This window comes from Asticcacaulis solisilvae (assembly GCF_017875235.1).
Classification (GTDB): Bacteria; Pseudomonadota; Alphaproteobacteria; order Caulobacterales; family Caulobacteraceae; genus Asticcacaulis; species Asticcacaulis solisilvae_A.
In genome coordinates this window covers 115,344-230,686 of the sequence record NZ_JAGGMI010000006.1, presented here as the reverse complement: position 1 = coordinate 230,686, position 115,343 = coordinate 115,344, and the positions used below count along the sequence as shown (strand labels likewise).

General features: G+C 61.8%; 98 protein-coding genes (1 of these 98 only partly in view). 57 read left to right on the top strand and 41 right to left on the bottom strand.

What is annotated here, in order from left to right:
• The 6 genes from mnmE to hemE form a co-directional block, all read right to left on the bottom strand.
• Positions 1–369, bottom strand: partial view of a tRNA uridine-5-carboxymethylaminomethyl(34) synthesis GTPase MnmE gene (gene mnmE, locus J2X24_RS12265; RefSeq protein WP_310003604.1) — the 5' end (the start) only. 933 nt of this gene lie to the left of the window's left edge; only the first 369 of its 1,302 coding nucleotides appear in the window; its start codon is at positions 367–369; the stop codon falls past the left edge of the window.
• A gap of 12 nt (positions 370–381) precedes the next feature.
• Entirely contained in the window at positions 382–645 is a 264-nt protein-coding gene (locus J2X24_RS12260; RefSeq protein ID WP_209721753.1) for a DUF6489 family protein, read from the bottom strand.
• A 135-nt stretch (positions 646–780) separates the two neighbouring features.
• Complete coding sequence (rho, locus tag J2X24_RS12255; protein ID WP_209721751.1) at positions 781–2,154, bottom strand: transcription termination factor Rho; 1,374 nt, start codon at positions 2,152–2,154, stop codon at positions 781–783.
• Between the two features lie 356 nt (positions 2,155–2,510).
• Positions 2,511–2,963, bottom strand: a complete 453-nt coding sequence (locus tag J2X24_RS12250; protein ID WP_209721749.1) for a CopD family protein — start codon at positions 2,961–2,963, stop codon at positions 2,511–2,513.
• Positions 2,960–3,988 (bottom strand): ferrochelatase, encoded by a 1,029-nt coding sequence (gene hemH, locus J2X24_RS12245; RefSeq protein WP_404977826.1) that lies wholly within the window; start codon positions 3,986–3,988, stop codon positions 2,960–2,962. The genes J2X24_RS12250 and hemH overlap by 4 nt, the downstream gene beginning before the upstream one ends.
• Positions 3,985–5,010, bottom strand: a complete 1,026-nt coding sequence (hemE, locus tag J2X24_RS12240; protein WP_209721745.1) for a uroporphyrinogen decarboxylase — start codon at positions 5,008–5,010, stop codon at positions 3,985–3,987. Before hemE ends, hemH begins: the two co-directional genes overlap by 4 nt.
• 589 nt (positions 5,011–5,599) lie before the next feature.
• On the opposite strand from hemE, the gene J2X24_RS12235 reads away from it, so the two are divergent.
• The 6 genes from J2X24_RS12235 (at position 5,600) to J2X24_RS22845 (ending at position 10,178) form a co-directional block, all read left to right on the top strand.
• Entirely contained in the window at positions 5,600–6,469 is an 870-nt protein-coding gene (locus J2X24_RS12235; RefSeq protein ID WP_209721742.1) for a pyruvate, water dikinase regulatory protein, read from the top strand.
• A 159-nt stretch (positions 6,470–6,628) separates the two neighbouring features.
• Positions 6,629–7,219 carry a Maf family protein gene (locus J2X24_RS12230; protein ID WP_209721740.1) on the top strand — a complete coding sequence of 197 codons (591 nt, stop codon included), beginning with the start codon at positions 6,629–6,631 and terminating at the stop codon, positions 7,217–7,219.
• On the top strand, positions 7,216–8,115 hold the full coding sequence (locus tag J2X24_RS12225; RefSeq protein WP_209721737.1) for a shikimate dehydrogenase family protein: 900 nt from the start codon (positions 7,216–7,218) through the stop codon (positions 8,113–8,115). Before J2X24_RS12230 ends, J2X24_RS12225 begins: the two co-directional genes overlap by 4 nt.
• Positions 8,112–8,696 (top strand): dephospho-CoA kinase, encoded by a 585-nt coding sequence (coaE, locus tag J2X24_RS12220; RefSeq protein ID WP_209721734.1) that lies wholly within the window; start codon positions 8,112–8,114, stop codon positions 8,694–8,696. The genes J2X24_RS12225 and coaE overlap by 4 nt, the downstream gene beginning before the upstream one ends.
• 49 nt (positions 8,697–8,745) lie before the next feature.
• Positions 8,746–9,435: a DNA polymerase III subunit epsilon gene (dnaQ, locus tag J2X24_RS12215; protein WP_209721731.1), complete on the top strand. Its 690-nt coding sequence runs from the start codon at positions 8,746–8,748 to the stop codon at positions 9,433–9,435.
• A 101-nt stretch (positions 9,436–9,536) separates the two neighbouring features.
• Positions 9,537–10,178 (top strand): CPBP family intramembrane glutamic endopeptidase, encoded by a 642-nt coding sequence (locus J2X24_RS22845; RefSeq protein WP_209721728.1) that lies wholly within the window; start codon positions 9,537–9,539, stop codon positions 10,176–10,178.
• A 280-nt stretch (positions 10,179–10,458) separates the two neighbouring features.
• Here J2X24_RS22845 and secB read toward each other — a convergent pair whose 3' ends face one another.
• Positions 10,459–10,944, bottom strand: coding sequence for a protein-export chaperone SecB (secB, locus tag J2X24_RS12205; protein ID WP_209721725.1), 486 nt, complete (start codon positions 10,942–10,944; stop codon positions 10,459–10,461).
• Between the two features lie 216 nt (positions 10,945–11,160).
• Here secB and J2X24_RS12200 point away from each other — a divergent pair, with 216 nt between their 5' ends.
• Positions 11,161–11,781 (top strand): Tim44/TimA family putative adaptor protein, encoded by a 621-nt coding sequence (locus J2X24_RS12200; protein ID WP_310003593.1) that lies wholly within the window; start codon positions 11,161–11,163, stop codon positions 11,779–11,781.
• A gap of 103 nt (positions 11,782–11,884) precedes the next feature.
• Complete coding sequence (locus J2X24_RS12195; protein ID WP_310003586.1) at positions 11,885–12,958, top strand: MltA domain-containing protein; 1,074 nt, start codon at positions 11,885–11,887, stop codon at positions 12,956–12,958.
• A gap of 22 nt (positions 12,959–12,980) precedes the next feature.
• On the opposite strand, the gene J2X24_RS12190 is transcribed toward J2X24_RS12195, so the two are convergent.
• Entirely contained in the window at positions 12,981–13,391 is a 411-nt protein-coding gene (locus J2X24_RS12190) for an MAPEG family protein (protein ID WP_209721719.1), read from the bottom strand.
• Positions 13,392–13,593: 202 nt separating this feature from the next.
• Between J2X24_RS12190 and J2X24_RS12185 the strand changes: the two genes are divergently transcribed.
• The 19 genes from J2X24_RS12185 to purU all read left to right on the top strand — a co-directional run bounded on the left by J2X24_RS12185 (position 13,594) and on the right by purU (position 36,330).
• The gene (locus J2X24_RS12185; protein ID WP_209721717.1) at positions 13,594–18,450 is read left to right on the top strand and encodes an NAD-glutamate dehydrogenase; all 4,857 of its coding nucleotides are present in this window, start codon (positions 13,594–13,596) and stop codon (positions 18,448–18,450) included.
• A gap of 260 nt (positions 18,451–18,710) precedes the next feature.
• Positions 18,711–19,277: a NifU family protein gene (locus tag J2X24_RS12180; protein WP_209721713.1), complete on the top strand. Its 567-nt coding sequence runs from the start codon at positions 18,711–18,713 to the stop codon at positions 19,275–19,277.
• 11 nt (positions 19,278–19,288) lie between these two features.
• Complete coding sequence (gene tsaB, locus J2X24_RS12175; RefSeq protein ID WP_310003582.1) at positions 19,289–19,891, top strand: tRNA (adenosine(37)-N6)-threonylcarbamoyltransferase complex dimerization subunit type 1 TsaB; 603 nt, start codon at positions 19,289–19,291, stop codon at positions 19,889–19,891.
• A complete protein-coding gene (gene rimI / locus J2X24_RS12170) occupies positions 19,888–20,328 on the top strand; it encodes a ribosomal protein S18-alanine N-acetyltransferase (protein ID WP_209721710.1) in 441 nt (146 codons plus the stop codon). The genes tsaB and rimI overlap by 4 nt, the downstream gene beginning before the upstream one ends.
• 50 nt (positions 20,329–20,378) lie before the next feature.
• Entirely contained in the window at positions 20,379–20,792 is a 414-nt protein-coding gene (locus tag J2X24_RS12165; protein ID WP_209721707.1) for a Fur family transcriptional regulator, read from the top strand.
• Between the two features lie 188 nt (positions 20,793–20,980).
• The gene (gene miaB, locus J2X24_RS12160) at positions 20,981–22,333 is read left to right on the top strand and encodes a tRNA (N6-isopentenyl adenosine(37)-C2)-methylthiotransferase MiaB (protein ID WP_209721704.1); all 1,353 of its coding nucleotides are present in this window, start codon (positions 20,981–20,983) and stop codon (positions 22,331–22,333) included.
• Complete coding sequence (locus tag J2X24_RS12155; RefSeq protein WP_209721701.1) at positions 22,333–23,316, top strand: PhoH family protein; 984 nt, start codon at positions 22,333–22,335, stop codon at positions 23,314–23,316. Before miaB ends, J2X24_RS12155 begins: the two co-directional genes overlap by 1 nt.
• A complete protein-coding gene (gene ybeY, locus J2X24_RS12150) occupies positions 23,316–23,804 on the top strand; it encodes an rRNA maturation RNase YbeY (RefSeq protein WP_209721698.1) in 489 nt (162 codons plus the stop codon). The genes J2X24_RS12155 and ybeY overlap by 1 nt, the downstream gene beginning before the upstream one ends.
• The gene (locus J2X24_RS12145; protein WP_209721695.1) at positions 23,797–24,678 is read left to right on the top strand and encodes a hemolysin family protein; all 882 of its coding nucleotides are present in this window, start codon (positions 23,797–23,799) and stop codon (positions 24,676–24,678) included. The genes ybeY and J2X24_RS12145 overlap by 8 nt, the downstream gene beginning before the upstream one ends.
• The gene (lnt, locus tag J2X24_RS12140; protein WP_209721692.1) at positions 24,671–26,416 is read left to right on the top strand and encodes an apolipoprotein N-acyltransferase; all 1,746 of its coding nucleotides are present in this window, start codon (positions 24,671–24,673) and stop codon (positions 26,414–26,416) included. The genes J2X24_RS12145 and lnt overlap by 8 nt, the downstream gene beginning before the upstream one ends.
• 109 nt (positions 26,417–26,525) lie before the next feature.
• Positions 26,526–26,945 carry a helix-turn-helix domain-containing protein gene (locus tag J2X24_RS12135; protein ID WP_209721689.1) on the top strand — a complete coding sequence of 140 codons (420 nt, stop codon included), beginning with the start codon at positions 26,526–26,528 and terminating at the stop codon, positions 26,943–26,945.
• A gap of 115 nt (positions 26,946–27,060) precedes the next feature.
• Positions 27,061–27,744, top strand: coding sequence for a tRNA (guanosine(46)-N7)-methyltransferase TrmB (trmB, locus tag J2X24_RS12130; RefSeq protein WP_209721686.1), 684 nt, complete (start codon positions 27,061–27,063; stop codon positions 27,742–27,744).
• Positions 27,745–27,808: 64 nt separating this feature from the next.
• Positions 27,809–28,504 (top strand): DUF4405 domain-containing protein, encoded by a 696-nt coding sequence (locus tag J2X24_RS12125; RefSeq protein ID WP_209721683.1) that lies wholly within the window; start codon positions 27,809–27,811, stop codon positions 28,502–28,504.
• Between the two features lie 131 nt (positions 28,505–28,635).
• Positions 28,636–29,277, top strand: a complete 642-nt coding sequence (gene rimP, locus J2X24_RS12120; RefSeq protein ID WP_209721680.1) for a ribosome maturation factor RimP — start codon at positions 28,636–28,638, stop codon at positions 29,275–29,277.
• A complete protein-coding gene (nusA, locus tag J2X24_RS12115; RefSeq protein ID WP_209721677.1) occupies positions 29,274–30,911 on the top strand; it encodes a transcription termination factor NusA in 1,638 nt (545 codons plus the stop codon). The genes rimP and nusA overlap by 4 nt, the downstream gene beginning before the upstream one ends.
• A complete protein-coding gene (locus J2X24_RS12110; RefSeq protein ID WP_209721674.1) occupies positions 30,889–31,629 on the top strand; it encodes an RNA-binding protein in 741 nt (246 codons plus the stop codon). Before nusA ends, J2X24_RS12110 begins: the two co-directional genes overlap by 23 nt.
• A gap of 132 nt (positions 31,630–31,761) precedes the next feature.
• Entirely contained in the window at positions 31,762–34,896 is a 3,135-nt protein-coding gene (gene infB, locus J2X24_RS12105; RefSeq protein WP_209721671.1) for a translation initiation factor IF-2, read from the top strand.
• 58 nt (positions 34,897–34,954) lie between these two features.
• Complete coding sequence (locus J2X24_RS12100) at positions 34,955–35,383, top strand: NUDIX hydrolase (protein ID WP_209721668.1); 429 nt, start codon at positions 34,955–34,957, stop codon at positions 35,381–35,383.
• A 68-nt stretch (positions 35,384–35,451) separates the two neighbouring features.
• Positions 35,452–36,330 (top strand): formyltetrahydrofolate deformylase, encoded by an 879-nt coding sequence (gene purU / locus J2X24_RS12095; RefSeq protein WP_209721665.1) that lies wholly within the window; start codon positions 35,452–35,454, stop codon positions 36,328–36,330.
• A gap of 107 nt (positions 36,331–36,437) precedes the next feature.
• Here the strand turns inward: purU and J2X24_RS12090 are convergent, their stop codons facing one another.
• On the bottom strand, positions 36,438–37,646 hold the full coding sequence (locus J2X24_RS12090; protein WP_245344649.1) for a DUF418 domain-containing protein: 1,209 nt from the start codon (positions 37,644–37,646) through the stop codon (positions 36,438–36,440).
• Between the two features lie 132 nt (positions 37,647–37,778).
• Here J2X24_RS12090 and rbfA point away from each other — a divergent pair, with 132 nt between their 5' ends.
• The 5 genes from rbfA to J2X24_RS12065 all read left to right on the top strand — a co-directional run bounded on the left by rbfA (position 37,779) and on the right by J2X24_RS12065 (position 43,133).
• Complete coding sequence (gene rbfA, locus J2X24_RS12085) at positions 37,779–38,270, top strand: 30S ribosome-binding factor RbfA (protein WP_404977824.1); 492 nt, start codon at positions 37,779–37,781, stop codon at positions 38,268–38,270.
• Between the two features lie 178 nt (positions 38,271–38,448).
• The gene (truB, locus tag J2X24_RS12080; protein WP_209721659.1) at positions 38,449–39,399 is read left to right on the top strand and encodes a tRNA pseudouridine(55) synthase TruB; all 951 of its coding nucleotides are present in this window, start codon (positions 38,449–38,451) and stop codon (positions 39,397–39,399) included.
• 23 nt (positions 39,400–39,422) lie between these two features.
• Positions 39,423–39,692, top strand: a complete 270-nt coding sequence (rpsO, locus tag J2X24_RS12075) for a 30S ribosomal protein S15 (protein ID WP_209721655.1) — start codon at positions 39,423–39,425, stop codon at positions 39,690–39,692.
• A gap of 351 nt (positions 39,693–40,043) precedes the next feature.
• A complete protein-coding gene (gene pnp, locus J2X24_RS12070) occupies positions 40,044–42,299 on the top strand; it encodes a polyribonucleotide nucleotidyltransferase (RefSeq protein ID WP_209721652.1) in 2,256 nt (751 codons plus the stop codon).
• A gap of 162 nt (positions 42,300–42,461) precedes the next feature.
• Positions 42,462–43,133: a pentapeptide repeat-containing protein gene (locus J2X24_RS12065; protein WP_209721649.1), complete on the top strand. Its 672-nt coding sequence runs from the start codon at positions 42,462–42,464 to the stop codon at positions 43,131–43,133.
• A 149-nt stretch (positions 43,134–43,282) separates the two neighbouring features.
• Here J2X24_RS12065 and J2X24_RS12060 read toward each other — a convergent pair whose 3' ends face one another.
• Positions 43,283–44,752 carry an ankyrin repeat domain-containing protein gene (locus J2X24_RS12060; protein ID WP_209721646.1) on the bottom strand — a complete coding sequence of 490 codons (1,470 nt, stop codon included), beginning with the start codon at positions 44,750–44,752 and terminating at the stop codon, positions 43,283–43,285.
• Positions 44,753–45,063: 311 nt separating this feature from the next.
• On the opposite strand from J2X24_RS12060, the gene J2X24_RS12055 reads away from it, so the two are divergent.
• The 3 genes from J2X24_RS12055 to rplS all read left to right on the top strand — a co-directional run bounded on the left by J2X24_RS12055 (position 45,064) and on the right by rplS (position 48,798).
• On the top strand, positions 45,064–47,400 hold the full coding sequence (locus J2X24_RS12055) for a TonB-dependent receptor (protein ID WP_209721643.1): 2,337 nt from the start codon (positions 45,064–45,066) through the stop codon (positions 47,398–47,400).
• Positions 47,401–47,578: 178 nt separating this feature from the next.
• A complete protein-coding gene (trmD, locus tag J2X24_RS12050; protein WP_209721639.1) occupies positions 47,579–48,295 on the top strand; it encodes a tRNA (guanosine(37)-N1)-methyltransferase TrmD in 717 nt (238 codons plus the stop codon).
• A 59-nt stretch (positions 48,296–48,354) separates the two neighbouring features.
• Positions 48,355–48,798, top strand: coding sequence for a 50S ribosomal protein L19 (gene rplS, locus J2X24_RS12045; protein WP_209721636.1), 444 nt, complete (start codon positions 48,355–48,357; stop codon positions 48,796–48,798).
• A gap of 193 nt (positions 48,799–48,991) precedes the next feature.
• Here the strand turns inward: rplS and J2X24_RS12040 are convergent, their stop codons facing one another.
• Positions 48,992–49,927 (bottom strand): hypothetical protein, encoded by a 936-nt coding sequence (locus J2X24_RS12040; protein WP_209721633.1) that lies wholly within the window; start codon positions 49,925–49,927, stop codon positions 48,992–48,994.
• A gap of 376 nt (positions 49,928–50,303) precedes the next feature.
• Between J2X24_RS12040 and J2X24_RS12035 the strand changes: the two genes are divergently transcribed.
• From J2X24_RS12035 to trxA, 7 genes are all read left to right on the top strand, one after another.
• A complete protein-coding gene (locus tag J2X24_RS12035; protein WP_209721629.1) occupies positions 50,304–51,128 on the top strand; it encodes a GNAT family N-acetyltransferase in 825 nt (274 codons plus the stop codon).
• A 187-nt stretch (positions 51,129–51,315) separates the two neighbouring features.
• Positions 51,316–51,825 (top strand): tRNA (adenosine(37)-N6)-threonylcarbamoyltransferase complex ATPase subunit type 1 TsaE, encoded by a 510-nt coding sequence (gene tsaE / locus J2X24_RS12030; RefSeq protein ID WP_209721625.1) that lies wholly within the window; start codon positions 51,316–51,318, stop codon positions 51,823–51,825.
• Positions 51,825–52,922, top strand: coding sequence for an N-acetylmuramate/N-acetylglucosamine kinase AmgK (amgK, locus tag J2X24_RS12025; RefSeq protein ID WP_209721622.1), 1,098 nt, complete (start codon positions 51,825–51,827; stop codon positions 52,920–52,922). The genes tsaE and amgK overlap by 1 nt, the downstream gene beginning before the upstream one ends.
• On the top strand, positions 52,919–53,659 hold the full coding sequence (locus J2X24_RS12020) for a nucleotidyltransferase family protein (protein ID WP_209721619.1): 741 nt from the start codon (positions 52,919–52,921) through the stop codon (positions 53,657–53,659). Before amgK ends, J2X24_RS12020 begins: the two co-directional genes overlap by 4 nt.
• Positions 53,656–56,673: a double-strand break repair protein AddB gene (gene addB / locus J2X24_RS12015; protein WP_209721616.1), complete on the top strand. Its 3,018-nt coding sequence runs from the start codon at positions 53,656–53,658 to the stop codon at positions 56,671–56,673. The genes J2X24_RS12020 and addB overlap by 4 nt, the downstream gene beginning before the upstream one ends.
• Positions 56,670–60,158, top strand: a complete 3,489-nt coding sequence (gene addA / locus J2X24_RS12010; RefSeq protein WP_209721613.1) for a double-strand break repair helicase AddA — start codon at positions 56,670–56,672, stop codon at positions 60,156–60,158. Before addB ends, addA begins: the two co-directional genes overlap by 4 nt.
• Positions 60,159–60,230: 72 nt before the next feature.
• Positions 60,231–60,557 (top strand): thioredoxin, encoded by a 327-nt coding sequence (gene trxA, locus J2X24_RS12005; RefSeq protein WP_192620519.1) that lies wholly within the window; start codon positions 60,231–60,233, stop codon positions 60,555–60,557.
• A 148-nt stretch (positions 60,558–60,705) separates the two neighbouring features.
• Here the strand turns inward: trxA and J2X24_RS12000 are convergent, their stop codons facing one another.
• From J2X24_RS12000 to J2X24_RS11975, 6 genes are all read right to left on the bottom strand, one after another.
• Positions 60,706–62,007 (bottom strand): bifunctional folylpolyglutamate synthase/dihydrofolate synthase, encoded by a 1,302-nt coding sequence (locus J2X24_RS12000; RefSeq protein ID WP_209721610.1) that lies wholly within the window; start codon positions 62,005–62,007, stop codon positions 60,706–60,708.
• A 95-nt stretch (positions 62,008–62,102) separates the two neighbouring features.
• Complete coding sequence (locus J2X24_RS11995) at positions 62,103–63,047, bottom strand: TraB/GumN family protein (protein ID WP_209721607.1); 945 nt, start codon at positions 63,045–63,047, stop codon at positions 62,103–62,105.
• A gap of 195 nt (positions 63,048–63,242) precedes the next feature.
• Positions 63,243–64,175 (bottom strand): acetyl-CoA carboxylase carboxyltransferase subunit beta, encoded by a 933-nt coding sequence (locus J2X24_RS11990; protein ID WP_209721604.1) that lies wholly within the window; start codon positions 64,173–64,175, stop codon positions 63,243–63,245.
• A gap of 36 nt (positions 64,176–64,211) precedes the next feature.
• Positions 64,212–65,027 (bottom strand): tryptophan synthase subunit alpha, encoded by an 816-nt coding sequence (trpA, locus tag J2X24_RS11985; protein ID WP_209721601.1) that lies wholly within the window; start codon positions 65,025–65,027, stop codon positions 64,212–64,214.
• Entirely contained in the window at positions 65,028–66,260 is a 1,233-nt protein-coding gene (gene trpB, locus J2X24_RS11980; protein ID WP_209721598.1) for a tryptophan synthase subunit beta, read from the bottom strand.
• A 47-nt stretch (positions 66,261–66,307) separates the two neighbouring features.
• Entirely contained in the window at positions 66,308–66,958 is a 651-nt protein-coding gene (locus J2X24_RS11975; RefSeq protein WP_209721596.1) for a phosphoribosylanthranilate isomerase, read from the bottom strand.
• A gap of 124 nt (positions 66,959–67,082) precedes the next feature.
• On the opposite strand from J2X24_RS11975, the gene J2X24_RS11970 reads away from it, so the two are divergent.
• Together J2X24_RS11970 and J2X24_RS11965 are read left to right on the top strand one after the other, a co-directional pair.
• The gene (locus tag J2X24_RS11970; RefSeq protein WP_209721593.1) at positions 67,083–68,030 is read left to right on the top strand and encodes a glucokinase; all 948 of its coding nucleotides are present in this window, start codon (positions 67,083–67,085) and stop codon (positions 68,028–68,030) included.
• Positions 68,031–68,133: 103 nt separating this feature from the next.
• Complete coding sequence (locus J2X24_RS11965; protein WP_209721590.1) at positions 68,134–69,084, top strand: glucokinase; 951 nt, start codon at positions 68,134–68,136, stop codon at positions 69,082–69,084.
• Between the two features lie 65 nt (positions 69,085–69,149).
• On the opposite strand, the gene J2X24_RS11960 is transcribed toward J2X24_RS11965, so the two are convergent.
• Positions 69,150–70,832 carry a methyl-accepting chemotaxis protein gene (locus tag J2X24_RS11960; protein WP_209721587.1) on the bottom strand — a complete coding sequence of 561 codons (1,683 nt, stop codon included), beginning with the start codon at positions 70,830–70,832 and terminating at the stop codon, positions 69,150–69,152.
• A gap of 227 nt (positions 70,833–71,059) precedes the next feature.
• Between J2X24_RS11960 and J2X24_RS11955 the strand changes: the two genes are divergently transcribed.
• From J2X24_RS11955 to J2X24_RS11945, 3 genes are read left to right on the top strand one after another with little or no spacing between them, the layout of a single operon-like run.
• On the top strand, positions 71,060–72,253 hold the full coding sequence (locus tag J2X24_RS11955) for a glycoside hydrolase family 130 protein (RefSeq protein ID WP_209721584.1): 1,194 nt from the start codon (positions 71,060–71,062) through the stop codon (positions 72,251–72,253).
• Positions 72,253–73,449 (top strand): AGE family epimerase/isomerase, encoded by a 1,197-nt coding sequence (locus J2X24_RS11950; protein WP_245344648.1) that lies wholly within the window; start codon positions 72,253–72,255, stop codon positions 73,447–73,449. Before J2X24_RS11955 ends, J2X24_RS11950 begins: the two co-directional genes overlap by 1 nt.
• Positions 73,450–73,490: 41 nt before the next feature.
• On the top strand, positions 73,491–75,413 hold the full coding sequence (locus tag J2X24_RS11945) for a sodium:solute symporter family protein (RefSeq protein ID WP_209721579.1): 1,923 nt from the start codon (positions 73,491–73,493) through the stop codon (positions 75,411–75,413).
• A 196-nt stretch (positions 75,414–75,609) separates the two neighbouring features.
• Here the strand turns inward: J2X24_RS11945 and J2X24_RS11940 are convergent, their stop codons facing one another.
• Both J2X24_RS11940 and mutS read right to left on the bottom strand, forming a co-directional pair.
• The gene (locus J2X24_RS11940) at positions 75,610–78,477 is read right to left on the bottom strand and encodes a [protein-PII] uridylyltransferase (RefSeq protein ID WP_245344647.1); all 2,868 of its coding nucleotides are present in this window, start codon (positions 78,475–78,477) and stop codon (positions 75,610–75,612) included.
• A 75-nt stretch (positions 78,478–78,552) separates the two neighbouring features.
• Positions 78,553–81,261, bottom strand: a complete 2,709-nt coding sequence (mutS, locus tag J2X24_RS11935) for a DNA mismatch repair protein MutS (protein ID WP_404977823.1) — start codon at positions 81,259–81,261, stop codon at positions 78,553–78,555.
• Between the two features lie 280 nt (positions 81,262–81,541).
• On the opposite strand from mutS, the gene J2X24_RS11930 reads away from it, so the two are divergent.
• Positions 81,542–83,824: an NADP-dependent malic enzyme gene (locus J2X24_RS11930; RefSeq protein WP_209721576.1), complete on the top strand. Its 2,283-nt coding sequence runs from the start codon at positions 81,542–81,544 to the stop codon at positions 83,822–83,824.
• Positions 83,825–83,955: 131 nt separating this feature from the next.
• Here J2X24_RS11930 and J2X24_RS11925 read toward each other — a convergent pair whose 3' ends face one another.
• From J2X24_RS11925 to rdgB, 9 genes are all read right to left on the bottom strand, one after another.
• Positions 83,956–85,677, bottom strand: coding sequence for an AmpG family muropeptide MFS transporter (locus tag J2X24_RS11925; RefSeq protein ID WP_209721573.1), 1,722 nt, complete (start codon positions 85,675–85,677; stop codon positions 83,956–83,958).
• A gap of 154 nt (positions 85,678–85,831) precedes the next feature.
• Positions 85,832–87,343, bottom strand: coding sequence for a response regulator (locus J2X24_RS11920; RefSeq protein ID WP_209721570.1), 1,512 nt, complete (start codon positions 87,341–87,343; stop codon positions 85,832–85,834).
• Between the two features lie 83 nt (positions 87,344–87,426).
• Positions 87,427–88,980, bottom strand: coding sequence for a YifB family Mg chelatase-like AAA ATPase (locus tag J2X24_RS11915; protein ID WP_209721567.1), 1,554 nt, complete (start codon positions 88,978–88,980; stop codon positions 87,427–87,429).
• Between the two features lie 184 nt (positions 88,981–89,164).
• Positions 89,165–90,112 (bottom strand): glutathione synthase, encoded by a 948-nt coding sequence (gene gshB, locus J2X24_RS11910; RefSeq protein ID WP_209721564.1) that lies wholly within the window; start codon positions 90,110–90,112, stop codon positions 89,165–89,167.
• Positions 90,113–90,247: 135 nt separating this feature from the next.
• On the bottom strand, positions 90,248–90,625 hold the full coding sequence (locus J2X24_RS11905) for a YraN family protein (protein WP_310003544.1): 378 nt from the start codon (positions 90,623–90,625) through the stop codon (positions 90,248–90,250).
• Complete coding sequence (rsmI, locus tag J2X24_RS11900; RefSeq protein ID WP_209721561.1) at positions 90,618–91,484, bottom strand: 16S rRNA (cytidine(1402)-2'-O)-methyltransferase; 867 nt, start codon at positions 91,482–91,484, stop codon at positions 90,618–90,620. Before rsmI ends, J2X24_RS11905 begins: the two co-directional genes overlap by 8 nt.
• Before the next feature lie 90 nt (positions 91,485–91,574).
• Positions 91,575–92,099, bottom strand: a complete 525-nt coding sequence (locus tag J2X24_RS11895) for a porin family protein (RefSeq protein WP_209721558.1) — start codon at positions 92,097–92,099, stop codon at positions 91,575–91,577.
• Between the two features lie 120 nt (positions 92,100–92,219).
• Positions 92,220–93,341, bottom strand: a complete 1,122-nt coding sequence (hemW, locus tag J2X24_RS11890; RefSeq protein WP_310003541.1) for a radical SAM family heme chaperone HemW — start codon at positions 93,339–93,341, stop codon at positions 92,220–92,222.
• 157 nt (positions 93,342–93,498) lie between these two features.
• The gene (gene rdgB / locus J2X24_RS11885; protein ID WP_209721555.1) at positions 93,499–94,110 is read right to left on the bottom strand and encodes an RdgB/HAM1 family non-canonical purine NTP pyrophosphatase; all 612 of its coding nucleotides are present in this window, start codon (positions 94,108–94,110) and stop codon (positions 93,499–93,501) included.
• Between the two features lie 110 nt (positions 94,111–94,220).
• On the opposite strand from rdgB, the gene J2X24_RS11880 reads away from it, so the two are divergent.
• Positions 94,221–94,742, top strand: coding sequence for a DUF2975 domain-containing protein (locus J2X24_RS11880; protein ID WP_209721552.1), 522 nt, complete (start codon positions 94,221–94,223; stop codon positions 94,740–94,742).
• 20 nt (positions 94,743–94,762) lie between these two features.
• Positions 94,763–94,951, top strand: coding sequence for a helix-turn-helix domain-containing protein (locus J2X24_RS11875; RefSeq protein WP_209721549.1), 189 nt, complete (start codon positions 94,763–94,765; stop codon positions 94,949–94,951).
• On the opposite strand, the gene rph is transcribed toward J2X24_RS11875, so the two are convergent.
• The 3 genes from rph to J2X24_RS11860 form a co-directional block, all read right to left on the bottom strand.
• Positions 94,948–95,670 carry a ribonuclease PH gene (gene rph, locus J2X24_RS11870; protein WP_209722030.1) on the bottom strand — a complete coding sequence of 241 codons (723 nt, stop codon included), beginning with the start codon at positions 95,668–95,670 and terminating at the stop codon, positions 94,948–94,950. The two genes, J2X24_RS11875 and rph, sit on opposite strands and share 4 nt — an antisense overlap.
• Before the next feature lie 95 nt (positions 95,671–95,765).
• A complete protein-coding gene (locus J2X24_RS11865) occupies positions 95,766–96,080 on the bottom strand; it encodes a hypothetical protein (protein ID WP_209721547.1) in 315 nt (104 codons plus the stop codon).
• Complete coding sequence (locus tag J2X24_RS11860; RefSeq protein ID WP_209721544.1) at positions 96,074–96,364, bottom strand: hypothetical protein; 291 nt, start codon at positions 96,362–96,364, stop codon at positions 96,074–96,076. The genes J2X24_RS11865 and J2X24_RS11860 overlap by 7 nt, the downstream gene beginning before the upstream one ends.
• Positions 96,365–96,570: 206 nt before the next feature.
• On the opposite strand from J2X24_RS11860, the gene J2X24_RS11855 reads away from it, so the two are divergent.
• The 3 genes from J2X24_RS11855 (at position 96,571) to J2X24_RS11845 (ending at position 102,334) form a co-directional block, all read left to right on the top strand.
• Positions 96,571–97,590 (top strand): LacI family DNA-binding transcriptional regulator, encoded by a 1,020-nt coding sequence (locus tag J2X24_RS11855; protein WP_209721541.1) that lies wholly within the window; start codon positions 96,571–96,573, stop codon positions 97,588–97,590.
• Positions 97,591–97,970: 380 nt separating this feature from the next.
• Positions 97,971–100,754: a TonB-dependent receptor gene (locus J2X24_RS11850; protein ID WP_209721538.1), complete on the top strand. Its 2,784-nt coding sequence runs from the start codon at positions 97,971–97,973 to the stop codon at positions 100,752–100,754.
• Between the two features lie 71 nt (positions 100,755–100,825).
• Positions 100,826–102,334, top strand: coding sequence for a tryptophan halogenase family protein (locus tag J2X24_RS11845; RefSeq protein ID WP_209721536.1), 1,509 nt, complete (start codon positions 100,826–100,828; stop codon positions 102,332–102,334).
• Here J2X24_RS11845 and J2X24_RS11840 read toward each other — a convergent pair.
• From J2X24_RS11840 to J2X24_RS11830, 3 genes are read right to left on the bottom strand one after another with little or no spacing between them, the layout of a single operon-like run.
• The gene (locus J2X24_RS11840) at positions 102,323–103,183 is read right to left on the bottom strand and encodes an alpha/beta hydrolase (RefSeq protein WP_209721533.1); all 861 of its coding nucleotides are present in this window, start codon (positions 103,181–103,183) and stop codon (positions 102,323–102,325) included. The two genes, J2X24_RS11845 and J2X24_RS11840, sit on opposite strands and share 12 nt — an antisense overlap.
• Before the next feature lie 9 nt (positions 103,184–103,192).
• Positions 103,193–103,957, bottom strand: a complete 765-nt coding sequence (locus tag J2X24_RS11835; protein ID WP_209721530.1) for a DUF1365 domain-containing protein — start codon at positions 103,955–103,957, stop codon at positions 103,193–103,195.
• Positions 103,957–105,321, bottom strand: a complete 1,365-nt coding sequence (locus J2X24_RS11830; protein ID WP_209721527.1) for an NAD(P)/FAD-dependent oxidoreductase — start codon at positions 105,319–105,321, stop codon at positions 103,957–103,959. The genes J2X24_RS11835 and J2X24_RS11830 overlap by 1 nt, the downstream gene beginning before the upstream one ends.
• A gap of 183 nt (positions 105,322–105,504) precedes the next feature.
• On the opposite strand from J2X24_RS11830, the gene J2X24_RS11825 reads away from it, so the two are divergent.
• Genes J2X24_RS11825 through J2X24_RS11815 form a run of 3 tightly spaced genes read left to right on the top strand, consistent with a single transcriptional unit; the run spans position 105,505 to position 107,172 of the window.
• Positions 105,505–106,098, top strand: coding sequence for a sigma-70 family RNA polymerase sigma factor (locus J2X24_RS11825; RefSeq protein ID WP_245344645.1), 594 nt, complete (start codon positions 105,505–105,507; stop codon positions 106,096–106,098).
• Positions 106,095–106,748 carry a ChrR family anti-sigma-E factor gene (locus J2X24_RS11820; RefSeq protein WP_209721521.1) on the top strand — a complete coding sequence of 218 codons (654 nt, stop codon included), beginning with the start codon at positions 106,095–106,097 and terminating at the stop codon, positions 106,746–106,748. The genes J2X24_RS11825 and J2X24_RS11820 overlap by 4 nt, the downstream gene beginning before the upstream one ends.
• A gap of 10 nt (positions 106,749–106,758) precedes the next feature.
• On the top strand, positions 106,759–107,172 hold the full coding sequence (locus J2X24_RS11815) for a DUF2177 family protein (RefSeq protein WP_209721519.1): 414 nt from the start codon (positions 106,759–106,761) through the stop codon (positions 107,170–107,172).
• On the opposite strand, the gene J2X24_RS11810 is transcribed toward J2X24_RS11815, so the two are convergent.
• The 6 genes from J2X24_RS11810 to J2X24_RS11785 form a co-directional block, all read right to left on the bottom strand.
• Positions 107,147–108,055 (bottom strand): hydroxymethylglutaryl-CoA lyase, encoded by a 909-nt coding sequence (locus tag J2X24_RS11810; protein ID WP_209721517.1) that lies wholly within the window; start codon positions 108,053–108,055, stop codon positions 107,147–107,149. The genes J2X24_RS11815 and J2X24_RS11810 overlap by 26 nt on opposite strands.
• Before the next feature lie 76 nt (positions 108,056–108,131).
• Positions 108,132–109,298 (bottom strand): isovaleryl-CoA dehydrogenase, encoded by a 1,167-nt coding sequence (locus J2X24_RS11805; protein ID WP_245344644.1) that lies wholly within the window; start codon positions 109,296–109,298, stop codon positions 108,132–108,134.
• A gap of 163 nt (positions 109,299–109,461) precedes the next feature.
• Positions 109,462–111,183 (bottom strand): acetyl/propionyl/methylcrotonyl-CoA carboxylase subunit alpha, encoded by a 1,722-nt coding sequence (locus tag J2X24_RS11800; protein ID WP_209722025.1) that lies wholly within the window; start codon positions 111,181–111,183, stop codon positions 109,462–109,464.
• A 2-nt stretch (positions 111,184–111,185) separates the two neighbouring features.
• Positions 111,186–111,962 (bottom strand): enoyl-CoA hydratase-related protein, encoded by a 777-nt coding sequence (locus J2X24_RS11795; protein ID WP_209721514.1) that lies wholly within the window; start codon positions 111,960–111,962, stop codon positions 111,186–111,188.
• Positions 111,963–112,001: 39 nt separating this feature from the next.
• Positions 112,002–113,609, bottom strand: a complete 1,608-nt coding sequence (locus tag J2X24_RS11790; protein WP_209721511.1) for a carboxyl transferase domain-containing protein — start codon at positions 113,607–113,609, stop codon at positions 112,002–112,004.
• 80 nt (positions 113,610–113,689) lie between these two features.
• A complete protein-coding gene (locus J2X24_RS11785; protein WP_209721508.1) occupies positions 113,690–114,709 on the bottom strand; it encodes an acyltransferase family protein in 1,020 nt (339 codons plus the stop codon).
• A 163-nt stretch (positions 114,710–114,872) separates the two neighbouring features.
• Between J2X24_RS11785 and J2X24_RS11780 the strand changes: the two genes are divergently transcribed.
• Positions 114,873–115,337, top strand: coding sequence for a hypothetical protein (locus tag J2X24_RS11780; RefSeq protein ID WP_209721505.1), 465 nt, complete (start codon positions 114,873–114,875; stop codon positions 115,335–115,337).
• Positions 115,338–115,343: the final 6 nt, after the last annotated feature.

Below are 115,343 nucleotides of genomic sequence, written 5' to 3'. Positions count from 1 at the left end.
TTCAGCCTGGGTCAGGTCGAGCTTATGGTTCTCCAGTGCCCGCCGCGTGAACTCACCGGGCTCGGCTAACGACAGACCCATCGACAATAAGACGCTATACAGCCGATCGACAATGGCGCGCGAACCGTGGACATGAAACTCCACACAGTCTTCGCCGGTAAAGCTGTTAGGCGCTTGGAACCAGATGGCGACGCATTGATCAAGCAGCTCGCCGTCATGGACCAGATGAGTGTAGGTCGCAAGGCGGGGTTTGAACGTCTTGCTGCTCAGCGCTTCCGCTGTGGCCAGGGCCTTAGTTCCGGACAAACGGATAATTGACACGCCTGCCCTGCCCTGCGCACTGGCCAAGGCGAAGATGGTGTGTTTCACGTGAAACACTCCTTACTTGATATCTTTGCCCGTTCCAAATGAGCCCATGCTGGCCTTGGCCGCGGACTGGAACAGCTTGAAGAACTGATCCTGCGCTGTGATGCCCAGACTCGACCACGTCTTGATGATCTCTTCCGGCTGCATCGACTGCATATTCTGTTCGACTTTCAAGCGCATTTGCTCGACAACGAAATCGTTCAGCGGTTCAACGTCCGGCAGGCCCAAAAATGCGCGGGCCTCTTGCGGCGTACATTCGACATTGACCGTGCACTTCATATTGGGCTCCAGAAAGATGACAACCCGATATGAGGGTGTCATATCGGGTTGGCAAGGGTTAATTAAAGTATTCCGAAGGCAAGGCCGACCGGCCGCCGCGCACGTTTGCGCGAGCCATGCGGCGCTTGAGCTTCATCAAGTATTCATCGACTGGAAGAACTCTGCATTGTTCTTCGTTTGACGCAGCTTGTCGCTGAGGAACTCGATCGCATCCTGGGCGCCCATCGGGTTGAGGATACGGCGCAGAACGTAGGTCTTCTGCAGGTTCGACTTCTCGGTGAGCAGTTCTTCCTTACGTGTACCGGACTTGAGGACGTCCATGGCCGGGAAGACGCGCTTGTCGGCGACCTTACGGTCGAGGACGATTTCCGAGTTGCCAGTGCCCTTGAATTCTTCGAAGATGACTTCGTCCATGCGCGAGCCGGTGTCGATCAGGGCGGTGGCGATGATGGTCAGCGAGCCGCCTTCTTCGATGTTCCGCGCGGCGCCGAAGAAGCGCTTCGGACGTTGCAGGGCGTTGGCGTCGACGCCGCCGGTCAGAACCTTGCCCGACGATGGCACGACGGTGTTGTAGGCGCGGCCGAGACGGGTGATCGAGTCGAGCAGGATGACGACATCGCGCTTATGTTCAACCAGACGCTTGGCCTTTTCGATGACCATTTCAGCGACCTGGACGTGGCGGGTGGCCGGCTCGTCGAAGGTCGAGGAGATGACTTCGCCGCGCACGGTGCGCTGCATGTCGGTCACTTCTTCCGGACGTTCGTCGATCAGCAGAACGATCAGATAGCAGTCCGGGTGGTTGGCGGCGACCGACTTGGCAATGTTCTGCAACATGACCGTCTTACCGACGCGCGGCGGAGCGACGATCAGGCAGCGCTGGCCTTTGCCGAGCGGGGCCACGATGTCGATGATGCGGCCGGAACGGTCCTTAAGGGTCGGGTCCTCGATCTCCATCCACAGGCGTTGCTCGGGATAGAGCGGCGTCAGGTTGTCGAAGTGGACCTTGTGACGGATGGTCTCGGGGTCTTCGAAATTGATCGTCTGGATCTTGAGCAGGGCGAAGTAGCGTTCACCTTCGCGCGGGCTGCGGATCGGACCTTCGACCGTGTCGCCGGTGCGAAGGCCGTGACGGCGAATCTGCTGGGGCGAGACGTAGATGTCGTCGGGGCCCGGCAGGTAATTGGCTTCGGGCGAACGCAGGAAGCCGAAACCGTCCTGCAGGACTTCGACGACGCCCGAGCCGGTGATCTCGACGCCTTCTTCGGCGAGCGCTTTCAGGACAGCGAACATCATATCCTGCTTTCGCAGGTTGGAGGCGTTTTCGACGCCCAGGTTTTCGGCAAAGGTGAGAAGGTCGGTAGGCGATTTGTCCTTCAGGGTCTGAAGAGACATCTTCTCGCCCTTCATGGAGCCTTCACTGGCTTCCTCGTCCTGGTCTTCGGTTTCCGTTTCGGCTTCGGTGTCGAGCAGTTCTTCGCCGACACCTTCGATTTCGGAATCTTCACTCATGGTCTTGCTTTCGTATGCTTTAGCTATGCGGCCACGCACCAGGTGAGGACACCTGCGAGGGACGAATAACCTGATGCCTTTTCGTACAACTGTTTGAAAAGGCGATGGAATTTAGTGGAAAGGCTATCCGACGAGAACCGTGGCGCCTGTATTGGGTATTGCGCGCGAACGATGCGCCTGCGCAAAATCGAGGGGAAAATACACCTACGGTGGGAACGGTCAAGGTAAACTTGTGGGGCGTGGGGCCAAAGAACGTTTCTTGGGACCCCACAAATCTTATTATACTTCCCTGGCCCGTCCTTCAGGACAGGCCAAGGTGGCAAGTCTTGGGGCCTCAGGCCCCAAACCCCACAAGTTTACCTTGACCCGTACTCCAACGTTACCGCCGTCACGATGACAATCGCCAATAGGAAGGGCACCTCATTGATCCGGCGCCAAAACTTCTCGCTGCCGGCAGGCTCACCCGCCTGCAGCTTCTTGAAACGCGCCAGCAGGAAGTGGTGGTAGCCGGTCATCAGCACAACCCCCAACAGCTTCACATGCAGCCAGGGCTGCTTCATCGCCACCGACCAATCGGCCGAAAAACGCAGGTACAACAACCACACGCCGAACACCCAGGCCGCGATCATCGCCGGGTTCATGATGATCTTGAGCAGGTTGCGCTCCATGACCGCAAAGACATTAACAACGTCCGGCTTGTCAGCGTTCTGGACGTGATAGACGAACAGGCGCGGCAGATACAAAAGTCCGGCCATCCACGCGATCACCGCCAGAATGTGCAGCCCGCGCGCCAGATCATACCAGTTCATCCGGCTCTCCTTTTCGGGCAGAACCCATGACAGGCGTCACAATCGTGGTCGCCGATCACAGCTTCGGAAGACCCGACGGCTTTCAGCACTTCGTCGTTCAGGGCCCTGATATAGTTTTCATCGACACCCAGCGCCGGGATACGAATATAGTCGGAAACGCCGGCGTCCTTGGCCAGATGGCCGTATTCAATATCGAGCTCGACCAGGGTTTCGATGTGCTCAGACACGAAAGCGATCGGCACGACGATAACATTCTTGCCATCCCTGCCCGCCTGGCGGATGGTCTCGTCCGTCGATGGCCCGATCCACTTCAACGGCCCGACGCGGCTCTGATAACAGATGACGTGCTCGATCGGCATGTCCAGCAACGTCATAACGCGCGCGACAGTCGCTTCGACCTGCGACTGATAGGGATCGCCCTGTTTGACGATCTTTTCCGGCAGACCATGCGCCGAGAACAACAAGCGATAGTCCTTACGGTCTTTGACGGTCTTGAGTCTGGCCCGGATCAGATCGGCATGCGCCTTGATGAAATGATCATTGTGCGAATAGCAGCAGACCTCGGTGACCTTGGCTGTGCCCTTGTACGCTTTCTTGAACGCTTCAACGGCCGTCAAAGTCGTGGTCGATGAGAACTGCGGATAGAGCGGCAGCAGAACGACTTCATCCGGCCGCCAGGCAGCGATATCGGCCGCGGCTTGTTCCACGAACGGATGCCAGTAGCGCATGCCGATAAAGACTCGCGTCTCAAGGCCCTTGGTATGGCTGTTGATATAGGCTTCCAGCGCCTGGGCTTGTGCCTCTGTCTCACGCAGGATCGGTGAGCCGCCGCCCATATGGGCATAGTTCTTGCGCGCTTCGGGGGCGCGCCGGCTGGCGATCATAGAGGCTACGCCCTGACGGATGCCGAACGGCAGGTCGATAATGTACTTGTCGCGGAACAGATTGTAGAGAAACGGCTTGACGTCTTCCGGGTTTTTCGGCCCGCCAAGATTGAACAGCAAGACGGCAATGCGTTTCATCAGCCTCTGATCCGTTTCAGCGCCTGTTCGACGTGTGCGATGGGCGTATCCGGGAAAATGCCGTGGCCCAGGTTGAAGATCAAGGGCCCCTGCCCCCAGGCCTCAAGGATTCCGTCGATCTGTGCGTCCAATGCCGCGCCGCCTGACCGCAAGACCACCGGATCAAGCGCACCCTGGATCGGCTTTTGCGCCTGGAGCTGTTTGCCGAGCGCCAGCGGCGTTGCTGTGCCCAAGGCCAAGGCATCGACCGGGACAACATCGAGATAGCTCTGACAGCGGGCTTCGGCGCCTCTCGGAAAGCCAATGATCGGCAGGGTCACGCCCAGTTGCCGGACGCGTTGAATCAGGCGGATGTGCGGTTGAGTGACCAGCTGGTCGAAATAGGGATCCGGGAACCCTTCCGCCCAGCTTTCGAAGATCTTCAGCACCTGGGCGCCGGCGTCGGCCTGCATTTTAAGATAATGGGCGGAGGCTTCGATGACGATATCGAGGACGTCCGCGACCTTTTCCGGCTGCTCATAGACGAAGCTGCGGATCAGGCTGCGATCGTGGGCCTTCTTGCCGTTCAGCATGTAGGTCATGACGGTCCAGGGGCCCCCGCAGAAGCCGATCAGCGTCGTTTCCGAACCAAGGGCGCTACGCACGCGCTGGACGGTCTCTCCAACGTTCCTCAACGCCTGGCCGGCATCCGGCGCCTTGTCGCGCATGAAGGCGGTGTCGGGCAGTTCCCCAAGAATCGGCCCCTCCCCGGCTGCGAAGGTCAGATCCTGACCCAGGGCGAGTGGAATCATCAGGATGTCGGAGAAAAGTATGGCCGCGTCAAACCCGAAACGGCGGATGGGCTGCAGCGTCGCCTCGGCTGATTTTTCCGGGTTCAGACAAAAATCGACGAAGCCTGACGTCGAGGCGCGAAGCTCGCGGTATTCTGGCAGGTAGCGCCCGGCCTGACGCATGAACCATACCGGAGTAGGGCTGACGGTCTGACCCGCCAGAACCTGGAGTATGGATGCCTGAGGAGGGTTCATGGAGTCAATCCCGGTGCAAAACGAGGCTCCCTCTTAGAGAACCCTCTAAAAAGAAGAAAGAGGAAGAAGAGGTTTTTAGTGGCGGGGATGACGTGGAAAATTGCCGCAGGCTTTGCGGTTGTCCCGGCTTTTTCACAATCCGTCCCATTCTTGAAAAAGACCATCCACACGCCTGTGGGAAGTTGGGATAATTAACCAAACGCTAACTATCGTTAAAACTTCGTAAAGATGTTTTCCCGGCCGGGTGTGAATGGTTAATAAAGTGTTAAGCCATTCACATGAAACCGTCGCACATTCATACATTATTAACCAATTGGTCAGAACAGGGATAAATTCGGCTATTTTCCACCTCTGATCACAGGGGAACGGCGTTCTCGAATTTCTCCTGACAGTTGCGCGCAACTTGTCAGGCGTTTGTCCACGGATTCAGTGCACAGGATTCTTTTTGATCGGGTTTTGGGGCCCTGCCCCAAGCCTTCCTGATATCTTTATATCTTTCCTGCTTTCACCCCTTGCGGGTGAAAGCCAGGGAAAGATAAAAGCAGGTTCGTGGGGTCAAAACCCCCACACCCCGGCATAAAGGCTCCTCATGTCCGAAACCGCCAACACCCTGCCCTCCGGCCGTATCGGCACCTATTTCCACGTTCACCTGGTCTCAGACTCGACGGGCGAGACCCTGAACGCCCTGGCCAAGGCGGCGGCGGCGCGTTTCGAAGGCATCCTGCCAATCGAACATATCTATGTTCTGATCCGTTCGGAAAAGCAGCTCGACCGCGCCATGACGGAAATCGAGAGTTTCCCGGGCATCGTCCTGCACACCATCGTTGATGTTGAACTGCGCACCATGCTGGAAGCGCGGTGCCGGGAACTGGATATACCGTCGATCGGCGTGCTTGACCCGCTGGTTGTGGCGTTTTCGCGGCACCTGGGGGCGTCGGTGTCCAAGCGCGTCGGCGCCCAGCACAATCTCGACAATGAGTATTTCGAACGCATCGAAGCCTTGAACTACGCCATCGCCCACGACGACGGCGCCATGGCGGACAAGCTGCGCCAGGCCGACGTCGTCCTGGTCGGCGTGTCGCGGACGTCGAAGACCCCGACCTGCATCTATCTGGCGCACCGCGGCATCAAGGCGGCCAATATTCCACTGGTGCCCGGCCGCGATCCGTCGGAAGACCTCGATGGCCTCAATGACCCGCTGATTGTCGGTCTGATCGCTTCGCCGGAACGCCTGATTCAGATACGGCGCAACCGCCTGCTGACCTTGAATAATGACGACCGGCCGTCGACCTATACCGACCAGGAAGCCGTGCGGCAGGAAATTATCGCCGCCCGCCGATATTTCGAACGCAAGGAATGGCCGGTGATCGATGTGACGCGGCGGTCCGTGGAAGAAACCGCGGCGAATATCATCAGCCTGTTGAACGAGAAGCGGACCGGTAGGCTCGGAGGTATTTAAGGCTTGCAGGGGTCTTGGACCCCTGAACCCCAAAAGTCGGAAGTGATTAATTGCTTCAATAATAAAAGCCGGGCTAAAAGGGCCCGGCTTTTATTATTGAACTAACTAAACGCTGTCGCGTTCTGGGGTGCAGGGGTCCAAGACCCCTGCATATTCTAAATGACCTTAATCCTCGCCTCCGGCTCCGCCTCCCGCGCCATGCTTCTTAGCAATGCCGGTATACCCTTCGTCAAAATCCCGTCTACAGTTGATGAAGACCAGATCAAGGACGACTGCCTGCTGCGTGGCTTTACTCCCAAAGCCATTGCCATGCGCCTGGCCGAGGCCAAGGCCCAGCAGGTCGCCTCGACAAACCCCGGTATGGTCCTGGGCGGCGACCAGGTCCTGCAGCTCGACAACGACCTGATCAGCAAATCCCCCGACATGGACGCTGCCCGCGACCTCCTGCGCCGGATGAGCGGCAAGACCCACTATCTTCACGCCGGCATGGCCCTGTGTGAAAACGGCCAGCTCATCTGGTCATCGGTCGAAACCGCCGAAATGTCCGTCCGCCCCCTTACCGACGCCTTCATCGACCGCTATCTCGATGAGGCCGGTGAAAAACTGCTGTCGACCGTTGGCAATTACATGCTCGAAGGCTCGGGCGTTCACCTGTTCGACAGCATCCGCGGTGATTATTTCACCGTGCTGGGCCTCCCTCTCCTGCCCTTATTGGGCAAACTCCGCCAACTGAAGGTGCTGAACCCATGATCGATACCCTCCCCACAGGCGCGGCCAAGGTCGCCGCTATCGTTGGCCAGCCGGTTCATCACTCAATGAGCCCCTTCCTGCACAATGCCTGGCTGCGGACCATGAAGGTGAACGGCGTCTATGCCGCCTTCGGACCCAAGGACGAACACGCTTTCGAACGCCTGATCCTGTCGTGCCGCACCAATGGCATCAAGGGCCTCAACATCACCGCGCCCTTCAAGGCCCAAGCCCTGGCGCTGGCGGACACCGTCGCCGAAAGCGCGCGTCACTGCGGCTCGGCCAATGTGCTGACCTTTGACGACGACGGCTATGTCCATGCCCAAAGCACCGACGGCCATGGCCTGATCCGCGCCTTTGAACTCCAGGCGCCGGACTGCGACCTGAAATCCGGCCCGGTGGTCATCATGGGTGCCGGTGGGGCTTCGCGTGCCGCCGTCGCCGCCATGCTGGAGGCCGGCAGCCCCGAAGTGCGCATTGTCAACCGGACCCTGGCCCGCGCCGAAGACCTGGTCTTCGCCTTCCAGACCGACCAGTCGCATATCCACTTGACCGGCAAGGAAAAAACCATCTCCTTCCGACAAAAGGTCACAGCCTATGAACTGACCGATGTCGACCGTGCCTTTGCCGGCGCCGTGGCGGTCATCAATGCGGCTTCGGGCGGCCCCCTGCCCTTGTTCGATGCGCTGGGCGATAATGCAACGATCATGGACATGACCTACCGGCCGCTGAAGACCAACTGGCTCAAGGCCGCCGAAGAACGCGGCCTGAAAACCGTCGATGGCCTGGGCATGCTGATCGAACAGGCCCGGCCGAGCTTTGAAGCCTTTTACGGTCGGCTTCCCGATGCCGATTACGATATTCGCGGCCTGGCGCTTCAATATCTGGGTGAAAAGTGATCCGGCTCGGCCTCACCGGCTCGATCGGCATGGGTAAGTCGACCATTGCGCGGATGTTTCGCGATGAAGGCGTGCCGGTGTGGGATGCCGATGAAGCCGTCCACCGGCTCTATGCCGCCTCCCCGGTTCTGAAATCCCGGCTAACCGAAGCGTTTGGCGATGTCCTGACCGATAATGTCGTGGACCGCGTCAAGCTTTCGGCCGCGCTCAAGACGGCCGAAAACGGCTTCGACCGGCTCAATGCTATCGTCCATCCGCTTGTCGTCGAGGACCGGGCGGCCTTTGTCGCCGCGCAGGAAAAAGACGGCGCCGATATGATTGTGGCCGACATCCCCCTGCTCTATGAAACGGGCGCGGAAAGCCATCTTGACTATGTCCTGGTCGTGTCGGCGCCGGCGGATGTCCAGCGTCAGCGCGTCATGGCCCGGCCTGGCATGACCGAGGAAAAGTTCGCCGCGATCCTGAGCCGGCAGATGCCCGACGCCGAAAAGCGCAAACGCGCGCATTTCCTAATAGATACGTCGCAAAGCCTGGACGCGTGCCGTGCCGAAGTGCGTAGCCTGGTCGACCGCTTCACCTAATAAGCGAATGCCTCTTGATCTGGACTCCGGATCAAATACATAAACGGTCATGGCTACCGAAATCGTTCTCGACACCGAAACCACTGGCATTGATCCGCGCAAGGGACATCGCCTCATTGAAATCGGCTGCATCGAGATCGAGGATCTGCTGCCGACGGGCCGGACCTTCCACCACTATATTGACCCGGAACGCGAGATCGAGCCGGACGCCATCCGCGTCCATGGCATCACCAATGAAAAGGTGAGGGGCAAGCCCAAGTTCGCCCAGATCTGCGAAGAGATGATGGAATTCATCGGCGACCGCAAGATCATCGCCCACAACGCCGCCTTCGACCGCAGCTTCGTCAATATGGAGCTGGAGCGCCATTCGCGTGTCTGCACGCCGGATGACCAGTGGATCGACACCCTGCTTCTGGCGCGCACCAAGTTTCCGGGTATGCACAATTCGCTGGATGCCTTGTGTAAGCGCTTCAACATCTCGCTGGCCGAACGCGACCTGCACGGCGCCTTGATCGACGCCCGTCTATTGGCCAGTGTGTACCTGGAATTGCTGGGCGGGAAGGAGCGGGGGCTGGATCTCGAGATGGTCACGGCCAGCGCCAATGCCATCAATATCGCGGCGTTCAAATCCTATGGCCCGCGCCCGCGTCCTTTGGTGTCGCGCATCACCGAGCTCGAGGCGGCGGCTCATTCGGCCTTCGTGCAGAAGTACCTGAAAGAGAAAACCCTCTGGAAATAAACATCGCCCTGCTTGTCCTTCTGCTGGCGGCCTTCGCGATCAATGCGTGGCTCAGCATCGGACGATTCAGGGTGTTGCAGGCGGATGCGGACGTTGATCGCGTGGCGTTTTATCGCTCGGGCCTGGTGCGGTCGCTGATCCTGTTTTTCGGTGGCGCTGTGGTGACGCTGATCCTGCTCAGGCGGACGGATGCGTTGGTGACCGTGCCGGAAGTGTTCGGCGCCGAGGTCGTGCGCTCGGTCCTGTCGGGTGTGCGGCCGGAGTTTGTTTACGGCGTGATCGCGGTCTGGGTTTTTGTCATCTGCCTGGCTTCGCTGATGGGCGGACTGCAGATGAAGCGGATTCTCCAGTCCGGCGCCAAGATGCCGAACGGCGCGCTTGGCGCCCTGTTACCACGGACGGGGAGGGAGCGCGGCTGGGGATTTCTGGTGTCTCTGAACGCCGGCGTGTCGGAGGAACTGTTTTTTCGCCTGGCCCTGCCTTTATTGCTGCTGCCGCTGGTCGGCGATGGCGGACTGGCCTTCTGGCTGGCGGTTCTGATCTTCGGCCTTGGACATATCTACCAGGGTGTCTGGGGGATCGTGATGACGACGATTGTCGGCGCGGTCCTGGGGTTTGCTTATCTCTACAGCGGCAATATCTGGCTGGCCGTGGCGATCCACGCAGGCATCGATCTGTGGTCGCTGGTGGTGATGCCGGTGTTGATCGGGTGGAAAAAAACGAATGGGGCGTGGGGTCCGTGACCCCACAAAACCTTATTTTCAATAAAGAAAGCCCCGCCTTTAGGCAGGGCTTTCAGGCTACTGACAAACCCCCTATCTTTTTTGAGAAGGGCCAATTGCCACAATTTGATTCCGATATGTTCACCGCTTGATTCCGAGACGTTCCGTGAATCAGGTGGCAATATACCGCATGAAAATTGTCCACAGACTTTGTCAGCAGCCTGAAAGCCCCGCCTTTAGGCAGGGCTTTTTTATTGAATAGAAGTCTTGGGGCCGCAGGCCCCAAACCCCACTCGCTTTCTTACGCTTGTCCAGCTGCCTGCTGCTGCGCCAACACATTATTGCGCTGTTGCACGTACAGGGCGCCGAAATCGATCGGGTCCAGGAAGAAGGGCGGGGTGAAACCGCCGTCTGACGACACATCGGCAATGATGCGGCGGGCGAACGGGAACAGGTAGCGCGGGCATTCGACCAGAAGCGTCGGCTCGATGGCCTGCTCAGGGATATTGCCCAGCTGGAACAGGCCGCCATAGACCAGTTCGATGGCGAACATGGCGCCTTCCGGCGTCGAGGCCTTGACTGACAGCTTGAGATCGACTTCGAACAGCCCGTCATTGCGGCCCTTGGCGCTCATTTCGACGCCCAGATCGACTTCCGGACGCGATTCCATGCGCAGCGACTGCGGCGCGCGCGGGTTCTCGAAAGAAAAATCGCGGATGAACTGGGCCAGAACGGTCATGTTCGGCGCGGGCGGTTGTTCGGGCTGGGCCTCGGGCAGGTCGGACATAGATGAATTACTCCGGGTGGTCACGCGGTCATTCGCCATGCCACGTATTGATGTGGGAAAGGCCCCTATCAGATAAGAAAAATTTACGCAATGAAACGAACGGTTCCCATGGGCGAAACTTATCCTATATAGTTGAGGTTCGCGGACAATCCATATATGCCTGCGACAGCCGTGACCCTTGTAAGCGTTTCCCGAACAAAATCAGAGATTCGTGCTGTGAATAATATCGTCGTCCTGGTCATCTTCGCCATTGTGGCCGTTATCATCCTGGTTCAGCTGTATAGCGTTCTCGGGCGGAAAGTCGGCTTTCGCGTCGAAGACAAGGTGCTGGCCAAGACCGGCGACGATGTCGACGGCAAGCTGCAGCTGGAACGTCCGGCCGAGCCGCCCAAGTTTCCGAATCTTGATGTCCTCAAGGCACGGGACGTCAATTTCAACGAAATCAACTTCGTCGAAAAGGCGCGCGAAACCTATGAACAGGTCGTGCTGGCCTTTCATCGCGGCGAACTCGATACCGTCAAGGACCGCCTGACCGAGACCGTCTATGGCAGTTTCGCCAAGGCCGTCGAGGCGCGCGAAGGCGCGGCCGTTACGACCCGCCTGAGCTTTGTCGAAACGCCCAAGGCGGATATCGACGTCATCGACTTCAAGGATGACACCGCGCAGATCCGCGTGCGTTTCCTGTCGGAACTTCTTTATGAGGCCGAAGCGACCGAAGCCGACGCCAAGCCGGAAAAGACCTATCGCCGCACGGCCGAATACTGGACCTTCCAGAAGGGCATGAAGTCGCCGGCCAATCCGTGGCTGCTGGCGCGCGTCGAAGCAGCAAAAGCATAAGATAAACGGGGACACGACCTTGGGCGGCTTGAAATTAAAAACTCTGGCCGCCTTGGCCGTGATTCTATTCGTGGCCGCCTGTGCCGAACGAGCTCCGCCGCCCGTGGTTACGCCGCCGGTCACACCGCCGACCCAGCCACCGGTGCAGCCGCCCTTGGGCCCTAATCCGGTTCCCGCCGGACAGCGCCTGTCGGAACTGTCGGGCTGGGAGTCCAGCGATGCCTTTATCGCGCTCGAAGCCCTGCGCAGCACCTGCACCTACAAGAAGGGCCGCCAATACGCCAATCTCTGCCAGGCGATCACCGGCCGCGATTTCAATTCGCCCGAAGAGATCAAGACCTTCCTCGACCACAATATGAAGGTCGAGCCGCTGGTGGGCCAAGGCACCCTGACCGGCTATTTCGTGCCGGACTATCCGGCGAGCTACGTAAGCACCGAAGAGTTTTCGCAGCCCGTGCGTCCCCGCCCGGCCGATCTGGTGATCGTAGCGGGTTCGCAGCTCACCCCGCCGCAGGCCGCCGCCAGAATCGCGGCGCGTAAGGAGGGTGACGCCTACGTTGCCTATTACAGCCGCGCCGAAATCGAACAGATGCCGGTGACGACGAATTACTACATGCGGCCGGAAGACTATTTCTTCATGCAGCTTCAAGGCTCGGGCTTCCTCGACATGCCGGACGGCAAGCGCGTGTACGCCGCCTATGCCGCCGACAATGGCCGGCCCTTCGTCGGCATCGCCAAGGTGATGCAGGATCGCGGCCTGCTGGCCAAGAACGAGACTTCCGGCGACAATATTCATGCCTGGCTGGCCGCGCACCGCGGTCCGGAAGCGCAGGAGGTAATGAACGCCAATCCGCGTTACGCCTTCTTCGTCATCAATCCGGATCAGACCCAGCCCAATGGCGCCGCTGGCATTTCCCTGCCGCCGGGCTCGGCCATCGCCATCGATCCGGTCCATCACGCCATGGGTGACCTTTACTGGATCGACGCCAATGCCGGCACGCTTTCTGGCGCTTTCCCGATCTATCAGCGCATGGTCGCGGCGCTCGACACGGGCGGAGCCATCAAGGGCAAGATCCGCGCCGATCTCTATGTCGGCGCCGGCAAGCGCGCGGGCACCGAAGCCGGGCGCATCAAGCACGTCCTTAAAATGTATCGCATCGTGCCGTTCGTGCAGTAGGTTTCAAACGCAGCGTTTGCGCCTAAAAATTAAACACCAGGCGAATGGCCGCAAGGCTCAGGAAGCAGAGCACGGCCGAGCTGGCGATAAACAGGCCGAAACGGATGATGGTGATGTTCACCGTCGCCTGAACCAGCGAATGCAGGATGCGCAGGGCGACATAGAGCCAGGCGAAGTATTCGACGTCGAAGCTTGTCTTGCCCGTGGCGTAGATACCGATACAGACCGCGTAGAACAGGGTCGGCTGTTCCATCAGGTTGTTGTAGTTGTCGGCCGGCCACTGCACGCTCGGCGGCAGGCGGCGCACGGCCTCTCCGGTCTCCAGCCGCTCTTCGGTGGTGGCGTAATGGATCAGCGACGGCAGCCGGCGGGCATAAAGCCAGACCAGCATCACCATGGACCAGACAATGAGTGCGAGGACAGGTTCAATCATAAGACCTTATCCTGCCTCAAAAAGTTTAAAATAGAGTCTCGCCGCGGCCGATTTTGTCTGGCAAAGATCGTAACAACGGCAACTGGATTGCCGCGCAAACGATCGCAGCATTTGTTAAACAAATAACGCGACAGTGACATCAATCAGGGCAGGGGTCTGGCATAACAGAGCCGCGACTCAAGCAAACGAACAGGGCAGTCACATGGATGACATCTCGCACATTGCCGGCGCCGAGCGCGAGGCACTGATTTCCGCATTTGCCGCCGGGTTAGGCAAGAACGGCAAGGACCTGGCGAGTTTTGAAAAGGCCTATCTCGTCCAGATTCTCGAGGACCTGGAGCTCGACGAACTGCCCGATCTGTCGACGGCCGACCTGAACCGGGCGATCGCGGACTTCTGGGCCTATGGGACCGAGCGCGGCAATCTCAACCAGACCCTTCGACGCATCCGGCCATTCGTAAGCGCTACCGGTGAAACCACCGCCTATGACGTCGTCGAAATCGTCCAGCCCGACCAGCCCTTCATCGTCGAAACAGTCATGGGTGAGCTGATCGAACAGGGTGTGTCGGTCCGTTCCATGTTCCACCCCGTGGTCCAGGTCGCGCGCGACGCAAAAGGCTTGCGCCAGGCCGCAGATGGCACAGGGCCGGCAGCCGCGGAATCGCTGATGCTGATCTTTATCGAACGCCTCAATCCGGAAAAGCACGCTGGCGTCCTGGCGGGCCTCGATGAAAGCCTGAACGACCTGAAGCTGGCCGTGCTCGACTTCCCGCGCATGCAGCGCCTGCTGGCCGAAGAGATCGCCGATTTGGAATCCCTGCGCGGCAATGCGGCGGTCAAGATCGACCCGGCGCTGCTGGAAGAAGATATCGCCTTCCTGAAATGGCTGGATGAGAACCGCTTCGTCTTTATCGGGGCGCGCGGCTATCAGTATCCGCGCAGCGACGACGGCGCCTATGCCCGCGAAGAGCCGCTGAACCAGCTCCAGGAAGGCTTCGGAATCCTGCGCGACGCCAAGCGCGGCGTCCTGCGCCGCTCAAGTGAGCCGGCCGTGCTGACCCAGCAGGTTCTCGACCAGCTGGTAACCTCGGAACCGGTGACGGTCGCCAAGGCCAACATCAAGTCGCGCGTCCACCGCCGTGTCTATATGGACTATATCGGTGTCAAACGTTACGGCGCCGACGGCAAGCCTTCGGGCGAGGTGCGCTTTGTCGGCCTGTTCACCGCCGAAGCCTATGATCGCCCGGTCTTCGAGGTGCCGCTCATCCGCCGCAAGGCCGAGCGCGTGCTGGAACAGGCCAAGACGATCGGCCTCAACGGTGGCCACAACGAAAAACGGCTGAAGAACATCATCGAGACCTATCCGCGCGATGAGCTGTTCCAGATGTCGGAAACCGACCTGCTGCGCATAGCGCGCGGTATCCTGCATCTCTCCGACCGGCCGCGCGTGCGGCTGTTCACCCGCAACGATACCTTCGATCGCTTTATCTCGGTCCTGCTCTATGTGCCGCGTGAGCTTTACCAGTCGCAGATGCAGAAGCAGGCCGGCGAAATCCTGGCGCGCGCCTATTGCGGCCGCGTTTCGGCGTCGTATCCGTACATTTCTGAATCGCTGCTGTCGTGCGTCCATTATATTATCGGGGTGACGCCGGGCGATCACTTCGACCCGGACATCAATGACGTCGAAGCCGATATCGAAAATATCGTCCGGTCATGGCCGCAGAAGCTCGACGCCCTGGTCCACGACGAAGCCTTCATGGCAACCCTGCCGGCGATGGAGGCTGACACCGACTGGATGCGCTGGGCACACGCCATCCCGACCGGCTATCGCGACCGCTATGAGATCTCTGAGGCTGTGCGCGATATCGGCCACCTCAGCCGCCTCGACGACGCCCATCCGGTAGACGTTCGCGCCTATCAGCGCCTGGAAGATTCCGAAGGCGTTTTCTGCTTCAAGCTCTACACGCGCGGCGATCGCGCTATTCCCTTGTCGGACATCCTGCCGGTTCTCGACAATATGGGCTGCAAGACGCTCGAGGAATACGGCTACAATGTCCGTTCGATGGAGGTGGGCAGCCTGTGGGTCCACGAATTCATTATCGAGCTCCCGGAAAGCCACGCCGGCTTTGCCGTCTTCCGCGACGATTTCGAACAAACCCTTCTGGCCCTGTCGCGGGGCCGCACAGAAAATGACGGCTTCAATGCCCTGGCGCTCAGCGGCCATTCGTGGCGTGAAGTCGCCCTGGTCCGCGCGCTCTGCCGTTATCGCACCCAGTCCGGTCTTGACCCCGCCGCCGATGTCCAGCAACAGGCCCTGCGCGATAATCCGGCCGTGACCTCGGCGCTGATCGAACTCTTTTCGTTGAAGTTTTCCCTAAGTGACGCCGCTGGCCGCGAAGCGAAAGTCGCCGAGGCGATCGCCGGGATCGAACAGCTGCTGCAAAAGGTCGTCAGCCTCGACCACGACCGCGTCCTGCGCCGCCTGTCCGCCTTAGTCCGCGCCATCCAGCGCACCAATTATTTCCAGGACAAGGCCTATATCTCGTTCAAGATCGCCAGCCGCGAACTGGCCGACCTGCCCGAACCCAAGCCGTACCGCGAAATCTTCGTCTGGTCGCCGCGCGTCGAAGGCGTTCATTGTCGTTTCGGCCCTGTGGCGCGCGGTGGCCTGCGCTGGTCCGACCGCAAGGACGATTTCCGCACCGAGGTTCTGGGCCTGGTCAAGGCGCAACAGGTCAAGAACGCCGTCATCGTCCCCGTCGGCTCCAAGGGCGGCTTTTTCCCGAAGCGCCTGCCCAAGGGCGGCTCCCCCGACGCCATCCGCGAAGAAGCTATCAAGGCCTATAAGGTCTTCCTCAGCGGCCTTCTCGACCTAACTGACAACATCGATGCGTCGGGCCAGACGGTTCCGCCGAAGGATGTGGTCTGCTGGGATGCGCCCGACCCCTATCTGGTCGTCGCCGCCGACAAGGGCACGGCGACCTTCTCCGATATCGCCAACGGCGTCTCGGCCGAATATGGTTTCTGGCTGGGCGATGCCTTCGCCTCGGGCGGGTCGGTGGGTTATGACCACAAGGCCATGGGCATTACGGCGCGCGGCGCCTGGGAAGCGGTCAAACGCCACTTCCGCGAGCTGGGCAAGGACATCCAGTCGGAGCTGTTCACCTGCGCAGGCGTCGGCGACATGTCGGGTGACGTCTTCGGCAATGGCCTTCTGCTGTCGGACAAGACGCTGCTGGTAGCGGCCTTCGATCACCGCGACATCTTTATCGACCCCAACCCCGATCCGGCCGTCTCGCATAAGGAACGCCAGCGTATGTTCGCCTTGCCGCGGTCGAGCTGGCAGGATTACAATAAAGAGCTGATTTCAAAGGGCGGGGGCGTCTTCCCGCGCAGCCAGAAGTCGATCCCTGTGTCGCCGGAAATCAAGGTGCTACTGGATATCGACGCCAATGAGGTCTCGCCGTTCGACCTGATGCAGGCGATCCTGCGCATGCGCGTCGATCTGCTCTATTTCGGCGGCATCGGCACCTACATCAAATCATCGGCGCAATCGCACCTCGATGTCGGCGACAAGGCCAATGACGCCATACGCATCGATGCCACCGAGGTGCGCGCGGCCGTTATCGGCGAAGGCGCCAATCTCGGCATGACCCAGGCCGGGCGTATTGCCTGCGCCGAACGCGGTATCCGGCTGAACACCGACGCCATCGACAACTCCGCCGGCGTCGACTGCTCCGACCACGAGGTCAATATCAAGATCCTGCTGGGCCGGTTGGTTGCCGCCGGCCAGATGACGCGCGAGGCCCGCGACACACTGCTGGCTGAAATGACGGATGACGTGGCGCATCACGTCCTGCGCCACAATTACGACCAGACCCTGGCCCTGTCGCTGCAGGAAGCCACGGCGCCGGAAGACAATGCCACGGCCCAAGCCTTCATGACGACGCTGGAAAAGGCTGGCAAGCTGAACCGCAAGGTCGAGGGCCTGCCGTCCAATGCTGCCATGGAAGCCCGGAAGACCGAAGGCAAGGGCCTTTACCGGCCGGAACTGGCGGTTACTACGGCTTACGGCAAGATCGTCCTGTTCGACGATATCGTCGCCAGCACGGCGCCTGATGATGACGGCCTGTTCGATGTCGCCGTCGACTACTTTCCCGAAGCCCTGCATGGTCAGAGAGACGCCATCCGCAAGCACCGCCTCTATCGTGAAATCGTCTCGACGGTCCTGGCTAACCGCATCGTCAATATGGCGGGCCCCAGCTTCGCCGAACGCGTAACGCGCGGCGCCGGCGTCGATACGGGTGCGCTGGTTTTGGCGTTCGAGGCGACACGGCGTCTTTATGACGTCAGCGGCCTATGGCGTGAAATCGACGCGCTGGACAACCACGCGCCGGCCGTGGCTCAGACGGCCCTATATCAGGAATTGGCGCGTTTCCTGCGCCGCCAGACCTACTGGACATCGCGACGGTTCGCCCAAGTGCCGCATGACCTGAAGACTATGATGGCGCCCTATGCCGAAGGCGTCCAGGTCCTGACCGGTCTCGATCCGGCCCTGCTGAATGACACGACACGCGGCAATATCGAAGCGCGCGTGACGGCCCTGACCGGCCTTGGCGCCCCTGAGGAACTGGCGCGCCGGATCGCCCGCCTGGCCTTCATGCGCCGCGCGCCGGAAATCATCGAACTGGCGACCGGCCACAAGAAGGACCTGATCAAGACGGCCGAGCTGTGGTTCCTGACCGGCGAGCGCTTCGGCTTCGAGAAGCTGGCCGAAGCCGCCGGCCAGATGTCCAGCGCCGATCCGTGGGATCGCATGGCGACGCGCCGCCTGATCGAGGATGTGCGCGCCGAGCAGAAGGCTGTGGTCAATGCCATGATGGCGCGGATGACCACCGCCGAAAGCCCGCTGGCCATAGCTGAAAACTGGGAAGCGGAGAACGGTGCGCTGGTCGAGCCCTTGCGCCAGATGATGCAGGACATGACGACCGGCGGCTGGAGCTTCGCCAAGCTGACCATCGTCAATGCCGTGTTGAGGGAGTGGGTGGCGAAGCTCTGAGATAGCTGTGAATCAGGTATTCATTTTCCTTCCCCGTTCACGGGGAAGGTGGATTTTGCGTGCGTTAAGCACGCAAAAGACGGAAGGGGGGTGTTGACAGAGTTCCAAACACCAGTGTTTGTTGCATCTACACTCCCCCTTCCGTCATCATCGCCAAGGCTCGATGACACCTTCCCCGTGAACGGGGAAGGAAAAGATGCTTATTCCGTCCGTACAACAAAGCTATTGCCAACTTGCGCGTCTGCGCCCATTTACAGCCCATGTTTATCCAGACCGAAGCCACGCCCAATCCTGATGTTATCAAGTTCCTGCCCGGCAAGACCGTGCTGGAGACGGGCACGAAACAGTTCGCGTCGAAAGACGAGGGCACAGCCTCGCCCTTGGCTGAGGCGCTGTTTGCCATCGACGGCGTGTCGGCGCTCTTCTTCGGCAGCGACTTTTTGACGGTTCGCCGCGATCCGGACTCGTCGAAGATCTGGGCGGAATTGAAACCGCCTATCCTGGCCGCCATCATGGACTTCTATTCTTCGGGCAAGCCGATTCTGAACGAGATCGAGGCGAAGACCGAAATCGTCTACGAAGGCGAGCTGGGCCAGATCGTCGCCGAGATCAAGGACCTGCTCGACACGCGTGTCCGCCCGGCCGTGGCGCAGGATGGCGGCGATATCGAGTTCGACAGTTTCGACATGGAAAGCGGCACACTTTACCTGCACATGCGCGGCGCCTGTGCTGGCTGTCCGTCGTCTTCGGCCACGCTGCGTCAGGGCGTTGAAAGCCTGATGAAGCATTATGTCCCCGAAGTTAAGCAGATCGAGGCCGTCCTCTGAGCCTGACCCTGGTGATCGATACCTCGCTGAACGCCTGTTCGGTGGGGCTGTTCCGCGACGGCGCTAGCGTGTTTGCCGTGTCCGAGCCCATGCAGCGCGGCCATCAGGAAGCGCTTGGACCCATGGCGGCGCGCGCCTTTGATGAGGGCGGCGTTCGTCCGCGCGATCTTACCCACATTGGTGTGACGCTTGGGCCGGGGTCGTTTACCGGTTTGCGTGTCGGTTTGTCTTTCGCCAAGGGATTGGCGGTCGGTTTGAACCTGCCGCTTCAGGGCATCGGCACGCTTGAGGCGCTCGGTCATCATCCGGAGCTGCTTGGTAAGGACCGTGTGGCGGTGATCGATGGCGGCCGCGGCCAGATCTATATCCAGGAATTTTCCACTAAGGAACAGGGACAGCCGCGCGCTGTTCAATCCGGCGAAACGGTGGGTGGCATTTTGACCGGCCCGGGCGCACATCTGCTCAGCGGCGAAGTGTTCGCGCAGGCTTACCCCACGCTCGAAGCCCTGGCGGCCCTGACGGTGGCCGGTGGTCACGACGACCTGACGCCGCTTTATATGCGCGACGCTGATGCGATTGCCTCTACGCGCGGCATTATCTCGCTGCAGGCATGATACACCGGCGCGATCAGCCACCGGCGGAGGTCGCGGATATCCATGCCCGCTGCTTTGAGCGTCCCTGGAGCGCCGGAGTCTTCGCCGATCTCGCCGCAAAACCGCATCATCGGCTTTATATCCTTGACGACGATCGACGGGTGGTCAGCTTTGTCCTGATCACGGTGGTGGCGGGCGAAGCCGAAATACTGACGCTTGCCACCGATCCGGATGCGCAGGGCAGGGGGTACGGCCGCCGGCTTCTCGAAGGCGTCATTGCCGAGCTGCGTGCCGAGGGCCATGAGAGTCTGTTTCTCGAAGTCGCGATTGATAACACAGCGGCCTTGGCGCTCTACAAGGCTTGTGGTTTCGAGCGTGCGGGCTTGCGCAAGGCCTATTACAGTCGCAATCAGGGCCCTCCGGTGGACGGGCATATACTAAGGCTTGCGCTGATTTGACGCGGGCCTTACATGTGGGGTGCTTCGCGAAGGATACGGAGGTCTCAGCTATGGACCGGATTGAAAAACAGTGCATTGAAAAAGGCATGCGTATGACGGATCAGCGCCGCGTGGTCGCGCGCGTTCTGTCGACCGCCGAGGATCATCCGGACGTCGAGGAGCTGTATCACCGCGCCCACGCCGTTGACCCGCATATCTCGCTGGCGACCGTCTATCGGACGGTGCGCCTGTTCGAAGAAGCCGGCGTTGTTGAGCGTCACGACTTTGGTGACGGCCGTTCGCGCTATGAAGAAGCCGGTAACGACCACCACGACCACCTGATCAATATCAAGACCGGCGAAGTCATCGAGTTCTTTGACGCCGAGATCGAGAAGATGAAAGAGGCCCTGGCCGAGAAGCTGGGCTACAAGCTGGTCGGGCATAAGCTGGAGCTTTATGCCGTGCCGATTGGGGAAGAAAAATGAAGGCTTGCAGGGGTCGAGAGATGCGTTCTTTGGCCCCTGCACCCCGGAAGTTGTCCAATAGAATAGCTTAAAGCCGGGCCCCTATAAGGCCCGGCTTTAAGCTATTCTCTCGAATAAGTTTCGGGGTGCAGGGGACCGTGTCCCCTGCATATCTTGAATTTTGTCCCGCAAACGCTCATAACCCCCCGATGAACCAACACGTCCGTCCGTCCAAGAAACTCCACATCAAAACCTACGGCTGTCAAATGAATGTCTACGACAGCGAGCGCATGACCGATATCCTGCGCCCGTTAGGCTATGAGGTTTCTGACACGCCGGATGGCGCCGACCTGGTCCTCCTCAACACCTGCCATATCCGCGAAAAGGCTTCCGAAAAGGTCTATTCCGAAATCGGCCGCCTGAAGGAACTGCGCGAAGAAAAGGAAGCGCGGGGCGAAGGCCGCATGACAATCGCCATCGCTGGCTGCGTCGCCCAGGCCGAGGGCCAGGAAATCATGAACCGCGCACCGGCCGTCGATCTGGTTATCGGGCCGCAAGCCTACCACCAGCTGCCGGAACTGATCGCGCGCACCCACCGCACCAAGGGCGAACGCCTGGCCGCGGATTTTGCACCCGACGCTAAGTTCGACGCCTTGACAGCCGATCGTGAAGTCACCGGCCCGACCGCCTTCCTCACCGTTCAGGAAGGCTGCGACAAGTTCTGCACCTTCTGCGTCGTCCCCTATACGCGCGGCGCCGAGTGGTCGCGCCCGGTCGAGTCGATCCTCGACGAAGCCCGCGCCCTGGCGGCCAAAGGCGTGCGCGAAATCACCCTGCTGGGCCAGAACGTCAACGCATATAATGGCTCAGGCTCGACCCTGGCCAAGCTGATGTACGCCCTGGCCGAAATTCCGGGTCTTGACCGCCTGCGCTATACGACCTCGCACCCCAACGACATGGGCGATGACCTGATCAACGCGCACCGCGACCTCTCCGCCCTGATGCCCTATCTGCACCTGCCGGTACAGTCGGGCTCGGACAAGATCCTGCGCGCCATGAACCGGAAGCATGGCCGCCAGTCCTATATCGACCTGATCGCCCGTATCAAGGACGCTCGTCCGGACCTGGCGCTTTCGGGTGACTTTATCGTCGGCTTCCCGGGCGAAACTGACAAGGACTTCGAAGACACCCTCGACCTCGTCCATCAGGTCGGCCACGCCTCGGCGTTCTCGTTCAAGTATTCGCCGCGCCCCGGCACGCCGGCGGCCTCCATGCCGAACCAGGTCGAAGCGCACGTCGCGGACGAACGCCTGCAGCGTCTCAACGCGCTGATCATCGAACAGCAGCAGGCTTTCAAGGAAAACCTGGTCGGCCAGACCCTGCCCATCCTGTTCGAAAAAAAGGGCCGCTACGGTCGCCAGGCGATCGGTCGCTCCCCATATTTGCAATCGGTCTATGTCGAAGACGCGGACCACCTCATGGGCCAGATCGTGCCGGTAAAGATCGTGGCGCTCGGCAACAACTCTCTTCAGGGCGCGCTTGAGATGCCCGCGATCGCTTGATGGCTATAACCAAAGAAGATTTCATCGCCCTGTCCGATGCCTGCGTCCTGGCCATTGTCGGACCCAGCGAACGCTACCTCGCCATGGTCGAAGGGGCGTTCAAGGTTCTGGTCGAAATGCCCGGCGGCGGCCTGATCGTCTCGGGCGATCCGCGTGCGCGCCTGAAGGCGAAGTCGGTGATCGTGGCACTTGCCGAACTGTACGACCAGGGCGTCGACATCACCGAGGTCGATGTCCGCCAGCTGATCGAACAGCCGCAGGCGAGCGAAGGCGATACCCAACCGTCGCCGCAGAACGATTCCCGCGGCACGGTCGTCATGGGCCGCCGCGGCGCCATCGCCGCCAAGACCGCCGGCCAGTCCGCCTATCTGAAAGAGCTGGCCGACAAGGACCTGGTCTTTGCCCTTGGGCCTGCGGGTTCGGGTAAGACCTTCCTGGCCGTGGCGCATGGCGTGGCGCTGCTGCTGAAGGGCCGTGTCGACAAGCTGATCATCACCCGTCCGGCTGTTGAAGCCGGTGAGCGCCTCGGTTTCCTGCCCGGCGATCTCAACGAAAAGATCGATCCTTACCTCACGCCAATCTGGGGGGCGCTTGACGATATTCTCGGCGCCCAGACCCTGGCCAAGAAGCGCGAGACCAAGGAGATCGAGGTCGCGCCCCTGGCCTATATGCGCGGCCGCACCCTGTCCTACGCCTATGTCATCATCGACGAGGCGCAGAATACGACGCGCATGCAGATGAAGATGATCCTGACCCGTCTCGGCGAAGGTTCCAAGATGGTCGTCACCGGCGATCCGTCGCAGATCGACCTGCCCAACCGCAACGATTCCGGTCTGACACACGCCATGGGGCTTCTGGGCACGCTCAAGGGCGTCGGCGTTGCCGAACTGACGGCCGAAGATATCGTGCGTCACGAACTGGTCGCGCGCATTGTTCGCGCCTATGATAACGAACACAAGAACGCTTTCGGAGCCGCCGGCTGATGGAGCCGCTTATAGATATCGAGATCGAGGACGACCGCTGGTTGGACACCCTGCCGGAGGTCAGCGAGATCGTTGAAACAGGCATCGCTGCCGCCCTGAAAGCCGCCAAGTTCAAAGAACAGGCCGATATCGTCGTCCTTCTGTGCGACGACGGCGAGATGAAGCAGTTGAACGCCGAATACCGCAACAAGGACAAGGCGACCAATGTCCTGAGCTTCCCGGCGCCCAAGTCGATGCGCGTCAAGGGTGTGCTGGAGCACCTGGGCGACATGGCGCTCGGCTACGAAACCTGCGTGCGCGAAGCGAAAGAGCAGGGCAAGCCGCTGAAAGATCACGTCATGCATCTGGCGGTCCATGGCGCCCTGCACCTGCTCGGCTTCGACCACATGAACGACGCCGAGGCCGAGACGATGGAAGCGCTTGAGCGCGACATCCTGGCGGGATTGGGCGTGCCTGATCCTTATGCTCAGGATCACGCCAATGGCTGATAGCGATCGACAGACGGGCGGTTTCAACCTGTTGTCCCTGTTCGGCTTCGGCAAGAAACCTGCCGAGCGGCTGGATGCGTCCGGCGCGGTGGTGGAAGACACGGCGGCGACCAGCGACCTGATCACGCACGCCCGCGAATTCCAGACCCTGACGGTCGCCGACGTGATGACCCCGCGCGTCGACATCATCTCGGTCGACCTGTCCGCGACGCTCGCCGATGTCGTCAGCCTGTGCGTCGAAAGCGAACATTCGCGCCTGCCCATCTATCGTGAGACGCTCGATGATCCGGTCGGTGTCCTGCACATCAAGGACGTGCTGAAATTGTTGGCGCCGGAACCTGGGCGGGCGGCGCCGAATTGGGCCGAGCCCGTCCTGCACCGCCTGCGCCGCGAAGTCCTGTACGTGCCATCGTCCATGACGGCCGCCGAGCTGTTGCTGCGCATGAAGGCCCAGCGCACGCATATGGCGCTGGTCATCGACGAGTTCGGCGGCACGGACGGTCTGGTGACCATGGAGGACCTGGTCGAGGCCGTGGTCGGCGATATCGATGATGAATACGACGAAGCCTCGGAAGAGGATATCCGCAACCTGCCGGGTGGGCAGATCGAGGCCGACGGCCGCGTCGAACTGAGCGCGCTTGAGGACAGGCTCGGCCTCGACCTAGTGCCGGCGGATTCCGAAGAGGAGGTGGATACGCTGGCGGGTCTGGTGACCATGCTGGCGGGAAGGGTTCCGCAACGCGGCGAGGTGGTTCCGTATCCCGAGGCCGGCTACGACATCGAAGTTGTCGACGCCGACGCGCGCCGCATCAAGAAGCTGCGCCTGCACAAACGCACGGCGGCGGCGGAAGACCTTCAACCCGCGGATGATTGACCGCGCGCGCGCCTGGCTTGACGGTCCCACGGCCGCCCGTCTCAGGGGCGAAATCGATCGTCTGCGCCAAAGACCCCGTATCCTGGCCGCCGCCTCGGGTATCCTGATCGCCCTGGCCCAGCCCCCGTTCGGCGTCCTGCCGGGACTTTTGGGTTACGCGCTTCTGCTGTTCGCCCTGGAGCAGGATTTCGGAGCGCGCCCGCGCCGCGATGTCTTCTTCGCCGGCTGGCTGGCTGGATTTTGCTATTTTCTGGTCAGCTGCTTCTGGGTAGCCGAGGCCTTCCTCGTCGATGCCGCCACCTATGGCTGGATGGCGCCGTTCGCCGCGACGCTCCTGCCATCCGGCATAGGGCTGTTCTGGGGGGCTTTCGCACTGCTTTACCGGCAGTTTCGCTCTGAAGGCGCGCACCGCTATCTGCTGTTCACCGGCCTGTTCTGCCTGTTCGAAGTCCTGCGCGGCACCATCCTGTCCGGCTTTCCTTGGAATCCCGCAGGTTCGACCTGGAAGGCCGGCAGCGCCATGTCGCAGATGGCCGCCTATGTCGGTGTCTACGGGTTAAGTTTTATCACCGTCCTCATCTTTTCCGCCGTGGCGGTCGTACAACCGAAAAAGGGCCTCAAAGGCTGGTGGCCGGTCCTGTTCGGCGCCGGCCTTTGGGTCACATGTTTTGCGGCAGGTGAGATGCGTCTCATGACGACCCGGATTCAATCTTCGGAACTGGTGGTGCGAGTGGTGCAACCGGCCGTAAGCCAGCGGGCGAAGTGGACGCGAGGGGCATTCGACGAGATATTCACCGACTATGTTGCGATGACGAAGGCGCCGTCGAAGCCGGGCGGAGGCGTGGTCAAATGGCCGGCCGCAACGCCTTCGGACCTGGTCGACGCGCCTTTGCGACCGGACGCGCAAGCTCCGCAGGTCGTTATCTGGCCTGAAGGCGCTCTGCCTTCGACGGCCAATGACCTGTTCGCTTCGGATTCGTGGACGGCGCCGGTTCTGTCGACCATGCTTCGCGAGAATCAGTCGCTGATCATCGGCGTGACACGCCAGGAGGCTCAGCCTGATAGTCGTTGGCTGTGGCGAAATTCCATGCTGGTGCTGCGTCAATCGGGCGACACGACGATCATTGAAGGCGCGTACGACAAATTCAAGCTTGTGCCGTTCGGCGAGTTCACGCCCGTCGCCCCCGTGCTGAACGCGCTGGGATTTAGCGCCCTTACGCACTTCGACGACAGTTTTACGCCCGGCAAACGTACAAGACCTGTGCAGTTCGCTTCCATACCACGCTTTCTGCCGCTCATCTGTTATGAGGGCATATTCCCCAGTCTGGATATGACCACCTATTCTGGTGATAATGATCCGTATCGACCGCACTGGATTGTCAACATTTCTAATGATGCATGGTTTGGTCCGACAACGGGCCCGCAACAGCATCTTAATCTTGCCAGTTATCGTGCAATAGAAGAAGGTCTCCCTATGATAAGATCAACTCCAACGGGAATATCCGTTCTGGTTGATCCCCTTGGCAGGGTAGTCGAGGGATACAGACTCGCAACAGGCGAGCGCGGCTATATGGATTCGATTATTCCCCAAAGAGTAAAGCAAACGCCGTATTCAACCCTGCGTATGCTTGTGTTCATTTTGTTGTATCTTTTCCCCTTATTTGTTTTTACATTTGATACTTTTATATGCATGATCAAGAAGGACCGAAGCGGGGTGTTTTTTGGTCGTTGTGAGTGAGCGTACTTGCGCAAACGATTTCACAGACTGTGTTCTGTTGGATTTTCAGAACATACGACGTTGATTTGCTGGCGCATTAACTAACAATGAAAAAAAAGTAGAGGCAAAGTTGGACGATAATTCAAAGACGGACCGTGGCCCAAACCCTGTAGATTTGCATGTTGGCGCCCGGGTCAGGATGAGACGTAAATTTCTGGGAATGAGTCAGGAAGGTCTTGCTGAAACCATCGATCTCACCTTTCAGCAGGTTCAGAAATACGAGCGTGGCTCCAACCGTATCAGCGCCTCGAAGCTCTATGAAATCGGTCGCGCGCTGAAGGCGCCCGTCGCCTATTTCTTTGAAGGTTATGGCCAGACGGAAGCCGTCGAGGGCTTTTCCGAATCCGAATCGGAGCAATTTGTCCATGGCTTCCTGATGACCACGGAAGGCATCGAACTGGCGGAAGCCTTTCCCCGCATCAAATCCGCTAAACTGCGCCGCCGTGTCCTTGAGCTGGTTCGCGCCCTGGCGGAAGACGACGAAAACTGACCTGCCTCTGAGGTTTATCGTACAGGTCCCGCGCACTGCGCGGGACCTGTCGTCGTGTCCGCTATACTGAACAAAACAGCTTCACACGTGGCGGAATGCGATCTAAGAGCGCCGCATGACCGAAGACAATCCCTTTTTGAATGCTCCGCTGCGCTCGTTTGGCCGCATCAAGGCGCGCACCCTGAAGCCGCGCCAGGCCGGACTATTCGACACGCTTATGCCGCGGATCGCCGTAACCGGTGACAGCCTGCCCGACATTCTCAAGGCCGACGCGCTGTGGCTGGAAATCGGCTTTGGCGGCGGCGAGCATCTGGCCGGCCAGGCGGCGCGCAATCCTGGCGTGACGCTGATCGGTTGCGAGCCGTTTCTCAACGGCGTCGGCTCGGCGCTGCGCCATATCGAGGAGCAGGGGCTGGAAAATGTCCGTATTCTGAGCGATGACGCACGTCCCCTGCTGGACAAGCTGCCCGACGCCAGCCTCGACCGCATCTTCATCCTGTTTCCCGATCCGTGGCACAAGGCGCGCCACAACAAGCGCCGTCTGATCCAGCCGGAAACCATCGCTGCCTTCGCGCGTCTTCTGAAGGATGGCGGACGTTTGCGCTTCGCCACCGACTGGGCAGGTTACGCCGACTGGACGCTGGAGCGCTTTTTGGCCAGTCCGGATTTTGACTGGCCGGCGCAGAGCCAGGCAGACTGGACCATCCCGCCCGAGGATCACTTGACGACGCGCTATGAGACCAAGGGGCTGGGCGACTGCAAACCGGTATTTCTAGACTTCGTCCGCCGCCAGCGTTGACAGGGAGCTAGCCAAGGCGGTCAAATTAAGACATGTTAACCATTGGCTTTCGGGGGAGTGGGTGATGGAGCGGCTGCACAAGGTTTCGGCGGGATTTATCTTCGCCTTTATCTGCCTGCATTTCGCCAACCATCTGGTTGGCCTGCAAGGGCAGGGCGCGCATCAGCAGTTCCTGGAAGCGGCGCGCCTGGTCTATCGCCATCCGATCGTCGAGCTGGTCCTCTTGATGGCCTTCGTCATCCAGATCATCACCGGCATCGCCCTGGCGCGGGAAATCTGGGCCAGGAAGAAGGACTTCATCCACCAGCTTCAGGCGGCGTCCGGCGCCTACATGGCCTTTTTCATCGTCGTCCATGTCGGCGGTGTGTTCATGGGGCGGCTGGTGTTCAATCTCGACACCAATTTCGACTTTGCCGCCGTTACCCTGACCAAGCCGTGGGTCTATTTCTTCCTGCCCTATTACGGCCTGGCGATCATGGCAATCTTCACCCATATCGGCTGCATCTGCTACGACATCTTCAAAAAGAGCAATATTCGCCTGGCCTGGGCGTGCCTGGTCGTGGCGGTCGGCATCGGCGCCTATGTCACTTACCTGATCCTGATGATGTATTCCGGCCGGCTCTATCCGGTGACGATCGCCGAGCCCTATGTCGAAGCCTTTGGCGGAGAGCCCACCTATTATCTTGCTCCGGAAGAATCCGCGCCGGTGGCGGCAGAGACGGCCCAGCCGGAGGCGGATGCCGCGACTTCCCAAAACTGACCCTGTCAGATTAGGCTTGGCATTCCGACAGGATAGGCCTATATAGGCCTCACATCGTCCGATTGCCGAAAGGCTTCGGCGGCGGCCCGGACGGGACCGCCGCTTTTTTGTTACCTGAACAGACCTCTACCGTGCGCGCCAAGACCACTGAAGACCGCAAGCTGATCGAGATTTTCGACCCCATCGCCGAGACGCTGGGGCTGAACATCGTGCGTATTCGCCTGATGGGTTCGAACAAGCCGGGTGGGGCACGCCGTCTGCAAATCATGGCCGAGCGCAAGCGCGACGGCGATATCAATGTCAATGAATGTGCCCGCCTGTCGCGCGCAATCTCGGCCTATATCGACGAGAGCGATCCGATCTCGGGTGAATATATCCTCGAAGTCTCGTCGCCCGGCATCGACCGGCCGCTGACCCGCCTCGAGGACTTCGAGACCTATGAGGGCTATGAGGCCCGCCTCGAACTCGACCGCCTGGCCGAAGGCCGCAAGCGCTTCCGCGGCGTTCTGGCCGGCATCGAGGACGATCACGTCGCGATCAATCTGGAAGGCGACGAAGACACGGCGATGATCCCCTTTGCCTGGATCATCGACGCCAAGCTGGTTCTTACCGATGAGCTGATGAAGAAGGGCGCGGAAAAGCGCGCCGCTCAAGGCGATCTGGAAGACGAGGACGAAGAGGATTTCGGCGACGACGCCTTCGATGATGATGAAGACTTCGAAGACGATGACGCCGCAAACGACGACGAAGAGGAAGAGGACACCCACCGATGAGCTTCACCGGGATTAGCGCCAACCGCCAGGAACTGCTGCAGATCGCAGAGGCCGTCGCGCGTGAAAAGTCGATCGACAAGACCGTGGTCATCGCCTCCATCGAGGAAGCGATCCAGAAGGCCGCGCGCAACCGTTACGGCGCCGACCACGACATCCGCGTCCACATCGATGCCCGTTCGGGTGAAATGACGATCACGCGTCACGTCACCGTCGTGAACGATGAAGAACTCGAAAACGAATACGCCCAGCGCTCGCTGACCGAAGCGCTGCGCGGCGACAAGGAAGCCTTTGTCGGCAAGGAATATGTCGAGACCCTGCCGCCGTTCGAGCTGGGCCGCGTCCAGACGCAGATGGCCCGCCAGGTCGTGACGCACAAGGTTCGCGAAGCCGAGCGCGAGCGCCAGTACGACGAGTTCAAGGACCGCGTCGGCGAAATCGTCAACGGCACGGTGCGCCGTGTCGAATATGGCAATGTCATCGTCGATCTCGGCCGTGGCGAAGGCATCATGCGCCGCGATCAGTCGATCCCGCGCGAAGCCTTCCAGGTCAACGACCGCATCCGCGCCTACATCTACGATGTCCGCCGCGAAACCAAGGGTCCGCAGATCATGCTGAGCCGCGCTCATGGCGGCTTCATGGCCAAGCTGTTCGCGCAGGAAGTGCCGGAAATCTACGACGGCGTCATCGAAATCAAGTCGGTGGCCCGCGACCCGGGGTCGCGCGCCAAGATGGCCGTCCTGTCCAACGACAGCTCGATCGACCCGGTCGGGGCCTGCGTCGGTATGCGCGGTTCGCGCGTCCAGGCGGTCGTCGCCGAAATGCAGGGCGAAAAGATCGACATCATCCAGTGGTCGCCGGACGAAGCCACCTTCATCGTCAACGCCCTGGCCCCGGCCGAAGTGTCGAAGGTCGTGCTTGACGAAGAAGAAGACCGCGTCGAAGTCGTAGTGCCGGACGAACAGCTGTCGCTGGCCATCGGCCGCCGCGGCCAGAACGTCCGCCTGGCCTCGCAGCTGACCGGCTGGCAGGTCGACATCATCACCGAAGCGCAGGACTCCGAGCGCCGCCAGAAGGAATTCGCCGAACGCACCGCCCTGTTCCAGGAAGCACTCGACGTCGATGAAGTCATCGCCCAGCTGCTGGTCACCGAAGGCTTTACCTCGGTCGAGGACCTGGCCTATGTCGACGAGAACGAAATCGCCGCCATCGAAGGCTTCGACGAAGACACCGCCCAGGAGCTGCAGGCCCGTGCGCGCGACTTCCTGGAAAAGGAAGCCGCCGAGCAGGACGCCAAGCGCCGCGAGCTGGGCGTCGAGGACGATGTCCTGAGCCTGCCGGGCGTGACTCTGGCCTGGGCCGTGGCTTTGGGCGAAGCCGGCGTCAAGTCGGTCGAGGACGTGGCGGATCTGGCCACCGACGAAGTCCGTGGCGGCTTCGAGCAGCGCGATGGCGAACGCGTCCGCATTCCGGGTGCGCTCGAAAGCTTCAACCTGTCGGTTCAGGATGCCGAAAACCTGATCCTTAACGCCCGCATCGCGCTGGGTTGGATCGACGCGCCGGCGGCTGAAGAAGACGAAGCGGCCGAAGGCGATTTTGCTGAGGAGGGCGCTGATGTCGCCACAGCAGAACAATGAGGCCGCGCCGCTAACCGAAACCGACGCCACCTCCGCTTCTCCAATTCTTACTGAAGAAGAGACAGCGGAGACCGGCATCCTGTGTGAAACGCCGTCGGGCCGGTTGCCGGTCCAGCGGCGCGATGTCGCGTCCGGTGAAAGCCTTGATACGGGCAGCATGATCCGTTTCGTTGTCTCGCCGGACGGCATTCTTGTGCCTGACGTGTCGCATAAGCTGCCCGGGCGCGGAATCTGGCTCCGATCCGAACGCGGGGGTCTTGAAATCGCGCTCCGCAGGAACATATTCTCGAAAGCGGCAAAGCGTCAGGTCAAGGCCGATCCCGGCCTGGTCGATCAGGTGCATGGCCTCCTGCGCCGCCGCTGCCTGGACCTGCTGGGACTGGCGCGCCGCGAAGGCCTCCTGATCAGCGGGTATGAAAAAATTCTCGGCAACGTAAAGGCGGGCAAACTCGCCTGGCTGGTTGAGGCGACGGACGGTTCGGCCGATGGCCGCAACCGCATCCTGGCGGCCAATCGGGCGGCGCAAGGCAAGGCGAAAATCTGCGGTTGTTTCGACAACTCGGATTTGAGTTTGGCTTTAGGGCTGGAAAATGCCATACACGTTGCACTCCTGCCGGGGCGGCGCATGGAACGCTGGTCCTCGGAGATGAAGCGGCTGTCCGGATTTGAGCCCCTGGTTCCCGTTGCGTGGGAGGGGCCTGGCGGACCGGACGGGTGACGGCGTCCACGAGCTTTAGACATTTTCAAGGTTCGGCAAAAAAGACCGGCCAGTGAAAAATCTACGAAATATTTGTCAAATCGGAAGGTTCGCATCTGGCGGACTTCGCAAGGGTTAAGTAAAGCAAGCCGCATGAGCGACACTAAAGACGACAAGACCAACGACCAGAACCGCGAGGGCCGCACCCCGCTCACTCTGAAGCCGCGCGTGGGCGGCAATGTTTCGACGGGCACCGTGAAGCAGAGCTTCAGCCACGGCCGGTCGAAGACGGTGGTGGTCGAAACCAAGCGCCGCATCGGCACGCCGCCGGCGGGCGCTCCGGGCGCACCCGCCCGCCCGTCGCACGACACCAATCTGGCCCGCCCCGCCCCGGCTGCGCCGAATGCGCCGCGTCCGCAATCGTCCGCGCCGCAACAGCAGCGTCCGTCGGGTCCCGGCGGCTTGCGCCAGGAAGAGCAGGATGCCCGCCAGCGCGCCATCCAGGCCGCCCTGGCTGAACAGCAGCGCCGCGATGCTGAAGCCCAGGCCGCTGCCGCGCGTGCCGCGGCGCAAGCCGCCGCCGCGCAAGCCGCTGCCCGCCCCGAGCCTGTAGCCGAAGCGCCGAAGCCGGTCGTCGAAACCGCGCCCGCGCCGCAGGCTGCGGCTCCGCAACCGGCGCCTCAAGCCGCACCGGCAGTGCCTCAGGCGCGTGAAGCGGCGCCGCAACGCGACAACCCGCCGCAATTCCGCAACGAACGTGCACCGCGTTATGACCAGCGCGCCCCGCGCGAAGGTTACCAGGCGCGTGACGGTCAGCGCGATGGTCAACGCAGTGAGGGTCGCCCGTCCTATCCGCCCCGCGATGGACAGCGTGAGGGTCAACGCGACGGCCAGCGTTCGGATTTCCGTCCGCGCGACGGTCAACCCGCCCGTGATGGTCAACGCAGTGATGGCCGCCCGTCCTATCCGCCCCGCGATGGCAATCGCGACGGCCCCCGCAGCGACAGCCGTCCGCCGCGTGATCCGAACCGCCCTTACACACCGCGCGATCCGAATGCACCGCGTCCGCCGCGTGATCCGAACCGTCCCTACACGCCACGCGACCCCAATGCGCCGCGTCCGCCCCGCGAAGGCGGTGAGCGCAGCGAAACCGTCCGTTACAGCGCCAATTCCCCTCGCCCGCCCCGTATGGGTGGTGGCGGTGTATCCGCCAATGCGCCGGCGACCCCTGAGGTTGATCGTATCCGTTCCAGCCGTGGCACGGCCGGTCCCGTCAAGACGACCCGTGACGACGACGATCGCGGTGGCCGCGGTCCCGCCGGCTCGCGCAGCAAGGCCGGCGCACCGGTCAAGGCTGTGTCGCAGACGCGTGGCGAACCCAAGCGCCGCGAAGGCCGCCTAACCCTGCAAGCCGTGGTCGGAGACGACGAGGGCGCCGCCGACCGCATGCGTTCGCTGGCCTCGGTCCGCCGGGCGCGTGAACGTGAACGTGAAAAGCGCAAGGGCAGCCAGGTCGAACAGGCCCGCGTCTCGCGCGAAGTTGTCATCCCCGACGTCATCACGGTCCAGGAACTGTCCAACCGTATGGCCGTCCGCGCCGTCGACATCATCAAGATGCTGATGAAGCAGGGCATGATGCTGAAGATCAACGACGTGATCGATACCGACACCGCCGAACTGGTGGCTTCGGAATTCGGCCACACCGTCAAGCGCGTGTCGGAATCCGACGTCGAAGAAGGCTTTATCTCGGCCGCCGACGACGAAGGCGATACCGTGCCGCGTCCGCCGGTCGTGGCCGTCATGGGTCACGTCGACCACGGCAAGACCTCGCTGCTTGACGCCCTGCGCAAGACCGACACGGCGGCCGGCGAAGCGGGTGGCATCACCCAGCACATCGGCGCCTACCAGGTCCGCGTGCCGTCGGGCGAAAAGGTCACCTTCCTCGACACGCCGGGCCACGCCGCCTTCTCGGCCATGCGCGCCCGCGGCGCCAATGTCACCGACATCGTCGTGCTGGTCGTGGCCGCCGATGACGGCGTCATGCCGCAGACGGTCGAAGCCATCAACCACGCCCGCGCCGCCAAGACGCCGATCATCGTCGCCGTCAACAAGATCGACAAGCCCGGCGCCAAGCCGCAGAACATCATCAATGAGCTTCTGCAGCACGAAATCGTCGTGGAATCGCTGGGCGGTGAAACCCAGGTCGTCGAGGTCTCGGCCAAGACTGGCCAGGGCCTGGACAGCCTGATCGAGGCCATCCTGCTCCAATCGGAAGTCCTCGACCTGCGCGCCAATCCGGACCGTACCGCCGAAGGCGTGGTCATCGAAGCCAAGCTCGACAAGGGCCGTGGTCCGGTGGCGACCGTCCTGGTCAAGCGCGGTACGCTGAAGCGCGGCGATATTGTTGTTGCTGGCTCCAGCTTCGGCCGTGTCCGCGCGCTGATCAACGAGCGCAACGAACAGCTTCCGGAAGCCGGTCCGTCGGAACCCGTGGAAATCCTGGGCCTCGACGAAGCCCCGAGCCCTGGTGACGCCTTCGCCGTGGTCGAAAACGAGGCGCGTGCCCGCGAAATTACCGATTATCGCGAACGCGTCCGCCGCGAAAAGACCCTGGCTCCCGTGGGCGCTGTATCGCTGACCGACATGATGTCGAAGCTGGCCGACAAGAAGGTCAAGGAGCTTCAGCTCATCATCAAGGCGGACGTGCAAGGCTCGGCCGAAGCCATCATCGGCTCGCTGGAGAAGGTCGGCAACGAGGAGGTCCGTGCACGGATCATTCACTCGGGCGCCGGCGCCATCACCGAGTCCGACGTCCAGCTGGCCAAGGGTTCCAACTCGCCGATCATCGGCTTCAACGTCCGCGCCTCCAAGCAGGCGCGTGACCTGGCCGAACGCGAAGGCGTGGAAATCCGCTACTACGCGATCATCTATGACCTGATCGACGACATCAAGGGCGTGCTGTCCGGCATGCTGGCGCCGATCCAGCGCGAAACCTTCCTCGGCAATGCCGAAGTGCTGGAAGTCTTCGACATCACCAAGGTCGGCAAGGTCGCCGGCTGCCGTGTCACCGAAGGCCGCGTGGAAAAGGGCGCTCGCGTCCGTATCCTGCGCGACAACGTCGTCATCCAGGAAATGGGCGTCCTATCGACGCTCAAGCGCTTCAAGGACGAGGTCAACTCGGTGGTTGTGGGCCAGGAATGCGGTATGGCGTTCAATGGCTTCCAGGACCTCAAGCCCGGCGACTTTATCGAGTGCTTCACAGTCGAAGAGATCAAACGCACGCTGTAAAATTTGCAGAGTTTTCGGCCCGGGTTATCCCGGGCCGAATGCTTTTTAGGGCTACGCAATGATACCGGACGAGGATTTCAGGGGCGCCAAGATCGCCGTGATCCATGACAATGCCCTCTTGGCCTATCTGCGCGACGACAAGCCGGACATTCCATTTCCGGCCATGTGGGATTTGCCAGGCGGCGGCCGCGAGGACAATGAAACGCCGTTGGAATGCGCGTTGCGCGAGACCGAGGAAGAGTTCGGCGTCCGTATCCCGCACGGCCGTATCGTCTGGGAAAAGCGCTATCTGGGGCACAACCCCGAAGGCCTGCCCTTCTACTTCTTTGTCGCACAGCTTCCCGATGGTTTCGGCGATGTCCGCTTCGGTGACGAAGGTCAGTACTGGCAGGTCATGGCGGTTGCCGACTTCCTCGATCACCCTGAGGCGATCCCGCATCTGAAGGCGCGTCTGCGCGACTATCTCGACGGAATAGTCAGCGATTAAAACCTTAGACTTTGGTAGAGTTTTGCTGGTATAGGCGACGGCCCACAGTTTGCAGACTGGCCCGTCTTATGCTCGACTCGACCCAATTCGACCCTTCGCACCACGTCCTGATCATTAAGTGCCCGGATACGCGCGGTATCGTCGCGGCCGTGTCGGGCTATCTGAACGACAACGACATCTCGATCGTCGAATCGAACCAGTTCAACGATGCGCAGGGCGATATCTTCTATGTCCGTGTCGTCTTCCGCCAGGCGGGTCCCAAGATGCCGCCGATGGCGACCTTGCGCGATGGCTTCAAGCCGATCGCTCATCGCTTTGCCATGGACTGGGACATCTTCAACCTGTCGCGCAAGCCAAAGGTGCTGATCGCGGTCTCGAAGTTCGGCCATTGCCTGTACGAACTGCTGCACCGCTGGCGTTCGGGCCTGTTGCCGGTCGATATCGCCTGCGTCATGTCGAACCACGAAGACATGCGCTCCTTCGTCGAATGGAATGGCGTGCCCTATGTCCACCTGCCGGTGAATAAGGACAACAAGGCCGAGCAGGAGGCACAGTTCCTGGGCCTGATCGACCAGTATCAGGCCGACCTCGTCGTGCTGGCGCGCTACATGCAGATCCTGTCGGACGACCTGGCGCGCAAGCTGGAAGGCCGCTGCATCAACATCCACCATTCCTTCCTGCCGAGCTTCAAGGGCGCCAAGCCGTACCATCAGGCGCACCAGCGCGGCGTGAAGATCATCGGCGCGACGGCGCACTATGTGACGTCGGATCTCGACGAAGGCCCGATCATCGAACAGGACGTCCAGCGCGTCCACCATGGCCATACGCCGGAACAGCTCGTCGCCATCGGTCAGGACATCGAAGCGCGCGTGCTGGCGCGTGCGGTTACGTGGCATTCGGAGCGCCGCGTGATCATCAATGGCGGAAAAACGATCGTTTTTAATTGATCGCCTTAAGTCCCATCTCCCCGCTTGCGGGGAGAGGGTAGGCGCGGGGCGGCGAGCCTGAGGGGCTCATCGGAAGAGTATACGCGGACGGAAGGTTTTATTACCACTCATGCGGTTGAGCCCTTTTTCTTCACAAACGGCACGTTTAGCGTCAGATAGGTCGCGGCGCGCCACAGCCATTCGACAGGGCCGTAGACGAAGCCCTTGAACCACAGGTGGGCGAAAACGACCTGTGCCGCAAAAGCCCCCAGCCCGATCAGCACGGCTTCGCTTTGCGTCATGGTTGCGTGCAGCCCCAGGCCAAAGCTGTAAAAGACCGGCACGAAGATCAGCGATTGCAGCAGATACAGGCTGAGGGTCATGCGGCCGGCCGGGGCCAGCACGTTCAGCGCCTTGCCCGCAAAGCTGTAGTAGAGCGCGGTAAAGCCGAAGAAGAGGCTGAACATGACGCTGAGGTCGAACCAGCCCGACACCATCGATCCCCACAGGGCGCGCGGCATGATGAGCGTATCCGAAGCCGGCATTAAATTGGTCAGCATGTCCTTCGTGTGCCAAAGGCCCAGGGCGGTAACGAGCGCGACGACAAAGCCGATGACGCGCGTCCTGCCGAAGGTTTCCGGCGCGCCGAAGAATCGGATACGGCCCAGGACCATGCCGATCAGCGACAGGCCGAGGATCTGGCTGAGCCGGCCGGATTCATACATGAAGGCCCACTTGAACGGATGGCCATCGACCCAGTTCATGCGGATGGTTTCCATCAGGCTCTTGCCGGTCAGGTAGGCTTCGGGAACCTTGCCGCCCCAGTAGTAGAAGGGCTGGTTAGCCCACGCCGCGCCGCTCAGCGCGCTGACGGCCTGGAAAATCATGATGGGCTGGAGCAGGAACAGCGCGCCCAGCGCCAGGATCAGGGCATTGGACTTCACGCGATAGAAGGGGACGAGCAGCAGTCCCATGACCGCCAGCACTTCCAGGATATCGCCGCGATACCACAGGCCGTGGATCAGGCCGATAATGCCGAGTACCACGAGCCGCCAAACGAAGCGGCCAGTGAAATCCTTACCCTTGTTCGCCGAGCGGTCCATGATGATGAAGAAAGACACACCGAAACACATGGCCAGCAGGGCGAAGGCCTTGCCGGCGAAGACGGTGAAGACCGCATCGTGCCACAGGAGCTGGACCGGGTCGGTGACCGGGTGCGCCCAGTAGAGCTCGAACAGCTCCGGCATATGCACGATGAACAGGCCGAAAAGCGCGAAGCCACGCAGAGCATCCAGCCCTTCCATGCGCGGCACGAAGTCGATTTTTTGAGCAGCCATGAAGGCCCCCTCCCATTTTGCTGCAGCGTTCCTGTACATCCTTACAGGCGTTGCTTGTCATGTTTTCCTATGCATAACCCGACACCGGCATTTTGCGATAGAAAAATCGCCGGAAAAGCCTATATGAGCGGGATGAAACGTAACTCTTACAACGACAAGTCCCAGAAGCGCGCCGGCGATAAGATGCATGGCCGCACATCGGGTGAACTTGGCCCCAGCCAGCGCCAGCTGCGCGCCGGTGAACTGGTGCGTCATGCCCTGGTGGAAATCCTGCGCGAAGAAGAAGTCCACGATGAGGCCCTGCACAACATCTCGATCACCGTGACCGAGGTGCGCTGTTCGCCCGACTTGCGCCACGCCACCGTATTCGTAGAGCCTCTGGGTGCGGGCCTGGGTGGGGTCAGCATCAAACCTGACCAGATCGGCCCGGCGATCGCGGCCTTGAACGCGCACTCAAAGTTCTTTCGCGGCATTCTGGGCCGCCGGATCGACATGAAGTTCACGCCGGACTTGCGCTTCCTGCACGACGAAAGCTTCAATGAGGCTGCAAGGATCGATGCCCTGTTCCTGCGCCCGGACGTGGCGCGTGATCTGCGGCATGATGACGAGGATGAGGAAGATTAAGCAAGAGGCCCCATCACCCCGATGCTAACGCACCGCGGTCCCCCTCCCCATCGCTCCGCGACAGGGAGGAGTGATTGTGCTCCGTTTCTCCTCCCTGTGCGAAGCATGGGAAGGGGGACCATCGAGCAAAGCGAAGATGGTGGTGGGGCCTCTTTCTTTCCAACGACGGACACCCTGAATGGCCCGAAAGAAAAAAGGCGACCCGGTGCATGGCTGGGTCTGTCTCGACAAACCCTATGAGATGACCTCGACCGCTGCCGTGTCGAAGATCCGCTGGCTGTTCCAGGCCCAAAAGGCGGGCCATGCCGGCACGCTCGACCCTTTGGCGACCGGCATCCTGCCGATCGCCTTGGGCGAAGCGACCAAGACCGTGCCCTACCTGATGGAAGCCGACAAGGTCTACAGCTTCACCATCACCTTTGGCAAAACGACGGATTCGTATGATGCCGAAGGCGCGGTAACGGCGCAGTCCGATGCCCGCCCGACGCGCGAAGCCCTGGAGGCCATTCTGCCGAACTATATCGGCGTCATCGAACAGGTGCCGCCGGCCTTTTCGGCCATCAAGGTCGATGGCAAGCGCGCCTATGACCTGGCGCGTCAAGGTGTTGAAGTCGAACTGAAGGCGCGGGAAATCGAAGTCTTCGACCTGACGCTCGACGCTTTCGACACTGAAACCGCCACCCTGACGCTTCACTGCGGCAAGGGCACCTATGTCCGTTCCGTCGCCCGCGACCTGTGCGCGGACTTAGGCGTTTGCGGTCATGTTTCGATGCTCCGGCGCGAGGCGGTAGGCGCATTTGCAACAAAGAACGCAATAACACTGGAAAAGCTGACCGATTTAGTGCATAGAGGCGCCGCTTTTGACGCTTTGCTTGGCGTAGAGACAGCGCTGGACGACATCCCGGCCCTGCCTGTGACGCAAGACGAGGCCCAGAAGCTGAAGCAAGGCCGCGATCTTGCCCTTTTGCCCCGTCAGTTAGCGACTGTCACCGAGGCCCTCGAAGCCCGCCGCGAGGCCGGTTTTGAAGCGTTCTCCGACACGGTCCAGGCGGTGGTGGACGGACAGGTCATCGCACTTTGCGAATTGCGCGGCGGGAAAGTCTTCCCGACGCGTATTTTGAACCTTTAATCCTAAGTCATAGGAGTTACCCGATGTCGATTACTGCTGATCGCAAGACAGAAGTCATCAAGACCCACGCCCGTTCCGAAGGCGACACCGGCGGCCCGGAAGTGCAGATCGCTATCCTCAGCGAGCGCATTGCCAACCTGACCGAGCACTTCAAGGAACACAAGAAGGACAACCACAGCCGCCGCGGCCTCCTGAAAATGGTTTCGCAGCGCCGTCGTCTCCTCGACTACCTGAAGGGCCGTGATAACGATCGTTATCAGTCCATCATCCAAACGCTCGGTATCCGCCGCTAAGTTTGAAACCAGGGGCTTGGGGACAACACCTCAAGCCCTTGTTGTTATAAGCATTTCCCGGCGAAGTGCCAAAGTACGTTTCTGGCGGTTCGCCGTTAGGAAATGCGACAAGCAAAAATCTTCGCCTACCGCAGCTGTGCGGCAAACAGCAGGACTGCCCTCGCGAACGGCGAGGTTTACACACCCCGCGAAGCACCGGATGTTTCGCTGATCACACGGACCTGAAGCGTGAATCACAAATAGGTCCTCTCATCGCTGTCCCGATGACAGCTGACCCGTACGGCATGGGGCCAAGCGGGTCTAATGCGCTAAAGCAGCGAAGCGGTAGCGCAAACGTACGAAAGAAACGCAATGTTTGACATCAAAAGAAAATCCATCGACTGGGCCGGACGCAAGCTGACCCTGGAAACGGGCCGTATTGCCCGCCAGGCGGACTCTGCCGTCCTCGCCACCTATGGCGAAACCACCGTGCTGGCGACCGTCGTCTATGCCCGCGCGCCCAAGCCCGGCCAGGACTTCTTCCCGCTGACCGTGAACTATCAGGAAAAGACGTTTGCCGCCGGCAAGATCCCGGGGGGCTATTTCAAGCGCGAGGGCCGTCCTTCGGAAAAGGAAACCCTGGTTTCGCGCCTGATCGACCGTCCGATCCGCCCGCTGTTCGTCAAGGGCTTCAAGAACGAAGTCCAGGTCGTCGCCACCGTCCTGTCGCACGACATGGAAAACGATCCGGATATCGTCGCCATGGTCGCCGCTTCGGCTGCGCTCACCCTGTCGGGCGTGCCGTTCATGGGCCCGATCGGCGGCGCCCGCGTCGGCGTGATCGACGGTGAGTATGTTCTCAACCCGACCCTCGACCAGATGAAGGAATCGGACCTGGATCTCGTCGTCGCCGGTACGTCCGACGCGCTGATGATGGTCGAATCCGAAGCCAAGGAACTTTCGGAAGACAAGATGCTCGGCGCCCTGATGTTCGCGCATGCCGGCATGCAGCCGGTCATCGACGCCATCATCGAAATGGCTGAGCACGCCGCCAAGGAGCCGTTCGAGTTCGAAGCCGAAGACTTCTCGGGCATCGTCAACGCGATCAAGGGCCTGGTCGGTCAGGACATCCGCGACGCCTACACCATCCAGGGCAAGCACGCCCGTCACGACGCCGTCGGCGCCGCCAAGGCCAAGGCCGCTGTCGCCCTTGTGAAGACCGAAGAGAACCCGGACGGCGTCGACGCCAACAAGTTCTCGGCCGCCTTCAAGGAATGTGAAGCCGAAGTCCTGCGTCGCGACATCATCGACCATGGCAAGCGCGTCGACGGCCGCCCGGTCGACAAGGTCCGCGCCATCGTGTCGGAAGTCGGCGTCCTGCCGCGCACCCACGGTTCGGCCCTGTTCACCCGCGGTGAAACGCAAGGGTTGGTCGTTGCCACGCTCGGCACCGGCGACGACGAACAGTTCATTGACGCGCTGGAAGGCACGTACAAGGAAAAGTTCCTGCTGCACTACAACTTCCCTCCGTACTCCGTCGGTGAAACCGGCCGCATGGGTTCGCCCGGCCGCCGCGAAATCGGCCACGGCAAGCTGGCCTGGCGCGCCCTGCGTCCGATGCTGCCGGCAACGGAAGATTTCCCGTACACCATCCGTCTGGTCTCGGAGATCACCGAGTCCAACGGTTCGTCGTCGATGGCGACCGTCTGCGGTGGCTCGCTGGCCCTTATGGACGCCGGCGTGCCGCTGAAGCGTCCGGTTTCGGGTATCGCCATGGGCCTGATCCTGGAAAAGGATGGCTATGCGGTTCTGTCGGACATCCTGGGCGACGAAGATCACCTGGGCGACATGGACTTCAAGGTTGCCGGTACGTCGGAAGGCATCACCTCGCTGCAGATGGACATCAAGGTCCCCGGCATCACCGAGGAGATCATGACCAAGGCGCTGCGTCAGGCCAAGGACGGTCGTCTGCACATCCTGGGCGAAATGAACAAGGCCATTTCGGGCGCCCGCGAAGAGCTGGGTGAATTTGCCCCGAAGATCGAAACGATCAAGATCGCGGTCGACAAGATTCGCGAAGTCATCGGTTCGGGCGGCAAGGTCATCCGCGAAATCGTCGAAAAGACCGGCGCCAAGGTCGACATCCAGGACGACGGCACGATCAAGATCGCCGCTTCGGAACAGTCGAAGATCGACGCCGCGCGCGACTGGATCAAGTCGATTGCGTCGGAGCCGGAAATCGGCGCCATCTACAAGGGCAAGGTCGTGAAGATCGTCGATTTCGGCGCCTTCGTAAACTTCTTCGGCGCCAAGGACGGCCTGGTCCATATCTCGCAGATCAAGCCGGAAAAGATCGCCAAGGTTTCGGACGTCCTCAATGAAGGCGACGAAGTGAAGGTGAAGTTCCTCGGCCTCGACGATCGCGGCAAGACCAAGCTGTCGATGAAGGTTGTCGATCAGGAAACCGGTGAGGACCTGACCGAGAAGCTGGAAGCCGAACGCGCCGAGCGTCAGGCCGCCCGCGCCGCCGCTGGTGAGGACGCCGATGAAGGCGAACTGGAACTGGCCGAAGGCGGTGATCGTCCGGACCGTGGCGACCGCCCGCGTCGCCGTCGTCGTCGCGACTAACGCGGTCGTGTATCGGGGTGAAGGGGCCTGCGGCCCCTTCGTCTTCTTCTATTAAATAAAAAGAGCGGTCCTCGTGAGGGACTGCTCTTTTTATTTATCAGGAGCAGGCGAGGGGTCTCGGACCCCTCGACCCCATAACGCGACGGCGCTAGAACGGGACGCATGGACATCATCGACAAAATCCTCGACCGCGCGGCTATTCAGCAACTGGCCGCTAAAGGCGAACCCGTCACCCTGACTGGCTGCGAACTGGAAGAGGTCGATCTGTCGAACCTTGTCCTCAATGGCTGGGTGTTCGAAGACTGCATTCTAAAGAAGACAAAGTTCGTTTCCGCTAAGCTGGAAAACGCGCAATTCCTCAAATGCAAGGGTGCGCAAGCCGACTTCACCAGCGCGGTCATGAATGAAGCAAAGTTCATCGGTTGTGATTTCAACAATGCGCTGTTTCGCGGCGCGACCCTGGCGCAGTCCGAATTCAAGCGCTGCAAGTTGACCGGTGCGAACTTCAATACGGCCAAAACGCTGGATATCAGTTTTGAGGAATGCCGCCTGAATGATGCGCGTGTGAATGATATTTCGTTCAACAAGCAGCACCTGAAGTCGCTCGATTTTCACAACGCCGATCTTCAGCGCTGCGACTTCCGCAATGCCGTGTTTGAGGATTGTTCATTGCGCGACGCCCTGTTGAACAATGCGCGGTTCGAAGGTGCGGACCTGCGCGGCACGGATATCGGTGGGGTTCGACTGGACGATGCCAAGCGTTTCAAGGGCGCGACGATTTCGAGGGGTCAGGCCGCGGAATTGTTGGCCGAACTAGGACTGAAGGTGCGGTAGTATTCCTTCTCCCCGTAAAACGGGGAGAAGGTGGTCCGCAGGACCGGATGAGGGGCAGAAACTCTTTCAGCGCGTGCGGCTCTGTCCGCTTGCCCCTCAGGCTCGCCGCCCGGCGCCTACCCTCTCCCCGCAAGCGGGGAGAGGGGACTTTAGATGAACCCGTTCTGTCGCAGAACTGCGTCTAACCCGGCATTGCCGCTCGGTGTAGTGCACCCGGCCATCGAACAGCCGGCATTGATCAGCAACCGCGCACCGCGCGCATAGTCGCCGTGCCCGTAGTTGGTTGACCCATGATGCAGGAATCCCGCCGGTGTCGCCTTGTACATCCGGTCCGGCGATTCCAGTGGCGCACCCTCGGAAATCAGCAGCTTCATCATGTTGGCGTCGCCGCGCCAGCACGCATAGTGCAGCGCCGTGATGCCGCCGTCGCCTGCGCTTTCCACCGGCACGCCGGCATCAAGCATTGCCTTGACGGCCTTGAGATTACCCGCCTCGGCCAATTGCGTGAACAGCCGGGCGTTGGCGGGCGAATGCGCGCTTTCCATCGGCACCTCACCGCTGCCGCCGGCAATGACCGTGTCGATGGCGCTGAGACGTGTATCCGCTCCACGCGCCGCTAACAGGTCCGCGACAGCTGTCTGGCCACTGACGATCGCCATGGCATAGGCTGTGCGGCCATCTTCTCGCGCGGCATCGAGATCAGCACCATAATTAATCAGCATGCTGACGATATTTGACGATCGGTTGCGCCGGACGGCCCAATGCAGCGCCGTATCGCCCTCCGCATTGGTTTCGTTGGGGTTGCCGCCGGCCTCCAGCAGCAGGCGCAGCCCTTCCGGGTCCTCGCGGTCGAGCATGTGCCGGATGACATGGCCGTCAACGCTGGCCCCGAATTCCAGCAGCACGCTCAGGCATTCCAGGTCGCGATGCTCGGTGGCGTGATAGAGCGACTCGCCATCATTCGGATCGGCCCCGGCCTCGAGCAGGATACGCGTCAGCTCGGCATTGTTGAGCACACCGCTGGCGCCATAAAGACAGGACAGCGGCCCATGATCGGCAGTAAAGGCCGCGTCCGGATCGGCGTCGCGCGTCAGCAGCAGCCGCGCCGTCAGCGCGATCTTTTGCTCGCGTTCCGCACCCTTGCGGCCGAAGCGCGAGAAGCAGACATAAAGGAGCGGTTCGCACGCCTTCGGACCGGACGGCGCCATAGCCAGGTCCGGATCGAGTTCCAGCGCCGCCGCTACTCGCCCCCAGTCGCCCAGGACCAGTGCCGTGTAGAGCCCGGCTTCGGCGAGCTCCGGATGGTCGGCCAGCATGGCGGCCGCACGCGCTTCGTCCGACAAGGCAGCGTCGATGAACCGGTCGGTCAGGCCTTGAAAGTCCAGGCTGGATTCGATGATGAAGGCCTGGAAGCGTGGCCAGGAGGCAAAGCCCTGTTCGCGGGCGACCGCCAATTGCGCGACGTGCAGGGCTGTGTCGCCATCGGCAAATTTGCGTAACCGCGCATTGGCCTCCGCGTCACCGGAGCGGGCGCGTTTCAGCAGGGCCTTGGCCTGCTTCTTGTAAAATTCGAGATTGAGGTCTGCGGTTTGCGAAAGCTGTTTTGGGATCATGCTCATGACGAACGCCTTATCCGTAATGCCCGGCATGTCCGCGAAAAGAGGGCTGGAAGCTGTTCGTGAGAAACGTAAATGAAGGTGGGAAAATCCCTGCCCGCGGACCGGTTGCGCCCTTACACGCAACGGCAACTATAGCAGGTCAAAATCCATGCGCATAGGCACGATCGAGACGCGGTTCGTGTTTACCTTAGTCAAGTTTACGTAAGGTCAATTTTCTTCGCATGACCGGTTATAAGCGCTTGCGCGAACACGCCAAAGGGACTATCGCGCCCGGCAAGGCCCGCGCAAAGGGTCGTTACCGGGAAAGCTTTATGTCATTGTCATCGCGTCTGTTGGCCGCATCGGCCCTGAGTGGATTTTTGGGTTTTGTTTCCTTCGCGGCGCCAGTCCTGGCGCAAGAAGCATCCGACGAAGTGATCGTGACGGCGCAGAAGAAGCCCGAACGTCTGAGCCGCACGCCGCTGTCGGTGGCGGTGGTCACCGGTGAGGCGATGGACAGGGTTTACGCCCACGACCTGAAAGACCTCCAGACGCTGACGCCGTCGCTGCTGATCACCTCGACGGCCAACGAAGCCCAGACGACGGCGCGCTTGCGCGGCGTGGGCACTGTCGGCGACAATCCCGGCCTGGAATCGTCGGTCGGAGTCGTTATCGACGGCGTCACCCGCGTGCGCACCGCGACTGCCATGAGCGACCTCGGCCCCATCGATCGCATCGAAATCCTCAAAGGCCCGCAGTCGGACGTCTATGGCAAGGGCGCCTCGGCCGGCGTCATCCAGGTCGTGTCGCAGCTGCCGTCGTTCACGCCGTCGCATTCGCTGGCCCTGACTGCCGGCAATATGGGCGCGTTCGGTGTCTCGGCCTACGCCACGGGCGCCCTAAGCGAAGAGTGGGCCGGGTCGCTGAGTCTGGTCAAGCGCCAGCGCGACGGCCAGTACAAGGTTTCGGTCGGCGAAGGCCCGCGCACGCGCACCGATGACGGCGACCAGAACTACTGGTCGGCGCGCGGTCAACTGCTCTATGTGCCGAACGGATCGATGCGCGTCCGCCTGATCGCCGACTACACCAAGCGCGACGAAGTCTGCTGCGTTGGCACAGCTGTCGCCATCGGCGGCACCCGCGCCTATGTCGACAGCCTGGCAACTGACGACGGCACGGCGGCGACGGCCGATGTCCATGCCCGTCGCGCCTGGTCGAACCGCCCGACCGATCAGGAAATCACCGATGCCGGCCTGTCCGCCCAGGTCGATTTGAAGGTCACCGACACTATCCAGCTGACCTCGGTGACTGCTATCCGTCATTGGGACCACGTCAATGGCTATGACGCCGACTTCTCTTCGGCTGACATCTATTACCGCGATCCGGATGGCAGCTTTGGCAACCGCTTCGACACGATCTCGCAGGAAGTTCGCCTGAACGGTACGAACGGCGCGGTCGACTGGATGCTGGGCGTGTTTCTCGACCAGGAAGAGCTGACCCGTCGCGACCAGACCCTCTATGGCGCGGACTACGAAGCCTATATCGGCCTCCTGCTGTCGGCCGGCGCCGACGCCAACCGCGTCTCAACCCTGACCGGCCGTCCGGTCGGCCAATCCTTCGTGCAAGGCCAAGGCGCGCGCGACGTCCATCAGCAGACCGAGCGCAATTTCGCCGTCTTCGGCCACGCTGAATGGGACCTGAGCAACACCCTGTCGGTCCAGGCCGGCGCGCGTCTCAACCGTCAAAACAAGCGGCTGTCGAGCAGCTATACGACGACTGACGGCGGCATCGCCTGTCGCCTGGCCACCGCGTCGAAGGGCACGATCTGCCAGCCGTGGGCCAATCCGGCCTTTACCTCGTACCGTCTGGCTCAGATCAATGGCGAAGACGCCGGCACCGGCTCGCTGCGCCTGAAGTGGCAGGCGACGCCGGCGGTCATGGCCTATGCCTCGCTGTCACAGGGCTGGAAGGGCGCGGGCTTCAACCTCGACCGCGAACAGAAGGCCGATCTGAGCGTCGATACCGATACGTCTTTCAAGGCCGAAACCTCTCAGTCCTATGAGATCGGCGCGAAGGGCCGCTTCTTAGGCAACCGCCTGATCTTCGATGTGGCGGCCTTCGACACCCACTTCCGTAACTTCCAGCTCAACACCTTCCTCGGCACCAACTTCGTCGTCAATTCCGTGCCGCATCTGCGCTCCAAGGGTGTGGAACTGGAAAGCCAGTATCACGTCGGAGCGCTGTCCTTACGTGCCGGCGCCATCTACAACGAAGCGAAGTTCGGCCCCGAAGCCATCCCGGGCCTGGCCCTGGTGCCGAACGGCACGGCGTCGTTCGCGCCGGAATGGTCGGCGGCCTATGGCATCGACTATACGGGCGAGGTCGCCGGTCTGGCGTGGACTGCCACGCTGAACGGCAAGTACAACAGTGACTACAATACCGGCTCGGACCTCAACCCGATCAAGATCCAGAAGGCCTACACGCTCTATGACGGCCAGGTGTCGTTCGGTGCGCCGGACGGCCGCTGGGCGCTGGACCTGTGGGGCCGCAACCTGACCGATGTCGACTACTACCAGGTCGTCTTCTCGGCGCCGTTCCAGGCGGGCACCTTCGACGCCTTTATGGGCCAGCCCCGGACCTATGGACTGACCCTGCGACTGAAGCGCTAATTTGCGTTTAGGCCTGAGTGTGCTAAGGCCGCCAGAGTTATACCCCTCCACCCCTTCGGGGTCCCCCTCCCCATACAATGGGGAGGAGAGCATCTTCCTCCTCCCTATCGAAGATGGGGAGGTGGCAGCCAGCTTGCTGGCTGACGGAGGGGTATTCTTGCTTTAGCCACGAACGCCCATGTCCACGCCCTACGCCGTCACCGTCCTGACCATGTTCCCCGAGGCTTTTCCAGGCCCGCTCGGCGTCTCGCTGATTGGCACATCGTGGAAAGAATCTAACCTCTGGGCCTTGGAAACTCTGGACATTCGCAACTTTTCGAGCGATAAGCGCGGCTTTCTTGACGACACCCCCGCAGGCGGCGGGCCGGGTCAGGTGCTGAAGGCGGATGTCATCGCTAAAGCGCTTGATTCGATTGAGATTTTTGACCGCCCTAAGGTGTACATGTCCGCCCGGGGCCGGCCCCTGACCCAGGCGAAAGTCAAGGAATGGGCCACCGCACCCGGACTGATCGTCCTGTGCGGCCGGTTCGAAGGGGTGGATCAGCGTGTGCTTGACGCGCGCGGGTTCGAGGAGATCAGCGTCGGCGACGCCGTCCTTGCGGGCGGAGAAGCGGCGGCGATGGTGACGATCGAGGCGACGTTGCGGCTTATTCCGGGGGTTCTCGGCGCGGCGGCCAGTCTCGATAATGAAAGCTTCGAGGATGGACTTCTCGAACAGCCGCAATATACGCGGCCCCGTTCGTTCGAAGGCCTCGACATCCCCGAAGTGCTTCTGTCTGGCGATCACAAGAAGATGGCCAAGTGGAAGCACGAACAAAGAGAGGCAACCACGAAGGAGCGGCGTCCGGATCTCTGGGCGGCTTATCTTTCCAAATCACAGGCAAAAGGCACTTAAGCCTCAACAGTGTGCTCAAGCAGCGAAGCGGTAGCACAACTATAATTTAGGAGTTTAACATGAACCTGCTCCAGCAGATCGAAGCCGAAGAAGTCGCCAAGCTGAAGGCTGGCAAGACGCTTCCGGCATTCCAACCGGGCGACACCCTGCGCGTCAACGTCAAGATCAAGGAAGGCGAGCGCGAGCGCGTCCAGGCCTTCGAAGGCGTCTGCATCGCCCGCGCCGGCACCGGCATCAACGAAACTTTCACGGTCCGCAAGATCAGCTTCGGCGAAGGCGTTGAGCGTAAGTTCCCGCTCGTCTCGCCGATGATCGAGTCGATCGAAGTCAAGCGCCGCGGTGTCGTCCGTCGCGCCAAGCTGTACTATCTGCGCGACCGCCGCGGCAAGTCGGCCCGTATCGTCGAGCGTTCGATGAACTCGACGCGCGGCTCGAAGGGCGACGAACTGCGCGCCGCCATGGCCTCGGCCGCCTCTTCGGGCAATGCCGACGCCGAAGCATAATCGCTTCGATATCGAGTAAGAAGAACCCCGCCGGAGCAATCCAGCGGGGTTTTTGTTTGCCTGAATGAAGGATTGAAACTTAGAGCGATATGGCGAAAAGTGCCAAGAAGCGTCTTTGGGGTTTTCGCCTTAAATATCGCGACAAAACAAAAACTTAGATCGGTATGATGTTTCCACTTAAAATCATACCGATCTAGCTGTCCGGGCCGAAGTCCGTCGGATAACGCGTCTGCGTTGTCGTCGTGGTTTCGGTCTTCTTGACCTGCACGGCTGTGGCCGCCGGCTTGGCGGCGGCTGACGCAGGAACCGGCGCCGCTGCGGGAGCGGGCTTTGCGACCGGTGCAGGTGCCGCTTTGGGAGCCGCCTGCGGCACCACGACGGGCGCCGGCGCGGCCTTGGATGCGCTGGACGACGAAGAGCCGAAGGCCGACAGGACGTTTTCCGGGATATTGAACATCGGGCCTTCGCGGCCGGAAATGGTGTTCGGTACGCTCAGGTCTTCGCGGATGAAGTGATAGGCCTTCTCGTTACCGCAGGCGCAGACCTTCAGCATGTTGTTCTGGTCGCGCCAGATGACCAGCGGGTAGGCGACGCGGACATTGTTGGCCGACAGCAGGGTCGACATCTGCGACACATAGGTGCGTGTGGCATCGACAACCGCCGAACGGGCGAAATCATTGTCGGCGATCGGCAGGCCCGTGGCCTTCCAATTGGCGTCGCTCGACATGAACCAGGCCTGGTAGATCGGCCAACTGCGCGTCAGCCACAGCTCGGCGATGGTCGAACGCTCGGCGGCGGTCGAACGTTTCAGGCCCTGGTCGTCGGCCGGCGCGAAGACGATGACGCGCGTGTCGATACCGGCGGCGTCATATTTCGGGAACTCCTGTTCCTGGAAGGCGCGGCAGGTCTCGCAACTGCGGTGCGTGATGACATAGATGGCTTGGGGACCGTTGCCCGGCGAGACATAGCCGGCCTTATCGAGCAGGACCTGGATTTCCGCCTGGTTACGCGTAATCGTCGTCGGGGCATAACGCTGGAACTGGTCCCACCAGATCCAGTATCCCGTGCCGATCAGCGCCGGAATAATGACCACCAGCGCCATGGCCCACAACAGGACTTTCCTGCTCATGAAACTACCCCATCCCTCGTTTTGGCTCTGAACGCTTTGACTACTAAACGCGATGACGACGCACGCAAAGCCGCTCTGCGGACCCGTTAAACCGCGGTCCTGACAGCCCTCACAGAATGGTTAACGCAAATGCGCGGAAAAATCACGGAATTTCGCGCACACCTCCGCAATGCCTGACGGCTCAGGCCTGATTTAGCATGGCCATACATGCAAAAATCACACACACCACGCATGTCACCCATAGGGCGGCGTAGGGCAGGATAGCTTTTGGACGACGGCGGTCTTCGTTTTGGGTCTGAGGATCGGGTTCACTCATACCGGCTACTTAGCATTGAAAAGCCTTGCCAAAAAGCCCCGAACGCGTCAGCACTCACAGATGGCTGGGCGGCAATTGCATATCGTCGAAGAATTGATCCATGAGCGCGCGCCGAAGCTGGTCGGCTCAGCCCTTTGGCCGGCGGTTAAGCCCGTGCTTTATGCCGTTCTCGACTACAGGCGGGCGGTCAGCATGGCCGATGCCGTGGGCACGGTGAGCGGCGACGAGGCCCTGCGCTATATTTCCAGACTGCTGCATCTGAAAGTGACGACGACGGGTCTCGATCGTCTGCCGGCGAGCGGGCGGTGCGTGGTGGTGTGCAATCACCCTACCGGCATTGCCGATGGCATCGCCGTCTATGACGCTGTCATGCAGCGCCGGCCAGACGCAATCTTCTTTGCCAATGCCGACGCCTTGCGCGTCAATCAGCGCTTTGCCGAAAGTCTGATTCCGGTCGAATGGGTCGAGGCCAAACGCACACGGGAGAAGACGCGGGTGACGCTACAGGCCGCAAAGGCCGCGTTTGAGGCTGAGCGCTGTGTGGTTTTGTTTCCAGCCGGGCGGCTGGCGCGGCGCAATGCCGAAGGGGAGCTAGCCGATCCCGCCTGGGCGCCAACGGCGGTGTCGATGGCGCAGAAATACGCAGCGCCGATCGTGCCGATGCATCTGAAGGGGCCGAATTCCTTCTGGTTCCATCTGTTCAACCGCTTTTCCCAAGAACTGCGCGATATTACGCTGTTCCATGAGTTCCTGAACAAGGCGGGGCAAAGGTTCGATCTGACGGTGGGGCCGGTTATCGCGCCCGATGGCGTCGAGACCGAGCGATTGAAGGCCTATGTCGAAGGGGAATTGAGTCTCGACCCCGACCGGCGGTATACGGCCTGATCATGGAAGTTGTGTCCGACATCTCAAGAGGCCCCACCACCATCTACACTTCGCTTGATGGTCCCCCTCCCCATGCTTCGCACAGGGAGGAGATACAGAGCGCGTTCTCTCCTCCCTGTGCGAAGCATGGGGAGGGGGACCGCACAACTGAGCAAAGCGAAGGCGATGCGGTGGTGGGGTATCTTTAATGCAAACGCCGTCGGACTTGTCGAAGATTGACCTCACCCAGCCCCAAACTCTGTGGCTGCCGGACGAAGCCGCCACGACGCAGCTCGGTGCCTTGGTCGCCACGCAGCTAAAAGCCTCCGACGTCCTCTACCTGCACGGCGATCTCGGTATGGGCAAATCATCCCTTGCGCGCGGATTGATCCGTGCCCTGACAAGCCCGGATCAGGACGTGCCGTCGCCGACCTTCACCCTGATCCAGTCCTACGACGCACCGGCTTTCGAAGTCCTCCACCTCGACCTCTACCGCCTGACCTCACCCGACGAGGCTTACGAACTGGGTCTGGATGATGCGCTCTCCCATGCCGTGCTTGTGATCGAATGGCCCGACCGCCTTGGACATTTGGGCTTTGACGACCGGCTGGATATCTGCCTAGAACTGCCCGATAAGACCAATTTTCCGGAGGGACTGATATCTGGCCGTATCGCCAGACTGACCCCCGCCGGGCGTTACCGGGAAGAACAAGCGTAATGAATGACAGAGAGGCGACCAAGCGCCGATTTTTGAGTGCTTCAGGCTTTGGTGATGCCGAGCGCCACCCCCTTCCCGGAGACGCTTCGACCCGCCGCTACGAACGCCTGAAAAAGGGTGCGCAGACCTTCATGCTGATGGATCAGGCGCCGGCGCTCGAAAGCCAGCCCTGCCTGCCGACACAGAACGAAACGGAGCGCCGCGCCTCGGGCTATAACGCCATGGCGCGCCTGGCCGCCGGCCGTATTGAAGCCTTTGTTGCGGCGTCGAACTATCTGCGCGCCCAGGGTTTGTCCGCGCCGGAGATCTATGAGGTCGACGCGCCGAACGGCCTGCTGATCAGCGAGGATTTGGGCGACGATCTGTTCGCCAGCCTGATCGCCTCGGGCCAGGACGAGACGCCCCTCTATCTGTCGGCCATCGCAGCGCTTGCCCGTCTGCATGAACTGACCCCGCCGGATACGCTGGCCAATAAACCTCTTGAATCCGGTTGGCCATTGCTGACCTATGACGACCTGGCGCTGAAGACCGGCGCCGACCTGTTCGTCGAATGGTATCCGCGCTTCGACACGCGCCACTCACTGAGCGACAAGGCTCTGGAAGAATGGGAAGCCCTGTGGGCGCCGTTGCGTCAGCGCTCCGAAGCCGGCGCGACGGTCTTCATCCACCGCGACTATCACGCTGAAAACCTGCTTTGGCTGCCGGAACGCAAGGGTGCTGCGCGCGTCGGCATGATCGACTTCCAGGATGCCCTGCGCGGCCATCCGTCGTGGGATCTGCATTCCCTGCTTCAGGACGCGCGCCGTGACGTCTCGCCGGAGCTGGAAAGGGTCGCGCTCGACCACTATTTCGCGCTGCGCCCCGACACCGACGTCCCCGCCTTCATGCAGGGCTATACCGCTCTGGCGACGCTCAATGAGGCGCGCATCCTCGGCATCTTCGCCCGCCTGATCGTGCGCGACCACAAGCCGCGCTATGAAGCCTTCATGCCGCGCATGTGGCGCCACCTCGGCCGCAATCTCGAAGCGCCGAGCATGGAAGGTCTCAAGGACTGGTTCCTGCGCTATGGCTTTTCCGAGAAACTGAAGACGGCATGAGTGTTTCTGAATTTGGCCCTGAAACCGCTTTCGTCCTGGCCGCAGGCCTGGGGACCCGCATGCGGCCCCTGACCGATGACCGGCCCAAGGCCCTGGTTACAGTCGACGGCAAGACGCTGATCGACCATATGCTCGATCGTCTTTCAGAAGTGGGCGTCAAGCGGTTCGTCGTCAACGTCCACTATTTCGCCGACAAGCTGGAAGCACACCTGAAGACGCGCAGCGACCTCGACATCGTTATTTCGGACGAGCGCGGCGCCCTGCTGGAAACCGGCGGCGGGCTGAAACACGCCCGGCCGTTGCTGGGCGACGGTCCCATCTGGATCGCCAATACCGACAGCGTCTGGCAGGAGCACACAGATGGTCAGGCGCTGAAGCAACTGGCCGCGCTATGGAACGAAGGCGGCATGGACGCCGCGCTTTTGCTCGCCGACATGAACCGGTCCACGGGCTTTGATGGCGCGGGTGATTTCTTTATGGACCACGCCCATTGCCTGACCTTCCGTAACGATGCGCCGTCCGCGCCCTACGTCTATATGGGCGTACACATCACCTGGCCCGGTATAGTCGATGACGTCGCTGAACAGGCCTTTTCGCTGTCGAAGCTGTGGCGCAACCTGGCGCCTGAAGGACGTCTGAAGGGCGCGGTCATGGACGGCGACTGGATGCACGTCGGCGACCCCGGCGCCCGCGACGAAGCCGACGCCCGCCTTAAGGTGGCCTGGGAACGGGGATGAACCCGGCCAGCGACATTTTCGGCCGGGCCGGACCGCGCTGGTTCACAATCCCCTCCGGCCGCTGTTTCCTCGACGACCTTGCACTTGGCCTCTGTCAGGCGCTGGACGGCCGACTGGAGCAGGCGACGATCCTGATGCCGACGCGGCGTGGCGCCCGGGCCATGGCGCGCGCCTTTTCGCATCAGGCGCGTGGCAAACCGTTGCTCTTGCCGCAGATTCGCGCGATCGGCGATCTCGACGAAGGCGAGCCGCCGTTCGATCTGGACGCTTTGGGGCTCGATCTGCCGACAGCCCTTTCGCCGGTGCGACGGCGCTTTGAACTGGCGCGGCTGATCGCCGAAAAATACACCGGCATCTCCCACATTTCCGGCCGTCTGGCGCTGGAACTGGCCGACAGTCTGGCGCGCTTCTTCGACTCACTGGCACTCGAAGAGGTTGATGCCGAGGACAAGCTCGACCGCCTGGTCCACAACGAAGGCGAAGATCAGTATAGCCTCGATACTTGGGCCCAGCACTGGCAGCTGTCGGCGCGCTTTCTGGAAATCGCCGTGCGCGAATGGCCACGCCGCTTGCAAATCCTGGGCGCCATGGACCCGTCGCAGCGCCAGGTGGCGCTAATCCGCCGGCTGGTCGATCAATGGCGCGACAATCCACCCGCTACGCCGCTAATCCTGGCAGGCACGACCGGCTCGGCGCCATCGACCGCCGACATGGCCAATGTCGTCGCCAATGCGCGCATGGGGGCGGTGGTGTTGCCGGGGCTCGACCTGTCGCTGGCCGAAGACGCCTGGAAGCAGATCGAAGAGTCGCATCCGCAATCGACGCTGAAACGGCTGATCGACCGCCACAAGGTGCCGCGCGCCGAGGTTCAGGTCTGGCCGGCCTCGCTCGATGCCGACCGCCGCGCGCAATCGCGCCGCCGCCTGCTCAATGAAGCCCTGCGCCCGGCCGAAGCGACCAAGGACTGGCGCGCCCAGATCGCCATCCTGAAGCAGGAAGGCGCGCGCACGGTCGAAGAGGGTTTGGAAGGCCTTTACGAGATCGATACCGCGCGCGATGAAGACGCCGCCAGCGTCATCGCGCTCTTGATGCGTGAGGCCCTGGAAACGCCGGACAAGACGGTGGCCCTGGTGACCCCCGACCTCAGCCTGTCACGGCGCGTATCGGCGCGGTTGTCGCGCTGGGGACTGGTGGCAGACGCCTCGGGCGGTGAGCCCCTGTTCAGCAGCCTGACCGGCCGTTTCCTGCACGATCTGGTGGGATTGGTGCTCGAACCGCATGATCCGGTGCTTTTGCTCAGTCTGTGGCGCAATCCGCTGTGCCGTTTTGCCGAAGAGCAGGGTCTGAGCGATCTTGAAAAATACGGTTTACGCGGGGCGCGGCCTAACGGTCTCGATACTATTGAAGCGCGTTTGAAGGCGGCCGACAAGCTGCATCCGAATGCACTTACTCTGTGGACGGACTATTGTGATGCCATCACGCCGATCCTCGACCAGCCCTTCACCAATTTCGGGGCCTCGCTGACCCTGTTTTCGATCGTCGCTCAGAGTCTGGCGCGCAATGCTGACGCCCTGTGGGCCGGGGCAGCCGGATCGTTGGCCTCGTCGCTGATCGCCGAACTGATGCACGAAGGCGCGGGTTACGCCATCAATAGCCCGCGCGAATTCGCCGATATTCTCACCCACATCCTGCGCGACGCCAAGGTCCGCACCGGCGGCAACACCCACCCGCGCCTGCAAATCCTGGGCGCTATCGAAGCGCGGATCATCAAGGCCGACCGCATCATCCTGGCGGGTCTCGAAGAAGGCGTGTGGCCCCAGGCGCCGGACATCGACCCCTTCCTGTCGCGGCCAATGCGCAAGAAACTGGGCCTGCCGACGCCTGAACGCCGCATTGGCCTGTCGGCACACGACTTTTTGCAGGCGGCCGCATCGCCGGAAGCCTATCTGATCACGCGCCGCCGTCGCGAAGGCGAGCCGCAGGTCCAGTCGCGCTGGTTGTGGCGGCTGAAAACCCTGTGCGAGGGCGCCGGCGTTACCATCCCGACACGGCCCGAGGTCCAGGACTGGTCGCGCGCGCTTGACTGCGGGCTGAAGGACAAGCCGGCCTCGCTGCGCCCCGCGCGCCAGCCCGATCCGAAGCCGCCCGTCGAAGCGCGGCCGGATAGTCTGTCGGTCACTGAGGTCGAGGTCTTTGTCCGCGACCCCTACGCCATCTACGCCAAGCGGGTGCTGGGCCTGCGTACTATGGACCGGCCGAACGAGCCCGTCGAGGCAAGACAACGCGGCACCGCCATCCACGCCAGCCTGGAGCAGTTTGTCGAAAACGATACGCCGCTCGGTGAAGAGGGCGTGCGCCGCCTGACCGGCCTGCTGGAGAGCGAACTGGCCAACACCCACTATTCGCCGGCACAGCTGGAGCTGCAAAAGCCGCTGCTGCCGACTATGGCGCGCAAATATGTCGAGTTCGAAGCCGAGCGCCGCGCAGCCAGGCCGAAACTGCTGATCGAAGGCGCGGGCGAGATTGCATTCAATGTTCGTGGCCGGCCATTTACGCTCAAAGCGCGCGCGGATCGGCTGGAAGTGCGCGACGACGCCGTCGATATCGTCGACTTCAAGACGGGCTATCCGGCCTCGCTGAAACAGGTTCTGGCTGGCTTTTATCCGCAGCTGACCCTGACCGCGGCCATCCTGCGCCACGGTGGGTTTAAAGGCATTTCGGGCAAGGAAGTCGGCGACATGATGTATGTCCGCGTCGCTTCCGATCAGGTGACGCCACGCGGCATCTACGAGAAGGGCGTACCCAATGCCGATCTTGCCGAAGCCGCGCTTAACAGTCTCAAACGCCGCCTTGAGATCTATATGGACCCCGACATGGGCTATCGCTCATGGATCGCGCCGCAGTTCCTGAAGACGCGCGGCGGTGATTACGATCAGCTGGCGCGGCTCTACGAATGGCACGTGCTGGGCGAAGACGATGCGGGCGAAAGCAGCGAAGACGGGGGAGAGGTATGATCCCCAATCCGCAAAATATCGCCGCCGACCCCAAGGCATCGTGCTTCCTGACCGCCAATGCCGGGTCGGGCAAGACGTCCACGCTCGTAAACCGCGTGGCGCGGTTGCTGCTGCGCGGCGCCCAGCCGGACCGCATCCTGTGCGTCACCTACACCAAGGCCGCGGCAGCTGAAATGCAGGCGCGCCTGTTCGAACGGCTTGGCCATTGGGCGGTTGCCGAAGACGACAAGCTGGCCGAAGACCTGGCGGCGATCGATGAAAACCCCCGCGATCTGGCCAATGCCCGCGCCCTGTTCGCCAAGGCGCTTGAGACGCCGGGCGGGCTGAAGATCCAGACCATCCATGCCTTCTGCGAAAAACTGCTGCGCCGGTTTCCGCTCGAGGCCGGATTGTCGCCGGCCTTTTCGGTCATCGACGATTTTCAGTCGGCCGAGATTGAAGAAAGCGCAGCCTCCGATCTTTTGATCCTGCCGACTCAGGCGCCGGTCATCGAAGCGCGCACCCGGTTGATTTCCAAGCTTAAACCCTTCGGTTTCGAAAAGCTGCTGGGTCAATTTATTGCGCAGCATGACGACATTGCGCTGGCCTTTGATGCCTTGCGCGACCGGCATCCTGACTGGCAGGCCGAAATCTTCCGCAGCCTCGGTATCGACACGCCGTGCACCACACATGATTGCCTGCAGGCCTATGCCGACCGGATTGAATGGCAGATCATCAAGGACCTGGCGCAGTCGCTTAAGCTGGGCAGCACCAAGACCAACACCGAGGCGGGCCAGGCGCTGCTCGACCTCTACATGGCCTATAATGACGGTCGTGGTTTTGACTTCGACACCTTGAAGACCGTCTTCTTCACCAAGACCGGCGATCCGCGCAAAAACCCCTACACCAAGGAAACCTCGGCCAGCGACGCCATCCTGCTCGACCGTCTCTTTGCGGAGGTTCTGGAGTTGGCCGAACGGCTAAAAGCGGTCGAAATCGCCGCTAATACGCTCGATGCGCTCTATCTCTTCATCGCCTTCAGCACCTTTTACAAGGAAGCCAAGGGCGATGTCGGCGGGCTCGATTTCCAGGACCTGATCAACCACTCGCGCAACCTGCTGACGCGCGATGGCATGGCTGCCTGGGTGCTATTCAAGCTCGATGAGGGCCTGGAACATATTCTGGTCGATGAAGCGCAGGACACATCCGAAGACCAATGGGCGATCGTCGGCGCCCTGACCGATGAGTTCTTCTCGGGCCACGGCCGCACGTCGCAGACGCGCACTGTCTTTGCCGTCGGCGACGAAAAACAGTCGATCTATGGCTTTCAAGGCGCGGAGCCGTCCCAATTCCTCGAACAGGGCCAACGTTACAAACAGGTGATCGATGCCGCCGGCGAAACATTCGTCGCGCCGCAGCTGACGCAAAGCTGGCGCTCGCTGCCGCAAGTGCTAGGCTTTGTCGATACCGTCTTCGATCGTTCGGACCTGGCCGAGGCGCTGAACTTTACCGGCAAGGCCATCGTCCATGAGGCACGCCGTTCCGAAGCCCCGGCCTGCGTCGAGCTGTGGCCGCAGGTCCAGCCGATCGATGCGGCGGAACGTGATGCCGACGACCTCTATGAAGCACGCGCCGTCGACGATCCCGGCCAGGCCCACCCGGCCAAACGGCTGGCGCGACAGCTGGCGGCGACGATCGCCGACGAAATCGCAGCGGGCCGCAGCGTCTGGGACCGCGCCAAACGCACGCGCCGGCCGCTGCACGCCGGCGATATCCTGATCCTGGTGCGTAAGCGCGACATCCTGTTCGAACATATCATCCGGGAACTGAAGGTCGCCGGTGTGGCCGTGTCGGGCGCCGACCGGCTGAAGCTCGGTGAACACATCGCCTTTCAGGACCTGCGCGCCCTGATGCGCTTCTGCCTCCAGCCAAAGGACGACCTGGCCCTGGCCTGCGTGTTGCGCAGCCCGTTGTGCGACGTCAGCGAGGACGAGCTGTTCCAGCTTGCCTATGGTCGCCGCACCTCGCTGTGGGGGGCACTGATCGATGCACGTGGCGAAGAGGGCCCGATCGCTGATGCACGCATTCTGCTGTTGTGGGCGCTTGACGCCTCGAACAAGCTCCCGGCGTTTGACTTCCTGTCGCGCGTACTCAACCGCCGTGACGCCGTCGGGCGCAGCATGAAGCAGCGCTTCCTGACGCGGCTGGGTGACGAATGCGAGGATGTGCTGGAGGAGACGCTGCAACTGGCGCTGAAGGTTGAAGGCGCGGGCGCCAACAGCCTGTCGGAATGCCTGAACCTGTTCGAGTTCAATGCATCTGAAATCAAGCGCGAGCAGGAAGAGGGCGGCCGCAGCGTCCGGGTGATGACGGTTCATGGCTCCAAGGGGCTTGAGGCGCCGTGGGTTATCCTGCCGATCGCGCCCCAGCACAAGTCGGCGCGGCGCGAAGACCTGCTGCTGACCGATTCCGACGGCCGGCTCTATCTCTGCATAGGGGGCCGCAAATGCGATGTCCCGGCGATCACCGATATCCGCAACGCCACGGCGCTCAAGGACGACCAGGAAAGCTTGCGGCTGTTCTACGTGGCGTTGACGCGGGCGCGCGACCGCCTGACGCTGTGCGCCTACGCCGGCAAGCGCGCCGCACCGGTCGCCAACTTTCCTGGCTGGTACGACCTGGCGCGCGACGCTTTTGGCCGCATGGTCACGCAGGATGAAGCGATGAAACTGGTCGCGCCGTTCGACGACGCCGACCAGACCGAAGAGGCGGTGGTGCAGGTCTTCGGTGAACGCGCTCCTTTGGTGCCGGCCGAAGCGCGCGTCGTTGCGGCCCAGGTCAAGTTGCCTGACTGGGTTACTGCCCTGGTCGCCCAGGCCGATATCGAGTCCGAACGCTGGCAGGCGATCTCGCAGATGGGCGATGAGGACCGCGAAGCCGACGAACCCGCGCCATCTCCGCTGGAAACCGCCAATGGCATCGGCCGCTACCGGCGGGGTAACCTGATCCACAAGCTGTTCGAAATGCTGCCGGACGTATCGCCTGACATGCGCGAAGCCGTGGCGCGCCGTTTCCTCAACCGCCAGACCGACCTTAATGACGATCAGCGCGCCGAGATGCGCCAGGCCGTCATGACGGTCCTGAACGACGACCGTTTTGCCGAAGCCTTCGGGCCGGCCTCGCGCGCCGAAGTCGCCCTGGCCGGCCAGATCGGCGAGACTGATACGGGTGCGGCCATCATGTTGTCCGGCCGTATAGACCGGCTGGTTGTCACGCCGCAACGCGTCCTGGTCATCGACTACAAGTCCAATCGCCCGGCGCCCGATCGCGCCGAGGACGCCGCCGTCGCCTATCAGCGCCAGATGGCCGGCTATGTGGCGCTGCTGCGCGGCATCTATCCGGAACGGAAAGTGGAGGCGGCATTGTTATGGACGGACGGCCCGAAGCTGACGCCCTTAAGTGAGACCTTAGTAAATCTCAGGCTTGCCGAAATTCTGTCACGTTGATTTTTGACACGGCGACAATTACATATCTTTCACGTTTGAGAGTGCAGCACGTGCTGCGAAAGGAAAGCCATCATGGGCACCCACAAGATTACCGACGAATCGTTTGAAGCCGACGTGCTGAAGTCCGACACTCCGGTGTTGGTCGATTTCTGGGCGGAGTGGTGCGGGCCGTGTAAGCAGATCGCGCCAATTCTGGAAGAAGTCGCCGAAGGCCTGGGCGAAAAGGTCAAGATCGCCAAGCTCAACATCGAAGACTCGCCAATGACCCCATCGCGCTTCGGCGTGCGTGGCATCCCGACCATGATCCTGTTCAAGAATGGCCAGATGACCTCGATGAAGGTCGGCGCCATGCCCAAAGCCAAATTGTTGGAGTGGTTGGGCGAAAACTCGATCGCGTGATCTTCCCTTCTCCCCTCTTTGCCTGCCGGCGAGGCCGGGGAGAAGGTGGTCCGTAGGACCGGATGAGGGGCTAAAACTGTTTCCGCGCATGTCGCTCTGTCCGATTGCCCCTCTCCCTAACCCTCTCCCCGTAAACGGGGAGAGGGAACTAGACAGGCCACGTGTCCGGCGACATCGCCAGGACATCGCCGGCCAGATAGAGCGAACCGCAGATTAATACGCGGTGGGCGCTGTCGGGCAAGGCGGAAATGACATCCAGAGGGCTTGAGGCGACGACCGCTTCGAGCCCTTTGCTTTTTGCGGCAGCGACCAGATCAGCGGGCGCAATGGCGGCGTCGGATGAGAAGCCGACGCAGGCAAAGCGCGCGTCGAGGCCTTCGAACGACGCGAAGAACTCGCCGCCGTCCTTGGTATTGATCAGACCACAGATGACCTGCAAGGGCTTGGGATCGCGCAGCTGTAGCCCATCGATGAAGTTTCGCAGCGCCCGTGCGGCATGGGGGTTATGCCCGCCGTCGAGCCACAGTTCGGACGCGGGATCGGACAGGGCCTCAAATAGCGGTCCAGCCTTGATCTGTTGCAGTCGCCCGGGCCAGGTAACGGTTTGCAGTCCCTTGTCAATGGCTTCGGGCGTCAGACCCAGCATCAGCGCAGCCTTGACCGCTACCCCGGCATTGCCAATCTGATGCGCGCCGGCCAGACGCGGGAGCGACAGGTCATAGAACGCGTCCTCGTCCTGAAATGCCAATCGTCCGTGTTCGGACCATGCGTCGAAGCCTTCACCCATTGAAGTCAGCGTCACGCCGAGTTTCAGCGCCTGCCGTTCCAGGGCGGCGGCGGCTTCGTCGGGCTGACGCGATGACAGGGCGGGGGTGCCACGCTTGAAAATACCGGCCTTCTGGCGCGCAATCTGGTTCAGTTCATCGCCCAAAAAGCCCTGATGGTCGTAGTCGATCGGCGTGATGATCGTCAGCTTCGGGTGGGTGACGATATTGGTGGCGTCGAGCATCCCGCCCAGGCCCGTTTCCAGCAGCAGCAGGTCCGCCGGCGTTTCGGAAAAGGCCAGGAAGGCCGCGGCGGTCGTCGACTCGAAGAAGGTCAGGGGTTGGCCATAGTTGGCGATTTCGACGCGGTTGAGCACATCGGTCAGATAGTCGTCGTTGATCAGCTTGCCTGCCAGCCGGATACGCTCAGCAAAGCGCACCAGATGCGGCGACGTATAGACATGAACGCGCAAGCCTTGTGCTTCGCCCATGGCGCGCAAATAGGCCAGGGTCGAGCCCTTGCCGTTTGTTCCCGCGACATGGACGACGGGTGGCAGCTTGTCCTGCGGATCACCCAGCGCCGCGCACACCCGCAGCATACGATCGAGATTGAGATCGATCAGCTTGGGGTGCAGGGCTTTCAGCCGTTCCAGCGGCGCGTCGAAGGGCAGGAGGCGGTCGGTCATGTGGCAGGCTTTAAAGCATGCTCCGAAAAAGTGGAAACCGGTTTTTCGGGCCAAGCATGCGACCAGTAAAAAATCTGGTTAGACGAGCCTGTCCATCACATCTCCGGTTCGGAAATGTCGTCGCCCTTGGCTTTCAACCGCTCCAGCGCGCCATCGGGTCGCAGAAGGACGCTTAAGGGAACGGCGATGACGCTCTTGCCGGGCTTGGCCAGGGCCGCGTCGATGGCCGACACCGTGTCGTCCGTGGCGCGGTCGAGCATGGCGCGGGTCGAGGATGCCCCTTCCAGGCAGGCCAGGGTCGCGGAGCTGGGCGAATTGGCGCGTGCGGTCAGGAGATCGGCGTTAGCCCAAGCCGTCATGGCTTTTTTTGCATGGCTTGTGGCGAAGTCGATCTCGTTGAGCGTTGAGGCGACACACGCGTTACGCGCCTCCTTGCTCATGTCACCCAGCTTGCCGATCAGGCTGGAGGCCGAGTATTTGGCCACGGGCCTCATCGGTGTTTTGCGGTCGCGCGCCATGAAGATCAGCATTTTTTCCGGGTCATTGGTGCTGAGGCCATGTTTTTCATAGACATCCTCGCGCAGCTTCATGACGGCGTAGACGGGCGAATAGTCCTTGTAGTCCTTGGGATCGAGACCGTTCTTCTCCGCGATACGCCAGAACTTGCCGCCTGTCTTGCCAGGCAGGACATCATAAAGCGATTTGAACGGACCATTGCCCTTGGCGAACTGCCAGCGGGTAAAGGCGATTGGTCCGGCCTTGGCTTCGGGTCCGGTCAGCAGCACGTTGGCGCGGTCGAGGATCTTGCCCATGCGCGTGCGGTCCCAGTCGTAGCGGCGGACCATGACGGGCAGGCCGCCCAGAATATAGACCTCCGAGTCGCCACGCTTGACGCGCCACAACGCCGGGCCGGGATAGCGCTTGGTGATGACGACGGCGTTCGGGTCCCACTCTTCCTCAGCCGAGGTTTGTTCCTGCGCCAGGGCGGGCAGGGGAATTAGGAGAGCGACGATGAGCAGGGCAGAAAATAGATTACGCATGGCATGTCCTCGATACCATGAGCCTACATGGAAATGCGCTCAAAATTAAGGTGCTAGGACATGTATCGGGGTGTGGGGTCCGCGACCCCACAAACCTTTCTCAGACCAAAAGAAAAGCCCTCGTCCTTAAGGGGGCGGGGCTTTCGTTTGGTTCAGGAAGACTTTGGGCCTCAGGCCCCAAACCCCGATACTTATCTATGCGGCCTTACGACGCCCGCTCATCAGCATCGACATCAAGGCGCCCAGCACTTCCGGCAGCTCCGAGCGCGGCACCACGCGGTCGACCATACCCTTTTCGACCAGGTATTCCGAACGCTGGAAGCCTTCCGGCAGCTTTTCACGGATCGTCGTTTCGATAACGCGCGGACCGGCAAAGCCGATCAACGCACCGGGCTCGGCCAGGTGGATATCACCCAGCATGGCGTAGGACGCCGTGACACCGCCGGTGGTCGGGTCGGTCAGCACGACGATATAGGGCAGCTGCGCCGCCTTCATTTCATTGATGGCCAGGGTCGTGCGCGCCATCTGCATCAGCGACAAGGCGCCTTCCTGCATGCGGGCGCCGCCGGCGGCCGTATAGGCGACCATCGGGCACTTGCGTTCGATCGCGGCCTTGGCGGCGGCGATAAAGCCTTCACCGGCCGCCATGCCGAGAGACCCGCCCATGAAGGCGAAGTCCTGAACCAGCACGATGCAGTCCACGCCCTGGACCTTGCCATAGCCGATGGCCATGACGTCCTTTTCGCCGGTCGCCGCACGCGCCTGCTTCAGGCGCTCGCTATAAGCCTTGCCGTCGGAAAAATGCAGCGGGTCCTCAACCACGTCCGGTGTCGGCAGGCTTTCGAACTGGCCGTCATCGAAGGTGTATTTCATGCGCGCGGCCGGGCCGATGCGCATATGGCGGCCGGAAGGCGTCACCCACAGGGCGGCTTCCAGGTCCGAACGATAGATCATATCACCGGTGTCGGGATCCTTGACCCAGAGGTTTTCCGGGGTTTCGCCACGGCGATTGACCAGCTTGGAGACGCCGGGCGCGATCTTGGCCAGCCACCCGCCACGCTCACGGCGTTCGGCGGGCTTGGCGGCGGGCGGAAGCTTCGGACCCTTGGTGGAATCAGCCATTGCCATATGTCTTTGCTACTCCTGCGACTGCCTAATTATGGTTCATCGCGCCGTGTGAACAGCGTGAGCCAAATTTGCGGCCTTTTCCAGTACTTTTGTCTTAACGTCCGTTAATTGGGGTAAAGAATTCTTGATTTCTTCAACCAGCGCGGAACCCACGACAGCGGCGTCCGCGACGCGCGCCACCTCGGCAGCCCTTTCCGGCGTTCGGATTCCGAAGCCTACGGCCACTGGGAGGCCGCCAGCTTCACGAACGCGTGATACCGGGGCAGCAATGGCGTTGGCGTCGGCCTCCTTGACGCCGGTCACCCCGGCGACGGACACGTAATAGATAAACCCGCGCGTGCGCCGCACCAGGGTTTGCAGGCGGTTGTCGTCGCTCGTCGGCGTCGCCAGGCGAATCAGCGCCAGGTCTTCGGTGTCCAGGGCGTCGGTCAGACCGTCGGCTTCTTCCGGCGGGCAGTCAACGACGATCAGGCCGTCGGCGCCCACTTCGCGCATGCTGGCCGCCCAGTTAGCATAGCCGCGCGACTCGACCGGGTTCATGTAGCCCATCAGGATGATCGGCGTATCCTGGTCGATCTCACGGAAGCGGCGGACCAGTTCAAACACGTCCTTGATCTTGGTGCCGTTTTTCAAGGACCGTTCAGCGGCGCGCTGAATGGTCGGACCTTCCGCCATCGGATCGGAGAAGGGAAAACCGAGCTCGATCAGGTCGGCGCCGGCGGCCGGCAGGCCTTTCAACAGTTCGAAAGAGGTCTCAAGGTCGGGATCGCCGGCCATGATGTAGGCGACAAAAGCACCTTTGTTCTGAGCCTTAAGATCGGCAAAGCGTGTGTCTATGCGCGAAACCGGCATTTACATTCCCCCCATGGTTTCGCCCATCGCCTTGGCGACAGTGAAGATGTCCTTGTCGCCGCGACCCGACAGGTTGAGCACGACGATACCGCCCTTGCCGACTTCTTTTGCCAGGTCGCCGACGCGTGCGATGGCGTGCGACGATTCTAAAGCCGGAATGATGCCTTCCAGCTTGGAGGTCAGGGCGAAGGCTTCGAGCGCGTCCTGGTCGGTGGCGGTGACGTATTTCGCACGGCCGATGTCGAACAGATAGGCGTGCTCAGGGCCGATTCCGGGATAGTCGAGGCCGGCCGAGATCGAATGGCCTTCCAGGATCTGGCCATCGTCGTCCTGCAGCAGGTAGGTGCGGTTGCCGTGGAGCACGCCCGGACGGCCGCCGTTCAGCGAGGCGGCATGGCCGTTATAGACGTCCAGGCCATGACCGGCGGCTTCGACGCCGACGATCTTGACGCTTTCGTCGTCGATGAACGGGTGGAACATGCCGATGGCGTTCGATCCGCCGCCGACGGCCGCGATGACGGCGTCGGGCAGGCGGCCTTCCAGTTCCAGTATCTGCTGGCGCGTTTCCTTGCCGATGACGGTCTGGAATTCGCGGACCATTTCCGGGTAGGGGTGCATGCCGGCGGCTGTGCCAATCATATAGTAGGTGTCGTGGACGTTGGTGACCCAGTCGCGCAGGGCCTCGTTCATGGCGTCCTTCAGCGTGCCGTTGCCGTTGATGACCGGCACGACCTCTGTGCCGAGCAGCTTCATGCGGAAGACGTTCGGCTTCTGACGTTCGACGTCGAGCGCACCCATATAGACGATGCACGGCAGGTCGAAGCGGGCGCAGACGGTGGCGGACGCGACGCCGTGCTGACCCGCGCCGGTTTCGGCGATGATGCGGGTGCGGCCCATGCGCTTGGCCATCAAAACCTGGCCGATGCAGTTGTTGATCTTGTGCGCGCCGGTGTGATTCAGCTCTTCGCGCTTGAAGTAGATCTTGGCCCCGCCGAAATGCTCGGTCAGGCGCTCGGCGAAATAGAGCGGGCTGGGACGGCCAACGAAGAACTTCAGCAGCGAATGGTACTCGGACCAGAAAGCTGGATCATTGCGCGCGACTTGCCAGGCTTCGTTCAGTTCCAGCACCAGGGGCATCAGGGTCTCAGGCACATAGAGACCGCCGAATTCACCAAAGCGGCCCTTTGCATCGGGCTGGCTATAGGCGTTGGAGCGGAGAACGGCGTCGTTCACTGAACAAAGTCCTTATAAAAGAAGGGTTGGCGAAAAAAGAGCCAGCGTTATAGCGCTTTTACAGTACGAAGGAAGCCCGAAATCAGATTGGGGTCCTTCACTCCGGGCGCCGATTCAACGCCTGAGGAGACATCGACGTATTTTGCACCGCTTATCGTAACGGCTTCTGCGACATTATCGGGCGTAAGGCCGCCGGCCAGGAACCATGGCTTTTCGCCTGCATAGCCGGTCAGCAATGTCCAGTCGAAGCTAAGGCCGAGACCGCCCGGCAGGCTTGCGTCCTTGGGCGGCTTGGCGTCGAACAGCAGATAGTCGGCCACATTGTCGAAGGCCTGCGCGGCGGTCAGGTCGGCGGCTTCGCTGAGGCTGAGCGCCTTGACGACGGGAATGCCCATCGCCTGGCGGACCTGAGCGACGCGGTCCGGCGTTTCCTTGCCGTGCAACTGTATAAGGTCGGGTTTGACATGATCGCGCAGCGCTTCAATCATGGCATCGTCAGGATCGACGACGACGCTCACCAGCTTTTGTGTTGCGCCGGATGCCCGAAGCGATAGCATCAGCTCCGACATCGCTGTCAGGTCGAGATGGCGCGGGCTTTTGGCGAAATGAATAAAGCCGAGAAAGGCTGTGCCTTCCGCAATCGCCGTTTGGGCGGCGGAAAGGGTGGAAATACCACAGATCTTGGCGGAGACGGACATGGCAAGCCTTTCTGTCCGTGGTCATTGGGCCCTTGGCCGCTAAATATCAAGTACCCAAAATTAACCTTTCGTAGTTAAATAAAATAAAACATAAAAAGTCCGGAAACGTTTACAAGGCACGGAAATGGCTGACCAAGTGCTGCTGAGTGACATCAGCAATGGCCTCTACATGAAGCTTGCTCTGGCGCCGAGGGGCGGCCGGCCGGACGAGTCGACGCACTACACCTGCGACAGCCTCGAGGACTTCAAGACGGCCATCAGCAATTTCCTGGACGCTCAGGGAAAGCCGGCGCTCAAGGGCGCGGCCATTTCCGCCGGCGGCTGGGAGCAGCATGGCGTCATGGCCATGCCGAACCATAAGTTCCAGGTCGGGCGCGCCGACATGCGCGAATTCCTGGGCGTTCAGCGCCTTAACCTTGTCAATGACTGCGTCGCCAAGGCCCTGGCCATCCCGCGCCTTGGGGGAGACGAGCGCGTGAAGATCTGCGGCGGCGAGGAGATGGCCGAGCAGGTCATAACACTCATCAATTCCCACAGCGGCTTAGGCCAGGCCAGCCTGGCGCCGGACGGCATGGGCGGCTATACCGCCATGCCTTGCGAAGGCGGACACTCGGACCTGACGATCGACAGCCAGCTGGAATACGACGTCTATAAATTCCTGGCGGCCAAATACGGTCACGTATCGCGTGAGCGCGTCATCTCGATCCCGGGCCTCGTCGATGTCTGGCGTGCGCTGGCCGCGGGCGATGGCGACGACTCTGCCGCGCCCGGACCGGAGGAGGTCGTTGCCCGCGCCGTAACCGGCGACGATCGCGCGCTTCAGGTCATAAATCTGTCGATGAACTGGCTGGCGGTCATGGCGTCGGACGTGGCGCTGATTACCGGATCGCGCGGCGGCATCTATCTGACGGGTGACTATTTCGACTTGATCGGCGACCTGTTTGACGTCGATGCCTTCATCGCCCGCTATCAGGACAAGGGCCGGCTTAGCGAATATGTCCGCGATATTCCGGTGTTCCGGACGCTTGCGCCGGACATGGAAGTGATCGGCCTGGCAACCTTGTTCGATTGATCCGGTCCCGGAAAAAACGCGACCAGGCATTCTAGCGCTTTCCTTTCTCGCTGCCTTAATTTACCAAATTATTTTCCTGATCATCCGATTTACCGGGACCGCTATGACGGATCACATCCTTCTTTGTGACTTCTCCTTCGGCTCCTACATGAAGCTGGCCCTGGGTACACCCGGCCGCCGCCCCAGCGACGCCACCCTCTACTCCTGCTCCGGCAAGAAGGATTTCGATGAGGCGGTGCTGGATTTTCTGGCGGCCCACGATCGCCCCAAGCTGATCGGCGCGGCCCTGTCGTCGCGCGGCTGGGAACGTCACGGCGCGATCCAGCTGCCGGAAAAGGGGCTGCTGAAGCTCGGCCGCGACGATGTCCGCCATCTCCTGTCGATCCAGCGCGTCAACCTGGTCAACAATTTCGTTGCCCGCGCCCTGGCCATACCGCGCCTGCGCAAGGACGAAAGCGTGAAGCTGTGCGGCGACGAGCCCCTGGAAGAACAGGTCATGGCGGTGCTGGGGCCGCACCACGGCCTGGGCCTGGCGGCGCTGGCGCCCGACGGCGCCGGCAACTGGGCCGCCATTCCATGCGAAGGCGGACACTCCGACCTGCCCGTCACCAGCGATCGCGAATGGCAGGTCTATAACGTACTCAAGGAAAAGCATGGCCATGTGGCGCGGGAATTCGTCATTTCCCTGACGGGCCTGGTCGAACTGTTCCAAGCGTTGAATACGGTCGACGGCGGCGACAGCCAGGCCAACACGCCGGAAGAGGTCATTGCGCTCGCGAATATCGGCGATCCCGTCGCGCTCGAAGCCATTGCCATGTGCAGCGGCTGGCTGGCGGCCATGGCGTCGGATGTCGCCCTGATGCTGGGTGCGCGCGGCGGTATCTACCTGACTGGCGACTTGATGGACCTGCTGGGCGATCTTTTTGATCCGGCCGTTTTCTGCAAGCGGTATGCGGACAAGGGCCGACTCAGCAACTACGTGTCCGACGTGCCGGTCTATCAGACCCAGGCGCGCGACCTGGAAATCGTCGGCCTGGCGACGCTGTTCGACTGAGTGGGCAAGGCGCCCGAAAACCTCCCGGGCCGATCACCGGCCGGGAGGCTTTTTAGCTTTGGCTTTTAAGCCGCCCGGACGGTCGACAGGAAGTTCTGTACTTCATTAGACAACATGGCGGCCTGATCGGCCAATTCCGAGGAGGCGGACAGGACCTGCGACGCGCCGGCACCGGTTTCTTCGGCCGACCGGGCAACACCGGTGATGTTCGATGTCACCTCGGTGGTGCCGCTCGAAGCCAGGGTGACCGCCTGGACGATCTCATTGGTCGCGGCGGCCTGCTGGTCGACCGCGGCAGCGATGGCGTTCGAGACTTCGTCGATTTCAACGATCGAGCTGGTTATCGCTCCGATGGCGTCGACCGCCCGCGCGGTCGTATTCTGGATATTGGCGATCTGGACCGAAATCTCGTCGGTGGCGCGCGAAGTCTGCGATGCCAAGGTCTTCACTTCCGAGGCGACGACAGCGAACCCCTTTCCGGCTTCGCCGGCGCGCGCCGATTCAATGGTGGCATTGAGCGCCAGGAGGTTGGTCTGGGAGGCAATGCCCGAAATCATGGCGACGATGTCGTTGATGCGCGTGGCGGCTTCGCTCAGTTCCTTGACGACGGTCGAGGTCGCCTGGGCTTGGCGCACGGCCAGCTTGGACTTCTCTGCCGACCGTTCAACCTGACGGCCGATCTCGCTGATCGATGCACCCAGTTCCTCGGCCGAACTGGCGACCGAGGTTACATTGGTGCCGGCTTCCTCGGCGGCTGCCGATACGGACTGCGCCTGGACCGAGGTCTCCTGCGCGGTCGAGGTCAGCTGGCTGGCCGTCGCCTGCATTTCGGTTGCCGCCGACGAGACGAGCGAGACGACGCCGCCGACCGATTTTTCGAAATTGTCGGCCATGGTCAGCATGGCGTTGCGGCGTTCGACGGCCAGGCGGTCTTCATTGGCGCGCTGGGCCTCGGCCAGGCGGGCGATACGTTCGGCATTCGCGTTGAAAGCGCGGGCCATGTCGCCTAGCTCGTCGCGGCGTTCCTGGCCGGGAACGTCAGAGCCTTCCTGGCCTTCTGCGGTCGCTTGCATGGCGCGGGTCAGGGCGTTCAACGGCATGACGAGAACCCGATGCAGGCCGGTCAGCGCGGCAAAGGCAAGAGCCAGAATGACGAGGCCACCGGCAATGGTGGTGACGCGGGCGAAGATGGTCGCGGCCTGCGCCTCCTTCGAGCGTTTTTCGAGCAGGGCGGCTTCTTCACTGATCATCACGCTGACCTTGGCGCGGATGGCGTCCATGGACGACTTACCGGCGCCCGAAGCTTCCAACTGGCGCGCGGCCTCTATTGTCGCCGGGTTGGACATCAGTTCGATTTCCTTGGCGGCGACCGTGCTGTCCCAGGTGGTGGCAAGGTCCCTGACCTCGGCAATACGCGCTTGCTGGGTGGCATTGTCGGCCGTCAGCGTCTGGACAGAGCTGAGCGCCTCGTTAAGCATCTTCTCACCAGCTATTTTCGGCGCCAGGAAGTCGCGGTCGCCGGATACGAGATAGCCGCGGACGCCGGTTTCCTGATTGACCATGGCCTCGACGATCTGATTCAGCGACGAGATCACTTTGAACGTATGGGTTGTCCACTTTGAAGTGGTTTCCAGTTTTGACAGAGACGTCCAGCAGACACCGCTGACGATGAGGCTTGAGCCAATCAGAACAAGAAAGGCAAGGCTGATCTTTTTCAGCACTTTCAGGTCGGTAAGAAAGTTACGCATAAAGGTCTCTCATCAATATATTATTACGCAACCGTTTGCACGTCGGCGTTAATGTAGACTTAACGCCGGGTCTTTTTCAGGTAACTTCTGACCGTATTCTACGGGCGTGAAAATGTGTCCAACTGATAAGATGCGCGATGAGTCTCTTGACAATACACGTGCTTAAGTGCAAAGCGATTAATTAAATCAAATTGTTTTAAACCTCTGACTGTCGGGGAAACAGGCGTATGGGCTACGATGCAGTAAACCGATTGGCCGGGTTGAAAACGGCACACGATGCCCTGCTGGCCAGGCCGAATGCACCCCTGGCCCATGATAATGGCATATATAGCCGCTATGGCAATCCGGTGGTGACGGCGGCGCATGTACCATTGGAATGGCGCTACGACCTCAACCCCGAAACGAACCCGTTCATGATGGAGCGGCTGGGCGTAAACGCGACCTTCAATGCCGGGGCCATCCTCTGGCCAAATAACGGGGACGGCAAGTATCTTGTCGTCGTTCGCGTCGAGGGCAATGACCGCAAGTCTTTCTTCGCGATCGCGCAAAGTCCCAATGGCGTCGACAATTTCCGCTTCTGGCCGCGCCCGGTCGTCTTGCCCCAGACAGACGAACCAGACACAAATGTCTATGACATGCGCCTGACGCAGCACGAAGACGGCTGGATCTACGGCCTGTTCTGCACCGAGCGCAAGGACCTGACCCAGCCGAACGATCTGTCGGCCGCGGTCGCGCAATGCGGCATCGCCCGTACCAAGGACCTGGTCGCCTGGGAGCGCCTGCCCGACCTGAAGACCAACTCCGGCCAGCAGCGCAATGTCGTGCTGCACCCTGAGTTTATCGACGGCAAGTACGCGCTTTATACGCGCCCGCAGGATGGCTTCATCAGCGTTGGTTCGGGCGGCGGCATTGGCTGGGGCCTGTGCGACGACATGACCAATGCCGTCATCGACGCAGAGACCATTGTCGACAACAAGGTCTACCACACCATCAAGGAGCTGAAGAACGGCCAGGGCCCGACGCCGATCAAGACGCCGAAAGGCTGGCTGCACCTGGCGCATGGCGTGCGCAATACCGCCGCCGGCCTGCGCTACGTGCTCTACATGTTCATGACGGACCTGGCAAAGCCGTGGGTCGTCACCCATGCCCCCGGCGGTCATTTCATCGCGCCGGAGGGCGAGGAGCGGGTGGGTGACGTTTCAAACGTCACCTTCGCCAACGGCTGGATCGAGGACAACGGCAAGGTCTTCATCTACTACGCCTCTTCCGACACCCGGCTGCACGTCGCGACCTCGACGGTGGCGCAACTGGTCGACTACTGCTGTAATACGCCGGCCGATCCGCTAACCTCGGCGGCCTGCGCCCAGCAGCGCATCGACCTGATCGCCCGCAACGAAGCGTTCGTACAGGCTGCCGGCTGATGGCCGATACCCTGGCCATGACCTTGCAGCAGGAGGCCCGCCAGGAGGCGCGCGCCATTCTTGACTGGTGGCAGGCCAACATGCCCGACGGCAATGGCGGCTTCTGGGGCGAGGTCAGCTCCGACGGAGAGCCGGTCAAGGACGCGCCGCGCGCCGTCATTCTCTATACGCGCCTGCTGTGGTTCTTCAGCGCCATGGCCAGCTATCTGGAGTCAGCTGAAGCGCTGGAGCTGGCGCACCGCACGGCCGCCTATATCCGCAAGTTTTTTGTCGATCCTGACCACGGCGGCCTTTATTGGCAGCTTGACGCCAAAGGCCAGGTGATCGATGCCAAGAAGCAAGGCTACGCCCAGGCCTTCGGTGTCTACGCCTTTGCCGAATATTATCGCGTCACCCAGGATCTGGACGCCCTGGCCATGGCGCGCCGGCTGCAGCGCGAGATCGAAGAGCGCTTCTGGGAGCCGATGCACGGCGGCTATATCGAGGCGCTCAGCGCCGTCTGGTTGCCGCTCGACGACCCGCGCCTGTCGGACAAGGACATCGCTGCGCCCAAGACGATGAACACTCACCTGCATATCGTCGAGGCCTATGCGCATCTGCATCGTGTCGCGCCCGACGATCTGAGCCATGCCGCGCTTTATCGCGCGCTCGATATCTTTGCCGCCCGCTTTGTGGATGCCGGGACCCACCATCTGCGCCTGTTTTACGACCTCGACTGGACCGACCGGACGCATGCGGTCAGCTACGGTCACGACATCGAAGCCAGCTGGTTGATGTGGGAGGCGGCATGTGTCCTGGGCGAACCTGCGCTGACAGCGAGTGTCAGGCCCCTGGTTATCGGCTTAGCTGAAGCGACACTAAGGCACGGCGTCATGATGGATGGCAGCATCGCCTACGAGCAGGATTTCAATGGCCGGCTCGATCCCGCTGGCGAGTGGTGGGGTCAGGCCGAAGCTATGGTCGGCTTCGTCAATGCCTGGGAGATGACGCGCAATCGCGCTTATCTCGACGCTACCGAAAAGCTGTGGCGCGTACTGAAAACGCAGTTTGGCGCCGGTGGCGGCTCGGAATGGACCTGGTACGCCAGAACGGCGGGTCGTCCACCCCAGGTCACGGCCGGACAGTGGAAATGCCCGTATCACAATGGTCGGGCCATGATCGAACTTGACGAACGCCTGAGCCGGGCGCGAAGTTAACAACAAGCGCTTGCCAAAAGAGCAGGCGAGGGGAAACGCACATGACGCAGCCTTCAATAGGATTAGCGCCGATCGACCTGGCCATAGTCGCCGGCTATATCCTAGTGACTATCGCGCTGGGTTTCTGGGTGGCGAAGCTGTCCTCGGGCAACCTCAGCAACTACTTCCTGGCCGGCAACAAGCTGCCGTGGTGGGTGCTGGGCCTCAGCAATGCGTCGGGCATGTTCGACGTCGGCGGCACCATGTGGATGGTCGGCCTTCTGGTCGTCTACGGCCTGAAGTCGGTCTTCATTCCGTGGCTGTGGCCGGTTTTCAACCAGATCTTCCTGATGGTCTTCCTGGCCGTCTGGCTGCGGCGGTCGGGCAAGCTGACGGGCGCCGAATGGATCACCTTCCGCTTTGGCGATGGCCTGGGCGCGCGCGCCTCGCACCTGATCAATGTCGTCTTCGCGCTCATCATGGTCGTCGGCATGCTGGCCTTTGGCTTTTTGGGCATCGGCAAGCTGGCGGCGGAATTCAGCCCGTGGCGCTTCTCGGCCGATCCGCATATCAACGACAAGATCTACGGCCTGATCGTCGTGGCGCTGACAACCGTCTATTCGGTCAAGGGCGGCATGTACTCGGTCGTCATGACCGAGATTCTGCAATTCTTCATCAAGTTGATCGTCTGTGTCGCCATTGCCTGGATGGCCATGACCATGGTCACGCCGGAAATGCTCAAGGCCGCGGTGCCCTCCACCTGGAACGAGATCGGTTTCGGCTGGACGCTCGGCCTTGACTGGCAAGGCGTGGCGGATGCCGCTAGACCCGAAAACAAGGTCGTCGCGACTTCGGCCATCAAGACGATCGAGAACGAAGGCCATTCCCTGTTCGCCATCTTCATGGGCCTGATGATCTTCCAGGGCTTCTTCAAGGCCATGGCGGGACCTGCTCCCAACTACGACATGCAACGCCTGCTGTCGGCCAAGTCGCCGACCGAAGCCGCCAAGGTGTCGGGCTTCGTCAATCTGGTCCTGCTGTTCCCGCGCTACCTGATGATCGCCGGCATGGCGGTCCTGGCGCTGGTCTTCATCGGCCCCTACTGGACGCAGCTTCAGGCGGACGCCGTCGCTGCCGGCAAGCCGTTCTCGGGTGATTTCGACGCCATCCTGCCGTGGGTGGTGCATGAATTCATGCCGCCGGGCCTGCTGGGCATCGCTTTGGCTGGCCTGCTCTCGGCCTTCATGGCGACCTATTCGGCCTCGTTGAACGCCGCGCCCGCCTATGTCGTCAATGACATCTACCGCAAGTATTTTCGGCCCGACGCCGACCAGAAGACCCTGGTGCGCCTGAGCTACCTGACCTCCTTCCTGTTTGCCGTCATCGCCGCCTTCATTGGCTGGCAGCTCAACTCGATCAATGAGGTCATCACCTGGATCACGACCGGCCTTTACGGCGGCTACACGGTCGCCAATGTCGTCAAATGGTATTGGTGGAGGCTGAACGGTACAGGCTATGCCGCGAGCATGGCGCTGGGCGTCGTGGCGGCCATCTATATGGTGCTGCCGTTTGAGTATACGGGTGTGAAGATCGATGCCCTTGCGGCCTTCCCGTGGCTGTTTATCGCCTGCATGGCAGTGGCCATTATCGGCTCGCTGGTTACCAAACCGACCGACATGGCGACGCTCAAGGAATTCTATAAGAAAACCCGCCCGTGGGGGTTCTGGGGCCCGGTGCTCAGGGCGTTGCGCGAAGACGAGCCAGACGCCCAGCCCAACCGCAACTTTGCCATCGACATGGTCAATGTGCTGATCGGTGTCGTCTGGCAGACCGCGCTTACCGCCTCGGCCATCTTCCTGGTCATCCAGGAGATGGAGAAGTTCTGGCTGACGGCGGGTCTGGCCGTGGCCTGTACGCTGATCTTGAAATTCAGCTGGTGGGACAGGCTGTGGGATGAGCCGGACGAGCAACCTGCAAAGAACTAAGGCTCGGCGACTTGGCGGGCATAAGGTCCCCCTTCCGTCAGCTTCGCTTTCGCTCGCTGCCACCTTCCCCGTAAACGGGGAAGGAATATATGAGTAGTATCAGCTTTTTCCTTCCCCGTTTACGGGGAAGGTGGCATTTGCAGAGCAAATGACGGAAGGGGGCTGGATCGGTTGTTCAGAAACCCAACTCGCAGAATTATCTCGCCAGGCTGGCGCGGGCGCGGGTGATGTTTTCCTTTGCCGCCGCCGGCTGGTCCAGCACTGTCAGCAGCGCCTTGCGCACCGCCTGCTTCTGGCCAGCGGTCAGCTGCGCCTTCTTGAAGTGGTCGGTGACATAGAAGGCGTCGACGGCGCGTTCGCCATAGCAATCGATGTGCGCCGAGGCGATGTCCATGTGGAGGCGCGCCAGGGCCTCGACCAGGTCGGCCAGCAGGCCTGGACGGTCGCGGCCGGACACTTCCAGGATGGTCGCGCCAGCATTGGCGGTGTCATCAAACGCCACGGTCGGCGCGATGGCAAACGCCGCCGTCCTGGCCGCCATGGCCGAGCGGTAATTGACTGCTGGCGGCAATTGGCCGAGCGCGGCCTGTTCCAGCTGCTTTTCCGCCTGCTTCAGCCGCTGCGGATCGTCATGGGCGAACGGCAGGCCTTGTGTGTCCTGCACGTAGAAGACGTCCAAGGCATTGCCTTCGGACGAGGTAAAGACCTGCGCGCCGACGACGTTGGCGCCAAGATTGGCGAAGGTGCGCGATAGATCGGCGAACAGGCCCTGGCGGTCGCTGGCCGAGATCGAAAAGGCGGTGGCGTTGCGGCTTTCGTCGATGCGCGCCCGGACGGCGGCTTCGGCGTTGAACGACGACAGGACAAGATCGGCGTGGCTGCGGATGTCTTCAGGTGTGAAGGAGAACAGGTAGTTCTCGTCCATGGTCGCCAGCCACGCGGCCATGTCGTCATTGTCCTGGCTGAGCTCCTCGCGACGCGCCTCGGCGCGTTCATTGAGGCCTTCGCGCACGCTTGCGACCGCATCCGATCCACGCCCGCCGCGGAAGGCGCTTTCAGTGGCGGCAAACAGGTCGCGCATCAGCTGGCCCTTCCAGGCGTTCCACACGCCAGGGCCGACGGCGCGGATATCGGCGACCGTGAGTATAAGCAGCAGGCGCAGGCGTTCGGGCGTCTCGACGATGCGGGCGAAACTGGCAACCGTCTCCGGATCGGAGACGTCGCGCTTTTGCGCATAGTCGGACAGCACCAGGTGGTGGCGCACCAGCCAGGCAATCTGGTCGATCTTCCACGGCTCCAGGCCCAGACGTTCGCACGCCTTGCGCGCCGCGCGCTCACCGCCGATCTCCTGGCCGTCCTCGCCACCCTTGCCGGTGTCGTGCAGCAGCATGGCCAGGTAGAGGCTCTCCTTGTCGACCAGCTGCGGCATAATCGCCGTGGCTAATGGGTGGTCGGCCTTGTAGCGGCCGGTATCGACGCCGTGGATTATGTCGATGGCGCGCAGGGTATGCTCATCGACAGTATAGGCGTGATACATGTTGAACTGGGTCTGGGCGACGATGCGGCCGAACTCCGGAATGTAGCGGCCCAGAAGCCCGGTCTCCGACATCAGGCTCAGGATGCGGTACGGGTTGCGGCCGCGCACCAGCAGGTCGAGGAACAGCCGCGCCGCCTTCGGGTCGCGGCGCAAGGACGGCGTCACCAGGGTCAGGTTGCGCGCAATCGCCGTAAAGGCGTCCGGGTGCAGGTCAAGCTCTAGCCGGTCGGCCATCTTGAATAGCAGGAACATGGCGACCGGCGACTTCTGGAAGATGTCGGGCGAATTGACCGACAGGCGGCCCGATGTGACGACGAAGCCAGGGTGGTCGGCCTTGGTCAGGTTCATGAGGCCCGACTGGATCATGTTGGACAGCCGCGTCAGAGGCTTGGCGTCCTGGGCCTCCAGCTTGGTGCAGAAGGCGCGCGTCAGTGCGCCGACCTCTTTCGAGACGATGAAATAGCGGCGCATGAAGCGTTCGACATTGGGTTCGCCCTGGCGATCGATAAAGCCCATGCGGCGGGCGATTTCGGGCTGCAGGTCGAAGCTCAGGCGTTCCTCGCCCCGGCCGGCGGTGACGTGGATCAGGATGCGGACCTTCCACAGGAAATCGAAGGCGCGCATGAAGATCTGGCGTTCGCGGTCGGTCAGGATGCGATCCAGCACACCCCAGGAATCCTTGGATTTCCTGGGCGCCGTTTCATCGATAATCTGTGCGCTCTGGTTGGGCTCGGCCGAGGCGCGGTACTTGGCGATCCAGAACAGGGTGTGCAGGTCTCGCAGGCCGCCCTTGCCCTCTTTCAGATTGGGCTCAACAACGAAGCGCGTTGCCCCGGCCTTGAAGTGGCGGGCGTCGCGCTCTTCCAGCTTGGCGGCGACAAAGTCGAACATGTTCGTCTTCAGGCCTTCGGTTGCCAGCTTGAGGTCCAGCAGTTCGACCAGTTCCTTGTCGCCGGCGATCTGGCGGTGTTCGAGCAGGGCGGTCATAATGGTGTGGTCGCCGCGCGCGTACTTGATGGTCTCCTCGACGGTTCGCGACGCATGGCCGACCTTCAGGCCCAGATCCCACAGGGTATAGAGGATGAATTCGATGACCGATTCCGAGTGCGAGGTCTCCTTCCAGGCGCGCAGGAACAGGAGATCGAGATCGGAATGGGGCGCCAGTTCGCCACGGCCATAGCCGCCGACGGCCAGCAGCGACAGGCGCTCGCCTTCGGTCGGGTTGCGAGCGCGATAGACGTGCGTAAGCGTGAAGTCCCATAGCGCGCTGACGATCTCATCGGTCGCGCGGGCCAGGGCGCGGGCCGTGGCGTGGCCGCCCTTATGGTCGATATTGTCGAGGATAGCGGCGCGCGACAGTTGAAGGGCTTCCTTGAGAATTTTCACGGCGCGGCGGCGCAGATCGGAGCTGTCGCCGGTCGAATCCTCATAGGTGTCGGTCAGGGCCTGACGCAGGCGCGCGCCATCGATGCGATACGCCGGCGCCGGGCTTTGCGTAGCAGTCAGCATATCGGATGCGTCGTCCATAAACCCACTCTAAACCTTTGTTGTCGCGCATCTTATCCAAAAGCGCTTTTCGCACCTTTCAGGACGCGCGAAGCCTTAATCCTTAAGCATCTTCTGTAAATTATAGATGACTTCCAAGGCTTCCTTGGGGCTTAGATCGTCCGGATTGATCCCTTTGACAAGGGCTTCCAGCTTCGATGGCGCTGATTTGACCGGCTCGGGCGCTGAACGCTCGAACGAAAACAGCGGCAGGTCGTCGAGCCGGAGCTTCGTCTGGTTGTCTTCTTCCAGGCGTTGCAGGATATCGCGGGCGCGATTGACGACGTGGCCCGGCATGCCGGCCAGACGCGCCACCTGGACGCCATAGGACCGGTCGGCCGCACCCGGACGCGCTTCGTGCAGGAAGATCAGCTCGCCATTGTGCTCGCGCGCCGTCAGGCTGATATTGCTGACGAACTTCAGGCGCTTATCCAGCGTCGACAGCTCGTGATAGTGGGTGGCGAACAGGGTCCGGCACTGGATGGCGTCGTGCAGGTGTTCGGTGCACGACCAGGCGATCGCCAGGCCGTCATAGGTGGCGGTGCCACGGCCGATTTCATCGAGAATGACGAAGGACTGGTCTGTCGCCTGAGCCAGGATGGCGGCGGTTTCGACCATTTCCATCATAAAGGTTGATCGGCCTTGCGCCAAATCGTCGCCAGCGCCGACGCGCGAGAACAGCCGGTCGACGACGCCTAGGTGCATCGCCTTGGCGGGCACGAACAGGCCAGCCTGCGCCATGATGATCAACAACGCGTTCTGGCGCAGATAGGTCGACTTACCGGCCATGTTCGGACCGGTGACAAGGCTCAAGCGAGGCGCGGCCGCACCTGTGGCGTCGAGGTCGACATCGTTGGGCGTGAAGGGCTTGCCCTGGGACTTAAGCACGGCGCAGACGACCGGGTGGCGGCCGCGCGATATCTCAAGCCGCGACGACTGATCCACGCGCGGCCGGACGGCTTCGAAATCCTCGGCCCAGCAGGCATTGGCAACCGCGACATCCAGCGCGCAGATGGCGTCGTGGGCGGCCTGGACCTCGGCGGCTTGCTGACGGACCTCCTCACGCAGCGCTTCGAAGATCTCCATTTCCAGACCCAGCGCCTGTGACGCGGCGCGCTGGATGCGGGCATCGAGATCGACCAGTTCGGAGGTGACGAAGCGGATCTGATTGGCCAGGCTCTGGCGGTGGATGAACTGCTTTTGCGTGTCCTGTGCCTGCAGCTGTTCGGCGAGCTTGGTGGAGAGCTCGATAAAGTAGCCCAGCACATTGTTGTACTTGATGCGAATGGCGATGCCGGTCTCGGCCGCCAGCCGGCTTTCGAGCGCCAGTATGATCTGGCGGCTGTCGTCGCGTAAGCCCCGCGCCTCATCGAGCGCAGCGTGAAAGCCTTCGCGGATAAAGCCGCCGTCGCGCAACGACAGCGGCGGCTCTTCGACAAGCGCGCGCTCCAGCCGGTCGCGCATGGCGCTTGTGCCCTGCGATGGCACCAGCGCTGAAATGAATCCTTCGATCTCGGCGGGCACGGCCGGATCGATGACCGGGTTCTGCGTGGCGTCATTCAGCACGTGCGCCAGGGATTCGCCGATCGTCAGGGCCTGATGGATGATGCACAGGTCGCGCGGGCCGCCGCGGTTGAGGCTGAGACGCGATAGTGCGCGCGCCTGGTCGCTCAAACTGCGCATCAGGTGTCGCAACTGGTCGCGGATGTCGCGTCTGGGCAGCAGCCATTCGACCGTATCCAGCCGGGCATTGATAGCGTCAGGATGATAGAGCGGCCGCGACAGGCGCGACAGCAGGAGCCGGCCGCCGCCTGAGGTGACGGTGCAGTCGATGGCCTGGATCAGGCTGCCTTCGCGCCGGCCGGTCTGGGTGCGGTCTATCTCGAGCGAGTTGCGCGTCGCGGCATCGATCGACAGGTAGTGGGTTTGCAGCACGCGCACCGGCGGTTTCAGCACCGGCCGCCTGCCCGCCTGGGTCAGGTCGATATAGGCGGCGATCATGCCCAGGGCCGAAATCTCGGCCGGGCTGAACGCGCCGAAACCGTCGAGCGTCGAAACGCCATAGAGCTTGAGCAGGCGCTGCTCACCGGCGGCCGGATCGCTGAGCGAACCGGGCTGTGGCTGGATGACGCCGCCGCACGCTTTCAGAAGCGCATAGAGGCCTTCATCCTGCAGAATGCGGTCGGCGACCAGGCTTTCCGATGGCCTGAGCGCCGACAGATGGGCGCTCAGGGCTTCCTGCGCGATCTCCAGGCATTCGACGTCGCCGGTCGACAGCTCGACGCTGGCCAGGGCCATGACGCCGCCCCGGCTCGACAGGGCGATCAGCCGGTTGGCGCCGCGCGCCTCCAGAAGCGAGTCTTCGGTAATGGTGCCGGGCGTGATGACGCGCACGACGCCGCGTTTGACGACCGACTTGGAGCCGCGCTTCTTGGCCTCGGCCGGGTCCTCCAGCTGCTCGCAGATGGCGACGCGGTGGCCCAGCCGGATCAGCTTGGCGACATAGGCGTCGATGGCGTGAACCGGCACGCCGGCCAGTGGGATATCTTCATCCTTGTAGCGGCCGCGCTTTGTGAGCGCCAGCGACAGGGCCTGGGCGGCGGTGACGGCGTCCTCGAAGAACAGCTCGTAGAAATCGCCCATGCGGAACATGAGGATCGCATCGGGATACTGCACCTTGGTCTGCAGGTACTGCGCCATGACGGGCGTGGCGCCTTCCAGGTCCAGCGCGGTCGCATCAGGGGTCATATCGGTGGCTGCGTTCACGGGCGCTCAAATCCAGTCTTTCGGGGCGCCCGGAAGTTAACGGGTATTAACGATTCCGCATAGAAGAGATCTACACAAAAAGTGTGTACAAGGCCGGTGGATTTCTCGACGGAAGGCTGATATGAGTATTTGTCAGACAATTGACAAATAGTATACTATCGTGGCGTGCCAAGGTAGTGTATGTCATCATACGGGACAATGCCCGAAAGCACCGACGTTATGCATTGCGTTTGGGCAATGTGAGCGCTAACATAAATAAAAAACGACGCAGAAAAAAGAAATGGCCAGCGAAAAACAGACCTTCAGCGACGACGAAGCGCTTCACCTCCACCAGCATCCTGTTCCCGGCAAGATCGCACTGGCCCCCACCAAGCCGATGGCCACCCAACGCGACCTGGCGCTGGCCTATTCGCCGGGCGTGGCCGTGCCGGTGCTGCGCATCGCTGAAAACCCCGACGCCGCCTATGACTATACGGCCAAGGGCAATATGGTCGCGGTCATTTCGAATGGTACCGCCATCCTGGGCCTCGGCAATCTGGGCGCCCTGGCGTCGAAGCCGGTCATGGAAGGCAAGTCGGTGCTGTTCAAGCGTTTCGCCGACATCGACAGTTTCGATATCGAAGTGGCGACGCAAGACCCCGACGAGTTCATCACAGTCGTCAAGAACATCACCGGCGCGTTCGGCGGCATCAATCTCGAAGACATCAAGTCGCCTGAGTGCTTCATCATCGAAGCGGCGCTCCAGGACATGGCCGACATCCCGGTCTTCCACGACGACCAGCACGGCACGGCCATCATCTCGGCCGCCGGCCTGATCAACGCACTGGAAATTACCGGCAAGCGCATCGAGGACGTCAAGGTCGTGCTGTGCGGCGCGGGCGCCGCAGGCCTGTCGTCGCTGTCGCTGGTGAAGGCCTTGGGCGTCAAAAAGGAAAACACCACGGTCGTCGACATCCACGGCGTCGTCTATGAAGGCCGCACGGTCGACATGGACCAGTGGAAATCGGTCCACGCCACCCGGACGACCAAGCGCACCCTGTCCGAAGCCATGGTCGGCGCCGACGTGTTCCTCGGCCTGTCGGCCAAGGGCGTGCTGACGCCCGACATGGTCGCCACCATGGCGCCCAATCCGATCATCTTCGCCATGGCCAATCCAGACCCGGAAATCACGCCGGAAGACGTGGCCAAGGTCCGTTCCGACGCCATCGTCGCCACCGGCCGTTCGGACTATCCGAACCAGGTCAACAACGTCCTGGGCTTCCCCTACATCTTCCGCGGCGCCCTGGATGTGCGCGCCCGCCGGGTGAACCACGAGATGAAGATTGCCGCGGCCCAGGCCCTGGCCATGCTGGCGCGCGAGGACGTGCCGGACGAAGTGGCCGCCGCCTATCAGGGCCGCCGGCTGAAGTTCGGCAAGGACTATATCATCCCGTCGCCCTTCGATCCGCGCCTGATCTGGTATATCCCGCCCTTCGTTGCCCAGGCCGCCATGGATACCGGCGTGGCGCGCAAGCCGATCGAGGACATGGACGCCTATCGGAAACGTCTCGAGCAGCGTCTCGATCCGTCGGCCGGCTTCCTGCAGACCATCACCTCGGCCGTGCGTTCGCGACCCTCAAAGCGTATCGTCTTTGCCGAAGGCGAGGACATCAGCGTCATCCGCGCCGCCCACGCCTTCAAGGCGCAGGGTTTGGGCACGCCGATCCTGTGCGGCCGCGAAAACCTGGTCGAAGCCAATATGCGCGCCGCCGGCATCGACCCCAAGGAAGAGGGCATCGAGATCATCAATGCCCGCCTCAGCCACCGCAACGCCGCCTATTCGCAGCTGCTCTACTCGCGCCTGCAACGCAAGGGCTACCTCAAGCGCGACGTTGACCGACTGATCTATCAGGACCGCAACTCGTTCGCCGCCGCCATGCTGATTTCGGGTCATGCCGACGGCATGGTCACCGGCGTGACGCGCCAGTTCGACCAGGCGCTGGAAGAGACCCTCCGCGTCGTCGATCCGGCGCCGGGCGGCCGCATCATGGGCATGTCGATCGTGCTGGCCAAGGGCAAGACGATCTTCGTCGCCGACACGACCGTGTCGGAGCTGCCGACGCCGGAAGAGCTGGGCGACATCGCCGTTGAAGCCGCAATGGCCGTGCGCGCCATGGGGCATACCCCGCGCGTCGCCTTCATGTCGTACTCGACCTTCGGCAATCCCTCGGGTGAGCGCTCCGACCGCGTCATGCGCGCCGTCGAGCTGATGGAGGAGCGTGGCGTCGACTTCGAATTCGAAGGCGAGATGCCGCCTGACGTCGCCATCGATCCGGCACTGTGGGCCAACTATCCGTTCCAGCGCCTGACCGCGCCCGCCAACGTCCTGATCATGCCGGCCATCCACTCGGCCTCGATCTCGACGCGCCTCATCGAAGCGCTCGGCGGCGCCACCGTCATCGGCCCGCTGCTGCTGGGCCTGTCGCGGCCGGTGCAGATCTGTCAGCTGTCGGATCCGGTATCGAAGATCCTGGCCATGGCGACCTTCGCCGCCTACGACGTAAGGTCGGTCGTCAACCGCTAGAGCATGATGCGTTTAAGTCGAACCGCCATCATGCTCTAGGTTTTTGTTTTGTCGCGATATTTGGCCAAAAATCGCTGCACACTTTTTGGCATATCGCTCTAAGCGATATGCCAGATGTAAGGGAAGCTGGGTTATGCCCCGGCTTCTTTCGTTTGCGTCGCGTCCTGCGTCTTCTGGAGGCGCGTCAGCCAGACGCTGAGCACGATGGCGATAAAGCCGATGACTGCGGTGTAGAGGAAGAAAACCACATAGCCGCTGCCCAAGGCCTCGCGACTGACACCGAGCGTCGCGGCGGGTTTCTCGTAGGACACGGCGGGCAGGCCGGCGAACAGGCCCTTTAGGCCTGAGGCCAGGCCGCCATGGTCGGCACCTTGAGCGATTGTCTCGATCATCCGGCCTGATTGCGATGCCAGAAGTTTACCAGGCAGGGCATAGAGTGAGGTGAAAAGCGCATATTGCTGTGCGACATAGCCGCCCGTCGATATCAGTGACGACATGTAGGCGATCAGAACTGTCCCCGCGACGCCGGCCGAGATATTGTCGATGGCCAGGGCGACCGAGAAGGCGAACAAACTGTTGCCCTGGATCGCCAGCCAGGCATAGGCAATGTTGGAAGCTCCGCAGACAATGGCGCCAAAGACCAGACTGGGCCGAATGCCGAAGCGCGTCATGCAGAACCCGCCGAGGCCTACGCCGATCATGGTCATGACCACGCCGAAAATCTTGCGCACCTCAGCGATGGCCAGCTTGTCGAAGCCGAGGTCGAGATAGAAGGCGCCGTTGACGTTCAGCAGGAAGTCCGAAATCCGGTAGAGACAGATGGTCGCCAGGATCAACCCAGCCAGTCTTTCGTGGCGGCTGAAGAAGGACGCGATCGGATCGACGAAGGTCTGGCGCAGGTATGCACCCGGTCGCGTCAGCGCGCCAGGAATAGGCAGACAGGTGACAACCAATAGGCCGAGGCCAGCGACGACCGCCGCGAACTGGACGAAGATGCCGAGCCCCTTAGCGGTCCAGATACTGTTGACGGCATTGAAGGCGGTTTCGCCGGGGAATAGGCCCTTGAACAGTTCGATATTGGCCGTAAGGCCGGCGCCTAGCAGGCAGATGGCAACCGCCATGAGAACCAGACGTGCGGCCCACTCGATCAGCTCAGCCGCAGGCCGCGCGGGCGCGTCGCCATACTCGATAGGCCGGACAGTGTGTTCCGCGCCGCGCGGCGCCAGCAGGACGCCGATAATGCCAAGCCCCATCAGTGCGGCCATCAGAGCGTAGGCAAAGCCCCAGCCAAGTGTATCCGCTATGGCCAGCGGCACGATGCCTGATACGAAGGGCGCGATCCGTGCGCCCCAGGCGGCGGCGGTCGCAAGGACCGCCTGATTGCTTGACTGTGCGCCTGCGGTTTCAATGCGCCAGGCGTCGATGACAATGTCCTGGGTGGCGCCGGCCAGGCCGATGATGACGGCGGCGACGGCCATCCAGCCGAGATGTTGTTGGGGGTTCAGGCCTGAGATGACCCACAGGCCTGCCATGATAACGGCCTGGCTGAACAGGATCCAGCCACGACGATGGCCCAGCATGAAGGTCAGGCCGGGCAGGCCGACGCGGTCGAGCACCGGCGCCCAGACGAACTTCAGGCTGTAGACGAAGGTGACGAGCGAGAAATAGGCAATGGTGGTGAGCGACAGGTCGACGTCACGCAGCCAGACCTGGAGCGTATCGAAGATCAGCGACAGAGGCAGGCCGGACGAAAAGCCGAGCAGGATCATGACAAGGGCCGGTCGGCTCACGAAAGGCCTGATGCTGTCGATAACGGATTTGCGCGGTGCGTCCGGCAGCGGCGTTTCGGTCATGCTCTAAGGTCCCTGTTTCTACAGGGAGCGTAAGAGGGTTTGTGTGTGCTGTCTAGAGCGTTGCCCCGCTTCGGAGGAAGCGGAGCACTGCTCTAAGTTCTTGTTTTATCACATTTCCTGCGGCGAACTGGTATCCCCTTCGCACGGAAATGCTCTAGGCGCTGTGGCGGAGCGGACCTTGCGTCCAGGTCGCGAGACGGGCGCGCAGGGCGGCGATCTCGATCGGCTTGGTGAGGAAGTCGTTCATACCGGCCGCCATGCAGGCGCGGCGGTCTTCTTCGTAGGCATTGGCCGTCAGCGCGATGACCGGCGTATGGCAGCCGAAGGCACGCAGCGCCCGGGTTGTGCCAAGGCCGTCGAGGCCGGGCAGGCCAAGGTCCATGAAGATCAGGTCGAAGGCGCGCGTCTTGATCATGTCGAGGGCGTCTTCGCCCGACGCCGCGCGTTCGACGCGGCAGCCTTCACGTTGCAGCAGGATGGAGGCGAGCAGCGCGTTGACCGGGTTGTCCTCGACGAGCAGGACCATAGTGTCCTGACCGGATTCGGCGGCGATCCGCTCGTCTTCCTGCGCGATCGGTGCGGGTGCGGTCTCAAGCGGGGATTTGAGGGCATCCAGGCGCTGGATCAGTGAATTGCGGCGCAGGGGCTTGATCAGATAGCCGGCCCAGCCGTGATCGCGCCATGCCTGGATTTCGCTGCGCTCTTCGGGCGCCAGGAGGATCAGGCTATGGGGCGATGGCGCGGGCGAGGGGCCCGTCGCGGCAGCACGGTCGTAAAGGGTAATGGTGGCCGACAGGTCGCCGGCGAGCGTGGTCAGGGTACGCAACTCGGAGGCGACGGCGCTTAAGTGGCACTGCGCGCCTTCGGTCAGGACGGCATTGTGCGTGACCAGGGTCACGTCATGCGTAACGGGCGCGGCCTGAGTGGCGCGCAAGGTGAAAGGCGCGCGGAACTGGACGGCGAACTCCGAACCGGCGCCGACCTCGCTGTCAAGCGTCAGCGTGCCGTCCATGGCTTCGACCAGTTTCTTGACGACGACAAGGCCGAGGCCCGCGCCGCCATAGCGCGTGGCGTGGGTCGGATCGGCCTGGCCATATTCTTCGAAGATGCGCGAGCGCGCTTCCGGAGCGATGCCCGAGCCGGTATCGCGGACGCTCAGGCGGACCTGTTCGTCGTCGGTCAGGGAGACGCGGATCAGTACGCCGCCGGTTTCGGTAAACTTTAGTGCATTGCCGGCCAGATTGAACAGGATTTGGCGCAGGCGGCCTTCGTCGGACACGATCGACTCAAGGCGCGGATCCAGCGCCCAGACGATCTCCGTGCCGGCGGCGTGGGCGCGTGGCGACAGCAGTTCGGCTACGCCTTGCAGCAGGGGTTCGAGGCGGACTTCGCTGGCTTCGAGTTCGATACGACCGGCGTCGAGACGGGCATAGTCGAGCAGGTCGTTGACGAGCGTCAGCAAGTGTTCGCCGGACTCGCGCGCGGTCGCCAGATAGGATTGCTGGTCAGGGGTCAGCGGCGTGCGCGCCATAAGCTGCAGCATGCCCATGACGCCGTTGAGCGGCGTGCGGATTTCATGACTCATCAAACGGAAGAAGTCTTCGCGCGCCTTGAGTCGCTCTTCCAGCGTCTGGCCGTCTGCTTCCGGGATACCGTCTGTCGTCATCTGGCGTTTTGCCACCCTGCTCTTCCGATCACACCACCCTACACGACAAAAGTTAAGGTTGGTCAAAGAGCGCGCGATAAACCTCAAAAGGCGGCAGGAACGGGCTCGATCACACCGGTACGGCGATAGACCAGCGCCTCGGCAACGTGGCGGCGCAGCACCGCGCCCGACTGTTCGAGATCGGCGATGGTGCGCGCCAGCCTGAGCGTCCGCGTCCAGCCGCGCGCCGTCAATCCGGACTGTTCGGCCGCCTTGGTCAGCAACGCCGTCGCTTGCGGATCGAGGGCGCAGATTTTTTCCAGGCCCGTTCCGTAGGCCGTGGCGTTCAGCGCGTTTTCCGGCGGCAGGTCCAGCTTCATCGCGCGCTCGGTCTGCATGTCGCGCGCCGCGGCAACACGGGCGGCGACCTCGGCGCTGCCTTCGGCGGGCGCGGGCAGGGCCAGGTCGACGGCGGTGACCGGCGGCACGTCGATCTGCAGGTCGATGCGGTCCATCAAGGGGCCCGACACCCGGCCCTGATAGTCGCGCAGGCAGCGTGGGGCCTTGCCGCACGCGCCCTTGCCGGCGCCGCCGACCGGCACGCCGTGGCCGCAACGGCAGGGGTTCATCGCCGCCACCAATTGCACACGCGCCGGATAGCGGACGTGGTGATTGGCGCGCGCCACCACGACCTCTGACGTCTCCAGCGGCTGCCTCAGCGAATCGAGCGCCTGGGGCGAGAATTCCGGCAGTTCGTCGAGAAACAGCACGCCATTGTGCGCCAGCGACACCTCGCCTGGACGGGCGCGCATCCCGCCGCCGGTCAGGGCGGCCATGGAGGCGGAATGATGCGGATTGCGAAACGGCCGGTCGCGTGTCAGTTCGCCCTTGGCGATCAGCCCGGCCATTGACCAGATCTGCGAGGTCTCGAGCAGTTCTTTCGAATTCATCGCCGGCAGGATGCCGGGCAGGCGCTGGGCCAGCATCGACTTGCCCGAACCCGGCGGCCCGACAAACAGCAGGTTGTGTCCACCGGCCGCAGCCACTTCCAAAGCGCGCTTGGGCACTTCCTGGCCCTTGACCTCGCGCAGGTCGTAGGCGTGGCTGGCGTCGCGGAATGTGCCCCGGGCCGGGCGTTCCACGATAGCCAGTCCCTTGAAATGGTTGATCAGGGCGATCAGCGATTTCGGCGCCAGGATATTGACGTCGTCACCCGCCCAGGCGGCTTCGGGACCATTGTCGTGGGGGCAGATCAAGCCCATGCCCAACTGATTGGCGGCGATGGCGGCCGGAAGCGCGCCGCTGATCGCGCCGATCTGGCCATCCAGCTTCAGTTCGCCGACGCAGACATAGCCGTCGAGCGCGTCCTGCGGGATGATGCCCATGACGATCATCAGCGCCAGCGCGATCGGCAGGTCGTAATGCGTGCCTTCCTTTGGCAGGTCAGCCGGCGAGAGGTTGGCGACGATCCGTTTGCTGGGGGTGCGAAGGCCCATCCCGGCGAAGGCGCCGCGCACGCGTTCCTTGCTTTCGGCGACGGCCTTGTCGCCCAGGCCGACAATGCTAAACGCAACCGGTCCACCCGTCAGAACGATCTCGGCATCGACGCGTCGCGCCTCAGCTCCGTCGAATGCTATTGTCGTTACCCGCCCTGGCATGTGTTCCCCGCTCTCACCCGGAAAATTATCCACACCCTAGGTCAGAGATAAAGACAAAGCAAGAACAAAGTTCGAACAAATGCGCAATTGCATATATCCCCGTGGGAAAAGGTCCACGCGGAGCGGCTGGCAAGGGTGTACTGAAGGGGCCGGTCGCCTCTTTATCAGGGACCGGGGAGGAGCCTTATGAACCCCGTTTGGCTTCGATGCAATCCCACAAAACGTCGCCGACATCGATTTCTTCAAAGGTCTTTAACTGGACCGCGCCCGTGGGCGATGTAACATTGATTTCCGTCAGGTAATCGCCGATGACATCGATGCCGACAAACATCAGGCCGCGTTCTTTCAGCACAGGTTTCAGCCGTTCGCAGATTTCGCGGTCGCGGTCGGTGAGGACCAGCGGTTCGGCGCGGCCGCCGACGCGCAGGTTGGACCGCACGGCACCCTGTTCCGGCACGCGGTTGATGCCGCCGGCGATTTCACCGTCGACCAGGATAATACGCTTGTCACCGGCGCTGACGGCCGGGATGAACTTTTGCAACACGACGGGTTCGCGGCTGATGCTGGCCATGATCTCGATCAGCGCGTCGAGATTGCGATCACCGGCCTTGAGCTTGATGACGCCGTTGCCGGCCGCGCCGTGCAGGGGCTTTAAGATACAGTCGCCGTGTTTGGCAAAGAAGTCATTGAGCGCGACCGGATCGGCCGAGATCAGGGTCGGCGGCTGCAGGCCTTCGAAGCGCGTCGCCAGCAGCTTTTCCGGCGCGTCGCGCACCGAGCGCGGATCGTTGACGACGAGCGTTTTCGGGTGGACGGCTTCGAGCAGGTAGGTGGCGGTGATGTAGGCGACGTCGAATGGCGGGTCCTGGCGCATCAGGATGACGTCGACATCGTCGTGCAGGTCGAGGTGTTCGAAGTCACCGAGCGTGACGTGGTCGCCCTTGACCTCGCGCAATGTGACTTTGCGCGCGCGGGCAAAGACACGGCCAGTGTCCTGGCTGAGATGGCGAGGCTCATAGACCCACAGCTCATGTCCGCGCCGCTGCGCCGCCATCATCAGCAGGAAGGTGGTGTCCGCAGCGATATTGATGCGCTCGATCGGGTCCATCTGGACGGCGACGCGTAAAGCCATGTGCTATGCCCTCGTTTCCAAGCTGCTTGCAGCTTGGCAAGCGCGACTGCGCGCCCGAGCCCATGCGCGGAAAGCCCGCGTGGCGATTGAACGCTAGGAGAAGCTCATATGTGAGCGTGCACGAGGAATGACAAGCTAAAAGCGTTCAACCTTTTCAAAGGCATTGATCGCGTGGCGCGGCCATTGCCCGGGCACCAACGTATAGAGGTCGATGTTGAGGTCGAGCCGCGCCAGTTGCGGTTTGCGCGCCTGCAGCGCCAGACCCGCCTGCCACAGTCGTTCCTGTTGAATGAATGAGACGGATTCGACGGCGGCCTCGATTGTCATCCGGCTCTTGACCTCGATGACCGCCAGCCTCTGGCCCTTCTGCGCCAGGATGTCGATTTCGCCGCGCGGCGTTTTCAGCCGGAAACCGAGGATACGATAGCCTTTCAGCATCAGGTGGACGAGGGCGACATATTCGAGCAGATGGCCGCGTTTGCGCGCCGCAAAGCCCGTGGCCGCCCTATCCACGATCGCGGCCCTTCATCTCCAGCGCCTTCTGGTAGATGACCTTGCGCGGCAGGCCGAACATATGCGCCAGCTGCTGGGCGGCATCGGAGGGCGAATATTGTTCCAAGGCCAGTTTCAGCGCGTCTTCAAGATTATCTGTGGACGGCTTTTCTTCGGACGGCGGCGCGACGATGATGACGATCTCGCCCTTGGGTTCGGCCAGATGCGGGTCATTGACGAGATCGCTCAGACGGCCGTGGTACGCGCTCTCATAGAGCTTGGTCAGCTCGCGGCAGACGCAGGCCTGGCGGTCACCCAGGACCTCGGTCATGTCTTTCAGGGACTCATGCAGGCGCGGGCCGGTCTCAAAGAAGATCAGCGTCGAGGCGATCGAAGCGACCTCACCCAAAGCCGTGCGGCGGGCAGCCGACTTGTTGGGCAGGAAGCCGGCGAACATGAAGCGGTCGGTCGGCAGGCCGGCCAGACACAGCGCTGCCAGTACAGACGATGCGCCCGGGATGGGGTGGACATTGGCGCCGGTTTCGCGCGCGACCTCGACCAGCCGGAAGCCGGGGTCGGAAATCAGCGGCGTGCCGGCGTCTGAAATCTGCGCCACTACGTGCCCGGCACGCAGACGCTCGATGATCTGCGGCAAGACCTGCGGCCCGGCGTGGTCGTCATAGCGCAGCAGGGGCTTTTTGATATCGTAGGCCGAAAGCAGCTTGCCGGCGACGCGGGTATCTTCGGCCAGGACGACATCGGCGGCGCGCAGCACGTCGAGCGCCCGTAAGGTGATGTCGCGCAGGTTCCCGATCGGCGTGGCGACGATATAGAGGCCGGGCGTGACGGGACGGGGCGGCGGGGCGAAGAGGGATTCCATTTTTTGTGATTAGCAGATTTCCCGCTTCAAACGCAAAAAAGCGCCGCCCCTCGGTGTGAAGGGCGGCGCTTTCATCATTCGGTACGCGGCTTAGAAGCGGCGGACGTAGGAGATCGAGAGCTGATCGACGTCGCTCTCTTCGAACTCGGCGCGGGTGAAGTCGGCGCGGACGCCATGGACGCCACCGTTCGGGAAGTAGCGGACGCCAACACCGGCGGCAAAGGCGTCGTCATCGAACGAAACCTTGACACCGCTGGCCTTACCGCTCAGTTCGCCGCGCAGGAAACCGACGCGACCCAGCAGTTCGACATTTGCCGACACGGGGTAAGAAGCAACCAGGTAGGCCGCGACAACATTGTCGACCTTCACGTCGACGGTGACGCCTTGTTCGACGTAGGATTGCTCAGAAATGCCGAAGGATGCGTTGGCTTCCGCGCCCAGATACTTATTGAACTTGATGCCGGCGCCGAAATTGGCGGCACCGAAGCTTTCGTCCTGGAACTGGATGTTGGCGTAACCGCCTTCGACATAATACTTGCCGGCGTCCTGGGCCTGAGCAGCGCCAGCGAAGGCGGCAACCAGGGCAACGGCGGAAATGGCAGCAATCTTAAGCATAGAAATACCTCTTATTCGGGAAGGACGGGGCTTTCAGCAGGGTTTGCACACCGGGTCAATCTCTGTTCCCGGAAAAAAATGCAGTTATGTTGCGGTGCGGTAAAATTGTAACAGGTGCTGTTATGCCAGCAATTCCATCAAGAGTCTGTCCAGCAGGACACGGCCTTTCGGCGTGGCGCACAGACGATTGCCTTCCACCGCCATAAAGCCGTCGGCGATGAGCGGGGCTGCGCGCGTGGCAAGATCGAGCGACGGCGTGCGCGTGAGATCGAGGCCATCCGACAGGCGCAGGCCCAGCATGGTCGCTTCTTCCTCGGCCTCCAGGGGTGAGAGGACTTCGATGTCGTGGCCGGTGCCTGTGGCTTCAATCCGCGCCACATAGGCTTTCAGATCGCTGAGGGCGGTGGTGGCGTGGCGACGGCCGTCACGCGTGAGGCGTCCATGGGCACCTGGGCCGATGCCGATATAGTCGATGCCCTCCCAGATCAGCACGTTATGTGCCGAACGTGCGGCGCGGGCATTGGCGTGGTTGGAGATTTCGTAGGCTTCGAAACCGTGCGCTTCCAGCGTTTCCTGCGTCTGGAAATAGAAGGCTTCAGCCAGGTCGTCCTGCGGCGGGGCCCACTGCTTGCGGCGGACGGCGCGGCCAAATGCCGTCGCTGCTTCGATAGTTAGCTGATAGGGCGAAATATGTTCGATGCCGAGGTGTATGGCTGCCTTCAGTTCGCTCTCCCATGCCGCAAGGCTTTGCTGCGGCAGGGCATAGATCAGGTCGAGCGACACGCGGCCGAAGACCTTCTGTGCGGTCTCGATGCCACGTATGGCTTCGGCGGCGGAATGGTTGCGGCCGAGGAAGGTCAGTGCTGCGTCATCGAGCGACTGCACGCCGAGAGACAGGCGATTGATCCCGGCCTGACGGAAGTCTTCGTAGCGGCCGATTTCGGCGTCGGTTGGATTGGCTTCAAGGGTGATTTCGATAGCGCCGCCGTCGTCGAACAGGCTGCGGGCGGTGGTAATCAGTTCAGCCACCCACTCCGGCGGCAGCAGCGACGGTGTGCCGCCGCCGAAGAAGACGCTGGCCAATTTGCGCGGCCCGATCATCGCCGCCTGGCTTTTCAGGTCGGTCAGGATGGCGTCGAAGAGGGTGCGCTGGCTGGCCTGTCCACGGTCGCGCGTGACGTTGAAATCGCAATAGGGACAGATGCGCGAACAGTAGGGCCAGTGAACGTAGAGGCTGATCACATCCCTTCTCCCAGCTTTGCCCGCCGGCGAGGCCGGGGAGAAGGTGGCCCGCAGGGCCGGATGAGGGGCAAAACGCTGTCAGTGCACGCGGCTATTTGCCCCTCACCCCAGCCCTCTCCCCGCAAGCGGGGAGAAGGGGCTTTAGGGACAGATGCTCTCACAGAAGAGCTGCCTTCAACTGTTCGAACGCCAGATGGCGGTGGCTGATGACGTCCTTGGCGTCAGCGGTCATTTCCGCGAAGGTCGTGTCGTAACCGTCCGGCTGGAAGATGGGGTCATAGCCGAAGCCCATGGTGCCACGCGGCGCCACGATCTCGCCGTTGATGCTGCCTTCGAACACAACCGCATGACCTTCGGGCCAGGCCACCGCCAATGCACAGGTAAACCAGGCCCGGCGATTGAACGCCTCCCCTTGGGCCTCGCGCGCAATACGCAGCTTGTGCTCGATGACTTCGGCGGCGCGGACGAAGTCTTTGTCTGGGCCCGCCCAGCGCGCGCTGAACACGCCCGGCTCGCCGCCGAGCGCCGCGATGCTCAAGCCCGAATCGTCGGCCAGGGCGACAATGCCCGCCTTCATGGCCGCATGGCGCGCCTTCAGGATGGCGTTGCCGACAAAGCTTACCTCGGTTTCGTCTGGCTCGGGCAGGTTCAGGCTGCTGGCGGTGACGATTTCAAAGCGGCCTTCCAGCAGGCTGGCGATTTCGACCGCCTTGCCGGGATTGTGCGTGGCGGCGATCAGCTTCTGGCCGGGAATGAGGGACAGGGGCATGGGCTCTCCTTTTGCGGCGGTTTTAACCGGAATGTGCCAAATGAAAAGGGTGTTGTGTGCTGGCCGCGACGTGTGAGAAACAACAGTCTAAGTTCATCAAGGATGCCGCCATGCGCTTTTTAGGTCCGCGCTCGATTTCCAGCCTGCTGAAAACAGCGCTCGATGTCGTCTACTACGGCCTCTATGTGGTCGTGGCGGTCACCGTCCTGGCGGCCTTGGGTCTGCTGGTCGTGCCAAATCTCGCCGTCGAAGTGGCGCGGCCCCTGAACGTCGCGACCCACCTGCCGGCATCGTCCCAGGCGGTCATCCTGCTGGCCTTCAGCATTTCGCTGGGCGGCTATGTCCTCATCATGCACTGGACGCGCCAGGTCCTGGCGACGCTTGCCGAAGGTGACGTCTTCCATCCCGACAATACGCTGCGCCTGCGCTGGATCGGTTTTGGCCTCGCCGGACTCGAACTGTTCGGCTATGTCGCGCGCTTCGTGGCCGAAAGCGTGTTCGACCTCAAGTTCGAGCCCTTCTATGGCCTGCGCGCCGTCACCGCCTGGTTCTCGGTGCTGGTCGTCTTCGTATTGGCCGAGGTGTTCAAGGAAGGCGCGCGACTGCGCAAGGAAGCGGACCTCACCATATGATAAGGATTCGTCTGGCTGAGATGCTCGCCAAAAAGCGCCTGTCGATCGTCGAGCTGTCCGACCGCACCGGCATCAGCGTGCGCGATCTCGAAGTCTTGCGCGATCAGGCCGCTATGGCCGTACGCCTGAAGACGCTCGACGTCCTGTGCCGGGCGCTGAATTGCGGTCCGGGCGATCTGCTGGAGTACGGCGAAGAGGAGTCTCTCTAAGCCTGTTTGCCCAGTGCGGCGTTTTGCAGGCCGAACAGGGTCTTGCAGCCGGCGTGGGCCAGGTCGAACAACTCATTGAACTCGTCGCGTGAGAAGCCGCGCTTTTCGCCCGTCGCCTGGATTTCGACCGAATGGCCGCTGCCGGTAATAACAAAGTTGGCGTCGGTTTCGGCGGTTGAATCCTCGTCGTAATCGAGATCGAGCACCGGTGTGTCGGCATAGATGCCGCACGAAATCGCGGCGATCTGGTCGAGGATCGGCGATTTTTCGATCAGCTTGTCGGCCACCAGCTTGTCGCACGCCTGCGACAGCGCCACCCAGGCGCCGGTAATCGAGGCGGTACGGGTGCCGCCATCGGCCTGGATGACGTCGCAGTCGATGGTGATCTGGCGTTCGCCCAAGGCCTTCAGGTCAATGACCGCGCGCATCGAGCGGCCGATCAGGCGCTGGATTTCCTGGGTACGACCCGACTGTTTGCCGGCGGCGGCTTCGCGGCGTGAGCGCGTGTGGGTCGACCGCGGCAGCATGCCGTATTCCGCCGTCACCCAGCCCTGGCCCTTGCCCTTCAGGAAGGGGGGAACGCCCTGTTCGACCGAAGCGGTGACCAGCACCTTGGTGTGGCCGAAGCTGACCAGGCACGACCCTTCCGCATAGCGCGTCACGCCCGTCTCGATGATAACCTCGCGCAGCTGGTCCGGCTTGCGGTTGGACGGGCGGATGGTCTTGAGGGCGGACAGGGCTTCGAATTGCGACATGTAAAGGCCTTTGCGGTGATGCGTCTGCCTATCAGGTCGCGCGACGTTGCGTAAAGTCCCTATTGATCTTTCTTTTGACCTGTCCGGCCTTCCGGCGGCACGGGAATGTCGCTGCGGATGGCGCTCTTGCAGGCCGCGTCGGCGCAGACATATTGCGCGCCGTTATAGGTGCCCGTCGTATCGCCCTTGTCGATGACGCCCTTGGCCTTGATCTGCGGCGGCGTGTCCGGCTGGTCGGCGTAGGAATAGACCTTTTGCGGCGGAGGTGGCGGCGAGGTCATGTCGGCCGTCTGTGGCCCGTTCATGGCCTCGAGTTCGGCGCAGGCGCCAAGAGCCAGCAGCAGGCCGCAGGTGAGCAGGCCGCGAATCACCATGACGTGCGGAACGGACGCGTGTCCGCCTCCATCGGCGTGCGCGTATTGTAGACGGGCGAAACAACCTTGCAATCATTGTCGACACAGACATAGGCGCGGTTTTGATCGTCGTCGCGCGGCGGCGATATCCGGTCGGTCTGACGCGCCGCGTCCGAAGTCTCGTCCGGGCCGGCGACGATAAGTGCCCCGGCCGGTTGCGCTTCGGCGGCCGGCCCATAGGGCTTGGGCGCCGGTTCGGCATTGAGCGCGAATGCCAGCGCGGCGGTTGCCACCAGATACACCATTTTAGCCCTCCGTCTCTTTTGTTTCAGGATACGCCGATTTACGGCAATTGGAAGGCGGCATGGGCGATGTGGGCGCTTGGACATTCGCTAGAGCCTTCATTTTCCATACATTTCCTTGCAAGATTTGCAGCTTTACTGAAAGCACTTGCTTTTGCTGAACAAATTGCCATCATTATACAAATCAATATGTGCACAGGGGCATCGGCATGGACGGCGGCAGGGGCAAGATCAGGCTTGAGGATCTGGCGCGGATCGCGGGGGTATCGGTGGCGACCGTTTCGCGCGCTCTGAACGACTCGCCGGCGGTCAACCGCGTCACCAAGCGCCGCGTCTGGAAGATTGCCCGCGACCATTCCTATGTGCTCAATCACGATATGCCGTTGTCGATGTCGGGCAGCCAGGCGACGATCGCCATCGTCATTCCGCCGCCGCACGGCCGCGAGGGCCGGTTTTCTGACCCCTTCTACCAGGAAATGATCTCGGCGGTGGGCGAGGCGGCGCGCGACATGGGCTGCGACCTTCTGCTGTCACACCTGACGCCACGCAACCAGAACGACCTCGTCACCCTGATGCAGAACATCAAGGCCGATGGCGTTATCTTCCTGGGCCAGAGCTATCTGCATGATCGCTTCAACATGCTGGCCGGCACGACCAACAAGTTCATCGTCTGGGGCCAGGAACTGGCCGGCCAGAAATATTGCACGGTCGGCTCAAATAACCTTCAGGGCGGGACGCGCGCCACGGCGCACCTGGCGCGGCTGGGCCGCAAGCGCATCGCCTATTTCGGCGAGACCGAAGGCACTGAGATGAAGCAGCGTTTCCAGGGCTATCTCAATGTGCTGGCCGAAGCGGGCATCGAATACGATCCGCGCCTGGTCGTGCCGACCCATTTCGAACTGGCCTCAGCCGAAGCCTCCGTGATCGGGCTGCTCAACAAGGGCGTCAGTTTTGACGGCCTGTTCGCCTGTTCCGACATCATCGCCTTTGGCGCCATCCGCGGCCTGATGCGGGCGGGCCTGAAGGTGCCGGGCGACGTTTCGGTGGTCGGCTATGACAATATCCAACTGGCCAGTCTCACCCACCCCAGTCTGACGACCATCTCCCAGGATCTGTCACGGGCGGGAAAGCTGATGGTCTCAAAGCTGATCGGTTCGATCTCCAACGACGAAACCCATTCGGAAATCGTCTCGACCGAGTTGGTGGTGCGGGAGTCGTGCGGCGGCTGACAAGGTGCGTGACGACAACACTCGTCACCGGACAGCGTTGTCATTACAAATTACAAAAATTTGCAATTTTTTTCATGTTCCGTCAAAAATAGGTTTCGGCGGAATCATACACGCAAAAAGCGAATTCGACGCCATATGTCATACAATTATGGGTCAAATCTGGGCTTTTCACGCGAATGCGTAGCGCGAAAGCCACAAGATTACGAATAGTTTAAAATTTCGACTGCAAAAATTTGCAAGGTCTTGCAAAAACTCGACGCCACAGGGATATTGCCGCTCAGACGCCGGACTTAAAGAGCGTCCTATCGGGTTGAGACGTATGTGGTCGCGCGGACAAAGGGTCCTTAGCGCGGCAAGTCACACGGGGACAGGAGGAACTTATGCTGCATCCCAAGGCCCACCCGGGCTTGTTCAAGAAAAAACTGCTCACCTGCGGCGGTACATTGGCACTTATCGCTGCGGCTTTCGCCGCCATGCCTGCCACGGCCCAGGACACGCCTGCGCCGGCGGGCGAAGACAGCCAGACCGTTGTCGTCACCGGCATTCGTCGCGGCATCCAGGACGCGATCAGCGCCAAGAAGCGCTCGACCCAGATCGTTGAAGCCGTCTCGGCCGAAGATATCGGCAAGTTGCCGGACGCCTCGATCGCCGAGTCCCTGGCGCGCCTGCCGGGTCTCGCCGCCCAGCGCACCAATGGCCGTGCCCAGACCCTGTCGATCCGTGGCCTTGGTCCGGACTATACCGTCACCACCATGAACGGCCGCGAGCAGGTGTCGACCAATGACAACCGCTCGGTCGAATTCGACCAGTATCCGTCCGAACTGATCAGCCAGGTGCTGATCTACAAGACGCCGAACGCCTCGATGACGACCCAGGGCATCGCCGGCACGGCCGACCTGCAGACCGTGCGCCCGCTGGCCTATGGCAAGCGTGCCGCCGCCGTCAATATCCGCCGCGAAATGAACTCGGAAGAGGCGGCGATTGGCGGCCTTGAAAACTCGGGCAGCCGCTGGTCGTTCAACTATATAGACCAGTTCTTCGACAAGACGCTGGGCGTCGCCTTTGGCTACGCGCATACCGACTCGCCCTATCAGGTAACCCGCCTCGAGCCCTGGGGCGACGGCGACTTCCCGCGCTGTGACGGTGGCACGACCTGTACGGCGGGCGGCGGCCTGAACAAGTTCATTCTGGGCGGCCAGAAGAACGGTGTGCAATCGTCGAACCTGGAACGCGACGGCCTGATGGGTGTCCTGGAATGGAAGCCGAACGACCGCCTGCGCGTTGTCGTCGATGCCTTCCACTCGGAATTTGAAGAACTGCAGAAGATCGCCCGCCTGGAATATCCGCTGTGGTGGAGCTCCTCTCAGCTGCAGCCCGGCTACACGGTCGATGGCGACTATATCGACCACGGCGTCTTCACGGGCGTCAACACGGTGGTCGAAAACTATACCAATCGCCGCCAGGCCACGACCGACCAGATCGGCGTGAACATCAACTACGCCCTGAACGACCAGTGGACCCTGAATGCCGACTTCAGCACGCAGAAGCTGACGCGCGACGACATCATCATCGAATCGACCGCCGGTACCGGCGCTGCCGGTTCGGTCGTCTCGGACACCATCACCTTCGACATGACCGATAAGGACCATGCCTATAACCTGTCGGGTGTGATCGACTATTCCGACTTCAGCAAGGTCTTCCTGACCGATCCGGGCGGCTGGGGTGGTCCGGTGACCAACCGTGGCGGCTTCTTCCGCGCGCCGCACGTCGAAGACGAACTGAACATGATCAAGCTCGTCGCCGAGCGCAAGATCGAGTCCGGCCTCTTCAGCAAGATCGCCTTCGGCTACAGCCGCATCGAACGCAGCAAGGACAAGGACGACTACGCCGCCTATATGAGCCTGACGGCTCCGACGGTCGTCGTGGCGGAAAAGTACCGTACGGGCGTGACCGATGCCAGCTTCCTGGGCAATACCTCGGGCATGATCTCCTACGACTCGCTGGCCATGTGGCAGGACGGAGTCTTCATCCTGACCGAAGCCACCGACAATGACCAACTGCGCCGCAGCTGGTTTGTCGAGGAAACGGTCGACGCCGCCTTCATCCGTGCCGACATCGACACCGAGCTGTTCGGCATTCCGGTCACCGGCAATATCGGCGTCATGTCGCAGACGGCTGAGCAAAGCGCCGAATCAATCTTTGTCGGCGCGGGCACACCGGTTACCAAGGCAGACGGCGACAAGTACACCGACGTCCTGCCCAGCCTGAACCTGAACTTCGCGGTCGCCGAAGACGTCACTGTCCGTTTCGGCGCCGGCACGACCCTGGCCCGTCCGCGCATGGACGACATGGCCACTGGCACCAGCACCAGCGTCATCAACGATACCAGCCCGCCCGCGACCTTCCAGGGTCAGCCGGTATACTGGACGGGCTCGGGCGGCAACGCCCAGATCCGTCCGTGGAAAGCCAACGCTTTTGACCTGTCGATCGAAAAGTATTTCGGCCGCAAGGGGTATGTGTCGGCAGCGTTCTTCCATAAGGACCTGACTTCGTACATCTTCAACCAGACGGTCGCCAAGGACTATACCGGCGTGGCCCTCCCGGCCTCGTGTACGACACCGGTCAATATCTGCACCAAGGCCGACGCCAACCGCATGGGCTCGACCTCGGCTCAGGCCAACGGCCAGGGCGGCTGGATCAGGGGCGCCGAGTTCACGGTGTCCGTGCCGGGCGAGCTGATTACGCCGTGGCTTGATGGCTTCGGCGCAATCCTGACCGCCAGCTACAACGACAGCGAAATCGATCCGAACAACACAGGCACTCCGGTCAACATCCCGGGCCTGTCGAAGGAAGTGATCAACACGACGGTCTATTACGAAAAGTACGGCTTCTCGGCCCGCGTCTCCAGCCGCTTCCGTGGCGAGTTCACGGGTGAAGTGCCGGACTACACCAACTCGTTGCAGACGCGCCAGGTCCAGGAAGAAAACGTGGTCGACGCCCAGATCGGCTACACCTTCCAGGACGGTCCTCTGAAGAACCTCGGCATCTCGCTGTCGGGTTCGAACCTGACCAACGAGCCCTTCTACCTCTACAAGGGCAACAATGTGGTCAAGGAAGAGAAGTACGGCTCGACCTACCTGCTGGGTCTCAGCTACCGTTGGTAACCACACCGGCGGATTGCTAAACAGAACGCCTGCCGGTTTTCCGGCAGGCGTTTTTCTTCCAAGGCATTCATATGACTGAATCCCTGATCAAGCGCGTCATTATTGTCGGCGGCGGCACGGCCGGCTGGCTGAGCGCCACCATGCTGGCCCGTGTCCTCAACAAGGCGGCCGAAATTATTGTCGTCGAGTCCGAAGAGATCGGCACGGTCGGCGTCGGCGAAGCGACCATTCCACCCCTGGTCAACCTGTTCACGTTCCTAGGGATTCCCGAACACGACATGCTGTCGAAGGTCCAGGGCACCTACAAGCTCGGCATCGAGTTCGTGGACTGGCTCAAACCCGCCAGCCGCTACATCCACGCTTTTGGCAACCCCGGCCGCGATCTCGGCATCGTGCCGTTTTACCAGTACTGGCTCAGGCGGCACCTGGCCGGCCGGACTGAGTCGCTGTGGGACTATAGTCTGAACAGCCTGGCGTCGAACGCCCACCGTTTCGCGCCGATGAAGACCGTTCCCGACACGCCGGTCGAAGGCATCACTCACGCCTGGCATTTCGACGCCATGTTGCTGGCGCGCTATCTGCGCGGCATCTGCGAAGCCCAGGGCGTGGTCCGCCGCGAGGGCAAGATCACCGGCGTCAATCAGCGCGCCGACGATGGCTTTATCGAATCTGTCACCCTGGCCGACGGCGAGGCGATCGCAGGCGACCTGTTCGTCGACTGTTCGGGCTTTCGCGGCCTGCTGATCGAAGGCGCGCTCAAGGCCGGCTACGACGACTGGATGCATTGGCTGCCGTGTGACCGCGCCATCGCGGTGCCGTGCGAGTCGGCGGGGCCGCTTCTCCCGTACACGCGCGCGACGGCGCATTCGGCGGGCTGGCAGTGGCGCATCCCTTTGCAACACCGGATCGGCAACGGCCACGTCTTCTGTAGCGCCTTCATGGATGAGGACGAAGCCACGCGCATCCTGATGGGCAATCTGGATGGCAGGCCGCTTGCCGATCCGCGTCCGCTACAGTTCGTCACGGGCCGGCGCAAGGCCAGTTGGGTCAAGAACTGCATCGCCTTTGGGCTGGCGGCGGGCTTTATGGAGCCGCTGGAATCGACCAGCATCCACCTCGTACAGTCGGGCCTGACGCGCTTCGTCAAGATGTTCCCGGACAAGGGTTTCAGTCCGCTGCAGATCGCCGAATACAATCGCCAGACCAGCCACGAATACGAGCTGATCCGCGATTTTCTGGTCCTGCACTACAAGGCCACGGAGCGCGACGACAGCCCATTCTGGAACCACTGCCGGACCATGGCTGTGCCCGACAGCCTGACGCACAAGATCGAATACTTCCGCGAATATGGCCGCCTGATCATCGAGGACGCCGACCTGTTCCGGGAATCGAACTGGGTGCAGGTCCTGATCGGCCAAGGGATCGTGCCGAAGACGGCGGCGCCCTTGGCCTATGCGGTCGGTGAGGCGCAACTGGAAGAATATTGTGCCAACCTGCGCACCATCTACGGCCGCGCCCTCAACAGCCTGCCACCGCACGACGCCTATATCGCGCGGACCAGCCCTGCGTCACAGCACTGAGGCCAGGAAAGCCCTGGTGTCGGCGAATACCGTTCCCTTGCTGCGGAAGGGGATGGAAAACACCGCCGCCATGTCCTGGTGGCTCAGGCCGTCATAGAGCTTGAGCGTCGACGGCGTGCCCTTGTCGCGCAGAGCCTTGTCGAGATTGACGGCGTTCTTGGTCATGACGACGGTGTCGGCGCGGCTGTGCATCAGCAGGAAGTGGGTGCCAAGCTTGCGGGCGTGGGTAATCGGCTGAGTTTCGGCCGGCCGCGGCCAATGCCCAAAAGCGTTGCGCGACGCGTCGACGTCGAATGGATAGAAGTCGTAAGGCCCCGCCAGGCCAACCACCGCCTTGACGGGCAGATCACCCAGAAACTGCGGATCGAGCGGCAGAAGCGCGGCGATATAACCGCCGGCCGATTGCCCCATCAGGGCCAGACGTGACCCGTCGCCACCATAGTCCTTGGCATGCGTCACCGCATGTTTGACGGCGGCCGCGCCATCGAAGACGAAATCGGGATAGGGATGCTCCGGCACCAGCCGGTAGTCGGGTACGACGACGACATGGCCCATGGACGCCAGGGCATGGCCCATCCAGACATAGTCGTCCTTGGATCCCGATGCCCAGTTGCCGCCATAGAAGTAAACCACCACGGGCAAATCGCCCGTGGCGTTTTTCGGTGCATAGACATCGTAGCGCTGGCGCGGATCATCTCCGAAAGCGACGTCGTTCGCCACATGGCGAATGCCACCTTCCTTGGGAGTGAAGGTGTTGAACAGGCTGAGTGTATTGCACGCGGTCAAGGCCGCAGCCACGCCACCAAGCCCCACTAATCCCAATATCCGGCGTTTGGTCACGGCAGGCACTGTCAATCCTTAGAAACTGACGCTCGATTTTTCCGTTGGCGGCTTGGGACGCAACCTGATGCCCTTGAGGGCAATTTTCAAGGCTTCCCAGTGGATGCCGGCGACAACTTTCAGCGTCATCAGCGGCATGGCCCAGAAAAGCTTCCACAGCGCTTCATCGGTGATCGGCGTGCGTTTGGCCGTGAAGCCGGCAAACAGCATATCTCGCACGCCTTCGGCCGCATGATGGCGCAGGCGGATCTTAAGAGCGAAGGTCTCACCCGGCGCCGTCAGGTCGAAATCGTAGGCCATGTCGCGCGTATCCATGAAGGGTGAGACGTGCAGGCGCTTGTTGCTGTGCTGGCGGATATGGCGGGTATCGGTGATGACCGGCAGGACATAGGAATGGCGGTCGCCGAAGGTGTTGTTGACCTCATAGACAACGGCTTTAAGCCGGCCATCAGCACCTTGCGGGAAATAGAGGCTGATCGGGTTGAAGACGAAGCCGAGCACACGCGGCATGGTCAGGAGCCAGATGCGATCACCCTGGGCATACAGGCCCTTTTCACGTAGCATTGCGGCCATGCGGTCATTCAGGGAGCCTTTTTCGCCTTGTACAGGGCCGTGGTCGCGTTCGTAAAAGCTGAACAGGTTGAAGCGATTATAACCCAGGAAGTGCGTCTCTGGAACATGGTCGAGATCGACGAGAATCTGGAAGATATTATAGTTCAGCCGGTGCGGCCGAGGCGCGAACCGCTGGTGGATGACCTCGCCGATGTAGAGGCCCGGTTCCATCACTCGGCGGCCTGCATGATAGAATAATCCGCCCACGGATTATATTGGATGCGGCTTTTCGCCCAGTCGAAGTCCCACGGCCGGCGCTGACCGGTGATCGCTTCAGCGACCGCCAGGCCCGACTGCAGGCCGTCCTCATGGAAGCCCGAACCGAAATAGGCGCCGCAGAACCACGACCGATTCTTGCCCTGAAGGTTGCCCAGCCTTGATTGCGCGTCGATGGCCGCTGCGTCGAACAGGGGGTGTTCGAAGGTCGTGCGCTTGATGAGCTTGGCGGGATCGATTTCCCGCGTCGGGTTCAGCGTAACGAAATAGTTCTGCTCCGTATCCAGCACCTGCAGCAGGTTCATCCAGTAGGTGACGCACAGCTGATGTTCTGCCGTCTCGTTGCGTGTGCCGAGATAGTTCCAGCTCGACCACGCGGCGCGGCGTTTCGGCATCAGGGCCTTATCGGTGTGTAGCACGACCTCATTGGGCGTGTAGCTGAAGGCCCCCAAGGTCGCACGCTCGGCGCTGGTCGCGGAGTCACCGAGGATTTTCAGCGTCACGTCGGCATGGGTGGCGAAGACGACCTGGTCGAATTCGTGCCGTTCGCAGCTCTGGTCGGTCAGGACGACGCGGTTGGGACTGCGTTCGATCTTGGTGATCGCTGTCCCTGTGCGGATACGGTGCGCGAAGGACTTGGTCAGCGGGTTCAGATAGGCCTGCGCACCGCCGACGACGCTGCGCCACAGGATGCGATCGGTGATTTTCAGCAGGCCGTGGTTTTCGAAGAAGGCGATAAAGGCGCGGAACGGATAGTCCATGATCTGCTGCGCCGAGGTCGACCAGATGGCGGCGGCCTGCGGCAGCAGGTGGTCGTCGATAAAGGCGCGGCCGTAGTTGCGGTCTTTCAGGTATTCACCAAGACTGTAACCGGGTTTTGCGCGCGCCGCTTCGTCCTTTGGCGCCTCGCGGTAGAAGCGGACGATATCTAGCAGCAGCGACAGGAAGCGCGGGCGGAACAGGTTACGGCGCTGGGCGAAGATGCCGTTCATCCCCAGGCTGCAATATTCCAGCCGGCCGTCGTCAATGCTGACGCCGAACGACATGTCGCTGAGCTGGTGCACGACGCCGAGGTGGCGAAAAAGGGCAACAAGGTTTGGATAGCAGGGCTCATTGAAGACGATGAAGCCCATATCGACCCAGACCGGATTTTCGGCCGTGCCGGCATTGACCGTATGGCTGTGGCCACCGGCCTGGGCTTCGCTTTCGAAAACGGTAATGTCGCAGTGCCCGTTCAGCATCCAGGCGGCGGACAGTCCGGCTATGCCCGAACCGACCACAGCTACCTTTGGTCTCGTTAGGTTCGACATATCGTACATGCGCCAGTCTCCGTCGTATTTGAAAATGTGTACGCACCGTCCCTTGTCGTGGATCACACCTGAGCCCGTGATCCATTTGTCCGAAGGAGGCGTATCAGGCTCAAAGTCACCACAGGCGGGCGCCAGGCCCGGTATCCGAAAATGTCCTTTGACCGCGCGCTTACATTGGGGTTTGTTGCTCGCATGACCGAAACGGACAGCGCGCTATCGAAACGCACCCCACCGGAGGTTACGCCGGAGGTGCTTTTGGCGCGTATTGCCCACAGCGATCGCGACGCCTATGCCGCCCTGTTCCTGCGCTTTGCCCCCAAGATCAAGGCCTTCGTCATGGGCCAGGGCCTGACGGCGCAGGAAGCCGAGGACCTGGCCCAGGAGGCAATGCTGAGCGTCTGGCGCAAGGCGCATATGTTCGATGCCTCGAAAGCCAGCGCGGTCACCTGGATCTATTCGATCGCCCGCAACCTGCGCATCGATCTGGCGCGCAAGGCCAAGCGTGTCCGCGAGCTGCCGCAGGATCTGTGGCAGGGCGACGGCGACAAGGGCGCCGATGGCGAAATGATATTCGCCGAGGATGCCGCATCAGTCGCAGGTCTGCTGGAGACCCTGCCCAAAGAGCAGAAGGCCATTCTGCGCCTGTCCTTTTACGAAGACCTGTCGCATGGCGATATCGCCAAGGCGCTGGCTATCCCTTTGGGGACAGTCAAGTCGCGCATGCGCCTGGCCATGAGCCGGTTGAAGGCCGGCATGAAGACGTCAGTACCCGGAGAGCGTTCATGAGTTCCGTCCGTCACCATGTCTCGGAAGACCTGTTGTGGGACTATCACCGCGGCGCCCTGCCGCCGGGCCTGCGCCTGACGGTCGCGACGCACCTCGAGCTGTGCCCGCATTGCCGCGCCGAGGCTGGTGTGTTTGATGCCGTCGGGGGTGCACTGCTGGACGAAATCGAGGGTGTGGAGCTTTCCGACAGCGCGCTCGACTTGGCGCTGGCCCGAATCGAGCGCCCCGGAGACCCGGCGACATCCGTCGCGAAGCCGCAACATGCATTTCTGGCGGGGTTCGACCTTCCCGACACGCTGAATGCCGCGCGTATCGCCAACCGCTATTGGGCCGCGCCTGGTGTGTGGATGGCGCCGATCCATGTCGACGATGCGCCGAGAGGCTCCAAGACCTTCCTGATGCACGTCAGGGCCGGGATGACCATGCCCGAACATACTCATCGCGGACCGGAAGTCACCCTGGTGCTGAAAGGACGGTTCAGCGATGTCTATGGCGATTACAGCAAGGGGGATATCGCCGTGTGCTCGGATGAGCACTGCCATTCGCCCGCCATCCTTGATGAGGACTGCCTGTGTCTGGTCTGGCAGCAGGCGGCGATCGTTCCCAAAACCTGGCTGGGGAAGCTATTGCAGCCTTTCGCCCGTATCTGAGGATACTCTTATGAAGCTCGCCATTATCTACGCCATCTCACTGGTTGTCATGTTGGCGCTCGATTTCGCCTGGCTGAGTGCCACGGGCAATACGATCTATCGACCCAATATGCAGGGGCTAATCCGGGAAAAGATCAACCTGCTGCCGGCGGTGGGATTTTATGCGTTATTCGCCTTCGCAGTTGCCTATCTTATTGTGCTGCCGGCTGTCTCAGGCACTTCCATCAACTACGTCGATCTGTCGCTACGCGCGGGTGTGCTGGGTCTGGCCTGTTACGCGACCTACAGTCTGACGGGTCTGTCGGTCATTCGCGACTGGCCGCTTAATGTCAGTCTGATCGACATGGCCTGGGGTACCTTCGCGGCTGTCGCCACGGCCAATGCGACGGTGTTTGGTCTTAAGCTTCTAGGGCAGGTGGCCTGATCGCATTGGAGACCTTCGAGCGTGGGGGGCGCCCCAGCGCATCGGAAATCTGCCATGCCGCATCAACCAGCTTGGTGATATCGACACCGGTTTCGATCCCCAGTCCATTGAGCATATAGAGCACGTCTTCGGTCGCGACATTGCCTGACGCGCCCGGCGCATACGGACAGCCGCCCAAGCCGCCGACCGACGCATCGAATATGCTGACGCCGAAATCGAGCGCGGTCAGGATATTGGCCAAAGCCTGGCCGTATGTGTCGTGGCAATGCAGGGCCAGCCGCTCGGATGGGATCAGCGTCATGACCTGGTCGAGCAGCCGTGAGATGTCGGCCGGAGTGGCAACACCGATCGTGTCACCCAGGCTGATTTCGTAACAGCCCATCTGCAGCATCTTCTGTGCGACGCTCGTGACGGCCTTGGGTGAGATCCTGCCTTCGTAGGGACAGCCGACGACGCACGACACATAGCCGCGTACCTTGACGCCGTCGCTCATGGCGCGGTCCATGACGAAACGAAACCGTTCCAGGCTTTCGTCGATCGAACAGTTGATGTTGCGCTGACTGAAGGTTTCCGATGCCGCGCCAAAGATGGCGACGGTGGTAGCGCCGGCATCGCGCGCGGCCTCGTAACCCTGCAGATTGGGCGTCAGGACGGGGTAGTCGATGCCGTTGGCGCGCGTGATACCGACCATGACCTCGGCGGCGTCGGCCATCTGCGGCACCCACTTCTTCGACACGAAGCTGGTGGCCTCGATATGGCGCAGGCCGGTCTGCGACAAAGCATCGATCAGCGCGATCTTGTCGTTGGTGTCGACAATCTGCGCCTCGGCTTGCAGGCCATCGCGCGGGCCGACTTCATAGAGGGTGACGTGTGACGGCCTCATGCGGATTGCCCGTTAACTCCCTCTCCCCGTTTACGGGGAGAGGGTTGGGGTGAGGGGCTTCTTTCAACACTCTCAGTCATTTCGTCTCTTCAAACAGTTCCCGACCGATCAGCATGCGGCGGATCTCCGATGTCCCGGCACCGATCTCATAAAGCTTGGCGTCGCGCCACAGCCGGCCGGCCGGGTATTCATTGGTATAGCCGTTACCACCCAGGGCCTGAATGGTCTCGCCCGCCATCCAGGTGGCTTTTTCAGCCGCATAAAGGATACAGCCGGCAGCGTCCTTGCGCGTTGTCTCGCCACGGTCGCAGGCCTGCGCCACAGCATAGACATAGGCGCGGCAGGCCGCCCAGGTCGAATACATGTCGGCGACCTTGCCCTGCATCAGTTGGAAGGTGCCGATCGGCGAGCCGAACTGCTCGCGGGTGTGGACATAGGGGATCACCACATCCAGACAGGCGCGCATAATGCCGAGCGGCCCGCCTGACAAAACCACGCGCTCATAGTCGAGACCCGACATCAGCACGCCCGCGCCACGGCCTTCATTGCCGAGCACATTCTCCACCGGAACCTCGCAATCAGCAAAGACCAGCTCACCGGTGTGCGAGCCGCGCATGCCCAGCTTGTCGAGCTTCTGCGCGACCGAAAAGCCCTTAAAGCCCTTTTCGACCAGGAAGGCGGTGATGCCCTTCGATCCCGCTTCGGGATTGGTCTTGGCGTAAACGACCAGCACGTCGGCGTCGGGACCATTGGTGATCCACATCTTCGAGCCGTTCAGCACATAGCGGTCGCCGCGCTTGTCGGCGCGCAGCTTCATCGACACGACGTCCGATCCCGCGCCGGTTTCCGACATGGCCAGGGCCCCGACATGATCGCCGGAAATCAGCTTTGGCAGGTATTTCGTGCGTTGGGCTTCGGTGCCGTTGCGCGTGATCTGGTTGACGCAGAGATTGGAATGCGCGCCGTAGGACAGACCGATCGAAGCCGAGGCGCGGGAGATTTCCTCCATGGCGATGGTGTGGGCCAGATAGCCCATGGCCGCCCCGCCATATTCCTCGGGCGCGGTCAGACCCAGTACGCCGAGATCGCCCAGGCCCTTCCACAGGTGCATGGGGAATTGGTCGCTGCGGTCGGTTTCTTCGGCCAGGGGCGCGATTTCACCGGCGGCATATTGGGCGACGGCTTCGCGCAAGGCGTCGATGTCTTCGCCGTGACCAAATGAGAGGTGCGGGAAGTCGATCATGGCAGAGCTCCTTGGCTGCGAAGACGCCCCTCACGCGGCTCTTCGATCCACCCTCTGCCCGTATTGCCTGCCGGCGAAGCCGGGGAGAAGGAAAAAGCTCCCTCTCCACGCTTGCGGGGAGAGGGGTGGGGTGAGGGGCAAAACGTAAGACGATCCAACTGCATCAGTCTGTAATCTCCACCAACAACGCCTTGTCCGCCACCTGCGCATCGACCTCACCATGAACCGCAACGATGGTGCCGGCGCGGGGCGCCTTGATGGTGTGTTCGATCTTCATGGCGCTGAGGATCAGCAGCTTCTGGCCTTTTTCGACGACGTCGCCGGGCGCGACGAACAGCTCGATCAGCTTGCCGGGCATGGGCGCTACAATATCACCTGAAGCCGCCAGAGCCTCATGAGCGTCGCCGGCTTCGAGATGCAGGTGGCTGCGCGGTGGCAGGTTCATCCAAAAGCCCGACAGGTCGTTCCAGGGCGAGGTCGGATCGGCAACCTTTGCGTTGCCATTTGCTTCGACATCCGGCCAGGGCAGGGTCAGGCGATCGACATGGCGACCGATAAAGCCGGTATCGATCTTGGCGGCCGCAAAGTCCGGATCGGACACCACACGGCGCAGAAAGCCGAGGTTCGTCGCCAAACCATTCAGCCGGGTATGGATCAAGGCCTCGCGCATCCGCTTAAGCGCTTCCGTCCGGTCGCGGCCATGGACGATGATCTTGGCGATCATGGGGTCGTAGAAGACGCTGACCTCATCGCCCTGTTCGACAGCCGACTCGATGCGTGCAGCAGCCGGAAACTCAAGGCGCTCCAACCGCCCCGTCGCCGGCAGGAAATCGTTCTGCGGATCTTCGGCATAGAGTCGCGCTTCGATGGCATGGCCCGTGATGGCCAACTGATCCTGCGTCAACGGCAGGGGCTCTCCTGCCGCCACACGCAACTGCCATTCGACCAGATCGACGCCGGTGATTTCTTCGGTCACGGGATGCTCGACCTGAAGCCGGGTATTCATCTCCATGAAGTAGAAAGGCGCGGTCTCGATACCGTTGGAGACATCGACGATGAACTCGACCGTCCCGGCGCCGCGATAGCCAATCGCCTCCGCGGCTCGGACCGCTGCCTGACCCATGGCCGCCCGTAACCCCTCAGGAAGATCAGGCGCGGGGGCCTCCTCGATCACCTTCTGATGGCGGCGTTGCAGCGAGCAGTCGCGTTCGAACAGATGTACGACACGATTATGCGAATCTGCAAAAAGCTGGATTTCGATATGCCTTGGCACCTCGATATACTTCTCGATCAGCACCTTGGGATCACTGAAGGCGTTCTGGCCTTCGCGTTGGGCGGAGACGAGCGCATCGGCAAAATCCGAAGCCTGATCGACGCGGCGCATACCCTTGCCGCCACCGCCGGCCACAGCCTTGATCAGGACGGGATAGCCGATGCTGTCAGCCTGGTTTTGCAGCGTTGCCAACGTCTGGTCGTCGCCGTGATAGCCGGGCGTCACCGGCACACCGGCCTTGGTCATCAACGCTTTGGCGGCTCCCTTCAGCGCCATGGCGTGGATGGCGCCGGGCGTCGGGCCGATAAAAACGATACCGGCGGCTTCACAGGCCTCGGCAAACTCGGCGTTTTCCGACAGGAAGCCGTAGCCCGGATGGATGGCCTGGACGTTACGGTTCAAGGCCGCGGCGATAATCAGGTCGCCGCGTAAGTAGGATTCAGACGCGGCCGCCGGCCCGATCAGCACGGCCTCATCGGCCTCGCGTACAAAAGCGGCGTGGCGATCGGCCTCGCTATGGACGGCGACGGTGCGCACGCCCAGCCGCTTACACGTGCGGATGATGCGCCGGGCGATTTCGCCGCGATTGGCGATCAGAATCTTGTGGAACAGGCTCATTCGGTCCAGCCCGGCTTGCGCTTGTCCAGAAAGGCCGACATGCCTTCGCGCGCTTCGCTTGATGCCCGGCGCGCGGCGATGCGGTCGGCCGTCATGGCGGTCAGGTCCGGCGTCACTGGCTGGTCCGCAACGTCGGCGATCAGGCGCTTGGTTTCGGCAATGGCTTCGGGGCCGCCCAGGCAAAGCGCATCGACGATGGTTTTGGCCATGCCTTCCAGGTCATCGCTGACCTCGTGAACCAGGCCGATGCGCCGGGCCTCATCTGCGCTAAAGCGCTCGCCGGTCAGCATATAGCGCCGCGCCTGCGCCTGGCCGATCTTTGCCACGACATAGGGCGAAATGGTCGCCGGAATAATCCCAAGCCGCACCTCGGTCAGGCCGAACACGGCCGCTGGGTGGGCAATGGCGATATCGCAACAGGCGACAATGCCGGTCCCGCCGCCAAGCGCCGCGCCATTGACCAATGCTACGACCGGCTTGGGGCAGGTGCTCAGTTCGTTGAACAGCCGGGCGATGTTCATCGCGTCGGCGCGGTTCTCGTCTTCGCCCTGGTCGGCGGCGCGCTGCATGTAGGCGAGGTCGGCGCCGGCGCTGAACGACTTGCCGGCGCCGGTCAGAATAATGGCGCGGACATTGGCATGGCGGCCCAGCATATGGACGCAATCGGTCAACTCACGGATCAGCAGGTCGTTGATAGCGTTGTGCACGTCCGGCCGGTTAAGAGTCGCACGGGCGACGCCGTGCTTGTTCATTTCAATGGAGACTAGGGCCATGTTTTTCTTGCTCTAACGCTTCGCTCTTTGAGAGCAGGGTTACATCCTGAATACGCCGAACTTCGTCGGCTCTATGGGGGCATTGAGCGCGGCGGACAGGCCCAAACCCAGTACCCGGCGCGTATCGGCCGGATCGATCACGCCGTCGTCCCACAGCCGCGCCGAGGCATAGTAGGGGTGCCCCTGGGCTTCATAGGTGTCGCGGATCGGCGCCTTGAAGGCCTCTTCTTCCTCGGCGGACCACGCACCACCCTTGGCCTCGATGCCGTCGCGCTTGACGGTCGCCAGCACATTGGCCGCCTGTTCGCCGCCCATGACCGAGATGCGCGCGTTGGGCCACATCCACAAGAAACGCGGATCGTAGGCGCGGCCGCACATGCCGTAATTGCCCGCGCCATAGGAACCGCCGATGATGACGGTGAACTTCGGCACATTGGCGCAGGCAACGGCCGTGACCATCTTGGCGCCGTGGCGGGCGATGCCTTCGTTTTCATAGGCGCGGCCGACCATGAAGCCGGTTATGTTCTGCAGGAAGACCAGCGGAATGCCACGTTGGCCGCACAGCTCGATGAAATGGGCGGCCTTCAGAGCGCTTTCGGAAAACAGCACGCCGTTATTGGCGACGATGCCGACGGGATAGCCGTAGAGGTGGGCAAAACCGCAGACGATGGTGTCGCCATAGAGCGCCTTGAACTCATCGAACTCCGAGCCGTCGACCAGCCGCGCAATGACTTCGCGGACGTCGTAGGGCTTGCGCGTATCTGCCGGGATGATGCCGTAGAGCTCTGAAGCGTCATAGAGCGGCTCCGTGACTTCGCGCGTCGCCAGAGGAATGGTCTTTTTGCGATTAAGGTTCCCGACGATGCGGCGGGCGATGCTCAGGGCATCGGCGTCATTGGCGGCCAGATGATCGGCGACGCCGGAAACGCGGGCATGGACATCGCCGCCGCCCAGGTCCTCGGCCGAGACGACTTCGCCGGTCGCCGCCTTCACCAGGGGCGGGCCGCCCAGGAAGATGGTGCCCTGGTTGCGGACGATAATGCTCTCATCCGACATGGCCGGGACATAGGCTCCGCCGGCGGTGCAACTGCCCATGACGACGGCGATCTGCGGGATTCCCAACGAAGACATGCGCGCCTGGTTGAAGAAGATGCGGCCGAAATCGTCCTTGTCCGGGAAGACCTCGTCCTGGTTGGGCAAATTTGCGCCGCCGGAATCGACCAGGTAGACGCACGGCAGGTTGTTCTGCTGGGCGATCTCCTGCGCGCGCAAATGCTTCTTGACCGTCAGGGGATAGTAGGTGCCGCCCTTGACGGTGGCGTCATTGCAGACGACGACGCATTCGGTGCCCAAGATGCGCCCGATGCCGGTGATGACGCCGGCGGCAGGCACTTCGTCGTCATAGACCTTGTGCGCGGCAAGGACAGAGAACTCAAGAAACGGCGAGCCGGGATCGATCAGGCCGGCAACGCGGTCGCGCGGTAGCAGCTTGCCCCGGCTCACATGCTTTTCGCAGGCAGCCGGTGAGCCACCCAGGGCAATCCGTCCGGAGAGTGCGCGCAGGTCATCGACCAGCCCCTGCATCCGGGCGGCATTGGCCCGGTAGTCGCCGTCGGCGACGTCGATTTCGCTGCGGAGGGCAGGCATAGTCGTCCCTGTGTCGTCTTTTTTGTTATGTTAGCTGAATATATCGTCCGGTCTATGAAAGTTTCAATTGAAATCTTTTCTCAAGTCGCGATTTGTGGTCGCTTTTTGGGTGCGGCCAGACCCGCCCAGGGCAGGAGCGAGAAGCGTTTCAGCACCAGGTGCGCGATAATGGGCGCGCCGATGCCGATACCCACCCCCACGAGGATGTGAACCGCCGGGTCGGTAATGTGCAGGATTTTCGACAGGATCACCCGCGCGCCGACCGCACAGATAATGTGCATGACGTAGATGCTGAGCGAATATTCACCGAGCCGGGTGAACAGATCGAGCGCGCGACCCTTCAGGCGCGTCGCGATCAGGATCAGCAGGGTCAGGCCCAGCGCGCCCGCCGGCATGGCCCAGATCGATTCGATACGCCGTTCCCCGAGATAGAAGGCGGCTATGACCGCCGCGACGAAGGCTATGGCGACCAACGCGGTGACAGGCAGGCTGGCGGACGGTGTGGCTATGCGCCGCGAAATTTCCACGCCCAGCAGGTAGAAGATGATGACCCGGATCATCAAGGTGGGCCAGAGCGTGATTTCGATAGGACGCACCACCTCCAGGACGACCATGACCATCAGGCCCGCGGCGATCAGGATCCAGAGACTGAACCTGAGCAACTGACCCCACACCGCCAGGATGATGTGACAGGCCATCAGCGTGTACAGGAACCAGAACTGCCCAATGGGCACCAGCAGCATGCCCGTCAGGTTGTCGATCGTGAACGCATTGTTGCCGGCGCCGGGCAGGAGCAACTGGATGCCACCCTGGATCAGGGACCACAGGAAATAGGGATAGATCACGGTCGGAATCTTGCCGCGCAGGAAGTTCGCCGGCCCCTTGCTCAGGCTGTATTGCACCGTCCATCCCGCCAGGACGAAAAACAGCGGCATGTGAAAGGTGTAGACGCCGAAATCGCTCCACTGGAAAGCCGGCGAGGTAAGCGGGACGATGCCCGCGCTGGCTGTACCGCGCAGGACATGGCCAAAGACGACCAGCACGATCCCCAGACCCTTGGCCGCATCCAGCCACGCAATGCGTTCCGCCGCACGATTCATGAGCACTCCTCTTGTGCAGTGCGAAAGCGGTAACATGGTTTCCCATAGTGGTAAAATGATCGTTTGCACCTGAAATTAACGGGGCGCGAGGTATATATCTTGCAGGGTTGCCCTCCAGAGGACCGTCAGAGTCCCGGATGGAAACGATCGCAGGAAATGCCATATGTATCATTTTCCCGACAGGGGCCGAAATGTCCCGGTTCAGGACTGGATGTCGTTCTGGAACCCATTTCGGCTGATGGACCTGGCCCAGCCGTTCTACAAAAACATGAGTGCTTGTGACCGCATCCTGCGGCCGGGCAGGGCGGATGAAGCACCAAGCTTCCAGCCGGGTGACAAGGTGCGCGTGCGTTCGGCGGCCGAAATTCTTTCGACGCTGGATATGACCGGCCGTCTCAATGGCGCGCCGTTCCTGAATGTCATGATGCCGCTGATCGGTGCGGCCGGCACAGTCCAGACGGTTATGCCATCCGCCATGGTGGTGCTGGAGTTCGGGGCGGGCGGGTATTGGGCGTGGAAGACGGATTGGCTGGCCCTGGACGGCCCCGCCCCGCAGTTGGCCCAACGCGCGGAAGAGGCCGCGCGCCGGCGGCTGGCGGCCCTGGCGGCGGACTATCCCGAGGCCTGACGCGCG

Excerpts from the sequence above, each read along its gene's own strand:
- J2X24_RS12090 (WP_245344649.1), bottom strand. The coding sequence starts at position 37,646 with ATGGCTGCTCAAAAAATCGACTTCGTGCCGCGCATGGAAGGGCTGGAT.
- J2X24_RS11860 (WP_209721544.1), bottom strand. The coding sequence starts at position 96,364 with ATGGTGTATCTGGTGGCAACCGCCGCGCTGGCATTCGCGCTCAATGCC.
- J2X24_RS11940 (WP_245344647.1), bottom strand. The coding sequence starts at position 78,477 with ATGGACGACGCATCCGATATGCTGACTGCTACGCAAAGCCCGGCGCCG.
- J2X24_RS12055 (WP_209721643.1), top strand. The coding sequence starts at position 45,064 with ATGTCATTGTCATCGCGTCTGTTGGCCGCATCGGCCCTGAGTGGATTT.
- J2X24_RS12110 (WP_209721674.1), top strand. The coding sequence starts at position 30,889 with ATGTCGCCACAGCAGAACAATGAGGCCGCGCCGCTAACCGAAACCGAC.
- J2X24_RS12190 (WP_209721719.1), bottom strand. The coding sequence starts at position 13,391 with ATGATTGAACCTGTCCTCGCACTCATTGTCTGGTCCATGGTGATGCTG.
- J2X24_RS11845 (WP_209721536.1), top strand. The coding sequence starts at position 100,826 with ATGACTGAATCCCTGATCAAGCGCGTCATTATTGTCGGCGGCGGCACG.
- J2X24_RS12100 (WP_209721668.1), top strand. The coding sequence starts at position 34,955 with ATGATACCGGACGAGGATTTCAGGGGCGCCAAGATCGCCGTGATCCAT.
- J2X24_RS11995 (WP_209721607.1), bottom strand. The coding sequence starts at position 63,047 with ATGCGTAATCTATTTTCTGCCCTGCTCATCGTCGCTCTCCTAATTCCC.
- rplS (WP_209721636.1), top strand. The coding sequence starts at position 48,355 with ATGAACCTGCTCCAGCAGATCGAAGCCGAAGAAGTCGCCAAGCTGAAG.
- hemE (WP_209721745.1), bottom strand. The coding sequence starts at position 5,010 with ATGAACCCTCCTCAGGCATCCATACTCCAGGTTCTGGCGGGTCAGACC.
- amgK (WP_209721622.1), top strand. The coding sequence starts at position 51,825 with ATGAATGACAGAGAGGCGACCAAGCGCCGATTTTTGAGTGCTTCAGGC.
- addB (WP_209721616.1), top strand. The coding sequence starts at position 53,656 with ATGAACCCGGCCAGCGACATTTTCGGCCGGGCCGGACCGCGCTGGTTC.
- J2X24_RS12125 (WP_209721683.1), top strand. The coding sequence starts at position 27,809 with ATGGAGCGGCTGCACAAGGTTTCGGCGGGATTTATCTTCGCCTTTATC.
- J2X24_RS11855 (WP_209721541.1), top strand. The coding sequence starts at position 96,571 with ATGGACGGCGGCAGGGGCAAGATCAGGCTTGAGGATCTGGCGCGGATC.
- rbfA (WP_404977824.1), top strand. The coding sequence starts at position 37,779 with ATGAAACGTAACTCTTACAACGACAAGTCCCAGAAGCGCGCCGGCGAT.
- J2X24_RS11950 (WP_245344648.1), top strand. The coding sequence starts at position 72,253 with ATGGCCGATACCCTGGCCATGACCTTGCAGCAGGAGGCCCGCCAGGAG.
- J2X24_RS11815 (WP_209721519.1), top strand. The coding sequence starts at position 106,759 with ATGAAGCTCGCCATTATCTACGCCATCTCACTGGTTGTCATGTTGGCG.
- J2X24_RS11920 (WP_209721570.1), bottom strand. The coding sequence starts at position 87,343 with ATGACGACAGACGGTATCCCGGAAGCAGACGGCCAGACGCTGGAAGAG.
- J2X24_RS11970 (WP_209721593.1), top strand. The coding sequence starts at position 67,083 with ATGGCTGACCAAGTGCTGCTGAGTGACATCAGCAATGGCCTCTACATG.
- purU (WP_209721665.1), top strand. The coding sequence starts at position 35,452 with ATGCTCGACTCGACCCAATTCGACCCTTCGCACCACGTCCTGATCATT.
- nusA (WP_209721677.1), top strand. The coding sequence starts at position 29,274 with ATGAGCTTCACCGGGATTAGCGCCAACCGCCAGGAACTGCTGCAGATC.
- J2X24_RS11780 (WP_209721505.1), top strand. The coding sequence starts at position 114,873 with ATGTATCATTTTCCCGACAGGGGCCGAAATGTCCCGGTTCAGGACTGG.
- J2X24_RS11915 (WP_209721567.1), bottom strand. The coding sequence starts at position 88,980 with ATGCCAGGGCGGGTAACGACAATAGCATTCGACGGAGCTGAGGCGCGA.
- J2X24_RS12065 (WP_209721649.1), top strand. The coding sequence starts at position 42,462 with ATGGACATCATCGACAAAATCCTCGACCGCGCGGCTATTCAGCAACTG.
- J2X24_RS12185 (WP_209721717.1), top strand. The coding sequence starts at position 13,594 with ATGGATGACATCTCGCACATTGCCGGCGCCGAGCGCGAGGCACTGATT.
- J2X24_RS12145 (WP_209721695.1), top strand. The coding sequence starts at position 23,797 with ATGGCTGATAGCGATCGACAGACGGGCGGTTTCAACCTGTTGTCCCTG.
- secB (WP_209721725.1), bottom strand. The coding sequence starts at position 10,944 with ATGTCCGACCTGCCCGAGGCCCAGCCCGAACAACCGCCCGCGCCGAAC.
- J2X24_RS12060 (WP_209721646.1), bottom strand. The coding sequence starts at position 44,752 with ATGAGCATGATCCCAAAACAGCTTTCGCAAACCGCAGACCTCAATCTC.
- J2X24_RS12020 (WP_209721619.1), top strand. The coding sequence starts at position 52,919 with ATGAGTGTTTCTGAATTTGGCCCTGAAACCGCTTTCGTCCTGGCCGCA.
- gshB (WP_209721564.1), bottom strand. The coding sequence starts at position 90,112 with ATGGCTTTACGCGTCGCCGTCCAGATGGACCCGATCGAGCGCATCAAT.
- J2X24_RS11790 (WP_209721511.1), bottom strand. The coding sequence starts at position 113,609 with ATGCCTGCCCTCCGCAGCGAAATCGACGTCGCCGACGGCGACTACCGG.
- trxA (WP_192620519.1), top strand. The coding sequence starts at position 60,231 with ATGGGCACCCACAAGATTACCGACGAATCGTTTGAAGCCGACGTGCTG.
- J2X24_RS11795 (WP_209721514.1), bottom strand. The coding sequence starts at position 111,962 with ATGGCCCTAGTCTCCATTGAAATGAACAAGCACGGCGTCGCCCGTGCG.
- J2X24_RS12155 (WP_209721701.1), top strand. The coding sequence starts at position 22,333 with ATGGCTATAACCAAAGAAGATTTCATCGCCCTGTCCGATGCCTGCGTC.
- J2X24_RS12040 (WP_209721633.1), bottom strand. The coding sequence starts at position 49,927 with ATGAGCAGGAAAGTCCTGTTGTGGGCCATGGCGCTGGTGGTCATTATT.
- J2X24_RS12235 (WP_209721742.1), top strand. The coding sequence starts at position 5,600 with ATGTCCGAAACCGCCAACACCCTGCCCTCCGGCCGTATCGGCACCTAT.
- J2X24_RS11965 (WP_209721590.1), top strand. The coding sequence starts at position 68,134 with ATGACGGATCACATCCTTCTTTGTGACTTCTCCTTCGGCTCCTACATG.
- J2X24_RS11975 (WP_209721596.1), bottom strand. The coding sequence starts at position 66,958 with ATGTCCGTCTCCGCCAAGATCTGTGGTATTTCCACCCTTTCCGCCGCC.
- J2X24_RS11960 (WP_209721587.1), bottom strand. The coding sequence starts at position 70,832 with ATGCGTAACTTTCTTACCGACCTGAAAGTGCTGAAAAAGATCAGCCTT.
- J2X24_RS11825 (WP_245344645.1), top strand. The coding sequence starts at position 105,505 with ATGACCGAAACGGACAGCGCGCTATCGAAACGCACCCCACCGGAGGTT.
- J2X24_RS11830 (WP_209721527.1), bottom strand. The coding sequence starts at position 105,321 with ATGTACGATATGTCGAACCTAACGAGACCAAAGGTAGCTGTGGTCGGT.
- J2X24_RS11810 (WP_209721517.1), bottom strand. The coding sequence starts at position 108,055 with ATGAGGCCGTCACACGTCACCCTCTATGAAGTCGGCCCGCGCGATGGC.
- J2X24_RS11835 (WP_209721530.1), bottom strand. The coding sequence starts at position 103,957 with ATGGAACCGGGCCTCTACATCGGCGAGGTCATCCACCAGCGGTTCGCG.
- infB (WP_209721671.1), top strand. The coding sequence starts at position 31,762 with ATGAGCGACACTAAAGACGACAAGACCAACGACCAGAACCGCGAGGGC.
- J2X24_RS11785 (WP_209721508.1), bottom strand. The coding sequence starts at position 114,709 with ATGAATCGTGCGGCGGAACGCATTGCGTGGCTGGATGCGGCCAAGGGT.
- J2X24_RS12225 (WP_209721737.1), top strand. The coding sequence starts at position 7,216 with ATGATCGATACCCTCCCCACAGGCGCGGCCAAGGTCGCCGCTATCGTT.
- J2X24_RS12250 (WP_209721749.1), bottom strand. The coding sequence starts at position 2,963 with ATGAACTGGTATGATCTGGCGCGCGGGCTGCACATTCTGGCGGTGATC.
- trpA (WP_209721601.1), bottom strand. The coding sequence starts at position 65,027 with ATGCCGGTTTCGCGCATAGACACACGCTTTGCCGATCTTAAGGCTCAG.
- rho (WP_209721751.1), bottom strand. The coding sequence starts at position 2,154 with ATGAGTGAAGATTCCGAAATCGAAGGTGTCGGCGAAGAACTGCTCGAC.
- J2X24_RS11805 (WP_245344644.1), bottom strand. The coding sequence starts at position 109,298 with ATGATCGACTTCCCGCACCTCTCATTTGGTCACGGCGAAGACATCGAC.
- addA (WP_209721613.1), top strand. The coding sequence starts at position 56,670 with ATGATCCCCAATCCGCAAAATATCGCCGCCGACCCCAAGGCATCGTGC.
- lnt (WP_209721692.1), top strand. The coding sequence starts at position 24,671 with ATGATTGACCGCGCGCGCGCCTGGCTTGACGGTCCCACGGCCGCCCGT.
- J2X24_RS11990 (WP_209721604.1), bottom strand. The coding sequence starts at position 64,175 with ATGGCAATGGCTGATTCCACCAAGGGTCCGAAGCTTCCGCCCGCCGCC.
- J2X24_RS12165 (WP_209721707.1), top strand. The coding sequence starts at position 20,379 with ATGGACCGGATTGAAAAACAGTGCATTGAAAAAGGCATGCGTATGACG.
- J2X24_RS11930 (WP_209721576.1), top strand. The coding sequence starts at position 81,542 with ATGGCCAGCGAAAAACAGACCTTCAGCGACGACGAAGCGCTTCACCTC.
- rdgB (WP_209721555.1), bottom strand. The coding sequence starts at position 94,110 with ATGCCCCTGTCCCTCATTCCCGGCCAGAAGCTGATCGCCGCCACGCAC.
- truB (WP_209721659.1), top strand. The coding sequence starts at position 38,449 with ATGGCCCGAAAGAAAAAAGGCGACCCGGTGCATGGCTGGGTCTGTCTC.
- J2X24_RS11895 (WP_209721558.1), bottom strand. The coding sequence starts at position 92,099 with ATGCTTAAGATTGCTGCCATTTCCGCCGTTGCCCTGGTTGCCGCCTTC.
- J2X24_RS12260 (WP_209721753.1), bottom strand. The coding sequence starts at position 645 with ATGAAGTGCACGGTCAATGTCGAATGTACGCCGCAAGAGGCCCGCGCA.
- J2X24_RS11880 (WP_209721552.1), top strand. The coding sequence starts at position 94,221 with ATGCGCTTTTTAGGTCCGCGCTCGATTTCCAGCCTGCTGAAAACAGCG.
- J2X24_RS12035 (WP_209721629.1), top strand. The coding sequence starts at position 50,304 with ATGGCTGGGCGGCAATTGCATATCGTCGAAGAATTGATCCATGAGCGC.
- J2X24_RS11865 (WP_209721547.1), bottom strand. The coding sequence starts at position 96,080 with ATGGTGATTCGCGGCCTGCTCACCTGCGGCCTGCTGCTGGCTCTTGGC.
- J2X24_RS11875 (WP_209721549.1), top strand. The coding sequence starts at position 94,763 with ATGCTCGCCAAAAAGCGCCTGTCGATCGTCGAGCTGTCCGACCGCACC.
- J2X24_RS11955 (WP_209721584.1), top strand. The coding sequence starts at position 71,060 with ATGGGCTACGATGCAGTAAACCGATTGGCCGGGTTGAAAACGGCACAC.
- J2X24_RS11925 (WP_209721573.1), bottom strand. The coding sequence starts at position 85,677 with ATGACCGAAACGCCGCTGCCGGACGCACCGCGCAAATCCGTTATCGAC.
- miaB (WP_209721704.1), top strand. The coding sequence starts at position 20,981 with ATGAACCAACACGTCCGTCCGTCCAAGAAACTCCACATCAAAACCTAC.
- J2X24_RS11850 (WP_209721538.1), top strand. The coding sequence starts at position 97,971 with ATGCTGCATCCCAAGGCCCACCCGGGCTTGTTCAAGAAAAAACTGCTC.
- dnaQ (WP_209721731.1), top strand. The coding sequence starts at position 8,746 with ATGGCTACCGAAATCGTTCTCGACACCGAAACCACTGGCATTGATCCG.
- J2X24_RS12000 (WP_209721610.1), bottom strand. The coding sequence starts at position 62,007 with ATGACCGACCGCCTCCTGCCCTTCGACGCGCCGCTGGAACGGCTGAAA.
- J2X24_RS12230 (WP_209721740.1), top strand. The coding sequence starts at position 6,629 with ATGACCTTAATCCTCGCCTCCGGCTCCGCCTCCCGCGCCATGCTTCTT.
- rimI (WP_209721710.1), top strand. The coding sequence starts at position 19,888 with ATGATACACCGGCGCGATCAGCCACCGGCGGAGGTCGCGGATATCCAT.
- tsaE (WP_209721625.1), top strand. The coding sequence starts at position 51,316 with ATGCAAACGCCGTCGGACTTGTCGAAGATTGACCTCACCCAGCCCCAA.
- pnp (WP_209721652.1), top strand. The coding sequence starts at position 40,044 with ATGTTTGACATCAAAAGAAAATCCATCGACTGGGCCGGACGCAAGCTG.
- rsmI (WP_209721561.1), bottom strand. The coding sequence starts at position 91,484 with ATGGAATCCCTCTTCGCCCCGCCGCCCCGTCCCGTCACGCCCGGCCTC.
- J2X24_RS12180 (WP_209721713.1), top strand. The coding sequence starts at position 18,711 with ATGTTTATCCAGACCGAAGCCACGCCCAATCCTGATGTTATCAAGTTC.
- trmD (WP_209721639.1), top strand. The coding sequence starts at position 47,579 with ATGTCCACGCCCTACGCCGTCACCGTCCTGACCATGTTCCCCGAGGCT.
- ybeY (WP_209721698.1), top strand. The coding sequence starts at position 23,316 with ATGGAGCCGCTTATAGATATCGAGATCGAGGACGACCGCTGGTTGGAC.
- J2X24_RS11820 (WP_209721521.1), top strand. The coding sequence starts at position 106,095 with ATGAGTTCCGTCCGTCACCATGTCTCGGAAGACCTGTTGTGGGACTAT.
- rpsO (WP_209721655.1), top strand. The coding sequence starts at position 39,423 with ATGTCGATTACTGCTGATCGCAAGACAGAAGTCATCAAGACCCACGCC.
- J2X24_RS11945 (WP_209721579.1), top strand. The coding sequence starts at position 73,491 with ATGACGCAGCCTTCAATAGGATTAGCGCCGATCGACCTGGCCATAGTC.
- trmB (WP_209721686.1), top strand. The coding sequence starts at position 27,061 with ATGACCGAAGACAATCCCTTTTTGAATGCTCCGCTGCGCTCGTTTGGC.